Origin of the sequence: Corynebacterium mucifaciens (assembly GCF_012396315.1) — a bacterium.
In the GTDB taxonomy this organism is placed as follows: Bacteria; Actinomycetota; Actinomycetes; order Mycobacteriales; family Mycobacteriaceae; genus Corynebacterium; species Corynebacterium mucifaciens.
Map to the genome: position 1 here is coordinate 167,530 of NZ_JAAXPF010000003.1, position 81,441 is coordinate 248,970.

The window sequence follows — 81,441 nt, forward strand, 5'->3', positions numbered from 1 at the left end:
GGGGCACACCAAAAACAAAAAATCTCGAGACACCGTAGGAACGATGTCTCGAGACTTCACAACCCACGTCCGCCAGCCGACGAACCTGCATGTCGGTCGTACGGATGATGCACACCACGTTGTCATGTGAGTCAAGAACGGCCTCGAGAGAGCCCACTTCCTCGTCGAACTGGTAGTCCTTGGGATATTCAATCAGCAACGATGCCGTCGCGGTTTTAGTGCCGTCCAAGATTGCTTGGACAAGAACGTCCCGAAGCGGGCCCGGGAAAGCAAACTCGCCACGAGGCAGCTCCGAAACGGGTTCCAACGCGTCCTGAGTCATACGGCCATAATACGTAGCCAAAGGCAGCGCCCCCCCTGCGCGTGTCCAGGCCCTGGTTCCTGACCGTCTGGTTGGGTGTAAGCCGGTTAGAGCATCAGGCCGGCGAAGCCCTTCCGCGCCCAGATTGTTCAGCAACGCGTCAGCCTCCGCTGCCACCGAATCGCTTTGCGGGGCCGGGACAAGACAGCACAAAGCCCGCCTCCGTAAATGGAGGCGGGCGACACACGGCTTACTTGCCGAGCTTACGGCGCTGCACACGGGTGCGGCGCAGCATCTTGCGGTGCTTCTTCTTGGACATGCGCTTGCGGCGCTTCTTAATCACTGAACCCATGGGGTTACCTCTTTTCTGCGTGTGAGTACGTACGTACGCGGCCGGCGCAACCGCTTCCGCAGCTCGTGGAAGGTGCACACTCCCACTGAAAGTGGCCGACCTGAACATGCAAAGCATACCGGCAGGGCAGTTCAGGGCCAAAAAACGAAAAGCCCGCCCCGCCTGAAACTGGCGGCGGCGGGCGGGCGATAGATCCTGCGAACGGGCCCGGAGGGACTATCCCACGTCGTAGACGGAGGACTCCAGGTACTCGCTCACTGCCGTTTCGTTCACGCGGAATGAGCGGCCCACGCGCACGGCGGGCAGCTCTCCGGAGTGAACGAGGCGGTAGACGGTCATCTTGGAAACGCGCATGATCTCGGCGACCTCGGCGACCGTCAGAAACTTTCCTTTATCTTCATTAACCACTGAATTCATACCTCTCGGCACGCAAACGCGCTGCAGGCTTCCCCTCCCGCAGGACGAACACGCACGTGCTTGCACCACACTAACGTGAATTCAGCGCCAAGTGCGACTTATGTGCTGGAAATTTTTCAATGTGCTCGCAGTACACATACAGAAACACTTGTGAAAGTTGGGGTCACGCCTTCCCCAGTTCCTCCGAGCGCCTCGCGCAGATTTCCGTCGCCCGGTAGAACGCGCCACGCAACCCCGACTCCTCTAGCTCCCGGATCGCGCGGACAGTCGTGCCCGCGGGCGAGGACACGTTCGCACGCAGCCGCACCGGGCTGTCACCGCCGTCCAGCATCGCGCCCGCTCCTGCAGCGGTTGCGCACGCCAGCTGCTCGGCCAAGTCGCGCGGGAGACCAAGGGACACACCTGCGTCGGTGAGCGCCTCGGCCACCAGGAAGAAGTACGCCGGCCCGGAGCCGGAGATAGCGGTCACCGCGTCCATCTGCGATTCGCTCACTTCGACAACCTGCCCCGCGGCGGACAGTAGCTTGACGACGTTGCTTCGCTGGTTCCCGTCCACAAACCGCCCACACGCGACGGCTAGGACACCTTTGCCCACCACCATGGGCGTATTCGGCATCACCCGCACGATCGGGGTGCCTGCGGCGGAGACAGCACCGTCCATAGCGGCGAGGGTGATACCGGCGGCCAGCGACACGAGCACGGTGGACGAGCCTGAGTTGATGAGCTCCTCGCCCACGTCCGCGATCACGTCGAGCACCTGCCCAGGCTTCACGCACAGCAGGGCAACGTCCGCGTCGCGGACGGCTTCCCGGTTATCGGCGGTCGTGCGCACGCCGTAGCGCTCGGCGAGCTCGGCGCTCCGCTCCTGCGACCGGTTGGTGGCCGTGATGGCGGCCGGGTCGACGCCGGAGGCCACCAGCCCAGAGATCAGCGCCTCGCCGATGTTGCCTGCCCCGATAACGGCAATGCGTTCCATACCGCGCCTACAGCAGCGCCGGGCCGAACGCCATGACAGCCGCTGCCAGGCCAGCGAACACCATGGTCAGCTTGTCGCGGCCCGTAGCCATCGCGCCGACGGCGGCGACCGCGGCTGCGACTGCCGCGATACCCAGCAGCGCCGCCACGATCGTGGCCGTGTTCGCCCACAGCCAGGAGAAGGCCAGGAAGCCCAGCACACCGAGCAGGACGCCGGCGAACACGAACAGCACCAGAAGGATCGGGTTCACCGAGGCATCTTCCACTTCGGTGGACTCGACCGGTTCGAGCTCGTCGGCCTCCTCCTCAGCGGGCTCGGTCCTGTCGCCCCGCTCGACCCGTTCAACCTCAGCCTCCTTGGCCTGCGGCTCGGGTGCCTGCACGGCGCGGATCTCGCTGGTGTCGTCCGGCTGTGCGGGCGCCGGCTTGGTGGCGGGCTCTGCCGTGACCTTCCGCAGCACCGTCGTCTCCTCGTTGGAGGGCTGGGGCTTCGGGGACGGCGCTGGTTCCTTGTCAGCCGGTGTGTGTGCGGCCGGTTCCTTGGCGGGCTTCTCCTCCGACGCCTCGGCTTCGGCCGGTGCGGGGGTGTCCGAAGGTGCGTCGATAGGCACGCTGGAGTGCTTCACCTCGGCCGGCTTGACGTCGACCTTCTTGAAGGAGTCCGTCAGTTCCGCGACGGAGACGCCGCCATCTTCCAGGCTGCGGCGGCGGCGCGGGCGACGGTTGGAGTCCGAGTTACCGTTTTCAGCGCGTGCGAGGAGTTCGGCGACAGTGAGCTGTTTGTCGGCCATCAGTTGTCGTCTCCTTTATCGGCTTTGGTGTGGGCTTCCAGGGCACCCTGGTCAATGCGTTTCAAGATGACGCCCTCGCGCAGCGCCCACGGACAGATCTCTAACTTATCAACATTCAGCGCCCGCATCGCGGCTTCAGCCACCAGCGCACCTGCGACAATCTGATGCGAGCGGTCAGCGTTGATGCCCTCGAGCTCCGCTCGGTCCGCGGCCGTCATGCGGGAGATGAACGCGATGAGCTGTCGCAGGCCCGGGGCGGTGAGCGTGCGCTGGACAAACGGACCGGCCGATGACGGCGCGGCCCCGGTCAGGCGAGCCAGCGAGCGGAACGTCTTCGAGGTGCCCACGGCTAGGCCGGCCTCCCCAAGCGCCTTGAACTGTTCGGCGGGGCCGGCCAGCTCAGCGTCGATGTAGTCGCGCAGCATATTGATCTTCTTGCGCTCCGGCGGGTCGGTGTCGAACCATTCGTGCGTGAGGCGGCCAGCGCCCAGGTCGAGCGAGACCGCCAAGTCCGGCATCTCCTCGGTGCCGGTGGAGATTTCCAGCGAGCCGCCGCCGATGTCGAAGTTGGTGATGCGCCCGGCGGACCAGCCATGCCAGCGGCGCGCGGCGAGGAAGGTCAACTGCGCCTCTTCTTCTCCGGAGAGGATGTTCAGCTTCACGCCGGTCTTCTTCTCCACGCGCTTGAGCACCTCGTCGGAGTTGGTCGCTGAACGCACCGCGGAGGTGGCGAAGGCGAGCAGCTCCTCGCACTTGAGGTTGGCCGCGAGGTCGGAGGCCTCCTGGACAGCGTCGACGAGCTTGTCCACGCCCTTGTCCTCGATGTTGCCCTTCTTGTCCAGCAGCTCAACCAGCCGCAGCGGCTGCTTCCAGTCGCTCATCGGGGTCGGGCGGCCGCCACTGTACGCATCGACCGCCACGAGATGGATCGTGTTGGAGCCGACGTCTAATACACCTAATCGCACCACCACAGGGTAACGGGTCTACCGTGTCCAGGTGTGAATCAACCAGCCCCGAAACCCGTTTTTCTCGGCTTCCCTGCGGACTCGCCCGCAGGCCGTTCCATCCTCGCCGGCCATGAGACCCGCCCCGACTTTCCCCGCGAATGGTTCGAGTTTGTCCACCCGGACGACCCGAACCACATCTTCTCCATCGACCTCACTTGGGCGGAGGCCACCTGGTCGTGCCGCTTTGGCACCCCGGAGTGCCACGGCATCGACGAGTCCAACCCGTCCGTCGGCTGCTGCATCCACGGCGCATACATTGCGGACGAGGAGGACCGCGACACTGTCTATAACGCAGTCAAGGACATGCCGGCGAAATACTGGCAGCTGCGCCCGGCGGAAACGGACGCCTACTTCGCGGCGAACGACCCAACGTGGCTTGAGCCGTGGCTGGAGTGGGACGAGGAGGAAGACGCGCTCGATCCGGACACCGAGGATGAAGACGCCGGCCCCCACATCAAGACCAAGGTCGTAGACGGCGCCTGCATCTTTGCCAACCGGCCCGGCCACCCCACCGGCGCAGGCTGCGCATTCCACCAGTTCGCCATGGCGGAGGGGCGCAACATCGTGGGCACAAAGCCGGAAGTGTGCTGGCAGGTTCCGTTCTCACGCGAGGACGCGTGGGAGGAGCGCACCGACGGCCAGGAGATCCTGCGCACCACCATCGGCGAGTACCACCGGCGCCAGTGGGGCGGCGGCGGTGAGGACTTCGACTGGTGGTGCACCTCAGCGCCTGCCTGTCACACCGGCGGCACGCCCATCTGGCAGTCCATGAAAGACGAGCTCATCGCCCTGATCGGGGAAAAGCCGTACGCGATCGTCGCCAAGCACTGCGAAAAGCGGGCGACGCTTGACGACGACCTTCGGGCCGTCCACCCGGCAACCAAGGCCGCGCACAAGTAGGCGCGGTTACGCCTCGAACTTGTAGCCCAGCCCGCGGACGGTGACCAGCTGGGTGGGGCGCGACGGCTGCGCCTCGATCTTCGTGCGCAGGCGCTTGACGTGCACGTCTAAGGTTTTGGTGTCGCCGACGTAGTCTGCGCCCCAGATCCTGTCGATGAGCTGGCCGCGGGTAAGCACCCGGCCAGCATTGCGCATGAGGTACTCCAGCAGGTCGAACTCTTTGAGCGGCATGGGCACCGGCTGGCCGTCCACAAGCACCGTGTGGCGCTCCACGTCCATGGTCACGCGGCCGCCCTGCAGCAGCTGGTCGTCTACCTCCTCGACCACCTCAGTTTCGGGTCCGCGGCGCAGTACCGCGCGGATACGGGCGACCAGCTCGCGGGTGGAATAGGGCTTGGTGACGTAGTCGTCCGCGCCCAGCTCTAGGCCCACGACCTTGTCAATCTCGCTGTCGCGGGCGGTGACCATGATGATGGGCACGGACGATACTGCGCGCAGCTTTTTACACACCTCGGTGCCGCTCATGCCGGGCAGCATGAGGTCCAGCAGCACGAGGTCGATGTCCTCGGACGCGAACAGGTCCAGACCCGCTTGGCCGTCGGCGGCCACAACCGCCTCGAAGCCCTCCTTGCGCAGCAGGTAAGCCAGGGGGTCGGACAGGGACTCCTCGTCTTCAACGATAAGAATGGCCGTCACTTCACTCTTCCCTTTCTGTTCTGCTGGAGGCCTCCGGGTCATACACGGGCAGCTCGATAGTGAACGTGGATCCCGTTCCCGGCCTGGACCACAACGTAATGCTACCGCCATGGTTTGCCACCACATGCTTCACGATGGCCAAACCCAGGCCCGTACCGCCCGTGGAGCGCGAACGGGCCTTATCAACGCGGTAAAAGCGCTCAAACACGCGCTTTTGGTCCTCCGGGGCGATACCGATGCCGCGGTCCGTGACCCGAATCAGCACGACGTTGTCGCGCACCAGCTTCTGCGTCACGCTGACCGGCTGCCCGCTTGGGGAGTAGTTGACGGCGTTGGCGATCAAGTTGGACACCGCGACGGTGAGCAGGGCCTTATCCCCCATCACGCGCAAGCCCGTGCGTTGCCCGCGGGTCAACTCGATGCCACGGTTTTCGGCGGTGACCAGGTTGCGGCCCACCGCGTCGTCAACGATGTCGTCCACCCGCACCGGCGCCATGTCCGGCAGTGCTTCCGCGCCTTGCAGCTTGGACAGGGAGATGAGGTCCGTGATCATCTCCCCCATCCGCTGGGCCTCTTTGTGCAGCTTGGTGCCGAAGTACTCCACCATCTCCGGGTCGGTGGGATCTTGCAGCATCGCCTCCGCCAGCAGGGAAATGCCGCCAACCGGTGTTTTCAGCTCGTGGGAAACGTTAGCCACGAAGTCACGTCTGGCGCTTTCCATGCGCACGTTCTCAGACTCGTCGGAGCCGTAGACGATGGCGTAGGAATTGTCCGTCAGCGTCAGCGGGGCCACCAGCGCGCGCACGTTGCGGATGCGGCTGCCGGTGGTGCGCTGCGGCAGATCCAAGTCGAGCACGTGCTCTTCCTGGTCCGCGAAGACCTGGGCCGCGACCTCGAGCACGCGGGGGTTGACACTGCCGTCGTGCACCAGCGACATGTCGTGGGCACGAGCGTTTGACAGCACCACGTTTCCCGCGCGGTTGATCACCGCGATGCCGGTCGGCGAGCCCTGCGTGACCAAGTGCAGCACCTGGCTCACCGTGTTGACCGTGGTGTCCTCTCCGCCGTTATCCGCCCGGTTGCGGGCGCGCCAGCGCAGCGCCCGCTGGCCGAGCAGCACAGCGGGCACCGTCAGCACGGCACCGATGAGAAAAGCGAGTATCGGTGTCACGTGTCCTTCGAGGCTTCCCGCAGATCCCTACTTCTGGCCCTGGTTCGCCACCGCGGCGGCGCCGGCCTCGGCGGCCTCCGGGTCCAGATAGGTGCCACCGGGGTTGAGCACCGAGCCGTCGGCATCGATCTCGTAGACCAGCGGCATGCCGGTGGGGATGTTCAGGCCGGCGATGTCCTCGTCGGAGATGTTGTCCAGGTACTTCACCAGCGCGCGCAGCGAGTTGCCGTGCGCGGCGATCATGACGTTCTTGCCCGCCATCGCCTGCGGGGCGATGACGTCGATGTAGTACGGCAAGAAGCGCTCGACGACGTCCTTCAGGCACTCGGTGCGCGGCACCTCCGGCAGGAATGCGTAGCGCGGGTCGTGGGTCTGCGCGTACTGGTTGTCCGTGTCGATCTCCGGCGGCGGGGTGTCGTAGGAGCGGCGCCACTCCATGAACTGCTCCTCGCCGAACTCCTCGCGGATCTCCGCCTTGTTCAGCCCCTGCAGCTTGCCGTAGTGGCGCTCGTTAAGGCGCCAGTTGCGCTCCACCGGGATCCAGTGGCGGTCCGCCGCGTCGAGCGCGATGTTCGCGGTGCGGATGGCGCGGCGCAGCAACGAGGTAAACAGCACGTCCGGCAGGACCTGCTTTTCGACGAGCAGCTTGCCGGCGTTGACCGCCTCGGCCTCGCCCTGCTCGGTGAGGTCCACGTCCACCCAGCCGGTGAACTGGTTCGACTTATTCCACTCGCTCTGCCCGTGGCGAACGAGGATCAACTTTCCGTTACCCATGGCCCCAAGCATGCCACGGATGCGGCGCTCGGACGGGAATACGGGGCTACATCCCGCCGGCGTTCCGGGTGGCCACACCAGGGACATACCCATCCAGCGTGTCGGCGTAGACCTCCAGCAATTTTTCCGCCGACGCGGACCAGCTAAACGCCCGCGCGTGGGCGACGGCCTGTTCGCCCATGCAGACGCGCGCGGGGTCGTCGATAAGCATCTGTTCCAACGCGGCCGCCCACGCCTCGGTGCTGTGGCCCTGAACGAGCACGCCGGTCTCGCCGTCCGCGACAGCGAGCGGCAGGCCGCCCGCCCGCGCGGCGATCACCGGCGTGCCCGCGGCCTGGGCTTCCACGGCGACGAGGCCGAAGCTCTCGTTGTAGCTGGGCACAGCGACGATGTCCGCCGCCTGGTAGATGCTGACCAGTTCCTCCGGGGGCCTAGGCCCGAGGAAACGCGTGCAGCCCCCGATCCCTTCCTCGGCGGCGAGCTCCCGGTACCGCTCGACGGAGGAGCCTGCGCCGCTGGCCCCGCCGCAGAGCATGACCCGCAGCGGGCCGCCGACGTTGCCCCGCCGCACCACCTCACCCATCGCGCGGATGAGCACCTGCGGCCCCTTGAAATCCTGCAGCCGCCCAACGAAGGCCACCACCTTCGCGTGCAGGGGAATGCCCAGGTGGCGGCGTGCCAGCTCCGTGTTGCGGTTCGTGCCCGGGGTGAACAACTCCGTGTCCGCGCCGGGGCTGACAACGGAAATTTTCGCCGGATCCACGTCGTAAAAGCGCGCGAGCTCGCTCGTTTCTTCCGGGGTGTTGACCACCAGTACCTCGGCGTTGTCCACCAACTGCTGCTCGCAGATCCGGCGCGCCTCAGACTCGGGGGAATCCGCGCCGGACGCGTTCTTCACCGCGGCCCAGGTGTGCCCCGTGTGCACCAGCGGAATGCTGGCAAGATCCGCCAGCAGCCACCCCACCTGGCCGGAGAGCCAGTAGTGGGAGTGGATCAGGTCGTAGGAGAGCCCGTTCGCGCGGACAAACTGCACCACTCCGCCGGAGAACGCGGCGAGCTGGGTGGGCAGATCGCCTTTTTCCAGCCCCTCGTACGGCCCGGCCACGATATTGATCACCCGGTAGCCGGGCGCGACCTCCACCACCTCGCCCTGGCTGGGGCGGGTAGCGCGCGTGAACACGTCCACCTGCACGCCCTTGCGCGCGAGCTGGGCCGCGGTGTTGTGGACGTAAACGTTCATGCCGCCCGCGTCGCCAATCCCCGGCTGTTCCAGCGGGGAGGTGTGCATGGAGATCATGGCGACGCGCATGCGGGCAAGAGTAGCGCGCCGCGATTATGCGCGTTCGTGCGCGTCAGTGCACGTCAGTGCGCGGCGTGCCGGTGCCAGGAGCCGAAGTCCGCCGCGACCGTCGCCGCAAGGTGCTGGTAGGCCTTCAACGTGGCGGGCGCGATGCGCTCCAGGTCCACCACCGCCCCCTCCGCCAGGTGGCGGTCGTACGGGATCGCGTGGACAGCGCGGGTGCGGGAGGCGAAGTGGTCGGTGACCTTCGCTATGTCAATCGTCGGTTTGCCCGGCGCGCCAGCAGAGACCACCACCACGGCGTTGGCGGCCAGCTGGTCGTAGCCGTGGAGGTTGAGCCAGTCCAGGGTGGCGGAGGCCGACTGGGCGCCGTCGAGGGCAGGCGAAGTGACGAGGACGAGCGTGTTAGCCAGGTCGAGCACCCCTGCCATGGCGGAGTGCATGAGCCCCGTGCCGCAGTCGGTGAGAATCACGTTGTAGTGGTGCTGCAAGATGTCGATGGCCCGGCGGTAGTCGCTTTCAGAAAACGCCTCGCTCACCGCCGGGTCGCGTTCAGAGCCGATGACCTCCAGCCGCGACAGCGCCTGGTTGGTGTAGGCGCGCACCTGCGGGTAGCGGTCCGTGCCCGGCGCGCACAGGAGGTCGCGAATGGTCGCCGGCGGGGCGGTGGCGGCGCGCTGGGCGAGGGTGCCCAAGTCCGGGTTGGCGTCGATGGCGATGACGCGGTCGCCGCGGGTCTGCGCGAACACGCCGCCGAGCGCGACCGTGGTGGTGGTTTTGCCCACGCCGCCTTTCAGGCTCATCACCGCGATGCGGTAGTCGCCGCGCAGGGGCGCCCGGATGGCGTCGAAAAGCTGCTGCTCTTCCAGCTCCCGCCTGGAGCCGCCAGGGTTAATGCGCCCGCGCGTGGCGGTGTGCACGAGTTTGCGCCAGCCCTGTTTCGGCGGCGACTTCACTGGGTCCACCAGATTGGATTGGTCCAGCACCGCGGGCGGCGTGAGCTCGAGCTCAGGCGCCCTCCCGGACTCTCGTGTTGCGCCGGACGGCTCGAAAAAGGTCGTCATCAAATCCCCCAGAAAATCCCCCGTTGATGTTCCGCCGCACAGCCTAGAGCACCCCTGCACGGCGCGCAGCGCGAATGCCTCGTCCACAACTTACGCAACCGTAGGTTAGACTTGCCGCCACATTCTTCGGCCCGCCGCACACCATCGGAGGAACCCAGTGGGAGCATATGAAAACCGAGCCTGGATCGGCCACTACGCACCGTGGACAGACCCCAACCCAGACACCGGCACCGAGACGCTGGTGAGCCTGTTCAACCAGGCCGTGGCCACGCAGCCCAACAGCACCGCCACCTGGTTCATGGGCAAGACGCTCACGTACGGCCAGCTCAACGAGCAAGTCGGGCGCGCGGCCGCAGCGCTGACCAAGCTGGGCGTGGGCCCGGGCGACCGTGTTGCCGTGGCGCTGCCGAACTGCCCGCAGCACGTCGTGGCGGTCACCGCCATTCTGCGCCTCGGGGCCACCGTGGTGGAGCACAACCCGCTCTACACCGCAGCCGAGCTCGAACCGCAGTTCAACGACCACGGGGCGCGGGTAGCGATTGTCCTGGACAGGGTGGGGGAGACGTTTACGTCCATAAGCACATGCACACCGCTGGAGACCGTGGTCGCCGTGAACATGCTCGAGGAGGTCCCGCTGCGCCTGCGCGCGGCGCTCGCGCTGCCGCTGCCCCAGGTGAAGAAAATGCGCGCCGAGCTGTCCCGGCCCGCGCCCAGCACGCTCCCGTGGCGCAAATTCATGCGGCAGCACCCGCGTACGGTGCACTTTCCGCGCGTCACACAGGACACCCCGGCGTTCATCCTGTACACCTCCGGCACCTCTGGAAGGCCCAAGGGCGCCCCGCTGACGCACGGCAACATCGTCGCGGTGCTCGCCGCGGGCATGGAGTGGTTGGAAAACTGGGGCGCGGTGCGCGAGAAGGTCCTCGGCCTGCTGCCCATGTTCCACATCTACGGCTTAGCGTTGAACTACGCGATGCCGCTGACCATCGGTGCTCAGATGGTCCTCGTCCCGGCCCCGAAGCCAAAGCTGTACCAGGCCGCGATCACGAAAACCCGGCCGACGGTGCTGCCGGGCGTGCCCACGCTGTACCACGCCATCATCGAGTGGGCGCTAAAGACCAAGGCGGACTTATCGTCGATCCACACCTCCATCTCTGGCGCCTCCACCCTGCCGGCGGAAACCATCGAGCGCTGGGAAACCGCAACCGGCGGGCGCCTCATCGAGGGCTACGGGCTCACCGAGACCTCGCCGATCCTGGCCGGCAACCCTCTCGACGGCACACGCCGCCCCGGTTACATCGGTCTACCCTTCCCCAACACGGAAATCCGCATCGCGGACCCCGACAACCCCGCGCGGACTATGCCCGACGGCGAGCCCGGCGAGCTGCTCGCCCGCGGCCCGCAGGTCTTCTCGGGTTACCTGGGTAACCCCGAGGCAAACGAGCGCGCGTTCCACGACGACTGGTTCCGCACCGGCGACATGGCCGTCATGGAGGCGGACGGCTGGATCCGACTGGTCGCGCGCATCAAGGAGATGATCATCACCGGCGGCTTCAACGTCTACCCCGATGAGGTGGAAGCGATACTGCGCAGCCACCCGGACATCGAGGACGTCGCGGTGGTCGGGCGCCCGCGCGCGGACGGCTCCGAGGATGTCGTTGCTTGCGTCACGCTTACCGACGGCTCCGCCCTGGACCCCGTAGGGCTCAAGGCGTACGCGCGGGAGCGTCTGACCCGCTACAAAGTGCCGCGCGATTTCTACCACTTTGAGCAGCTGCAGCGCGACCAGACCGGGAAGATCCGCCGGCGCGAGGTGCGCGACACTTTGCTCGCTCTGCTTACGTAACCGTAGGTTCACGGGCGATATGGGCGTAAGCTGTTGCGCATGGCTCTCACCCCATCCAACGTCAACGAAGAAAAGCCCTGGTTGCAGTACTACCCGGAGTGGACCACCCACTCACTGGAGTACGGGGATCACACCTTGCGCGATCTCTACCTGAACAACCTGTCCAAGAACATCTCACGCATTGCCACCCGCTTTTTCGGGCGCACCCAGACGTTCGGTGAGCTCGACCGAGAGGTGCGCCGGGCCGCCGCCGGCCTGAAAGCCTTCGGCGTGCGCCCCGGAGACCGCGTGGCCATCATGCTGCCCAACTGCCCCCAGCACGTGGCGGCCTTCTTCGCCGTGCAGCTCATCGGCGGCGTGGTGGTGGAGCACAACCCGCTCTACACCGCGCACGAGCTGCGCCCCCAGTTCTTGGACCACGGCGCGCGCGTGGCCATCGCGTGGGACAAGGCCGCCGACACGCTGGAGCAGCTGCGCGCCGACACCGCGCTGGAGACGGTGGTGAGCGTGAACATGACCAAGGCCATGCCGCGCACGCAACAGGCGGCCCTGCGCATCCCGCTGCCGAAGATCATGGAAGCCCGCTCGGCGCTCACCGCCACCAGCAAGAACACCTCGCTGCACACCGTGCCGTGGGAATCGTTGATCAGCTCCGCCATCGGCGGGCTGGGCGCAGACCTGCGCGCCCCGGAAGGCGTCACCACGGATTCCCCCGCCGTGATCCTCTACACCTCCGGCACCACCGGCACCCCCAAGGGCGCCGCCTTGTCCCACCGCAACCTCATTGCCAACACGCTGCAGGGCCGAGCATGGGTAAAGGAGCTGCAGGAGGGCAACCAGCGCATGCTGGCCACGCTGCCGTTTTTCCATGCCTACGGCCTGACCTTCTCCCTGACGCTGACCATGCTCATCGGTTCCGAGCTCGTGCTGCTGCCGGCCCCCAAGATGGACCTGATCATGAAAGCAATCCGCGTGACCCCGCCGACCTTCGTGCCCGGCGTGCCAACCGTCTTCGAGCGCATCGTGCAAACAGCCGAGAAAAAGCGCGTGGACCTCTCCGACGTGAGGATCGGCTTCTCCGGCGCCTCCTCGCTGCCTGCCAGCGTGATCGAGGCCTGGGAGCGCGCCACCGGCGGACACCTCGTGGAAGGCTACGGTCTCACCGAGACCTCGCCCATCATCGTGGGCAACCCCGAATCCGCCGACCGTCGCCCCGGCTACATCGGCATTCCGTTCCCGGACACTCAAATCCGCATCGTGAACCCCGACAACCCCGACGAGGACATGCCGTTCGGCGAAGCGGGCGAGATCCTGGCCAAGGGCCCGCAGGTCTTCTCCGGCTACTTCAACAACCCCAAAGCCACCGAGAAAGTCTTCCACGACGGCTGGTTCCGCACCGGTGACATGGGCATCATGGAGGAAGACGGCTTTATTAAGCTCGTCTCGCGCATCAAGGAGCTCATCATCACCGGCGGCTTCAACGTGTACCCAGCCGAGGTGGAGGACGTCATTCGCACCCACCCGGACGTCGCCGACGTCGCCGTCGTGGGCCGCCCGCGCGAGGACGGCTCGGAGGATGTCGTTGCGTGCATCGTGCTTAACGACGGCTCCGCCCTCGACCCCGACGGCCTGAAGGACTTCGCCCGCGAGCGGCTGACCCGCTACAAAGTGCCTCGCACCTTCTACCACTTCGACGAGCTGGCGAAGGACCCGATGGGCAAGATCCGCCGCCGCGAGGTCCGCGACGACCTGCTGGCAAAGCTCGCCGAGCGCTAAGGCCCCGCGGCGACCATCCGCCCCTCAAATGGTGAGAACGAAATGGTGAATCCGGCCAAATTTTCGCGTTCTCACCATGCGGTTTTCACCATTTGCGGGCCCGCCGCGGCCGCAGCGGGCTAGAACCCGACCCAGACCGGCTCGGGGCGCAGCTCCACCCCGAACGCCTCGCGCACCTGCGCCTGCACGCGGCGGGCAAGGTCGACGATGTCGGCGGCACGGGCCCCGCCGCGGTTCGTCAACGCGAGGGTGTGCTTGGTGGACAGGCGCGCCGGGGCGTCCTCACCGGGAAAGCCGCGGTGGCAACCCGCGCGCTCGATGAGCCACGCCGCTGAGAGTTTTTCCTTGCCGTCGCCGGCGGCAAAGCGCGGCATTGCTGCCTCCCCCACCTGCGACTCGATGGCGTCGGCCACCGCGGACGGCACCACGGGGTTGGTGAAGAAGGAGCCGGCGGACCACGTGTCGTGGTCTGCGCCGTCCAAGACCATGCCCTTCGCCCGGCGGGTCTCCAACACGGATTCCCGCGCCTGGGCGAGCGGGACGCGCTGGCCGCCCAGGTGACGCAGCGGGATGGATACGTCGGTGTCGTGCAGCTGCAGCTCAATTTCCAGCACGACCGCGCGGGCAGTGAACTTCAGGTTGGAGTAGCGGTACGCCAGGTCCAAGGCCTCGGCGGGAACCCACTCGTCCACCCCGGTCTGCCGGTTCCACAACCGCACCCGCGTGAGCACGTCGGCGATCTCGGACCCGTACGCGCCCACGTTTTGCACCGGTGTCGCGCCCGCGGAGCCGGGGATGCCGGACAGCGCCTCGATGCCGCCCAGCCCGCGGTCGACGGCGTAGGACACCACCGCGTCCCATTCGGTGCCGGCTTGGACGCGGAGCCGGAGGTCGTCGTCAAGCGTCACGCCATCGTTGCGCACGAGCACCGCGGCGAGGTCGAGCTCGCCGTCCGCGACGACGAGGTTGGAGCCGCCACCGACAACCAGCAGGGGCGTGCCGCTGCGGTCTAGTTCGGCCACGGTCTCGACGAGCTGCTCTGCGGTCGTGCACTCGTAAACCGCGGCCGGGGTACCGCCGACGCGCAGCGTGGTCAGGGAGGCGAATGATGGGGCAATCACCCCGTCAACGGTAGTCTGTGCCCCATGACTGCACGTAGTGAGATCACTGTGACCATCAACCAGCCGATCGAGAAGGTCGCGCAGGCCTACGGTACCCGCGAGTACTGGGAGTTTATCGCGGAAAAGCTCTCTCCGGAGCCCGGTGAGCTCCACGAGTTCGCGGACAGCACCGCGACCCTGTTTGAGATCCTGCCCAAGTCCATCCTCCCCGAGGCCGCCCAGGCGATGGTGTCCCAGGACCTCAAGCTCAAGCGCGTGGTGAACGTCGGCGCACTTCAGGGCGACACCGCCGAGCACACCATGACCGGCGACGTGAAGGGCACCCCCGTGGACCTGGGCGCGGAGTACACCGCCACCCGCGACGGCGACAACACCACGCTGAACTACGAGCTCGAGGCCAAGGTGAACATCCCGTTCATGGGCGCCGCGCTCGAGCCGAAGGTAGCTGACGCGCTCGAAGAGATCGTGGAAAACGAGGCGAAGCTCACCGATCAGTGGATTAGCGAGAACCTCTAATTCCCCACTACCACAACCTGCGCGCCTCGGCCTCCGCCGGCAAGCCGTACGGGGTGATCACCCGCGGCACCACCGGCGTGAACCGACTCCGCAGGTCAGACCGCTGGACCCGCTATCACCCGCGGGTCCAGTCCTTGTTGCGCGCCGCCGACTCGCCGCTGGCGGTCGACGTGGGCTACGGCGCGTCACACACCACCACCGTCGAGTGGGCCGGGTGGTTGCGCCAGATCCGCCCCGGCGTCGAGGTCGTGGGCCTAGAAATTGACCCAGCGCGCGTGCTCCCGCCCCGCGACGGCGTGCGCTTCGAGCTCGGTGGTTTCGAGCTCGCCGGTTACCGCCCGCACCTCGTGCGCGCGTTCAATGTGCTGCGCCAGTACGACGTCGACCAGGTCCCCGATGTCTGGGACACCGTCCGCTCGCGCCTAGCCAGCGGCGGCCTCTTCATCGAGGGCACCTGTGACGAGCTGGGCAGACGCTGCGCTTGGCTGCTTATCGACGCCTCCGGCCCCCAAACCCTCACCCTGAGCTGGGACCCGCACCACACGGCCAAACCCTCCGATGTGGCGGAACGCCTGCCCAAGGTCCTGATCCACCGCAACGTGCCCGGCGAGTCCATCCACCAGTTCCTCACCGATGCCGACGCCGCCTGGGACCGTGCAAGCGGCTGGGCCCCGCACGGGCCCCGCGTGCGGTGGCGCCACGCCTTGGAGGACCTCGCCGCTCACTGGCCAATCGCACCCCAGCGCCGCCGGCTGCAGGACAACACCGTCACTGTGGACTGGCGGGCAATCGCCCCCGCTTCGTAAACTGGCCTGCATGAAAACCGCGTGGAAAGTAACCCTCTCAATCGTTGCGGCGGTCCTGCTGCTGTTCGCCGTAGCGGAAGTGGGCATCCGCACCTTTGTGGCGAAGCAAGTCACCTCCGAGGCGCCGGAGGGCACTTCGGTCTCCTTCGGCGCGAGTCCGGTGACCCTTGGCCTCTTGGGCGGAAAATTTCCCCACATGACGGTGGACCAGCAATCCGACCTGGTAATCGACGGCGATCACTTTTCCGGCACCCCGGCCGCCGTGGTGGATATGGACAACGTCCAGCTCAACGACGGCGACCCGGTGGCGGAATCCCTGCACCTGACCACCGAGCTGCCCAACGATTTTGTCCGCGCCATGCTGAACCAGCAGCTCAAGGAGCAAATGGGAGACAGCTTCCTGGCCGACGTGATCACCGTCTCCGACGTGGTGTCGAACGCCGATGCCGGCACATTCACCATCGTGTTCACCTCCGGTGCGGCCGGTATCGAGCTGCAGCCGGTGATGCAGGACGGCCAGCTGACGTTCCAGGCGCGCAGCACCGAACTGTTCGGCTTCGCGCTTCCCGACGACGTCGCCCAGGCCATTAGCTCCGCCATGTCCGAGGGCGTCGCGCAAGAGGCCACCGGCGGGATGAACGTGGAGGACTTCACGGTCATCCCCGGTGGCCTCCGGGTCAGCGTCGCCGGCAGCGACATCAAGTTCTCGGAGCTGGAGCAACTGCAGCAAACCGAGCAGCTCCAGCAGGACGGGCAGCCGAGCTACCAGTCGTAGCTGCCGCCCACAATGCGCTTAATCTGCGGGCGCACGTCGAAGAAGTAAATACCAATCGCCACCGCACCGAACCAGGCGATGAACGGGAAGCGCAGCAGGCACGCGAGGGCCGCCAGAACGAGGATGCCCACCCAGGCACCCTTGGACTGGCGGTTCGCCGCGTCAAACGCGTCGGCGCGGGTGGCGCCTGCCATCACAGCCCCAACGATGCCCGCAATGCCCACCGCCAGCATGAGCACTATGCCCACGCGCGAGGGAATCGACATGATCTGGTGAATTTGGCTGACGGTGGCGGTATCCATAACTCCTACTTCAGGTCCTCGACATTCACGGTCTCACCGTTGTCTTTGCCGGCATCGGCGTCGTCGATGATCTCGCCGTCGATGATATCGTCGTCCGATTTCCCACCCGTAAACTGGTCCTGGATCCGCCCGACCAGGCCGTCGAAGCGAGAACGCAGGTCTTCGACCGTGCCCTCGATGCCGTCGGTCTGCGTGTTTTCCAGACGCTCGTTGAACGTCGCTCGTGCGTCGTTGATGGTGCCGCGCAGCTTCGCTTTCACGTCGTCGGTGAACTGGACGTCGCGCTCGCGGAAGCTGTTGAACAGCTTCTCCGCCTCGTCCGCGAAGTTCGTGGCCGCGCCGCGGACTTCACCCTCGGTCGAGGCGGAGCTGAGGTTCTGTCGCGCTTCCTCGGTGGCCATCTTGAACTTGTCCGACAGCTCGCCGGTGGCCTTGCTGAACGCGGCGCCGATGGAGGAACCCGCCGCGAGCAGCGCGTCCCCGGCCTCGCGGAGGCTGGAACGAATCTCGTTGTCCTTGCCGTTCGTGTTGTCAGAGGTCTGGTCAGTCATGGTGCACTCCTTGCGTTAGTAAAAAAGCAGTTGCGACACAGTGTAAATAGCTAACCCGGCGAGCGCACCGACGATCGTGCCGTTCAGTCGGATGAACTGCAGGTCCTTGCCCACCATGAGCTCGATCTTGTCTGCCGCCTCCTCCCCGTCCCAGCGCTCGATGGTCTCCGCGATGATGCCCACAATCTGGTCCGCGCCGTTCTCCGCAGCGAAGTGCGTGACCTTTTCCAGGGCACGCTCGGCGTCGGCGCGCACCGAAGGGTCGTCCACAAGCTTCTGGCCCCACTCGCGCGCAGACGCGGCCGTCTTCCGGCGCAGCGCGCTTTCCGCATCGGACGCCTGGGACACGATTGACTCAGAGAGCTGCTCCCAAATCCCGCCCGCGGCCGAGCTGACAGCGGCGGAACCCATAACGTCCGCTTTGAGCGCCTCCACACGCGAGATCATGTCACCGTCGAATTGGAGGTCGTGGGCGAACTGGTGCATTTGGCGGCGGATGGCGCGGCGGGCCTCGTGGTTCTTGTCCGTGTCCACGTCCTCCATGAACGCGACCATCTCGTCGTAAACGCGCTGGCCCACCAGCTCCTTCGCAAACCGGGGCGCCCACCGCGGCATCCGCTCATCGATCATGGTGACAACGGTTGCCTCCATGCCATCGACCTTCCGGCGGCCCCAGGCCACAATATCGTCCACCACCGGGTCCACCTTGCCGTCGGCGATGAGACCCTCCAGCACCCTGCCCAGCGGCGGCGCCCAGATCGGCTCCGCCAGCCTGTCCACAAGCTGGGTGCGAATGAACGCCTCCGCCCCGGCCGGGTCGATCCCCTGCACCATCCGGACCGTGAATGTGCCAGCTTCCTCGCTCACGCGCGCCGCGTTCTCCGGCTGCGCCAACCACCTGCCCACCCGCTCCGGGATGCCCGCGCCCATCACCTTGTCGGTGATGGTGCGCGCGTTGAGAAAGTTCTCGCTCACGAATTCGCTGAGCACCCCGGCGACCTGGTCCTTCTTGTTCGGAATGATGGCGGTGTGCGGGATGGGGATGCCCATGGGATACCGGAAGAGCGCGGTGACCGCGAACCAGTCCGCCAGCCCGCCCACCATGCCAGCCTCCGCGGCGGCGCGAACGTAGCCGATCCACGCTGCGTCATTGCCCCGGGACTGGGCCCAGGAGCACGCGATAAAAATCACCGCCATCAAGGCCAGCAGGCTCGTCACGGCGATCTTGTGGTTCCGCAAAACGCGGCGCCGCTCCGCCTCGTTGGTCGGAGTGGGCATCATCGCATGCTGCTGGCTCATGCCCATGATTAAAGCAGGCGCTCCGACACGGGCACGAAAAATGCCCCCTCCGCAGATGGAGGGGGCATGTTGCACGGGCGCGGTGCGCCAGCTGCCGGTCTAGTTTCGACGTCCGGTGCGCTTACGGTACTCCTTGTAGTCCTTGCGGCCCATTGCGATCAGGACGCCGCCGGCCACGCCGGTGATGACGGCTTCAGCGACACCCAAGATGAGCAGGCGCTGAGCCAAGTCGTGGGTCTGGGAGCCGAAACCGAAGGCCATTGCGCCTGCGCCCCACACGGCCAAACCAACGCCGAAGAGGGAGGACAGAAGCAGGCCCATGGCCACCCACGTCTTGGTGTGAGACAGCGAGGCGTGTGGCGCACCGAGGGAGACTGGGTCATAGCCCTCGATGTAGGTATCTTCAATGCGGCCGGTGTACTCCCGGTAGGACTCGTTGCGGATATCTGCAACTGCGGTGGAACCCATTGTTTCTGTTTCCTTCTTCAGCGTCTGGAGCTACTGCTACGAGTATACGGCAGCCCTAGTCGTCGCCGCCCTTGAAGGCAGCACGGGCGCGCTCGGCGTTGATGGCGCCGACGGCATCGAGCGGGATGCCAGCCGGGCACACGTCGGCGCACTCGCCGTAGAGCGAGCAGTGGCCGAAGTTGGTCTCCAGCTCGTCGACCATCTTGCGCGCGCGGCGGGAGCGCTCCTGCTTGCCCAGCGGAAGCAGCTTGAGGTGCTTCAGCTTCGCGCCGGTGAACAGGTGCGCGGCACCGTTCGGGCACGCCGCCACGCAGGCGCCGCAGCCGATGCAGGCGGCGTAGTCCAGCGCCGTCTCAGCGTCGTGGTGGTTCACGGCCAGCGTGTCCGCGTCAGGGGCGGTGCCAGCGTTGATGGAGACGTAGCCGCCCTGCTGCATCACGCGGTCCAACGCGGAACGGTCCACGGCCAGGTCCTTGATCACCGGGAACGCGCCGGAGCGGAACGGCTCGATCTTCAAGGTGTCGCCGTCGTTGTAGTTGTGCAGACGCTGCAGGCAGGCCGTGGTGTTCTGGCCTGCACCGTGCGGGCGGCCGTTCACGGTCAGGCCGCAGGTGCCGCAGATGCCTTCGCGGCAGTCGGAGGCGAAGACGAACGGCTCCTTGCCCTGCTCGACGTAGGTCTCGTTCACGTGGTCGAGCAGCTCCAGAATGGACATCTGCTCCACAGCGTCATCGACCTGGACGGTCTCGAAGCTGCCCTCGGTGTCAGGACCAGCCTGGCGCCAGATTTCAAGTGTCAGTTTCATTACTTGTAGTTCCTTGCCATCAGCGGGATCGAATCAAAGTGCAGGGGTTCTGCGTGGCGGATGAACTGGCCTTCACCGGCCGGCTCCCAGGCCGACACGAAGCACCATTTCTCGTCGTCACGCTCGGCCTCGCCGTCGTCGGTGAGGTGGTCCATGCGGTAGTGCGCACCGCACGACTCGTCGCGGTCCAGAGCGTCGATGCACATCAGCTCACCAAGGTTGATGTAGTCGACGAGGCGCAGTGCCGCCTCGAGCGTCTGGTTCATGTCGTTCGGGGAGCCTGGGACGGAGATGTTGGCCCAGAAGTCCTCGCGCAGTGCGCGGATCTTCCGGATGCCCTCTTCCAAGCCCTCCACGGTGCGGGACACACCGCAATGCTCGTAGAGGATCTCGCCGAGCTGCTCGTGGAAGTGCTCCGGGCCGTGCGGCTCCGGGCCGCGGATGGACATGATGCGCTCAATGCGCTCGGTGACCTCGGCCACCACATCCTGCGCCTCGCGGGAGTCCTCGGGCAGCGCCTCCTCGCCGAGGTGACCGGCGAGGTAGTTCGGCACCGTGAACGGCAGGGTGAACCAGCCGTCGACAGAGGCGGACAGCAGCGAGTTGGCACCCAGGCGGTTCGCACCGTGGTAGGTCCAGGAGCACTCGCCTGCGGCGAAGAGGCCGTCGATGGAGGTCATCTCGTTGAAGTCCGTCCACAGGCCGCCCATGGTGAAGTGGACGGTCGGGGCGATGCGCATCGGGGCCTTGTACGGGTCGTCGCCCGTGGAGTCCTCGTACATCTCGAAGAGGTTGGAGTAACGCTCACGGATGGTGTCCTCACCGAGGCGCTCAATGGCGTCGGAGAAGTCGAGGTACGCCGAGTTGCGCAGCGGTCCTACACCGTAGCCAGCGTTGAGCTGCTGGGAGATGGCTCGCGACGCGACGTCGCGGGGCACGAGGTTGCCGAAGGCCGGGTAGCGACGCTCCAGGAAGTAGTCGCGGTCCTCTTCCGGAATCTCGTTCGGGTCGCGGTCGTCGCCCTTTTCCTTCGGGGTCCAGATGCGGCCGTCGTTGCGCAGGGACTCCGACATCAGCGTCGTCTTCGCCTGCCACTTCGCGTTGACTGGCAGGCCGGTCGGGTGGAACTGCACGAAGCACGGGGAAGCGAGGTACGCGCCGCGCTCGTACGCCCGCATCATGGCGGAGGCGTTGGAGTTCTTCGCCAACGTGGTCTTGTGGTACACGTTGCCGTAACCGCCGGTGGCGAGGATGACGGCGTGGCCGGTGAACGGCGCGATCTCACCCGTGATCAGGTTGCGGGTGACAATGCCGTCGCAGTGCTTCGCGCCATCCTTTTCGGTGACGATCAAATCCATCAGGTCGTGGTGGGTGAAGATCTCCACGTTGCCCAGGTGGATCTGGCGCTGCAACGACGATGCGGTGGACAGCTGCAGCTGCTGGCCTGTCTGGCCGCGGGTGTAGTACGTGCGCGAGACCTGCACGCCGCCGAAGGAACGCGTGGCAAGGGTACCGCCGTACTCGCGGGCGAACGGGGCGCCGATGGCGTTCATGTGGTCGATCACGCGGACGGACTCAATAGCCAAGCGCCAGCAGTCGGACTCGCGGCAGCGGTAATCGCCGCCCTTGACGGTGTCCTTGGTGTGGCGGTACGCGCTGTCGTTGTCCACCTTCTTGCCACGGGCGGAGTTCACGCCGCCCTGCGCGGCGATCGAGTGGGCGCGGCGCGGCGCGTCGTGGTAGGTGAAGGCCTTCACGTTGTAGCCCAGCTCGCCCAGGGCTGCGGCGGCTGCGCCGCCGGACAGGCCGGTGCCGACGACCAGCACGGTGAACTTGCGGCGGTTCAGCGGCGACACCAGGTCCATGTGGTCTTTCTGGTACTGCCACATGTCCTTCATGCGAACCTCGTCGCGGTTCGGCTCGTTGGCCTCGAGGACGTTACCCGGGGTCACGCCGGCGGCGGCGGACTCGGGCTGGCGGAAACCGCCGGTGCGCTGCTGGCCCGCGGCCTCGGCGGAGTTCTGTTCCCCGCCGTTGGCCCCCTGGGCCCCGGAAAGACCGGAAATAGAGGTAGTCATAGTTGTTCTCCTAAAAAGCCGTTACCGGGAAAAATCCGGGACCCAGCCGAACGCGATAGCGAGCGGCATAACAACGTTGCCTGCGACAACGATGAACGGGAGGATGTACGCGAGGACGATCATCAGGCCCGCGCCGCGCTTGCCCAGCCAACCCAGGTCGGACACTGCGAGGTAAATGCCGTGGGTCAGGTGCAGCAGCAGCGCCAGGTTGGCAATGACGTACACGAGGGTGACCCACCAGCGGCCGGGGGCGAAGGTGGCGAGCATGTTGTTACGCACCGCGCCGTGGACGAACTCGTCAGAGGCGACTGCCTGACCGAAGGTGAGGTCCAACAGGTGGAAGATGATAAACAGCAGCAAAATGACGCCGGTGACCAGCATCGCCCGGGTGGCGGTGGACTGCCAGCCGCCCATCAGGTTGGTGCGCTGGAAACGTCCGCGGGACTTCGAAGAGCGCGCGCGCAGTGCGAATGCGCCCCACACGTGCAGCACCAGGCAGGCAAGCAGGATGATACGGACGATCCACAGGAAACCGGAGCGCGGAAGCAACGGCTCACCGATCGTGCGCAGGAACTCGCCGTAGTCATCGATCGGCGCGGAGCCATCGATGTTCAGCGGCATGAAGATCTTCAGGTTCCCCACCATGTGGCCCAGAACGTAGAGACCGAAGATGAGGCCGGTGATGGCCATGGTCAGCTTGATTGCCCAGGTGGGGTAGGACGGCCGCTCGCGCAGCGGCTTCTCAGTAATTTTTCCGTGACGAATGGCTTCACGGTCTGCGTTTTGTACAGTCATGGCACCTCCAGTGTCGGTAACACTCTAGGAGATCGGCCCCGCCCATTCACACCGGATTCGCAGGCGCGACCGAGCCTCAACCCCACCTTGAGCCCTACATGCAGCAATCTGGCGCATTTGTGACATTCGACACTTGTTTGCTCCGTGGCTTGCGAGTCCACAGCCCCCACCCCTTTCAGTGTCAATCTTTTGGTTGTTAGTACGTCCTAACCTGCTCGCCGACCCGAGCGGCCGAAAATCGGTACGCTGAACGGCATGGCTATTGACAAGAACACTGAAAGCTCCGCAACCCGCCAGATCGACGCCCCCGCGGTCGCGATCTTCGACATCCTTTCCAACCCGCAGCGCCACGCCGAGACCGACGATTCCGGCATGGTCGTCTCCGCTGACCAGGGCGAGCGCCTGGAGAAGGTCGGCGACATCTTCACCATGAACATGACGAACAAAGACGGTGACTACCAGACCAAGAACGAGGTCTTCGCCTTCCAGGAGGACCGCGTCATCGGCTGGAAGAACCTGCAGAACACCACCTCTGAGGTGACCGTCGGCGCGAAGTGGCTCTACGAGCTCGAGCCCATCGATGCCGACAACACCAACGTCACCCTCACCTACCAGCGCGACGAGCTGGAGGAGAACCTGCTGTCCATGTCCGAGACCTTCGACGACGAGTTCCTGGCCAAGTCCCTCGACTCCCTCGCCGCCGCAGTCGCAGGCACCGACAACCCGACGCAGAAGCACTAGCTCGCTTCTCGACGCCACTAAAGGCGGGCCCCGGTAAGTTCCGGGGCCCGCCTTTAGTGCGTCGGTAAGCGGAGGCTTAGAGGTTGATCATGTGGCCTTCGACGCCGTGGGAGATCTCCTTGAGCACCTCGGAGAGGGTCGGGTGGATGTGGATGGAGCGTGCGATCTCCTCAGCGGTGAGGTCGAAGCGCTGCGCCAGCACAACCTCCGGCATGAGCTCGGAGACGTTAGCGCCCACGAGGTGGCAGCCGAGGATCTCGCCGAACTCGGCGTCGGCGACGAGTTTGCCAAAGCCGGCGGTCTCGTTGAGGCCCACCGCCTTGCCGTTGGCGGAGAACGGGAAGGTGGCGACCTTGATGTCCTTGTCCGGCCACTTCTCGCGCGCCTGCTCCTCGGTGTAGCCCATGGACGCAACCTGCGGGTTACAGAAGGTGGCGCGCGGGGTCATCATGTAGTCCTCGATCTCGAGGGTCTCGGCGCCGGCGATGGTCTCGGCGGCGATGATGCCCTGGGCTTCCGCAACGTGGGCGAGCTGCAGCTTCGCCGTGACGTCGCCGATGGCGTAGATGTGGTCGACGTTGGTGCGCATGCGCTCGTCGATAGCAATGGCGCCGCGCTCGGTCAGCTCGACACCGGTGTTCTCCAGGCCGTAGCCCTCGGTGCGCGGAGCGAAGCCGACGGAGATCATCACGCGGTCGGCGGTGAGGGTCTGCACGTCGTCGGAGCCGTTCTTCTTCACATCCACCTCGACGGAGTCGCCGTTGTCGCGCACCTCGGTGGTGGCGTGGCCGGTGAGCAGCTTCACGCCGAGCTTCTTGTACCGCTTCGCGATCTCCTTGGACACGTCCTTGTCCTCGTTGGGAAGGACGCGGTCCATGTACTCGATGACGGTGACGTCGACGCCGTAGTTGGACAGGACGTAGGCGAACTCCATGCCGATGGCGCCGGCGCCGACGATGACCATCTTCTCCGGGGCCTCGGGGTTGAGGATCTGCTGCTCGTAGGAGACCACGTTGTCGGACAGCTCAATGCCCGGCAGCGTGCGCACCACGGCGCCGGTGGCGATGATGCAGTCGTCGAAGGTGACGGTCATGCCCTTGTCGTCGCCGTCGGTGATCTCGATGGTCTTGGCGTCCTTGAACGAGCCCAGGCCGTTGATCTCCTTGATCTTGTTCTTCTTCATCAAGTAGTGCACGCCACCGACGATCTTCTCGGAGACTTTACGGGAGCGCTTTTGGGCGTCCGTGTAATCGAACTCCACGTCACCCTTGATGCCGAAGGTCTTCGCCTCGTGGTTGAAGATCTCCGCAACCTCTGCGTTCTTAATCAGCGACTTCGACGGGATGCAGCCCACGTTCAGGCAGACACCGCCCCAGTACTTCTTCTCAATGACAGCCACTTTCTTACCAAGCTGAGCTGCACGGATGGCGGCAACGTAGCCACCGGGGCCCGCGCCGAGGACAACAACGTCGAAATGTTCTTTACTCACAATACATATAGTACGTGCCCGTCTGGCAAAATGTTCCCGAGCACCCAGTTGTTTTCTGCCCCGAAAGTGAGCGAATTCCGTGAAACTCCGACGACCTGCTATCGCCGTTGCGGCCGCGGCACTGGTAGCCGCAGGTTCCGTACCCTCTGTTACCCACGCTGCCCAGATCGACGAGACGGCCCCGAACGCCGGTCAGACCGTGGCTGCCACCGACTCCCCGAGCAGGGCGGACAACGTCGAGCCGCTCGACGAGGCACCCAAAACAACGAATGGCCAGGACCAAAAGTGGGTCGGCATCCTAGAGAATAACCAGCAACTGTGGCCGAACGAGGCCGTCCGCGTCCACTCGGAATCGATGGGCCGTGACATCCCGGTGGCGTTGTTCCGCGCGACCGACGAAAACGGCCAGCCCGTGCAGGGCGCCCCCACTGTCTACCTGCTCAACGGCGCCGGCGGCTCCGAGCAGAACACCGACTGGGTGGCCCAGGCGTTCGACAAGATGTACGAGACTTACGGCCGCGCGGGCGTGAACGTGGTCGTGCCGATGGAGGGCGCGTTTTCCTACTACGTGGACTGGGCCGAAGAGCCGCCGGTGGAGAACACGTACTACAAGGGCAAGCAGATGTGGTCGACCTTCCTCGCCGAGGAGCTGACCGGGGCGGTCGAGCCGCACCTGGGCGCGAACGGGCGCCGCGCGGTGGCAGGACTGTCCATGGCGGCGACATCCTCACTGTTGCTAGCGGAGCACTACCCGGAAAAATACGACGCGGTGGGGTCCTTCTCCGGCTGCGCAGCCACGTCGACGCCGGTGCCGTGGAAGTTCGTGGACCTGACCGTCAGCCGCGCCGCGCCGGGTGTGATGACGCCGGAGTACATCTTCGGCAAGCGCGGCTCAGAGGAGAACCGCTCGAAGGACGCGTTGGTCAACGCCGGGGCACTTAAGGGCACCGCCGTGTACATCTCCAACGGCACGGGCCTGGCAGGCGAAGGCGACATGGCGGGCACGTTGAAAGAGGGGCTGATCAAGGCCGGCAACGACCCTGCCGTGGCGTCCGTAGTCGCTGGGTCCAACGCGCTGACGCTACAGGTTGAGGGCGGCGCCATCGAGGCCGCCACGAACGCCTGCACCCACGACTTGCTGGTGAAGCTGGCTGCAGAGGGCGTGGAGGTCGGCCACGCCGAGCTCCGCAACGTCGGCACCCACAGCTGGGGCACGTGGCGCGACGACCTGCAGCTCTCCTACGACACCGTCTTCAAGAAGGCACTCAACCCCGAGCTGTAGCGCGGAAACCGACCGCGCCAGCACACGAATACGGCGCCGCCCTAAACAGGGCGGCGCCGTATGTGCGTTCTCGGGCGTTTAGAACAAGCCGAGCCCGTACGCGATGGTCGACGACATGGAGGAGCCAGCGTGGACGAGCCCGCCCAGCACCTGGTTGATCTGCAGCTGGATGGCTTCGATGGGGTTCATTGTGGAGTCCTTTCGGGGATGACGCGGTATGTAGCGGGCATGTAGCGGGCATGTGACGGACAGCGCCACGTAACAGTGGCCACTACACTATCGAATGTCCTTGAAGCAGGCGCAGCATTGCCTGTCAACGTCACCCCCGCACGACTGGAAGAACCACATGAAGAAGATCAAGGCAGCCGCGCTGGCCGCCCTCGCAGCAGTCTCCCTCGCATGCTCTGGCACCCACGTGGCGTCGGCCCAGACGGAGGGCACCGTCAAGATCTGGGATGCCCCGTCAAACCCGCCTATTGCCGTAACCACGGGCAAGCCGCAGGAATGGGTCAAGCAGGTGGACCACAAGACCCTGCTGTCGTTCAACGTGTACTCGCCGTCGATGCGCCGCGACGTCCCGGTGGCCGTTATCCCCGCCACCGATCCGTCCGGGAATCATGTGCGCAACGCACCGACGCTGTACCTGCTCAACGGTGCGGGCAGCGCAGAGCAGAACCAGGATTGGCTGAAGCTCTACCCTGCCAAGGAGTACTTCGCGGGCAAGCGCGTCAACGTGGTGATCCCGCAGGCCGGCGCGTTTTCGTACTACACGGACTGGGTGCGCGACGACGTCAGCTCCCCCTACATCAACGGCCCGCAGAAGTGGGAGACGTTCTTGACCGAGGAGTTGCCCGGCCCAATTGAGCGCGTGGTTGGCGCCAACGACCGCCGCGCCATTGCCGGTGTGTCCATGTCCGCCACGTCCGCGCTGGTGCTTCCGCAGCACAATCCGGGGATGTACAAGGCCGCTGCATCCTTCTCCGGCTGCGCCGCCACCTCCTCGCCGCACGGCTACAACTTCGCCCGCTTGACCGTGAACCGCGCCTCGGGCACCGGTGATTTCACAACCGTCACCCCGGAGAAGATGTGGGGCCCGATGAACGGCGAGTACAACCGGTACAACGACGCGCTGGTGAACGCGGAGAAGCTGCGCGGTACCGCGCTGTACGTCTCGTCCGGCACTGGCCTTGCGGGCCGTCCCGACCAGGTGAGCTACCTCATGGGGCTCGGCGCCCCGCAGGCGACCGCCCAAGCTGCCTCCGCCATTCTCCAGGTGGAGGGCGGCGTGATCGAGGCCGCGGTGAACAAGTGCACCCACGACCTCAAGGCCAAGCTGGACGGCCTGAACATTCCGGCCCACTTCGAGCTGCGCAACATGGGCACCCACTCCTGGCCATACTGGACCGATGATATGGATCGCGCGTGGTCTACCACCATTGCGCCTGCGCTAGGGGTGTAGGTTGCGCAGCATCGAGCCTGCGCTTCTCGACGACCTGACGGGGACGCCTGCCCTCGAGTGGGCCCAGGAGTGGTCGGATGCGACGGAGGCCGCCCTCGACACCGCCGCGCTGCGCCACCGCATCCAGGCCGCGCTGGACGCAGACGACCGCATCCCGTTCGTGTCCCGGCGCGGCGAGTACCTGTACAACTTCTGGCGCGACGGCGAACACCAGCGTGGCCTGTGGCGCCGAACGTCCCTCCCCTCGTACCTCGGGGAGGGAGAGGAAGATCGCACCGACACCTCCTGGGACATCCTCCTCGACATCGATGCCCTCGCGGCCGCGGAAGGCGAGGACTGGGTCTTCAAGGGCGCTTCTGTGCTGCCCCTGAGCTGGGACCGGGCGCTGATCCGGCTGTCTCGCGGCGGGGCCGACGCAGTGGTGGTGCGCGAATTCGACATCGAGTCGCGCACCTTCGTCGACCCGGCCGACGGCGGATTCACTGTCGGCGAGGCAAAAACATCGGTCACCTGGCTGGACCGCGACACCGTACTGGTGGGCACCGACGAGGGGCCGGGCACGGTGACCAATTCCGGCTACCCCATGCAGGTGGCGCGCTGGCACCGCGGCGGCGGCAAGACCGTGACGTTCACAGGCGAGCCGCAGGACGTCGGGGTGTGGGCGGACTACGACGTGGTGGACCGGAGGAGCGTCGTCACGCGATCGCTCGATTTCTACACGTCGCGCACGTGGGTGGACGGCGAGTTCCTCGACGTGCCCGACGACTGCGACGCCATCCCCCACCGCGAATGGCTGTTTGTCCAGCCGCGCACCGAGTTCGCCGGCGTCCCTGCGGGTGCGCTGGGGGTCATCGAGCTGGCGCGCTTCCTCGGCGGCGAGCGGGATTTTACGGTGTTGGAGGCGGACGCGACGGTTGAGTCCATTGCGTTTACTGCCACCGCCATGTTGGTCACGCGGCTAGTGAACGTAGCCACGAGCATCGTGCGCATCGAGCTGGGCACGTGGGAGCGGACCGAGCTCGCGCTGCCGGAGGCGGCCAGCGCGCACGTCGTCGCCGCGCACCCCCTGGCCGGCGACGAGTTCTGGGTCACCGCATCCTCCTTCACCGACCCCGCGACGCTGCTGCTCGGCGACGCTGACGGCCAGCTCGTGGAGGTCAGGCGCGCCCCGGTGCACTTCGATGCCACGGGGCTGGAAACCCGCCAGCACTGGGTGACCTCTGCCGACGGCACGCGCCTGCCCTACTTCATCACCGGCGACTTTTCCCGCGGCGCGCGCCCCACCCTTGTCGGCGGGTACGGCGGCTTCGAGGTCTCGCTCACGCCGTCGTTTTCAAACGTGCGCGGCATCGCGTGGCTGGAGCAGGGCAACTTCTACGTCCAGCCCAACCTGCGCGGCGGCGGCGAGTTCGGGCCCGAGTGGCACGCACAGGTGGTGAAGGTCAACCGTCACAAGGTGTGGGAGGACCACAAGGCGGTGCTCGAGGACGTCGTCGCGCGCGGCTACGCCACCCCTGAGCAGATTGCCATCCGCGGCGGCTCCAACGGCGGGTTGCTCACCTCTGGCGCCCTCGTGCAGTACCCGGAGTGTTTCGGCGCGGCGGTGATCCAGGTGCCGTTGACGGACATGCTGCGCTACCACACGCTTTCCGCGGGCGCGTCTTGGATGGCGGAATACGGCGACCCAGACAACGCCGAGGAGCGCGCCGCGATCGAACGGTGGTCGCCGCTGCACAACGTGCGCCCGCGCTCGGAGGTGGCCTATCCCCCGGCGTTGGTGACCACCTCAACGCGCGACGACCGCGTGCACCCCGCCCACGCGCGTACCTTCGCGCTCGCGCTGTGGCAGGCGGGGCAGCCGGTGGACTACTTCGAAAACACCGCAGGCGGACACGCCGGCGCGGCGGACAACGCTCAGGTGGCCCGGGTTGAGGCGCTGATCTACCAGTGGATAGACCACAAGATCGGACACCACCTGGCGTAGACTTCCCGGCGATGAGAAACCTCAGGCTGCGCTCCACCCCCATTCCCGGCACCCGCGACCGTTACACCGGCGTGGAGTTCAACCTCGGCTTCCACGTCACGCACTACGACCTGGATTTCGACTACAAGGTGGCGCCGAACCGCCTCGAGGCGACAGCGACGCTGACGCTGTCCACCTGGCGCGAGCTGAACCACCTCTCACTGGATCTCACCTCGGGCCTCGCGGTGCGCCGGGTGGAGGCCTCAAACGGCTTTGGTATCAAGCGCTACCGCCACCACGGCGGCAAGCTGCGCATCACCTTCGACGAGTTCATCCCCGTGGACACGGAGCTGCAGCTGACCATCCGCTACGGCGGCACCCCGCGCCCGCGCCGCACGGCGTGGGGCATGCTGGGCTGGGAGGAGCTGGAAAACGGGGCGCTGACCGCCAACCAGCCCAACGGCGCACCGTCCTGGTTCCCGTGCGACGACACCCCGGACGAGAAAGCGACGTACTCCTTCAACGTGCGCGCGGACCGCGGCTACGTGGCGGTGACGAACACCACCGCGCGGCCCATGGCGACGTACCTGGCCACGGTGCAGGTGGGACAGTTCCACCGGGTCGCGCTCGGCCGCAACACCGTCGCATGGCTGCCGCCGCGCACCCAGGTGGGCGATCTGGAGAAGCAGCAGGCCATACTGGACTACTTCGAAACCGTCTTCGGCCCCTACCCCTTCGAGGACTACCAGGTGGTCGTGCACGAGGACGAGCTGGAGATTCCCCTGGAGGCGCAGGGCCTGTCCATCTTCGGCGTGAACCACCTGCAGGGCAACGAGCGGCTCATCGCGCACGAGCTGGCGCACCAGTGGTTCGGCAACTCGCTCGGCATCGCGCAGTGGGAGGACATCTGGCTCAACGAGGGGTTCGCTTGCTACGCGGAGTGGCTGTGGGCGGATGTATCCGGGCAGATGCCTATCGACGCCTCCGTGCGCACCCACTACGCCAACCTCACGCCGATGGATTTCACCCTGAAGGACCCGGGCGCGCGCGACATGTTCGACGACCGCGTGTACAAGCGCGGCGCGATCACGCTGCACGCGCTGCGGCGGAAAGCAGGCGACCCGGCCTTCTTCGCGGCCGTGCGCGACTACACCGCCCGCGGCGCCCACGGCGTGGTGGAGCCGTTTGACCTGGTCAATGCGTTTGCGCGCCAGGGCGTGGCCGTCGACGACGTCATAGACGCGTGGGTCAACCACCCCGAGCTGCCGGAGTGCCCGTGAGATACCTCTCCCTGGCCACCGTATTCGCCGCCGCCAGCGGCTTTGTGGTCATGTGGATTGCCAGCTGGGCACTCGACGCGGAATCTGGCTACAACTACTTCCTCGCCTTCTGGGGCTTGTTCTTCGCCGCCACGGGGTTGATCGACGGCATCACGCAGGAAACCACCCGCGCCGTCGCCGCGTCGAGGCAGACCCAAGCGCACGGCACCGCGAAGCCGTGGAAACTCGGCGGGGCTGTTGGCGCCGTGCTAGCCGGGGCTGCGCTCGCCGTCGGTGTCGTGGGCATGGGCCGAATCGTGCCCAGCAACCCCGGCGCCGCCACCGGACTGCTCGCGTTCGGCCTGCTCAGCTACGCATTCCAGGCCGTGCTTTCGGGCATCTTGAGCGGCTCCGGCCTGTGGAGCCGTTACGCGGCGCTAGTTGCGATGGACTCCGGCGTCCGGCTCGTGCTGGCTGTGGTGGTGTGGGCGCTCGGCGGCGGGCTGGTGGAGTTTTTGGTCATCACCGTCATCGGCGCGCTGAGCTGGATCCTCATCCTCGCGCTGTCCCCCGTGCGCGTGACCCTGGACGTGGACCGCGCCACGTTCGTGCGCCGCGTCGCCTCCGCCATGGTTGCCTCAGGCGCGTCGGCGGCGTTGATCACCGGCTTCCCCACCGCCGCCTCCGCGGCCTTCCCGGCGGCGACTGCGGCCACAGGGGGCGCGGCGGTCGCGGCCATCAACAACGCGGTCATGCTTACCCGCGCGCCCGTCCTCGTGCCGCTGCAGCGCTTCCAATCGGCGTTGGTGGTGCGCTTTGTCCGGCAACGCGGCCGTGTGTACCAGGCGCTCGCCGCCCCCGTGGCGGCCATCCTCGGCGTGGGCCTGGCCGGCTTCGTCGCCGCCTGGGCGGTTGGCCCCTGGATCTTGCGGGTGGCGTACAAGCCGGAGCTGTTCGTCGACGGTCTTACGCTCGGCCTGCTCACGTTCGCCTCAGCGTTCATGGGCATGCTCATGATCACCGGCGTGGCCGTGCTCGCCCTGGAGCGCCACGGGTTCTACGTCGCCGGCTGGCTCGCCGCCACCGCCACCGCGTTTGCCGTGCTCTTTCTTGCCCCGTGGGGGGTCACGGCGACCGTCGTGGCGGCGCTCTTCGCCGGCCCGGTTGTGGGCACGCTCGTGCATCTGGCGGGGCTCACGCGTTAGCTGGGTAAGGTAGCGGGCCATGGAACACTTGCTGGTCACCGGGGGCGCGGGCTTCATTGGGGCGAACTTTGTCCGTCAGGCGTCGAGAAGCTACCGCGTGACCGTCGTGGACAAACTCACCTACGCCGGCAACCGTGCGAACCTGCCGGAGGGCAGCGAGTTTGTGCAGGGGGACATCTGCGAGCAGCCGCTTATCGACGAGCTCGTGTCCGCCGCCGACGCCGTCGTCCACTTCGCCGCCGAATCGCACAACGACAACTCGCTACGCGCCCCTTCCGCGTTCGTGCACAGCAACGTCGTGGGCACGTTTGCCCTGCTGGAGGCGGTGCGGAAGCACGGCAGACGCCTGCACCACATCTCTACCGACGAGGTCTTCGGCGACCTCGAGCTCGGCGGCACCGACGCGTTTACGGAGACCACGCCGTACAACCCGTCCTCGCCGTACTCGGCCACGAAGGCCGGCTCCGACCACCTGGTGCGCGCGTGGGTGCGCTCCTTCGGCGTGCGGGCGACGATCTCGAACTGCTCCAACAATTACGGGCCGTACCAGCACGTGGAGAAGTTCATCCCCCGCCAGATCACCAACATCCTCACCGGCCAGCCCGCCAAGCTCTACGGCACCGGCGCGCAGGTGCGCGACTGGATCCACGTGGACGACCACAACGCCGCCGTGCTCGCCATCCTGGAACGCGGGCGCGTCGGCGAGACCTACAACATCGGCGCCGGTGGGAAGCATGTCACGAACAAGCAGGTCATCGAGACCATCTGCGAGCTCATGGGCGGCACCTACGAGCACGTCGCCGACCGCCCGGGCCACGACCAGCGCTACACCATGGACGCCACCAAGATCCGCCGGGAGCTCGGCTGGACGCCGCAGCACACGGACTTGCGCAGCGGCCTCGAGCAGACCATCGCCTGGTACACCGACAACCGCTGGTGGTGGGAGGCGGACAAGGCGACAATCGAGCAGAAGTATGCGGAGAGGGGACAGTGACATGGCAACCACCATCGAGGGCCTCGAGGTCCACCGGCTTACCGTCCACGAGGACAACCGCGGCTGGTTCAAGGAGAACTGGTCGGGGCAAAAGCTCACCCCGAAGCAGCACAACGTCAGCTTCAACGCGAAGGCCGGCGCCACGCGCGGCATGCACGCCGAGCCGTGGGACAAGTGGGTCTCTGTGGCCACCGGCCGCGTCTTCGGCGCGTGGGTGGACATGCGCGAAGGCTCCGCCACCTTCGGCGAGAAGTTCACCTGCGAGATCGGGCCGGACACCGCCGTGTTCGTCCCCCGCGGCGTCGCCAACGGCTTCCAGGCGCTCGAGGACGACACCACGTACATCTACCTGGTCAACCAGCGCTACTCCCCCGGTGGCGCGTTCTGCTCCTACAAGGAGATCGACTGGCCGCTGGAGCCCACCGAGCTCTCGGCGAAAGACCTCGAGCACCCCATGCTTGCCGACGCCACTCCGCTGCCCCCACGCCGCATCCTCGTCACCGGCGCGAACGGCCAGCTGGGACGCGCGCTGCGCCAAGTCTGGTCGGACACGCAAGCGCACTTTGTGGGCCACGACGAGTTCGACATCGCCGAGCCGCCCCGCATCGACTGGGGAAACTACTGGGGCATCGTCAACTGCGCCGCCTACAACGACGTCAACGGCGCGGAAGACGACCGAGCTGGGGCATGGCGGGTGAACGCGGAGGCGCCGGCGAAGCTCGCGTCGATAAGCAATGAGCACGATCTCACGCTGGTGCATGTCTCCTCGGACTACATCTTCGACGGCACGGTCGAGGTGCACGACGAGGCCGAGGTTCCGTCGCCGCTGAGCGCGTACGGCGCGTCGAAGGCCGCGGGCGAGACGGCCGCGCAGGTGGCGCGCAAGCATTACGTGGTGCGCACGAGCTGGGTGTTCGGCGACGGGCGCAACTTCATGTCCGTCATGGCCGACCTGGCCGCGAAGGGGGCGACGCCGAAGGTGGTGAACGACCAACGGGGCCGACCCACGTGGGCCGAGGACCTGGCCAAGGGCATCGCGCACCTTCTGGCCACGGGCGCGGACTACGGCGTGTACAACATCACCTCCGACGGGGATGCGGCCACGCGCGACGAGATCGCCATGGCCGTGTTCGTTGCGGTCGGCGGCGACCCGGCGGACGTCCACCCGGTGACCACCGAGGAGTACAGCGCCGAGGTCGGTGCGGAGGCGCCGCGCCCGCGCGAATCCACGCTGGCGCTGGACAAGATCAAGGCGGCGGGGTTCGCGCCGACGAACTGGCGCGCGGCGTTGGCGCTGTACGTTGCCTCGCGGTAGGCCCCGCGGTAGCTAGGGGCAACATAACACCCAACTTCCCACCTACTAACACTGTGGGAAGTTGGGTGTTAAGTTGGGTGTTATGTTAGGGCACGAGCTCGCGGAGATGATCAACCAACTTCGTACTGTTGGTGCTGAAAGCTCCAGCATTGAGGCAAAAACCGGGGTCGGACGAGCTGTGCTGGAAACTTTGAGCGCATTCTCCAACCATGGCGGCGGCATCCTGATTGTCGGCGTGAGTGAAAACGATGGTTTCACAGTCGTGCAAGATTTCAACCCAAAAGCTGCCCGAGACGCGTTGACCAATTTCTGCGATCAGCTCTCTCCCCCAGCCCGACCAGAAATCTCAATCGTGCCGTTTGAATCTGGACAGGTGCTTGTTGCGGAAATTCCCGAAATGGAGCCGCAAGACAAGCCCTGTTATGTCACTGAACGCGGCCTATACAAGGGCAGCTACATTCGCACAGGCGACAGTGAACGCAGGCTCACTCCCTATGAGGTAGACCGAATCGTAGAGAACAAGGGCCAGCCATCCTGGGACCGCGAGCCGGTACCAGATGCGTCGCTAGAAGATCTCGACGTAGCCACCCTTTCGCACTACACCGAGAAGCAACAGGCCGCCCGAGAGAAAACGTTTGCGGACGGTATGCCGACTGCTTTGCGCCGCCTCCAAGTCTTACGCGACGACAACCCCACCCTTGCGTCTCTACTCACAATGGGCGACTATCCACAGCAGTTTTACCCCCGGCTTGCGGTTACATTCGCGCTTTATCCGGGGACCGGTAAGGGAGACATAACTGAAGGATTCCGGCTGCTCGACAGCGCACGAATTACCGGCCCCATCCCCGAAATGGTCGAGGAAGGCGTGCGCCTTGTGGAGAAAAACATGCGCACTGCCGGCCTCATCGAAGGGGTGTTCAGGAAGGACGTACCCGACTACCCGCCAGTGGCCATTCGAGAAGCGCTGGTCAACGCTCTCATGCACCGCGACTACTCCCCCACCGCGCTGGGAACCCCCGTCCAAATCGATATGTACGTGGACAGACTCCAGATCTCCAACCCCGGAGGGCTGTTTGGTGGAGTAACGGCGGAGAATCTCGGCCAGCCGGGTGTTTCCACATCCCGAAACCAGTTACTCTCCACGTTCCTGGAGGATCTGAGCTTTTCCAGCGGCGGCACCGTCGCCGAAAACCGTGGAACTGGAATCGCTGTCATGCGGTCCGCAACTGCAAGCGCTCTCATGCCGCCTCCCGAGTTCAGCAACACATTGACGCACTTTACAGTGACGTTTCACAAGCGAAAGGTTGCTTCTACGGAAACTCATGAAACCGCCTACGAGAAGGTCTCTCGGCTTCTCCAGGAGCGGACCTCCTGGTCGACGACAGAGCTGAAGGAAGCTACCGGACTCAGCCGCACCGCGGTTCAGAAGAGCCTGAATCAACTGCTAACTGAAGGAGTCGCAGAGGTGACAGAGCCCCTAAGGAGCCCGCGGCAGCGCTACCGGAGGACCCGATAGCAACATAACACCCAACTTCCCACTTACTTCACACTGTGGGAAGTTGGGTGATAAGTAGGTGGGAAGAAGGTGCGCCCCCTGGTTCGGGATGCGCCAACTACACTTCCCTGACATGAAGGGCATCATTCTCGCCGGCGGTTCGGGCACGCGTTTGTACCCGATCACCCAGGGCATTTCGAAGCAACTCATGCCCATCTACGACAAGCCGATGATCTACTACCCCCTGTCCACGCTGATCAGCGCGGGGATCCGGGAGATCCTGGTCATCACCACGCCCGAGGACCGCCCGAACTTCGAGCGGTTGCTTGGCGACGGCTCACACCTTGGCATCATGCTCCACTACGCAGAACAGCCGAAGCCGGAGGGCCTGGCGCAGGCGTTTTTGATCGGCGAGGAATTCATCGCCGGCGACTCAGTGGCGCTGGTGCTCGGCGACAACATCTTCGACGGCAGCGGCATCTCCGAAGTGCTCGGCCAGATCCGCGACATCGACGGCGGGGCCATCTTCGCCTACGAGGTGTCCGACCCGCAGCGCTACGGCGTGGTGGAGTTCGACGCCGACGGCACCGCGCTGTCCATCGAAGAAAAGCCGGACGCGCCGAAGTCCAACTTCGCCGTGGTTGGGTTGTACTTCTACGACAACGACGTGGTGGAGATCGCCAAATCCATCGAGCCGTCCACGCGCGGCGAGCTGGAAATCACCTCCGTCAACGAGGCCTACCTGCGCCGCGGCGACTTGAAGGTCCACCGCCTGCACCGCGGGGACGTGTGGTTGGATACGGGCACCGTCGACTCGATGAGCGAAGCCAGCTCCTACGTCGAGGTGTTGCAGAAGCGCACCGGCACCGTCATCGGCTCGCCGGAGGTGGCCGCCTACCGCGAGGGCTTCATCGACGCCACCCAGCTTGAGGCGCTCGGCGGGCAGGTGCTGAAATCCGGCTACGGTCGCTACCTCATCGACGCGGTAAGGGACTGACACGTGGCAAGCATTACGGCACTGGTGACCGTTTACCACGGCACGAACGCACACGATCTCGAGCGCGCCCTGAGTTCCCTGCGGGCGCAGACGCGGCCCGCGGACGAGCTGGTCATTGTGGCTGACGGGCCGGTGAGCGAGGGGGTCCGGAAGGTCGTCGAGAGGCAGGATGCCCGCGTGATCTGGTTGCCGGAGAATGTGGGGGCGGGCCCGGCATCGCAGGCTGGCTTAGCGACGATCGATTCCGAATACACCGCGCGCCTCGACTCCGACGATGCGGCAAAGCCCGAGCGTTTCGCCCGGCAGCTGGCGTACCTGGAAGCCCACCCGGAGGTGGGCGCGCTGGGAAGCGCCGTGGAGGAGTTTGCGGAAACACCGGGCGACACGGGCAAGGTGCGCGCCCTACCTGAGAACCCCCACGCCTACGCGAAGATCAACTCGCCGGTGAACAACCCCTCGGTGATGCTGCGCACGCGCGCCGTCAAGGACGTCGGCGGGTACAACGACGTGCACTTCATGGAGGACTACGACCTCTACGCGCGGCTGATCGCCGGCGGTTGGCAGGTACGTAACCTGCCTGAGGCGCTGACGGATTTTCAGGTCACCGACGCGCAGTTTTCACGCCGCACAGGCCGCGAGATGCTGGCCGCCGAGCTGCGGATGCAGCGCAACCTGGTCTCCTACGGCCTGATCTCGCGCCCGCGCGCGGCGTTCAACGCGGTGGCGCGCTCCGCCTACCGCACGCTTCCCACAGGGTTGCTCCGGCGCGTGTACGCCGTGTTGTTCCACCGCGGGGAGTAATCTAACGGGCGACATGAGCGGATTCGACGACACCTGGCTGATCGTGCCCTGTTACAACGAGGGCACGGTCATTTTCGACGTGCTTACGCATGCGCGCGAGACATTTCCCAACATCGTTGCGGTCAACGACGGCTCCCGCGACGACTCCGCGGCGCAGATCCGGGCCGCAGGCGCCCACTTGGTCAACCACCCGGTGAACCTGGGGCAGGGCGCCGCGATCCAGACCGGCGTGGAGTACGCCCGCTCCCAGCCAGGCGCGCGGTATTTTGTCACCTTCGACGCCGACGGCCAGCACCAGGTCAAAGACGTCGTGCGCATGGTTGAACGGCTGCGCGCCGAGCCGGTCGACATCATCGTCGGCACGCGCTTCGCGGGCCAGGACAACTCCCAGGTTCCCTGGATCAAGCGCGTCGTGCTGAAAACGGTGGTGCTGCTTTCCCCCCGCACGAAGAAGCTGGGGCTGTCCGACGCCCACAACGGCCTGCGCGCCTTCAACCGCAAGGTCGCCGACGAGATGAACATCCGCATGAACGGGATGTCGCACGCGTCCGAGATCGTGGCCATGATCGACAACAACGGCTGGCGCGTCGACGAGGAACCGGTGGACATCCTCTACACCGAGTACTCCATGTCCAAAGGCCAAAGCCTGATCAACGGCGTGAACATCCTCGCCGACGGGCTCGTTGCAAGGAGGCTGCCATGATTCAAGCGCTACTACTGCTCGCCGTCGTGGCGCTGGCCTGGTACTTCTTTGCTAATCGACGCAACGCTAACGCCAAAGCCTGGGTCAAGATCGGCTTCGCGCTCATGATGGTCGCCGCGATTTGGGCGATTGCCCGCCCCGACGACGTGACCGTCCTGGCCAACTGGCTCGGCGTGGACCGCGGCACCGATTTGATGCTGTACGTGCTGGTGGTCGCGTTCTTCTTCGTCACCATCTCCACGTGGACCCGCTTCCGCGAGCAGGAGCTGCGCTACGCCCGCCTCGCCCGCGCGGTGGCGCTGCAGAACGCGCAGCCACCGAGCGCGGCTGCGGAGGAGCAGCGCTAGTAGCCGCGCCGGATCCACTCCTCCAGGTGCGGCGCTTCCGAACCGATGGTGGTGTGGTCGCCGTGGCCGGTGCGCACCACCGTCTCCGCCGGCAGGTCCAGCACGGACTTCTGCAGGGAGTGGATGATGGTGTCGAAGGAGGAGAAGGACCGGCCAGTCGCGCCCGGGCCGCCCTGGAACAGGGTGTCTCCGGAGAAAAGCTCGCCGGCCTCCTGGGCGTAGATGACCACCGAGCCCGGGGAGTGCCCCGGGGTGGACAGGACGCGCAGCTCGGTGCCGGCGATGTCGAACGTGGCGCCGTCGACAAGCTGGCGGTAGTGCGCGCCCGGGTTCTGGCGCTGCCAGAGGAACCCGTCGGTGGGGTGCAGGTACACCGGAGCGTCCACCAGCCGCGAGAGCTCGGGGGCGGCGTCGATGTGGTCGGAGTGGCCGTGCGTGGCAAGGATGCCCTTCACGCGCCTATCCCCCACGGCCTCGGCGATGGCCTCGGCGTTGTGGGCGGCGTCGATGATGTAGACCTCCGAGTCGTCGCCAACGATCCAGACGTTGTTGTCTACCTCCCATTCGCCACCGTCCAGCTTGAACAGGCCGGAGGTGACGACGTTGTCGATGCGCACTAGAACTCCACCACGCTTCGCAGCACGTCGCCGCGCTTCATCTTCGCAAACGCATCCTCGATGTCGCCGACACCGATGCGCTCGGAAACGAACTCGCCCAGCGGGAACCGGCCCTGTTGGTACAGCTCGACGTATGCCGGGAAGTCGCGCTCCGGCAGGCAGTCGCCGTACCAGGCCGGCTTGATGGAGCCGCCGCGGGCGTAGAGGTCGATCGCGGGGATGTCCACGTGGTCGGTCTGGTTGGGCACGCCCACCATCACCATGCGACCGGCGAGGTCGCGCGAGTAGAACGCCTGGCGCCAGGTGGGCTGGATGCCCACGGCGTCGATGGCCACGTCGGTGCCGAAGCCGCCAGTCAGTTCGCGCACCCGCTCGATGACCTCGTCCTCGCTCATGTCCTTCGCGCAGATGGCGTGGGTGGCGCCGAAGGTCTCGGTTGCTGCATCGCACTTGCGCTCGTCGACGTCAACCGCGATCACCGTCGTCGCGCCAGCCAGCGCGGCACCTGCGACGGCGGCCAAGCCGACCCCGCCGAGACCGAACACGACCACGGACTCGCCGCGCTGCACGTCACCGGTGTTCACGGCGGCGCCCAGGCCGGCCATGATGCCGCAGCCGAGCAAACCGGCGGCGGCCGGATCCGCCTCCGGGTCGACTTTGGTGCACTGCTTTTCGTGCACGAGGGTCTTCTCGGCGAAGGAACCGATGCCCAGGGCGGCGGTCAGCTCCGTGCCGTCTTCAAGCGTCATGGGCTTGGAGGCGTTGTGGGTGTTGAAGCAGTTCTTGATGTCGCCCTTGCGGCAGGCGCGGCACTCGCCGCACACCGCGCGCCAGTTCAGCACCACGAAGTCGCCGGGCTTTACGTGGGTGACATCTTCGCCCACGGTGTCCACGATGCCGGCAGTTTCGTGGCCGAGCAAGAACGGGAACTCGTCGGCGATGTCGCCGTCGCGGTAAGCCAAGTCGGTGTGGCACACGCCGGTGGCCTGGACCTTGACCACAACGTCGTTTGGGCCCGGCTCGGGTATCACAATGTCCACGACCTCGACCGGGGCGCCCTTCTCGCGGGCGATTACTCCTTGCACAGTTTGTGTCATGTCTACAAGTCTACGAGCGCGCGAACACATCCGCCACGATACGGTGTTGCAATGGCATTTTCGCATCCCACCCACCGCCCGCTGTTTCTCATGCGTTCGTTCGCCCGCTTCGCGCGCGCCGTCACACGCTCCGGCATGGTCAGCGGCGAAGGCGGGCCACGCGCGGCGCTCGCGGTTGCGCCCAACTTAGCGCGCTACTGGTTCACCACCGCCCGCGAGGTCGAACAAGGCGCCGCCGCGGTGCCGGACCGCATCGCGCTTATCGACGACACCGGCGTCCTCACCTACCGCCAACTCCGCGACGCCTCGCGCGGGCTGGCTCAGTGGCTCCTCAGCCTCAAAGACGAGCGCGACCTCGACGGGTTGCGCATCGGCGTGATGGCCCGCAACGGCCGCGGCATCATCCTCCCCCTAGCCGCCAAGGGCTACGCGGGCGCGGACATTTTCCTGCTCAACATCGGGTCGTCGCCGGAACAGCTCGCCGGTATCTTCGCCGAGAACGACATCAACGTGCTGTTCATCGACGACGAGTTCGCGGACCGCCTCCCCGACACGGCCGGCATCACGGTGGTTCGGGCCCACGAAGACGGGGGCCGCGGCCTGGCGCTGGCGGAGGTGGTCCGAAGGGACGTCGATAGGCAACTGCCCCGCTGGCCCAAGCACGGCAACCTGGTGCTCATGAGCTCCGGCACCACCGGCATCCCCAAGGGCATCGTGCGCCCCGAGCCACGGCTGCCGTTCGTGGTGGCCGGCTACCTCGAGGCGATTCCCTGGCGCGCAGGCGACACGGTGCAGCTGACCGCCTCGATCTTCCACACCTGGGGGTGGTCCGCGCTGCAGGTGGCGTTGGCGACGCGCTCCACCATCGTCACCCGCCGCGTCTTCGACGCACAGGCGTGCCTGCAGCAGATCGAGACGTACCGCTGCGACGGCCTAATCTCCTCGCCCATCTTCTTCAAACAGATGCTGGATGTGGAGGACACCTACGACACGTCCTCCCTGCGCTACCTCGCCTCCGCGGGCAACGCGGTAACGCCGTCGCTGCTGCGGCGCACCACCGAGCGCTTCGGCCCGATCCTGGCCAACATCTACGGCTCCACCGAGCTCGCGCTGGCCGCGGCCGCCTCACCGGAGCAGATGCAGGCGGACCCGACGATGGTGGGCGCGGTGCCGCCGGGCACGGTGCTCAAGCTGTACGACGACGCCGGCCGCGAAGTCCCCGCCGGCAAGACCGGGCGCATCTTCCTGTACAACGAAACGGCGCTGCGCGGCTACACCAACCCGGCGACGCAGACGGTGGAGATCGACGGGCTAATCGAGATGGGCGACCTCGGCTACTTCGACGCCGACGGGTACCTGCACGTGCAGTCGCGCTCCGACGACATGATCATCGTCGGCGGCGAAAACGTCCACCCGCAGTCCGTGGTGGAGGTGCTCGAAGACATGCCGGGTGTCAGCGAGGTGTACGCGCACGGCGTGGACGACGACGACACTTTCAAACGCATCGCCGTGTGGGTCGTGCGCGCTGCCGAGCAGCCCGCGCTAACCGCCGATGCGGTGCGCGACTGGGTGCGGGCGCGGCTGGCCGACCACTCCATCCCCCGCGACGTGCACTTCGTGGACGAGCTGCCGCGCAACGCGGTGGGCAAGGTCGTGCCGCGTTTCCTGCCCGGTTTGGGGCAAAAAAATTGAGCCACCAGCGAGAATCGAACTCGCGACCTTCTCATTACGAGTGAGATGCTCTACCGACTGAGCTATAGTGGCCGGGCAGCAATGCTGCTCCGTCGAAGGAGTGTATCGCAGCCCGCGCGGTGCGCGAAACCCGCAGGTTAAGACACCTTGCACGCGAGGCGCAGGTGGCCCAGCATGCCGTTGAACGCCACTGCCGGCTGCACCTGTTGCGTCAGGCGCAGGCGGCACTGCGCGACCGCCTCCTGGCAGGCGACGAGGCCCTCCGGGGCAACACGCTCGGCGATCTCGCGCGCCAGACCCTCGTAGTCGGGGTGGATCAGCGGCAGGTCCGCGCCGGATTGGAGCATCATCGCGTCGCGGTACACGCCCGCAAGATCCACCAGCACGAGGTCGAACATGTCGCGCTTGCGGCGGGTGCCGCGCTTTTTCTGCTCCTCTTCGAGCGCTTTTATCGACGACGCCGCCCCGCCCAACGCCTTCGCCGAGCCTTTGCCCTTCGCACCCATGCCTAGCGCGTTTTCCAGTTTCGCCCGCTCGGCCTCGTCCTCGGCCTTGTGGGCCTCCACCGCCTCGCTCTCGGCCGCTTTGACCAGTGCGCCGACGGCCTGGAACGCCTGCGCCCCGTGGAACACCAGCTCCGCCAGGTTGATCGCCATCGAGCGGCGTTGCTGCACCTTGTCCGAGCGGACCAGAAGGCGCGCGCGGCCCACATGCCGCATGGTTGCCGCGGCGGCGAGGCGCGCGTCGTGCTCTGTCGCGCCTTCTTCCTCCACCAGGATGCGCACGACCTCGTCCTCCGTCGGCGCGGGGACGTAGAGGTGCCGGCAGCGCGAGCGCAGCGTCTGCGGGAAGTCCCGCGGGTCTGTCGACGGCGCGCACATGATGATCACGGTGTGCTCCGGCGGCTCCTCCACGGTCTTTAACAGGGCGTCGGCGGCGTCGGTGTTGAGCCGGTCGGCGTTTTCGATGACGATGACGCGCCAATCCGCCACCGTCGGCAGCCGCGACGCCTGCGGCACGATCGTGTCACGCACGTACGCCACCGGGATGTTCACCCGCTGTGGCACCACGTGCAGCAGGTCCGTGTGCGTGCCCGCCAACGCCTGGCGGCAATTCTCGCAGCGGCCGCACCCGATCTCGTCCGGGTTGGTGCACATCAGCGCCGCCGCAAACGCCAACGCCGCCTGCGAACGGCCCGCCCCGGGAGGGCCGGTGAAGAGCCACGCGTGGGTCATGGCGTAGCCGTCGCCAAGCCTGGCGGCCTGCGCTGCAGACATGATGGTGTCGCGCACCGACGGGGTGCCGGCGAGGCGCTCGCTGACGCTGCGGGTAGTCACGGATGATCAGCGTACCCGCGCGCTAAGGTGATACACCATGGAACGATTCTGGCGCGAGCTGCGGTGGCTCTGGGGCACGTCATGGCCCCTGTACGCAGCGACTGTGCTGGGAACGAACGTCATTTCCGCAATCGGCTCCATGCTCTTCGTGCGCTACCTCATCCCCATGCCTGAGGTGCTCGAACTGGGCCTCGGCGGGCAGCTCGGCGCGATCGGCGTGATTTACGCGGTCGTGGCCGTGGTGCTCGGCGGAGTGGTCACGCTGTACCTGTTCCGCCCGGTGCTGGAGTGGCAGCGCCACCCCGACGGGCACGACCCGAACATGGTGCGCCACTTGGTCATGCGCCTGCCAGTGGCGCAAACCATCATCGTGGTGGCGGTGTGGGGCATCGGCATCGCGATCGTGACAGTTGCGGCGTGGCGCGTCGACATCCAGCTTGCCTCGGTCGTCCTTGCCACCGCGTTGCTTACCGCGTTTGTCACCGCCGTGCTGACGTACCTGCAAGCGGAGCGCCTCGTGCGCCCCATCGCCGCGTCCGTGCTGGCCCGCCGGTTCGAGGATTCCACGCTGCAGCCGCCGATCAAGTGGCAGCTGTACCTAACGTGGTTCACCACCTCCGCCGTGCCGATGGTGGGCGTGCTGCTGCTGACCATCGCCCAGCGCTACGACTACTTCACCGGCACCGTCGGCGAGCTCACCTCCGCCATCGTCGCGCTGACCACGGCAGGCATCGTCACGGGGTTCGTGGGCACGGCGCTGGTGATCATGAGCGTGGTCGACCCGATCAAGGAACTGCAGGCCGCAATCAACCGCGTGCGCCGCGGCGAGCAGAACACGCTGGTAGACATCTACGACGGCTCCGAGATCGGCGTGTTGCAGGCCGGATTCAACGAGATGATGCGCGGCCTTCGGGACCGCCAGCGGGTGCGCGACATCTTCGGCCACTACGTGGGCGCGGAGGTGGCGCAGAAGGCGCTTGAGGAGGTGCCGGAGCTCGGCGGCGAGGAGCGCAAAGTCGCCGTACTGTTCATCGACGTGGTCGGCTCCACTTCCTACGCCGTCGATCACACGCCGGAGGAAGTGGTTGCGGCGCTCAACGACTTCTTCGACGTTGTCGTAGACGTCGTGCACCGCAACAAGGGCGTGATCAACAAGTTCCAGGGCGACGCGGCGTTGGCCGTGTTCGGGGCACCCGTCTCGCTTCACGACGCAGCTTCGCACGCCCTCCAAGCCGCCCGCGAGCTACAACGCGACCTGGCTGGGCTCGAGCTTAAAGCCGGCATCGGCGTGGCCGCCGGCCACGTGGTGGCGGGCCACGTTGGCGGCGCGGACCGCTTCGAGTACACCGTCATCGGCGACGCCGTCAACGGCGCCGCTCGCCTGACCGACCTGGCGAAGGACACCCCGGGCATGGTGCTCACCAACGCCGCCACCCTGCGCACAGCCAACGAGGTGGAGCAGCAGCGCTGGACGTTGATGAAATCGGTGGAGCTGCGCGGCCGCGGCAAGATGACCCAGCTGGCCCGCCCGGTGCGCTCCACGCTGGCAGACCGTTACTAGCGCTTGCGGGCCTTGACCACGCGCTTGGTGGTCTTCTTCGGCTTGGTGGCCTTCTTAGTCGCTTTCTTCTTTGCGGCCTTCTTGGTGGCTTTCTTGCCGCCGTCCTCGGCCTCGCGGGCGCGGCGGGCGGAGAGCAGCTCGTTCGCCCGCTGGTCGGTCATCGTTTCCGGGGTGTCGCCGCGCTGTAGGGACGCGTTGGTTTCGCCGTCGGTGACGTAGGGGCCGAAGCGGCCGTCCTTGATGCTCATGGGCTTGCCGGAGACGTCGTTGTCACCGAGCATTTTCAGCGGCGGCTTGGCGGCGGCGCGGCCGCGGCGCTTCGGCTCGGCGTAGATGCGGCGCGCCTCATCCAGGGTGATGGAGAAGATCTGGTCTTCGGAGGCCAGCGAGCGGGAGTCGTTGCCCTTCTTCAGGTACGGGCCGTAGCGGCCGTTCTGCGCCGTAATCAGCTCGTCATCGGCCGGGTCCACGCCCACCTCACGCGGCAGCGAAAGCAGCTGCATCGCCTCCTCGAAGGTGACGGTCGCGGGCTCCATGGAGGAAAACAGCGACGCGGTGGCAGGCTTGAGCTGCTCGTCCACGAGCTGCGCCATGCGCTTTTCTTTCTGCGCGGCCGCGGTCTTGGTCTCCCAGTTCTTCGCGCGCTTGCCTTCCTCGGCCCGCTGTTTGTCTTCCTCCGCGCGCTCGGCGGCGATGATCTCTTCGGCTCGGGCCTCGGCGCGCTCGCGCTCGTCGTCGCGCACGAGCTCCGTGACGTACGGGCCAAAGCGGCCCTCCTTGGCCACGATGGTGCGGCCGTTGTCGGGGTTGACACCCAACTCGCGGCCCGACTGCGGGGTGGCGAAGAGCTTCTCCGCCATCTCCAGCGTGATCTCGTCGGGCGTGGCAGATTCGGGCAGGTTGGCGCGCTGGTACTCGGGCTCGCCGTCGGCGGTGGTGCCGACGACGCGCTCGATGTACGGCCCGTAGCGGCCGACGCGGACCACGACGGGGCGGCCCTCAGCGTCGTCGAAGAGCGTCAGCGAGTTCGCCTGGCGCGCGTCAATGGATTCGAGGTTGTCCTCGATCATGTGCTTGAGCCCGCCGCGGCGCGCCAGCGCCTGCGCCATGGATTCCTTCGCGTCCGCGTCGCCGAAGTAGAAGCCGGACAGCCACCGGGTGCGGTCCTGGTTGCCGTGCGCAATCTCGTCCAGCTCGTCTTCCATGGACGAGGTGAAGTCGTAGTCCACCAGGGCGTCGAAGTTGTTCTCCAACAGCCCCACCACGGAAAACGCCACCCACGACGGCACGAGCGCGTTGCCGCGGGCGACCACGTACCCGCGGTCCTGGATGGTCTTGATGATGGAGGCGTAGGTGGACGGGCGCCCGATGCCTAGGTCTTCCATCTTCTTCACCAGCGACGCCTCGGTGTAGCGCGCCGGCGGGTTGGTGGAGTGGCCGTCCGCCGTGACCTTTTCCGTGTTCAGCTCGTCGCCCTTCGCAAGCTGCGGCAGGCGGGTTTCATTGTCCTGGCGGTCGGAGTACGCGCGCAGCCAGCCGGGGAACGTCACGCTGCGGCCCGTCGCCGCGAACTCGCACGCCTCCCCCGCGGCGTCGCCGAGCACGGTGACCTTCATCGACGTTCCGCGCGCGTCCTGCATCTGAGAGGCCACCGTGCGCGCCCAGATCAGCTCGTAGAGTTTGAACTCCTCCGCGTCGAGCGCGCCGGCGAGCTGGCCGGGGGTGGCAAACCGCTCGCCGGCCGGGCGGATCGCCTCGTGTGCCTCCTGCGAGTTCTTCACCTTGCGGTCGTAGATGCGCGGGCTGTCGGTGACGTAATTTGCACCGTACAGCTCACGCGCGGCCGAACGCGCCGCGTCCAGGCCCTGCTGCGACAGCGAGGTCGAGTCCGTACGCATATACGTGATGTGGCCGTTTTCGTACAGGCGCTGCGCAATGCGCATCGTGCGCGCGGAGGTGAAGTGCAATTTGCGTCCGGCTTCCTGCTGCAGCGTCGAGGTCATAAACGGCGCGTACGGCTTGCGCGAGTACGGCTTCTCCTCCACCGCCGTGACCTGCATCGGCGCGGTGCCCAGGGCGTCGGCAAGCGCATGTGCCTTTTGCTTATCGACGACGAGCGCTTCGCCCTTCAGCCGCCCCCGGTCATCGAAGTCGCGACCCTGGGCGATGCGCTTGCCGTCCACGGCGACGAGCTTGGCGTCGAATTCGGTCGGGGTCTCCTTGGATGCGTCTTGAGGAACGAGAGACGCAACCAAGTCCCAGTACTCGGCGGAGATGAACGCCATGCGCTCACGTTCGCGCTCGACGATGACGCGGGTGGCCACAGACTGCACGCGTCCTGCGGACAGGCGCGGCATGACCTTCTTCCACAGCACGGGGGAGACCTCGTAGCCGTAGAGACGGTCCAAGATGCGGCGGGTCTCCTGCGCGTCCACGAGGTCCATGTCCAGCTCGCGGGTGTTCGCCGCGGCGTCGCGGATGGCGGACTCCGTGATCTCGTTGAACACCATGCGCTCCACCGGCACCTTGGGGTTCAGCGTCTCCAGCAGATGCCAGGCAATGGCCTCACCCTCGCGGTCCGGGTCTGTCGCCAGCAGGAGCTTGTCCGCCTGCTTGAGCTTGGCTTTGAGGTCGGAGACCTTCTTCTTCTTGTCGCCGTCCACCACGTAGATAGGGGTGAAGCCGTCCTCTGGGTTCACCCCGAGTTTGGCCCACGGCTCCTTCTTGTACTTCGCGGGAATGTCGGCGGCGCGGCCGGGCAGGTCGCGGATGTGGCCGACGGAGGCCTCGACGATGAAGTCGTCGCCCAGATACTTCTGTATCTTCTTCGCCTTCGTTGCTGACTCCACGATGACCAGAGTCTTGCCGCCTGCAGCCACGTTGACTGACACCTCGTTTCGCACAGAAGTTATTCCCTTAGAGACAACTAGCACACGATTGTGCACCCAGGTAATACAGCTACACTGCTCGGGTGCCCCGCTTCCGCCCGAATCGGGGACGGAAAGGATGCGTCTTCGTGGTCGATTCCCTCATCGATTTCTTGCACACCCTCATGGCGATGCCCGTGTTCTATCCGATCGTCGTTGTGCTCATCATCGCGGACGCCCTCGCGCCGGTCGTGCCGTCGGAGACCGTACTGAACCTCGCCGGCGCGTTTTCCGCCTCGCGCGAGGTGCCCAACGCCTGGGGTGTCATCCTCGCAGCCATTATCGGCGGGATCATCGGCGACAACATCTGCTTTGCCCTCGGCGGCAAGCTCATCCACCGCGTGGACAGCCTGGACCCGGAGTCGAAGGCCGGCCAGGCCATCCAGTGGGTGCGCCGGAACATGAACCGCGGGGCGGGCGCGACCATCATCGTCGCCCGCTTCATTCCATGGGCGCGCTGGGTGGCCACGATCGTGCTCGGATCGGTGCGCTACAACTGGTTCAAGTTCGTCTTCTTCGACACCCTCGGCGTGATCTTCTGGGCCTTCTTGAGCGTCGGCGTGGGATACCTAGGGGGGCGCATCCTGCAGGACTACCCGCTGCTCGCCATGCTGCTCGGCGTGGTGCTGGGCTCCACCGTCGGCTACCTCATTCAAAAGGCGCAAAACCGCCTCGCGGAGTGGCGCGACGTACGCCAAGGCGTCAGCGCAGTATGAAAAACGGGGCTTCGAGCGAAGCCCCGTCGATACGCAGAACGCGCTAGATTGCGCGCACCTGCTGGGCCTGCGGGCCCTTTGCGCCCTCGCCGACCTCGAACTCGACCTGCTGGTTTTCTTCCAGGGTGCGGAAGCCGGAGCCCTGGATCTCGGAGTAGTGGACGAAGACGTCGGAGGAGCCGTCGTCCGGAGCGATGAAGCCGAAGCCCTTTTCTGCGTTGAACCACTTAACAGTTCCGGTTGCCATGGTGAAACCTTTCAAAAAATTGAGTGATGATGTCGTCCACCAGGGCCTAATCGGGTCCTGGTGCCCGCGTGCACAATCCTCGCGAGCACCTCTTCGGGCGCACACAAAATCTGTGACCGCCACCCAGTCTGCCATGAATTGCGGGCTTTAGCACTGGCGAGTGGCATACTTCCCAGTCATCATGGTCTCCCCCTTCGGCGCCGAGCTCGTCGGCGCACTCGAGCGCAGCCACCCGTCGGCCACCATCACCCACGTCGAGCATGTGCCTGCACGTCTGGCGCGTTACGCCGCGTGGCCCGAGTGGGTGGAGCCGAGGCTGCGGCGCGTGCTTACCGACGCTGGCGTCGCCTCGCCCTACCTCCACCAGGCTCAGTGCGCGGAGCTTGCCTGGCAGGGGCGCGACGTGGTGGTGTCCACGGGGACCTCGTCCGGCAAGTCCCTGGGCTACCAGTTACCGGTGCTCACGGCACTGGCCCAGGACCCCACGGCGTGCGCGGTGTACCTCACGCCCACCAAAGCGCTGGGCTCCGACCAGCTGCAGGCCACGCTGCGGATGACGCAAGGCGCGGGGCTGGAGGGCATCCACCCGGCCCCGTACGACGGGGACACGCCGGTGGAATCCCGCGCCGGCATCCGCGAGCATTCTCGCTACGTGTTTACCAACCCCGACATGCTCCACGCGGGCATGCTGGGTTCGCACGCGCGGTGGGCGCGGCTGCTGCGGCACCTGAAATACATCGTTGTGGACGAGTGCCACACGTACCGCGGCGTGTTCGGCGCAAACGTGGCGCTGGTGCTGCGCCGGCTGCTGCGCATCGCGTCAGCCTACGGGTCGTCGCCGACGTTGATCTACGCCTCCGCCACCGCGGCGGACCCGGCCGGGCAGGCGCTGCGACTCAGCGGACGTGAGGCTGTGGCCGTGACCGACGACGCCGCGCCCGCCGGCGAGCGCACCATCGTGCTGTGGGAGCCCGGCTTTATTGAAGGCGCCGAGGGCGAGGGAGGCGCACCAGTGCGCTATCCAGCCACGACCGAGGCGGCCTCCGTATCCGCCCAGCTTCTGCTCCAAGGCGCGCGCACGCTCACGTTCGTGCGCTCCCGGCGCGCCGCGGAGACGGTGGCCATGCGCACGCAGGAGCACCTCGTGGTGGCGGGCCGAGCGGACATGGCTGACCGCGTGGCACCGTACCGCGCGGGCTACCTGGCCGAGGACCGCCGCGAGTTGGAGCGCCGCCTGGACGAAGGCGAGCTACTCGGCGTGGCCTCCACCAACGCGCTGGAGCTGGGCATTGACGTGGGCGGGCTGGACGCGGTGGTGATGGCCGGCTTCCCGGGGACGGTGGCGTCCTTCCGCCAGCAGGCCGGGCGCGCGGGCAGGCGCGGCCAGGGCTCGGTGGCGGTGCTGGTGGCGCGCGACGAACCGATGGACACCTATTTGGTGCACCACCCCGCCGCTTTGTTGGGCAAACCGGTGGAAAACAGCGTGTTCGATCCCTCCAATCCGTATATCTTGCGCGGGCATATGTTCTGCGCCGCGGTCGAGCGGCCGCTGACCGAGGCGGACGTCGACGCGTTCGGCGCCCGCGGCGTCGTGGACGACCTCACGGCAGCGGGTCTGCTGCGCGGCCGTCCCAAGGGCTGGTTCGCGGTGCCGCAGCTGGACGGCGAGCTCACCCCGGAAACCGCGCACGCTTCGGTGTCCCTCCGTGGCGGCGTGGGCGAGCAGGTGATGATCGTGGACGTCACCGACGGGCGCCTGCTCGGCACGGTAGATGCCGCCCGGGCGATGAGCCAGGTCCACGACGGCGCGGTGTACATCCACCAGGGCGAGTACTTCGTGGTGCAGTCCCTGGACTTGGATGATTACGTCGCGCTGGTGGCGCCGGAGCGGCCGGACTACTCCACGCAGGCGCGATCAACCACGGACATCACCATCTTGGGCACACCCCACGAGCTGGTGAACCCGTCGCCGGGCCTGTGGGTGGCAAGTGTCGACGTCGAGGTGCTCGACCGGGTCACCGGCTACGTGGTACGGCTTGCCGACGGCACCGTCAGCGAGCACATCCCGCTCGACCTCCCGGAGCAGCGCTTGGTCACCCGCGCGGTGGCCTACACCATTGACCCGATGGTGCTGGACGAGCTGGGGATCACCGCCGGCGAGACCCCGGGCGCGCTGCACGCCGCCGAGCACGCCGCCATCGGCCTGCTGCCGCTGTTGGCCACCTGCGACCGCTGGGACATCGGCGGTGTCTCCACCGCCCTGCACCCGGACACGATGTTGCCCACCGTGTTCGTCTACGACGGCCACCCGGGCGGCGCGGGCTTCGCCGACGAAGGCTTCGCCCGCTTCCACGAATGGATCGAGGCCACCTGGGAGACCGTGCGCTCCTGCGGCTGCGAGGACGGCTGCCCGTCGTGCGTGCAGTCGCCGAAGTGCGGCAACGGCAACCAGCCGCTGGACAAGCGCGCCGCGCTGAAGCTGCTCGGCGCGCTTGTGACCATGACGGCGGGCCAGGCGCGACGCTAGGGCTTAGGGCCCGGCGCGCGCGGCGGCCTCCGCTCGACGGCGGGTGGCAGCGACCACAATGTCGCCTGCGGTGAACTCGCAGGACGCCAGACGGGCACCGTTGAGTTCCGTCGTTCGCCGTGCCGCCGCGCAGGCATCAGCGCCCCGGTACAAGGCGCTCGCGCCTGCCACCGCCGCGAGGTCGGCTGCGACACGCACCCGGTGGGTGTCCGCCACCTGTACCCCGAGCGCCACCACCGCCAGCGCCAGCGAGACGACGGCGGTGATGATGCCGCTCGCGGTGACGGTGGCGGAGCCTTCGTCGTCACGCAGCTGCATCAGAACTCCACGGGAAACACTGCGGTGGCGCGCATGGTGCCGACCGGGGCGGGGACGGTAGCTTCGGCCGTGGCAAGCCCGGCGCGCTCGGTGACCTCGACCGCGCCCCGCGGCGCCGAGTAATCGACGCCGAGGGCGTACGCGCGGGCTGCCGCGCCAGCGACATCGACGGCCGTGATGTAGGCGGCGACGGTAGCGATGCCACCCACAATGGCCACGGTGACGACCACGAGGGCGGACAGCGACAGCGCGGTTTCAACGGTGCTCATTAGCCGGGCGTGTTGCTCAGAGCGTCGGTGATGACGCCCTCGATGGCGTTGGTGACGGCGTCGCCGTTGACGACGAGGTAGAGCACGCCAGCAAGCGCGGCGGCCGCGAGGCTCCCGAAGGCGTATTCGATGGTGCTCATGCCCTGCTCAGAGCGCATTTTTCGTACTCGAGACGCAGCGTACAGGGAGGCGGATGTAAGTGCAGAGTTGAGGCGGTGCATGGGAATTCTCCTTCTAGTGGATGAGTGTTTGGCCGAGGCTGATCACCGCGGGTGCGAGCCCGAGGACGAAAAACGCCGGCAGGAAGCATGCGGTCAGCGGGATGGCGATGAGCACGCCCGCACGTTCCGCTTTGGCTTTGGCTCGGTCCCCCGCGGTCGCCCGGAGCTGGGCGGCGATGCGCCTGCAGCCGTCGGCGAGCGAGGTCCCGGAGGCGGCGGATAAGGTCACAAGCCCTGCCAAGTCCTCGCCACCGGGAAGGTGGCGGAGCTCGGTCCAGGCGCGCTGAGGTTCAACCCCCAGCGCCGTCAGCGAGGCCACGGTGTGCCACGGGCCGCGGCCACCGACGTAGGTGTCGGCGACTGCGGCGGCCGCCGCACCGGCAGGCAGGCCCGCTGAGACACAGGCCGCGAAGAGCTCGATGTCGCTCGCGCAGCGCTCCGCATCGGCGGCGAAGGGACCGTCGCGCGGAGCCTTCGGGGTGGTGGTGGTGACCCGCCCCGCCGGGACTGCCGGGGCAACCGCGAGGGCGCCCGCGATGAGGAGGGCGGGCAGCACGCCGATCATGCGCCCGCCCCCTGGATAATCCGGCCGGAGACCAGCACCCCGGCGCACACGAGTGCGGTTCCCACCACCAGCAGCACCCCGCCCAGCCCACCGCCGGTGAGAAACGCTACGGGCGATGCCCCCATCGCTGTGCCCATCAGGACCCCAGCCGCAGGCAGCGCGGCAAGCACCGCCGCTGTGGTTTGCGGGCCGGCGAGCGCGGCGCGGGTGGCGTCCCGGTGGCGGTTGGCGTGATCGATGTCGTCGCGCAGCGCGGCGATCAGTTTCGCCAGCGGCACCCCGCGCGAGACGGAGAGCGTCCACAACACCCCCAGGCGCTCGAGCTCAGGCACGCGGGGCTCCAGCCGGGCGCCTGTGCGGGCTTGGTGGGCGATGCGCATCGCGTCTGCGCGCACCTGTGCTTCCCCCACCTGCTCGCCCGCCCGCGCCAACGCGTCCGGCAGCGTCGCACCTGCCTGCAGGTTGGTGGACACGGCGCCCAGATACGCCGCCGCAGCCGCTCTGCGCCGCCGCTCGGCGCTGGCCGCCCGCCGGGCACGCAGCACGTGAATCGCGGTCGCCCCCGCCATCGCCCCGGCGACGGCCAAGGTGACTCGGCCCAACACCACAGCCCCCGCAGCTGCGCACGCCGCGGTGACGGGGATGCGGTGAGATGCACGTGCGCGGCCACAGTCGCCGACGCGGCGGGCCGGGGCTGGCTCGGCGAGCGCGGCAGCACCGGCAACGAGAAGTGCCGCGATCATGGGGCCAGCTCCTCATACCCGGCCAGTGCGCCCCGTTCGGCGCCCCAGACCACCCTTGCGCGAACCGGCTCGCCCTCGAGCACGCCGATCTGTTGCAGGTAGCGGGCGCCGTCGCGGCGGCGCTTCACCACCAGCACAACATCGATTGCCGCCGCAAGCTGGGCGTGCAGGCCGGCGCGGTCCAACCCGCCCAGCGCGGCCAGCGCCTCGAAGCGGGCGGGCACCTCCTCAATGGAGTTGGCGTGCAGGGTACCGGCGCCGCCGTCGTGGCCGGTATTGAGCGCCGCGAGCAGGTCCACGACCTCCCCGCCGCGGATCTCACCCACCACAATCCGGTCCGGACGCATGCGCAACGACTGGCGCACCAGGTCCGCGATGGTGATCTCGCCGGCACCCTCCGCATTTGCGCCGCGGCTGGTCAGGTTGACCACGTGCGGGTGGTCCGGCGTGAGCTCCAACGTGTCCTCAATGGCGATGATGCGCTCGTGCCGGTCGACCTCCGCCAGCAACGCGGAGAGCAGCGTGGTCTTGCCGGAACCAGTGCCGCCGACCACCATGAACGCCTTGCGCGCCGCGACGACCGCGCGCAGCACCTCGGCGCGCTCGTGGTCCAGCGACCCACGCGCAACCAGATCGTCCAGCGTGGCGGAGGCAGTGCGCAGCACGCGCAGGGAAATACAGGTGCCGGCTTGGGAGGTCGGCGCCAGCACGGCGTGAAAGCGAAGCAAGGTGCCGTTGTCGCGGGTGACGTGGCCGTCGCAGAACGGCTGCGCGTCGTCCAGGCGGCGCCCGCAGCTGACCGCCAGGCGGGTGGCCAGCCGCCGCACCGCGCTTTCGGAATCAAAGGTCAGCCCAGACCGCTGCAACCCCTGCCCGCGGTCCACGTACACCTCGTCGGGGCTATTGACGCAGATATCGGTCACGTCCGGGTCCGCTAGCAGCGTCTCCAGCGGGCCAGCGCCGGTGGTGTCGTCGCGGAGCTTGCGCATGATGTCCAGTACCCCGATATCGCTGATCACCACCGCCTCCTCGCGGATGATCGCGGCGATACGCGCAGGGTCCGGCTGCCCCGGCTCGTCGGCCAAACGGCGCTTAACGCGGGCGAGCACGTCGTCCATCTACGCCGCCTCCCTCAGCACGGTTTCCGCCGCGCGGGCGAGGGGGCGCGGCAACCGCTCAGGCAGCCCGGACTGGTCCAGCTGCTTAGTCAGCCCCCGCACCTCGGCCACCTGAGCGATGACGGAAGCTTTCGCGGTGTGCTCCACTTCCTCCTGCCCGAGCGACGCCCACGCGCCCTGGCGCAGCACCAGCGCGTTGGCCACCCCGGCCGCGTTACACTCGGCCACCACCCGCGCGGCCGCCGCGGCGGCGCGCAGCTCGGGCCGCAGCACAATGACTGCGAGGTCGCAGCGGTCCGGCAGCAGCGCAAGCGGCGCGTCCACCACCGTCACCCCCTCAGACGAGGCAGCCGCGACAACCGCGTTGACCTCTTCTACCTCCAGCCGGAACGGATCCGCCACCTGGGTGCGCGGAAACGTCAGCAGCGCCACCCCGTCATCCGTGGCGGGCAGCGCGGCGCGCAGCTGCGTACGCGAGACCGCCCCTTCAGCGCCGAAGTCGATTTCACCCCAGCGCGCGCCGGGCGTGTGCTCCAAGCCCAGCAGCAAGTCGAGCCCGCCGGAACACCGGTGGGCGTCGACGAGCGTGGCGTCCCCGGCGGCGCGGCACACCGATGCGGCCAGCACCGACGCCCCAGCCCCGCCGCACGCGCCCAGCACCGCAATCACGCTCGCGTCCGCCGCCGTCGCCGGAGGGGCGAGCGAGAGCGCGCCGATCCCCCGCAGCACGTCCACGGCCTGCGCCGGAAGCGCGTAGTAGTCGTCGCGCAGTGCCGCTGACGCGGTGTCCGCCACCACGGTAAACACGTTTGGTGCGCGCGAGCTGGGGCCGAGTGCGGCGGCCCGGAGGTCGTCGACAAGCACGGCGAGCGCCTTGCTGGCGTGGCGGGTGAGTTGGGCGTCGTCGACCGCGTCGATGACCTGGTGGCCTGTGGCGGCGGCGATGTGGACGGCTTCGGCGTGCAGTGCGGGATCGGCCACCGCGACGACGACGGGACCTGTGTTCGCGTGATTCATGCTCGTAGCGTGCAACCGCAACGCAAGCGAAACAATAGGTGCCACAGATCCTGTGGATAACCCGCCCAGGTCGCGTACGCCGCAACAATTCGTGTGTGGATAAGTTGCCCCACCCGTCACACCAGTTTCACAGAGAAGGGCTACGTAACCGTAGGATCTGCGGTCTACACTGCACACTATGTCTGCGCACGCGCCGGTAGCGGCTTTCTTCGACCTGGACAAGACCATCATTGCCACGTCGTCCGCATTCGCTTTTGGCAAAGAGTTCTTCAAGGGCGGCATGATCACCCGCCAGGAGGCCTGGGAAATCTCCCTCAGCAAGGCGCAGTACATGCTGGTCGGACAGTCCAGCGAGAAGATGGACACCACCCGCGACACACTCGCGCAGATGGTCGCCGGCTGGGAGGTGGAAGACATTCAGCGCATCACCCGCGAGACGCTGCGCGAAGTCGTCGCACCCGCCATTTACGCGGAAGCGCGCGAGCTCATTGCCGCCCACAAAAACGCAGGCCACCACGTCATCATCATCTCCGCCTCGGCAAAAATCCTGGTGGAGCCCATAGCCCAAGAGCTCGGGGTGGACACCGTGGTCGCCACCGAAATGGCTGTCAAGGACGGCAGGCTCACCGGCGACGTCACCCGCTACCTCAAAGGCGGCGCGAAGGCTGAGGCGGTGCGCCAGTTCGCCGCCGAGCACCACTTCGACCTCGACGCCAGCTACGCATACTCCGACTCCGCCACCGACATCCCCATGCTGGAGCTGGTGGGCCACCCTGTGGCGGTCAACCCAGACAGGGCGCTGAAGAAGCACGCGCTCGCCAACGGCTGGCAGGCTCGCACGTTCAAGAACCCTGAGCCGCTGATACAGATGCCTCACGCGCGCGAAGTGGGCGTCGGCGCCGGCGTGATCGCGGGCGTGACGGCGCTGGCGGTGGCGGGTGTATTCATCGCCCGGGCCGTCGGCGGCAAGGGCTCGGATGAGAAGCGCCATTCCGCGTAGGCGATTTTTACCCCGATTCGGGCAAACACCCCCGCGTATCGCTAACATCGTGTGAAGAATTTCCAGGCACCTTTACGGGTGCCGCGCGATTGCCACCCAGGAAGGTGAAACAACAGTGAGCAACGAAGGCCTCTACACCAGCGGCTCGACCGCCGTGTCCGCCAAGGTGGATTCGATTCCACTGCGCGACACCTACGCAACCCAGCCCGGCAACGACTCCATCGGCACCCTGATCTCCAACGCCTCCGAGCAGGTCTCCACCCTGGTCCGCGGCGAGATCGAGCTTGCCAAGGCCGAGGTTATCGGCGAGGTGAAGAAGGGTGCCGTCGGCGGCGGCCTGTTCGCAGCCGCCGGCGTGATCGCCCTGTACTCCTCCTTCTTCCTGTTCTTCGCCCTGGCAGAAATGCTGGCCTCCTGGATGCACCGCGGCTGGGCATTCCTGATCGTCTTCCTGATCATGCTGGCGCTGGCTGGCCTGCTCGCCTTCATCGGCTTCAGGAAGATCAAGAAGATCAAGGCGCCGGAGAAGACCATCGAGTCCGTCAACGAGCTGAAGAACCTCAAGCCGGGCGAGGCGAAGAAGAACCTGGCCAAGGACGAGTCCGGCCTGTACACCTCCGCAGGCGCCGGCTCCACCGCCGTTACCCGCTAACGCAGGCTTGCGTATCCGCGGGGCTTGTCAGGCTCCGCACGTCCCCTACGCGCTGCTGCACCTGGTGTGCAGTCAGCGCGTAGCCCGTTTCTGAGGTGTCTAACGACGCCCCGAAGATCATTCCGGCGACCTCCCCCGACGGGGTGAGCAGCGGGCCACCGGAGTTGCCCTGACGGATGTTGCCGCGGATCGTGTAGGTCTCGCGCTCCACGCGCCCGGTGGTGTAGATGTCGGGTCCCGCGATCTCCAGTTTGCCGCGCACGCGCGCCGCCGACGCCTCGAACGGCCCCGACTTCGGGTAGCCCATCACCACAGCGTCATCGCCTGTGGCGAGCTCGCCTTGCGCCCAGCGCAGCGCGGGCAGCCCCAGCTGCGCGGCGCGCAGCACCGCGATGTCGGCGTCCGGGTCGTAGAGCACAACCTCCGCCGGTTTAACACCCACCACCGTGTCCAGCGACACCCGCTCCGTGCCAGCCACCACATGCGCGTTGGTGAGCACGTAGCCGTCTTGGATGACAAACCCCGAGCCCATTAGGCGCCGCCGGCAACTTTCCGCGTCGCCCATCACGTGGACAATGCTGGGCCGCAGCTTCTCGACAACCTCCGGCCGCAGCGCCTCCTCGTTTGGCGCCGCCACCTCGGCCCCGCGCGGCGACTCGAACGGAGAGACCAGGGGCGGCAGCCCGGATTCGTCGAGTAGCGCCGCGAACCGCGCCGGCAGCTTCGCCGCAGCGTCTGGAGCGGCGGCGTTGATCCCTCCGAGCACGCGGGAGGAGCGGATACCGTCCCCCAGCTCGCCGGGCACCGAGGCGGCCAGCGGGATGGACACGAACCACAGCACCGCTGCCACGGCGACCGACTGGAAACCCGCGCCGAGCACCGAATCCAGTGCCCGGCCCACCTTCGAGCGCATGCGGCCGCGCACGTTTCCGCCCACCGTGGCGCCGACGAGGTTGCCCAGACCCACGAAGACGACGATCAGCGCGATGAGCAGCAAAACGCGCGCTGTATGGGACTCGGCAAGCTCGAGTGCGTACGGCGCGACCGCCAGGCCGATAACCAGGCCCGCGGCAATGCCCACGGTGGAGACCACCGCCGAGACAGCCCCCTGGCGCCAGCCGCTGACAAAGGCGCCGGCGACGGCGAGCACGAGCAGGACGTCGATAACCAGGTGCATTCCGGTGATGTTACCGCTCGCGGTTGGCGGACCGTGCCAGCGCAGCACGCAAGTCGCCCGGCCGCTCGTCCCACGGCACGGCCCATCCCCCTAATTGCAGCACCACGGACATCAGCACCCCGGTAAACCCCCACACCAGGTACTCGCCGGCCCAGAAGGCAGGCCCGGACCATCCCTGCATCCCCAGCATGGCCCGGTTTACCGGGTCCACCAGCTCGCGCACCGGGATGAAGAAGACGGCATCCGTTTCCTCCTCGCTCGCCGGGTGCACGTTGCCCGGCTCCGGGGCATACGCCACCACGGGACGCACACGCCGGTTGCTGCCGCCGGTGGTGGCGGAGTCGAGCACGGCCAGCGGAATCACCCCGGCCGGGTCCAACCCCGTCTCCTCCCACGCCTCGCGCAGGGCGGCGCCCACCGGCCCGCCGTCGGCTGCGTCGATGTGTCCGCCCGGGAACGCCATCTGCCCGGAGTGGCTGCGCATGTGCGGTGTGCGGTGTGTAATCAGCACCCGCGCGTCCTCTGGCAAGGCAGTGGCGCGCGGGTCGCCCGCGAAGAGGATCAGCACCGCCGCCTGGTCCGCCCCGCCCTTCTGGCGCACCCGCGGGGACAGCAGCCTGCGCGGGATCGCGCCGCCGCCGCCGTCGATCGCATCGACCAGCGGTTTGAGCCACGCGGGCGCGCGGTCGGGCCGCAACTGCGCGTCCACCTAGATCGTCCCTTGCACGGCCTCGGCAAGCTCGCTCGCGGAGGTGAACTCGCGGGCGAACACCGCCACCTGCTCACCGCCGCGCAGCACCACCGTCACCGGCACCACGGGCGGCAGGCCCTGCGCGGCCGCGAACACGCCCGAATCGTCCTGGTAGCTCGGCAGCCCCACCCCAAGCTCGTTGAGCAGCGACGCCCCGTTCGCGGCGTTGCCGTCCGCGTGCACGCCCACCACGGTGTACTCCGGGTGGGCGCGGGCGAACTCCTCCACGACGGGCAGCTCAGCGCGGCACGGCTGGCACCACCAGGCCCACACGTTGACCACGCTGATCTCTTTCGCCTCGCCCGCGACCTCGCCGCCCAAACAGGGCAGATCCAGGCCAGCGGGGCAATCAGGCCGCTGGGCCACCTGCTTCTCGACGGCCACAGGTTCCCCCGAAGGTTGATCGTCCATAAGCAAACTGCGCGCGCCCGCCACCACAAGCAGGGTCACTGCGATGATTGCGCCGACGCTGATCCAGACAGCGCGCTTCATGCCATCCCCAAGATGTGGTCGCGCTCCGGACCGGTGACAAGGTCCGCCGCCGCCTCGGGGTCGGTGGGCCCGGCGCCGAAGCTGGGGCAGTCGAAGGCGATTGGGCACACGCCGCACGCGGGCTTGCGGGCGTGGCAGATGCGGCGGCCATGGAAGATGATGCGGTGGGAAAACATGGTCCACTCGCTGCGCTCGATGAGGCCTGCGATGGCGTGCTCGATTTTCACCGGATCCGTCGCATCGGCGAGCATGAGGCGCCCCACCAGCCGCTGGAAGTGGGTGTCCACCGTCAGCCCCGGCATGCCGAACGCGTTGCCGCGCACCACGTGCGCAGTCTTGCGGCCCACACCCGGCAGCGTCACCAAATCCTCCAGCTTCGTGGGCACCTCCCCACCGAAATCCGCCACGAGGCGCTGGCCCAGACCGATGAGGTTCTTCGCCTTGGAACGGAAGAAGCCCGTGGAGCGGATGATCTCCTCCACCTCCGCCTGGTCCGCCTCGGCGTAGGCGTGGGCAGTGGGGTACGCGGCGAACAGGGCGGGGGTGACCATGTTCACCCGCGCGTCTGTGGTCTGCGCCGAGAGCACGGTGGCCACCAGCAGCTCGAGCGGGCTGGTGAAGTCGAGTTCCGCGTGCGCGTCCGGGAACGTCTCCGCGAGGGTGCGGTTGATGCGGCGGGCGCGGCGGGTGCGCCCGATCTCCGTCTCCCTGCCTTTCGCCGCGGGGTGGGTCCCTGGGCGACGGTGCTTGTTCGGGGTGGTCGACGGCATGAGGGACATGCTAATGATCCGTCTCGTAAAATGACACCTATGAATCTCATTCTCGTGCTGCTGATCCCGCTGGTGCTCGGAGCGTTCACGTTGGCGATGGAGCGGCTGGAAGCACGAGCCGTGGATTAGACCGAGTTGAGAAACCGTCCGCCCAGCACTCCTAGACAGTGGTAGAGTGCGTGAAGCATTGTGACGGTCGCACATAACCGTGTGGAGAGTGACTACTTCCACTCACTGCGGCTGCCCGAACGGAGGAGGACACATGGAAGGCGTACAGGACACCCTCGCCCGCGCCGGCATATTCCAAGGCGTGGACCCTGATGCGGTTGCCGCGCTGATCAGCGAGATGGACACGGTGACCTTTCCCAGGGGCACCACCATCTTCGACGAGGGTGAGCCGGGCGACCGCCTCTACATCATCATCGAGGGCAAGATTAAGCTCGCCCGCCACGCCCCGGACGGCCGCGAGAACCTCCTGTCCGTGATGGGCCCGTCCGACATGTTCGGCGAACTGTCCATCTTCGACCCGGGCCCGCGCACGTCCTCCGCCGTGTGCGTCACCGAAGTCACCTGCGCCTCCATGGACTCCCAAATGCTGCGCACCTGGATCGACTCCCACCCGGAGATCTCCCAGCAGCTGCTTCGCGTGCTGGCCCGCCGCCTGCGGCGCACCAACGCGTCGCTAGCGGACCTCATCTTCACCGACGTTCCCGGCCGCGTGGCCAAGACGCTGCTGCAGCTGGCCAACCGCTTCGGCACCCACGAAGGCGGCGCGCTGCGCGTCAACCACGACCTCACTCAGGAAGAGATCGCGCAGCTCGTCGGCGCTTCCCGCGAGACGGTGAACAAGGCGCTCGCCACCTTTGCCCACCGCGGGTGGATCCGCCTGGAGGGTAAGAGCGTGCTCATCGTGGACACCGAGCACCTCGCCCGCCGCGCGCGGTAAGTTACGGCGCCGCCTGCAGGTAGCGCAGCGCGACGCGGGTGGACTGCTCGGCGGCCCCACGCAACACGGGATCGACGTCGTCGTAAATCGCGTCCACCAGGGTGTTGATGTCGACGTTGTCTCCGTAGGTCTTCAGCGCCTCACGGATCTGGTCGAGGCGATGGTTGCGCCGGTCAATGTACTTGCGGGCGTAAGCCGACAGGTCAGCTCCTTCAGGGCCGTGGCCCGGCAACAGGGTGATGTCTTTGCCCTGCTCCTCCAGCAGCTCCAGGCTGTCCAGGTAGTCACCGAGGTCCCCGTCGGTCTCAGAGATCATGGTGGTGTGGCGGCCCGCGATCGTGTCGCCGGTGACCACGGCCTCAAGCTGGGAGGAATCCGGCGCGCCCGGATAGACAAAGAAACAGACGGAATCGCTGGTGTGGCCCGGGGTAGCCACCACCTTCAACTGCGGGGTGACGCCGTCGACAGCAATCACCTCGCCATCCGTGAGCTGCTCAGCACCGGCACAGTACTGCGGGGCGAGCGCACGCACGGGCGCATTCGTGAGCTGGCGGAAGCGCTCCGCGCCGTCAGCGTGATCGGGGTGGCGGTGGGTGAGCAGAATGAGCCCCACATCTCCAGCCTTGGAGTGCAGCACGTTGAGGTGACCTTCATCCTCGGGGCCCGGATCAACGACGATGCTTCGCTGGTCCCCCTCCCCTTTGATCACCCAAGAATTGGTCCCCTCCAGCGCCGCGTAGCTTGGGTTCGGCGCCAAGACCACCGCGGCGTTGGCGGTCACAGGACGCAGTTGGCTGTAAGCGGGATGTTCCATGCCCGCCAGCGTACCCGCTTAGCAGCCAGAACTCGCCGTACTAGTGCTTCAGCTCCACGACGAGCTCGACCTCGACAGGCGCGTCCATCGGCAGCACCGCCACGCCAACGGCGGAACGGGCGTGCGCACCGGCCTCACCGAAGATCTCCTGGATCAGCTCGGACGCGCCGTTGATCACCGCCGGCTGGTCGGTGAAGCCCGGGTCGGAGGCGACGAAGCCGACGATTTTGAGCACGCGGGCGACGTTGTCAATGCCCACACGGGCATCGACGGCTGCGATCGCATTGAGCGCGGCTTGGCGGGCGTAGCCGTAGGCGTCCTCCCCGGACACCTCGGCGCCGACCTTGCCCGTGGCGGGCAGGGCACCGCCAACGAACGGCAGCTGGCCGGATGTCCACACCTGGTCACCGACCTGCACCGCCGGCACATATGCAGCCACGGGCGCGGCGACAGGCGGAAGCTCGATGCCAAGCTCCTGCAGACGTTCAGTCCACATTTATTCGACCTCGCGCTTCATGTAGGCGACAACGTTGTCTTGCGTCGGACCAGGCGTGACGGCGACGAGCTCCCAGCCGTCCTCGCCCCAGGTATCCAGAATCTGCTTCGTAGCGTGCGTGAGCAACGGAACCGTTGCGTACTCCCATTTGGTCATGGCGCTCAAGAGTACCTAGAGCCCGACAACTTCGCCGCCGGCGGAGAGGTGCTCTGCCCAATCCGTCACGTGCGGGTTCTTACGCAGCACGGCGCGCCGCTGCCGCTCCGTCAGCCCGCCCCAGACACCGAACTCCACCTTGTTGTCCAGCGCGTCCGCGCGGCACTCGGTCAGTACCGGGCACGAACGGCAAATGGCAGCAGCCTTGCGCTGCTCCGCACCGCGGACGAAGAGCGCGTCCGGGTCAGTGCCGCGGCACTGCGCGTGCGTGACCCAGTCCCCACGGTCGAAAACGAGATGTCCGGATGCGTCACATTTGCGAGTGGTTGTCCGCTGTGCGTTGCGTTGCGCGGTGTTACCCAAAGCCGTGCTCATAGCCGTGCTCCTTTGTCCGTGTGCGTACGCCGCCATTCCGACGGTTCCGTGTAAATGTAATCACAGCAAAATTTGCTCTGTCGAATGGGTCACATTTTTGGGGGGTCTCACCTATTCACCCGCCGGTGCGGAGTCATTTAAGGTAACGGGGGTGTCCGCACTGAAATCCCTTGGAAGCCTGCTCGTCGCCCTTCTCGCGGCAGCGTTGGCCATTGCGCTCTGCCTCGCCCCCATCGTGGGCCTGGGGGGCGCCGCCCTCGCACGCACCGACGAGACGATGCAGTCCAACCTCTCCGACCTCACTCACGGCAGGGTGCCCGGCGTCACCACGGTCACCGACGCCTCCGGCGAGCCAATGGCCTGGATTTTCAAACAGCGCCGCTACGAGGTGCCGAGCGAGGCGATTTCCCAGTACGCCAAAGACGCCCTCGTCTCCACCGAGGACCGCCGGTTTTTCCAGCACGAGGGCGTCGACATGCAGGGTTTCGCCCGCGCCATGGTGACCAACGTTCTAGCCGGGGGTGTGGAGCAGGGTGCATCCACCATCAACCAGCAGTACGTGAAGAACTATCTCTGGCTCGTCGACGCGGAGACTGAGGAGGAAGCCAACGCGGCCACAGAGCAGTCCATCCCTCGCAAGCTGCGGGAAATGCGCATGGCCTCCGATTTGGATAAGACGCTGGAGAAAGACGAGATTCTTACCAGGTATCTCAACCTGGTTTCCTTCGGCAACCACGCCTTCGGCATCGAGGCGGCTGCCCTCACCTACTTCGACATCCCAGCCCGTGAGCTCGACCCGGCGCAGGCGGCGTTGCTGGTGGGCATCCTGCAGTCCGTCGAAGGCCTGAACCCGTACACAAACCCGGAGGGCGCAATGCAGCGCCGCAATACGGTGCTCGCCAACATGGCGGCCGAAGGGTACTTGGAGCAGGCCGAGGCCGACCGCATGGCGGACACCCCGCTCGGCATCCTGGATGCCCCGAACACGCTGCCCGAAGGGTGCATCACTGCAGGCGACAAGGGCTTCATGTGCGACTACGCCCTGCGCTATCTGGCAGACAAGGGGCTCGACTTGGAGACGATCCAGTCTGGCTCGTACACCATCACCACCACCCTGGATCCGGCCGTGCAGGAGGTGGCCAACAACGCGGTGCGCAACAACGTCAGCCCGTACACCCCGGGGGTTGCGGAAGTGATGAACATTATCCGCCCAGGTGCCGACTCCCGGGACATCCTGGCCATGGCCTCGTCCCGCTTTTACGGCCTGGACTTGGACCAGAGCCAAACCATCCTCCCCCAGCCCGCATCCCTCGTGGGCGCGGGCGCGGGCTCGGTGTTCAAGATCTTCACCGCAGCCGCCGCGCTCGAACAGGGCTACGGTTTGGACAGCATGCTAGACACGCCGGAGCGCTCGGTGGTCTACGGCATGGGCGACGGCGGCGCGGCGAACTGCCCGTCGGGCGCGTACTGCGTGGAAAACGCCGGCTCCTACGCCCCGCGCATGACGTTGCAAGACGCGCTGGCGCAGTCGCCGAACACCACGTTTGTCGAGTTGATTCAAAAGACCGGCGTGGCGCCGGTGGTGGATACCGCCGTGCGCTTGGGCCTGCGCTCCTACACGGACGAGAACTCCTTCGGTGACGGCCGCTCCATCGCACAGGCCGCGAAGGACGAGAACATGGGTGCGTTCACGCTCGGGCCGCTGCCGGTCAACGCGCTCGAGCTGTCCAACGTCGGCGCGACGCTCGCTTCCGGCGGGCAGTGGTGCGAGCCGAACCCGATTAAGGAAGTGTTGGACGAGCACGGCCAACAGGTTTTCATCGACCGCCCGGCCTGCGAGCAGGCTGTTAGCTCGGATGTCGCCGCCACGCTGTCCCGAGGCATGTCCGAGGACATCGCCGACGGCACCGCGGCCGCGTCAGCCCGCAACAACGGCTGGTCCGCCCCCGCGGCCGCGAAAACCGGCACGACCGAGTCGCACCAATCCACGGCGTTTTTGGGATTCACCCGGGGCATGGCGGCCGCACCATACATCTACAACGACGGCACGCAGTCCACCCCGCTGTGCACCGCTCCTGTGCGGCAGTGCCGGTCCGGCAACCTTTTCGGCGGCAACGAGGCGGCAGACACGTGGTTCCAGGCTGCCGCGGGCGTGCCGGGCGCGGCCGACGGCGGCCTGCCTGTCGCCGAGCCCGACTCGGAACGCGACGCCGCACCCGCGGCCATTGACTCGGTCGTGGGCCAATACTCCTCCGCCGCCAAATCCCAGCTGGAGGCGCAGGGCTACACCGTTTCCCTCCAGACCGTCGACGGCGGCGGCGCGCTCGCAGGCACCGTGGTCTCGGTAGCGCGAGATGGCGCCGCGGTCACGCTCAACGTCTCCGGCGGGGCAGCCTCGTCCACCCCGTCGTGGCCAGTCTCGCCCCCCTCGACGAGCACCGCTCCCCCGGCGGGCTTCGACGACCTCGAGCGTTCGCTCAACGAGGCCCGCGATGCCATCGCCGACGTCTTCGGGGACTTCTAGCTGCCCAGACGCGCCTTGACCGCCTCGGAAATGCGCTTGCCGTCGGCACGGCCGTCGGCCTTCGCCGTGGCGGCCTTCATGACCTGCCCCATCTGCGCCATGGATTCTGCGCCGGTGTCGGCGATAGCTTCGTCGATAAGCGTGGCGAGCTCCTCGTCGCTCAGTTGCTTCGGCTGGTACACCTCGAGGATGGACGCCTCAGCGAGCTCAGTTTCCGCGAGGTCTGCGCGGCCATTGGTGGTGTAGATGTCTGCGGACTCGCGGCGCTTCTTGATCTCGCGCGCGATGATCTTCTGAATCTCCGCGTCGTCCACCTCATGCTTGGAGCCCTCGGTCTCGGCGGTCTGGATCGCCGCCAGCAGCATGCGGATGGTGCCGGTGCGCTCCTTCTCCTTCGCCTTCATAGCTTCCTTGAGGTCAGTGCGGATCTGCTCTTTCAATGCACTCATGGCAGCGAGATTACAGTGGTGCGGGTGAAGAAGTTGACGGGAATAGGAGCACTCGGCCTATCGACGAGCGCTGCTGCGCTGGCGTGGGGGTATGCGGAGCGCAACAATTTTGGGCTGCGCGAGTACGAACTGCCCCTGCTCGAACCTGGCGTGCTGCGAGGCCGGAGCGAGTTCCGGGTGCTGCACGTCTCCGACCTGCACATGATCCCGGGACAGCGCAAGAAGGTTGAGTTCATCTCTGGTCTCGACGCGCTGGAGCCTGACTTGGTGGTCAACACCGGCGATAACCTCTCCGACGCGGCCGGCGTGCCCTGGGTGCTGGACGCGCTGGGACCGCTGCTAAACCGCCCGGGCGCATTCGTCTTCGGCACCAACGACTACTGGGCGCCCCGGCCCGTCAACCCGCTGAAGTATCTGACCGGGGCGAAGCGGGAACCGTCCTACGACGACCTGCCGTGGGAGGGCATGCGCGCCGCGTTCATCGAGCGCGGCTGGCGCGACGCGACCCACCAGCGGCTGGAATTTAAGTCGTCCGACGTCCGCCTCGCCCTCGCCGGCGTGGACGACCCGCACCACGACCTGGACCAGTACGACAAGGTGGCGGGTGAGCCGAACCGCGACGCCGACCTTTCGATCGGGTTGTTGCACGCACCGTACCGCCGCGTCCTGGATGCGTTCGAGGCCGACGGTTACCAGCTCGCCCTTGCCGGCCACACCCACGGCGGCCAGATTTGTTTGCCCGGGCAGCGCGCCATCGTGACCAACGCGGACATTGACCGGCGTCGCGCTTCCGGCCTGCACCGCTACGGGCGGATGTGGATGGAAGTCTCCAACGGGCTTGGGCAATCCAAGTACGCCCCGGTGCGGCTGTTCTGCCCGCCGTCCGCGACGCTGATCCGAGTTGTGGAGAAGAACTAGCAACCGCGGCAGCACCTCTGGCCTGCCGTTTTGGCTACGCTGCCGGCCAGGGGTATTGTGTTTCGAGTACCGCGGGCAACCGCGAACAACATCACCGGGATATGGCGCAGCTTGGTAGCGCGCTTCGTTCGGGACGAAGAGGTCGCAGGTTCAAATCCTGTTATCCCGACCAATCAAAACCCGCCTTTGCAGGCGGGTTTTTTCGTTTCTGTGCCCCTAGTGCGCTGCAACTGGCCGACCGGGCCGTCGCAGCCCCAAACCCTGAGAAAGCAACCCCGAGAATGCGCGGATTTCTCGCATTCTCGGGGTACCTTTCTTGGGGTTTGTAAATAGACGGCGGCGGAGCCCGACAGCCCCGGGCAAGAAATCCCGAGACGCGAAACCGTTAGAGCTTGGCCAGTGGCCCGAGGATGGAGTCCACTGCGAACGGGAACGTCAAGGCGATCACGGAGATCAAGCCGAGCACACCTGCTAGCGTCAGCAGCACGGCCAGCCCGAGGTCACCAATCAGGGAGCCCTTCGAAGAGCCCTCAGCCGAAGAGTCATCCTGCTGCATCCTGTTCTCGAAGGTGAGGCCGTGGTTGATGGGGTCAATGCCGAGCGCGTTGTTGACGGCGAAGAAAAGGTCGGTCTGATCGATCTGGCCGGTGATGTTCGCGGCGCCCGGACCGGAGGCGGCGACGCGCAGCTGAGCACCGGTGTGCTCCTGGCCTCTTAGCGCGTCCTTGTCGTCGTTGGTCTTTGAAGTGGCGAAGTTCACCGTCATCTCCGAACCGTCCGCGGTGGTCAGCTTTGTGGTGCGGCCCGCGGTCGCCGCGTCGTTGTAGGTGATCTGCGCGGTGTGGGCGTGATCTGCGGTGGCAACGATGAGGGTTTCTTCCTTGGTTTCGTCCACCCACTTCTGCACGGCCTGGACGGCCTCGTCGAGCTGGCCGACCTCTCCGATCAGGCCGCAAGCGTCCGCTTGGTGGTCGGCCTTGTCCGGGGAGGCGGACTCGACCTGGAGCAGGAAGCCCTTGTCGTTTTGCAGCAGCTCGAGCGCCTTAGTGGTCATGGCCGCCAGGCGCGGGGTCTCCTCGGTGAACTCGGGGTTGGCCTCGCAGGTGGCTGTGGCTTTCTCACCGTCGGTGGTCGGAACAGTCTGGTTTAGCACGCGCGGCATGTTGCCTTCGGAGAATAGACCCAGCACGGGCTTGTCGGCGCTCGCCTCGGTGATGCCGTCCAGCTCGGCAGCGGTGGTGACAACCTGGTAGTTGTTGTCCTTCGCGTTTTCCAGCACGGACTTGCCCGCGGTCCAGTTGGTCTGATCCCACTTGCCGCCCTTGACCACCTCGGCATCGAAGTACTTGCGGCCGCCGCCCAGGGTGACGTCCGCGCGCAGGTCTACCAACTGCTCGGAGATGGAGCCGAGGCCGCCGTTTTCGCGGAGCTGGTCCCCCTTCGCCGGCTTAGCGTCGCCGGACGGTGCGTAGTAGGAACGGTTCAGGGCGTGCGCGGCGAAGGCGGCCGGGGTGGCGTCCTGGATCTCGGCGGTGGAGACGTTACCGATCTTCATGCCCTTGGCCTTGGCCAGCTCGCCGATCGTGGCCACCGGCTGGCCCGCGTTATCCACGCCGATGGCGCCGTTGTACGTCTTCACGCCGGAGTTCCAGCCGGTGCCGGACGCAGCGGAGTCGGTGACGTAGTTGGGCAGGCCGGTCTCCTTATCCAGCGCCCAGGTGGTCTGGTAGCCGGTGTAGTTGAGGTTGTCCAGGCCCTCGAATCGGCCGGCGGAGCCCTTGAGGTAGTTGCGGGCGGCGGTGATCTCGGAATCTCCGGTGCCGTCGCCGATCAGCAGTACGACGTTCTTGGCCTTCGCCTCGTCCAATTCTTGGCCCTTGGCTCCGAACTGGGAGCACTCGCCCACCTTGGGTGCGGTCCCTTCGGAGACGAGGTAGCACAACTCGCCGCCGGATTTTGCTTGACGACGGCTCGCCAGCGACTGCACCTTGCTGCCCATCGTGATCTCCCACGGATCTTGGCCGCCCTCAGTGCCGCCGTTGAGGCGCAGCGCGTTGGCCATGACGTAGAACGCATCGGTTTGGTCCAGTTGGCCGTTGACGTTTTCGGAGCCGGGGCCGTAACCCGCGATGCGCACCTGGGCGCCGGTGTGCTGCATGGAACCAGTCTTGAACTTGCCGTCCTCCACGGTCCACGGCTGGGTGCCGAAGCCGACGGACATGATCGCGCCGCCGTCCTTGGGCGACTCCAGACGGGTAATGGCGGAGACAGACTCTTCACCATCCGGCACGATCTCAGCGGTGTGAGCGTGGTCGGCGGTGACCACAACGAGGGTGTTGCCGTCCTCCTTGGCAAAGTCAAGGGCTTCCTTGATCACCTCGTCGATCTGCGCGGTCTCGCCGATCATGCCGCAGGCGTCAGAGGCGTGGTCAGCCTTATCGATGGAGGCGGACTCAACCTGCAGGAAGAAGCCCTTCTCTGCGTTCTTGTCGTCCAGCAGCTTGATGGCCTTCTTGGTCATCTCTGCTGCGGTCGGCTCGTTGCCGGTGTCCTGCAGCTTGCACTCCTGCGGCTGCTGGTCCTCAGCCTTGCCCGGCACGGTTCGCTCGTAGCGGCGCGTCATGTTGCCGTCGTTGAACAGGCCCAGCACCGGGTGCTCCTGGTCGGCCTTGGTGATGCCTTCCAGGCCGGCCTTATCGTCCACAATCTGGTAGCCCTTGACCTCGGCGTTCTCGCGGACGGACTTGCCGGCCTCCCAGTCGGCGCCCCCGTCGTTCTTGTCGGTCAGGAACGGGTTGCGGTTTTCGCCGCCTTCCTTCACCTCGGCGTTGAAGTACTTGCGGCCGCCGCCGAGCGTGACGTCTGCGCGGGTGTCGATGATCTGCTCGGAGATGGACCCCAAGCCGCCGTTTTCGCGCGCCTCGGCCCCCTGCACAACTTTCTTGTCGCCTGACGGCGCGTAGTAGCCGCGCTGGGAGATGTGGGAGTGCATGGCACCCGGGGTTGCGTCCTGGATCTCCGCGGTGGAGACGTTGCCGGTGCGCATACCGGCGTTCTTGGCCATCTCGATGAGGTTTTCGTGCGGCTTGCCTTCGATATCTACGGATAGCGCACCGTTGTAGGTCTTGGTACCCGTGGACCAGCCGGTGGCGGACGCGGCCGAGTCAGTCACGTACTGGCGCTTGCCATCCTCGCCCACCGCGAACGTGGTGTAGGCGCCCGACGCGGTCAGCTCATCCAGGCCCTCGAAGCGGCCGTTCGCACCCTTGAGGTAGTTGCGGGCCGCGGTGATTTCCTGGTGGCCCATGCCGTCGCCGAGGATGAAGATGACGTTGCGGGCCTGGGCGTCGGTGTTGCCCTGACCACCCTTGCCAAACTGGGTGCAGTCGCCGGGCTGCGGCGCGCGCACGCCTTGGGAGTCGATCGTGATGCACGATTCTTTGCCGTTGAAGTTCTGCTCCGCGGAAGTTGCGGCGGCGGTAGGCAGATTCGCCAAAGCCAGCGCCCAGACGCTGACTACCGCGGCGACTGGCTGAAATTGGAAACGCATGTGAGGTTCCTTGAAAACGAACGGGTGTTTACCGTTTTGGAAGCTACGCCCGCCACGTTTCCAGCAGGAGACACTCAGGTGAATTTTAGGTTGCGCTTCTACTCGCCCCAGCGAGACCGGCCACCGCCAGCAGCGCGCTGAGCAACATGGCGGACACGATGCCCGGGTAGTCGCCGCCGTTACCGGCCGCAGAAACCGCGGTGGACGCCCAGTGCATGGGCGCTACCTGCGACACTGCTTCCCACACGGGGTCCACGCTCGCCGTCGTCGCGGTGCGCCACACCCAGCCGACCACACCGGCCTGCGCCACCGCGAGGGCCCCGGCCACGCCGAACCCGAACCCGGCGCCGAGCCAACGACTGAGCATGGTGGCCAAGCCTGCCGACGCGGCAGCACCCGACAACAGACCAAGGAACGCGACCGCGTACTCCCGCGCCCCGAAGCCCGAGCCAAGGACGCCGGCGAGGATCGTGCCTGCTGCGGCGAGGGCGACGGAGCCGAAACCGAGGATCCACCAGCGCCCGCGGGCGACGTACCAGGCGGCTGCAGCGAGCGCTGTCCCGCCCAGCACCGACATCGCGGCGAGCAACATCGCGGCCACGGGTGCAAGTGTCGGACCGGCAGGCGCAGACTCGCCGGCGCCCGCGTCCGGGGCGACCGCAGGCACCGGCAGGGCCGCGCGCACTGCGGCGACCTTGTCGGCGTTCATACCCGCCATCTGGTTGATCTTCTCCACACCGTCGACAAGCTCGTCGATACCGCCGGTGGCCTCCCCGGTCTGCGCCTGTAGCTCGGCGAGACCGCGGGCCAGCTCGGCAGAGCCGTTGGTGGCTGTATATATACCGTCGTGGAAACCGTAGCCCGGCACCGCGAGCTGGTTGGCCAGGTCCCGGGACCCGTCGCGCAGTTGGTTCATCTTCGACACCACATCCGGCGGCAACTGGGCGGTCTGCACCTGCTCGCGCAGCCCCTGCAGCGATTCGCGGGCCTGCACCACCTCGGGTTCTTTCGCGTCTTTGAGCTCCTCCAAAGTGCGGTCGATGGCGGCGACGACCTGGCCGCGCACTGCTTCGAAGCCGGTGACTTGGTCCACCACCTCGCCGATGGAATCGGCCAACTGCGTGGCGCCTGCGCCGAGTTGGCCCGTGCCAGCCTGCAGCTCGACCATGCCGTCCGAAAGCTGCTGGGAACCGGTCTGGGCGGCCGCGATGGCGTCGATAAGCTGCTGCGTTTGCCCCTGCGCGCCTTCGATGCCGGCGGCAAGCTGGCCCGCGCCCTCCTCGAGCACCTTGGCCTGCTGCCCCGCCTCACCGGCGGCGCGTCGCGCGTCCCCAAGGTTGTCCGGTCCAACCTGCGGGGCGCCAGAGACTTCCGAGTCGCGAGCGACGTTTGCCCATGTGTCCGCAGGTTTCATGGGCAACAGCGCACCCGCCACCAGCGCCAAAAGCGCACACATCAACCGCAAAGCGTTGCCCGATTTCATGGGACTGTTCATAGCACCCGCCGCCACCCGGCTGCGGGAGGCGCACCGCCTGTGAAAGCTCGCCGTTAGAGCCGTGTCGGTTGAATTGATACTGTCGTAAGGGTTCTTGCCAAAACCATGCATTGAAATGGGTTCACCATGACTCTTCCCCTTGTCATTGGGCTCGTAGCGGCAACGGTGGTGCTCTCCCCACCGCTGGTGCGAGTCATGGACAAGAAGGCCGGTTACCCGCTCGCGGCCCTGTTGTTCGCCGCCGCGGCCGTGCTGGGCTCCAAGTTCACCGACGTCTCCCGCGGCACCGACCTGACGTGGTCGAGGCAGTGGGCGCGCGACGTGATGGGGTCGGGCACGTCAATCGAGTTCGCGCTCCGCGCCGACGGGCTGGGCATCTTCTTTGCGCTGCTTGCACTGGTCATCGGCGCGGTGGTGTTCCTCTACTCTGCCGCCTACCTGCCAGACCGGGACGGCAACACGAGCTTCTACACCATCATGACGGCGTTCACGCTGTCCGTGCTGCTGCTGGTGCTTGCAGACGACGCCGTGCTGCTGTTCATCGCCTGGGAGCTCGTCTCTATCGCGTCGTTCCTGCTCATCGCACGCTCGGGCTCCTCGGGTGAGGCCGGGTCCTACCGCACCCTGATCCTCACCTTCTTCGGCGGCCTGACCCTGCTGGCTGGCCTGGCTGTTGCCGCGGTACAGACGGGCACGACGCGCCTGGAGGCAATCCTCGCCTCCGACGTGTGGGGCGACAACCGCGTCACCGTGGTGGTGGCCATGCTGATCGCATTCTCGGCGTTTACCAAGGCCGCGCAGTTCCCCTTCCACTTCTGGCTGCCCGAGGCCATGGCCGCGGCCACGCCGGTGTCCGCCTTCCTGCACGCGGCTGCCGTGGTCAAGGCCGGCATATACCTGCTGCTGCGTTTTTCCACCATCTTCAGCGACGTCGCAGCGTGGAACTACCTGCTGGTGATCACGGGGCTGTTCACGGCGCTCATGTCCGGCCTGTTCGCCATCACGAAGACGGACTTGAAGCACCTCACCGCCTACTCCACCGTCTCCCACCTGGGATGGATCGTGGCGGCCATCGGCGTCGGCTCCCCCATCGCCATGGCTGCGGCGCTCACGCACACGCTGGCGCACGCGCTGTTCAAATCCTCGCTGTTCATGCTCATCGGCGTTGTGGACCATGAGGCCGGCACGCGCGACATGCGCCGCCTCGGCCCCATCTACAACCAAATGCCGTTCACGTTCGCCTCCACCGTCATCGCCGCGGCGTCGATGGCCGCGATCCCGCCGTTGTTCGGCTTCGTGTCCAAGGAGTCCATCCTGGATGCGCTCCACGAGGCACCGCACGGCATGCTCCTGCTGGTCACCGCCGGCATCGCCGCCTTCCTCACCTTCGTGTACTCCGCGAAAATCGTGTTCGGGGCGTTTATCGACGGGCCGAGGGACCTCCCCGACGTTCACGAAGCTCCCGTAGCCCTCTGGCTGCCAGCGGCGCTGCCCGGCCTCGCGTCTGCGGTCTTGCCGTTTGTCCTGTTCTGGGTGGACAGCCCGGTTTCCGCAGGGGTGCGGGCCATTACTGGCGACGACAGCTTCGCCACCCACCTCGCCCTGTGGCACGGCGTCACGCCCCCGTTCATTGTCTCCATGCTCGTGGTGGTGGCCGGCGTCGTGTTTGTCCTGTTCTTCCGCAAGCCGGTCTTCGCCGCGCTGCGCAACAAGGAATTGTTGCCTGCGGACGGCACCGAGGTGCTGTCGTGGACAACCCGCGGCCTGTCCGACTTTGGCAAACAGCTCGGCTCACTCGCCGACGGCTTCAACCCGTCGCGCCACCTGTTCCCGCTGCTCGCATCCGTGGTGGGTATGGGCCTGACGGTGATCCTGCTGACCGACGGCATCGACGGCGTCAGCCCGGCCCCGCGTGCCGAGGGCCTCGACGTGTGGTGGGACCTCATCCCGTTCGCCATCATCGCCATGTCCGTGCTGGGCATGGTATTCACCCGCTCCCGCCTCGCGTCCGCCGTGCTGCTGGGCACGGTGGGCGTGGGCATGACGCTGCAGATGTTGATGCTGGGCGCCCCGGACGTCGCACTGACGCAGTTCCTGGTTGAGGCGCTGACAGTAGTGGTCATCCTGGTGGTCCTGCGGTTCCAGCCGCGGATGTTCCCGGAGACGAAGCGCCGCCGCAAGGTGCTGGCCTCCGTGTTCGCGCTGGCCGCCGGCGTGGTCACCTTCTTCGGTGTCTACGGCCTGACCGGTCGGCGCGATCGCTCCGAGCTCGCGCAGTGGTTCCTCACCGAGGGCGGCGATGTCACAGGCGCGGACAACATCGTCGCCGTCATCATCGTGGAGTTCCGTGGCTTAGATACCTTGGGCGAGCTGTCGGTGCTCGGCATGGCGGCCGTGGTCATCCCCGCGGTAGTTAGCTCCGTACCGCGGCACCTCTTCGAGGCCGGCACCCGCCCGCGCCCGTTTGGCCAGTCGCAGCTCAATTCCATTCCGCTGCGCAAGGCGGCCGCGCTGGTGGCGCCGATCCTCGTGGTGCTGTCCGTGCTGATCTTCTTCCGCGGCCACACCGCCCCGGGCGGCGGCTTCGTCGCGGCCTTGGTGTTGGCCACGGCGTTTGCCATCAACTACCTTTCCCGCGGTGCGGATGCGGAGGTGGTGAAGAGCCTTACCCCGATTCGTCTCACCGGCTGGGGCATCATCATCGCCATCTCCTCCGGCTTCCTCGGCTTTATCCAGGGCGGGTTCATGTACGCCATCCACGGCGAAATCGCAGGCGAGCACCTGACCACCTCGCTCATTTTCGACTTCGGCATCTACCTCGCCGTGTTGGGCATGGTCACCGCCGCGATCAACGCGCTCGGCGGCTACCTGCGCCCGGGCATGGACGTGTCCGACTTGGACTACACACGCGATGAGGCGGAGAACCCTCTGCCCAGCGTCCCGGAGCCGGAGCTGCCGGAGAATCCTGTGGACGCGCACCCCGAGCCGATCAACCCGGCGCACGACCCGCAACCGGTTATCACGAAGGAGCTTTAACCCATGGTCATGGCACTTACCATTGCGGTCCTCGTCGCGGGATCCGTGTACCTGGTGTTGCAGCGCGGCATGGTGCGCATCGTCTTTGGCATGTCACTGTTCGGCCACGCCACGAACCTCACCCTGCTGGCCGGCGGCGTGGGTGCGTGGCGCGGAGAGGCGTTCCCCTCCCGCGTGGCATTCGAGGACATGGGAGATCCACTGCCCCAAGCATTCGTGCTCACCGCGATCGTGATCGCGATGGCGACCACGACGATCCTGCTCATGCTGTCCTCGCTCGGGCGCAACGACGACACCGCGGAGCAGCCCACGGGCACCGACGCCGGTTACTCCAAGATGTGGCTGAGCCCCTCAGCTCTGTCCACTGCGGGCCGCAACGCGCGCCTGAACCAGAAGAAGCTGGAGGAGATCCGCGCTCGCGAGATCAGCCACGTTGACAACGAAAGCCTGAAGGTGACCGACTAATGGCTGTAGACGCAATCCTGCCCGTCTTTGTGGCGCTGCCGCTGATCGTCTCGGCGGTCACCGCGCTGAGCCCGTGGAAGTGGCTCAACGACGCCCTGGCGGTCATCATCCCCGCCATCAACCTGCTCATGGGCGTTTGGCTCTACGGGTACACCCGCGACAATGGCACCATCAGCCACGTCATCGGCCTGTACCAGGGCGGCGTAGGCATTTCCTTCGTGGCGGACGCGTTCTCCGCGGTGATGATTGTGACCACCATGATCGTCGCGCTGATGTCCAACTGGTTCGCTATCGCGGTGGGCGAGACGCAGTCGCGCTACTACGCGCCGCTGTCGCTCGTGCTCGTCACCGGCGTCTCCGGCGCGCTGCTCACGGCGGATCTGTTCAACTTCTTCGTCATGATCGAGGTCATGCTCCTGCCGTCCTACGGCCTGATCGCCATGACGGGTACCCGCCACCGCCTCCTGTCAGCGCGCATGTTCGTGCTGGTCAACCTCGCCGCATCCACCATGCTCCTGCTGGGCGTGGGCTACCTCTACGCCGTCACCGGTGCGGTGAACCTCGCCGCATTGCAGGGCGTCGCCGCCGGCGGGGGCCCTGCAACCGTGGCCGCCGGCATCGTTGTTATCGCCATCGCCGCCAAGGCGGGTGTCTTCCCCGTCTACACCTGGCTGCCGCGCACGTACCCGTCCACGTCCGCCGCGGTGATGGGCCTGTTCTCTGGCCTACATACCAAGGTCGCGGTCTACATGCTGTTCCGCATCTGGGTGATCCTGTTCGACATGGATCCGCGCTGGAACACCCTGCTGATAGTGGTCATGGTCATCTCCATGATCATCGGCGGATACGCGGGCCTGGCAGAATCCACCATGCGCCGGGTGCTTGCTTACCAGATGGTCAACGGCATGCCGTTCATCCTGATCATGCTCGCGTTCACACAGGACGACGCCCGCTACGCCCTCGCCGCGGGCCTGCTCTACACCCTGCACCACATGATCACCATCGCCGCGTTGGTGCTGAACTCCGGCGCGATCGAGGAGACGTACGGCACCGGCACCATGGCCAAGCTGTCCGGCATCGCCCGACGCGACCCGTGGACATCGGCCGTCTTTGTCGCCGGCGCGTTCTCCATCGTGGGCTTCCCGCCATTTTCTGGCCTCTTCGGCAAGGTTACCGTGGTGATGGCCGCGGCAACGGCGGGCGACTGGCGGTCGTGGGTGGCGATCACCGCCATCATTGTGGCGTCGTTCGGCGCGCTGCTGTCCATGATGCGCATGTGGCAGCGCGTGTTCTGGGGCCGCCCGATGCAGAACTACCCCGAGGCGCTCAACGTGCGCGTGGGCTTCATGCTGCCGTCAGCGGTGCTGATGGTCCTGTCGCTGTGCATGTTCATCTTCGGGGGCGAAATGTGGGAGATCACCACCACTGCGGCCGATGACCTGCTTAACGTGGACGCGTACACGTCGGCTGCCCTGGGCGATGACCCCGTCGGCGTCCCCGCGCCCGGCGACACCTTCGGAGGGGAGAACTAATGCAAGGCTTCTTCCGCGGCGTGCGCTACGCCGCCTGGATCATCAAGGAAATTTTCGTGGCCGGCTTCGACGCGGTCGCCGCCGCATTCAACCCACGCGCGCAGCTTGAGCCCATCGTCATCTACTACCCGCTGCGCGTGCATACGGACTGGGAGGTGTTCTGGTTTACCACCTCGATCACCGCCACCCCGGGCACCTTGTCCATGGGCCTGCGCCACCCGGTCACCCCCGGCGGCCCGATCACCTTGTTGGTGCAGGCGGCGTTCGGTTCGGACCCGGAGGACGTGATCGCGGGCTTGGTGGATATGGAGGAACACCTTCGGCCGTCGTTACGCGAACACCCAATTGACACAGCCGCAGTGGCGTGGGAACCCTACGTCGACTACGGCCCGGACAACAAGGGCGCGCACGTGCCGCCAGCGGAAAGGATGGATTAAGGCATGTTCACCACTGTCATGCAGGTCTGCATCATCGTGATGTCAGTGAGCCTGCTCGTCTCGCTCGCTGCAGTGATCCTGACCAAGGACGAGCTTTCGCGCGCCGTGATGGGGGACGTGATTTTCTACGGCATGGTCGCGGTCTTCCTGGTGTGGACGCTGTGGAACTCGTCCGCCATCGGCTACGAAATTCCGATCCTCGCCGGCCTTGTCTGCGGTGTGATTCCGACAATTTCCATGGCCCGCATTATCTCGAGAGGACGCCGCTGACATGACCATCGCCGAAATCATCGTTACCGTTCTCGTGGTGCTCGCCACCATCTGCGTGGTCGCCACCACCATCCTGCAGTTGCGCGCGCCGGACGCGCTCACGCGGGTGAACCTGCTTGGCACGCTGGTGGTCATCGCGTTTCCCATCCTGATTGTGGCGAAGCTGATCCGGTCCTGGACCACCACCGGCTTCGACCTCAACGACTTCATCCGCGCCATCATCGCCGTGCTCGCGGTATGGATCGTCGGCTCCGTGGCATCCTTCATCATGGGCCGCTCCATCTACGGCGTGACCGTCTCCGACAAAACGCCGCTTGCCCAGCCGCGTAACCGCTAACGCAGTGGGCTTGTGAGCAGGAGCGACGACGCGTACGTCACCGACCTGGCGCTGCGCGCGGGCCGCGGCGATAGGGGCGCGCTCACCGAATTTATCCGTCTCACCCAGGACGACGTGTGGCGCCTGCTCGCCCATCTAGCCGGGCCGCAACACGCCGATGACCTCGCGCAGGAGACATACCTGCGCGTCCTCGGGTCGCTGCCCCGTTTCCAGGGCCGCTCCACTGCCCGCACCTGGTTGCTGTCGCTCGCCCGCCGCGCCTGGGTCGACTCCGTGCGCCACGACATGGCGCGACCCAGAAAGTCCGCCGCCGAGTACGAAGACGTCGCCGCCGCGAACCCGAGCCCGGACAACCCCAACACGTGGAGCGACGTCATCGACGCACGCTCACTTCTCGACGAGCTGGCGCCCGAGCGCCGCGAAGCCCTCGTCCTCACCCAAGTGCTGGGCTACACCTACGAGGAAGCGGCGAAGATCGCCGGGGTGCGCGTGGGCACCATCCGTTCGCGCGTGGCCCGGGCCCGGCGGGATCTTGTTGCCGGGAGTAAATAGGCCGGTAAAGCTAAGGTTGTCCCCATGCGTATTTCACAACCATTGGCACTGACCACCCTTGCGGCAGCAGCGCTGGCGGTGGCTGGGTGCGGGTCGGAAAACGACGACGCCCCCGCCGGCCACGCTGACCACGCTGTGCACAGCGAGCACGAGCACCCGGCCGACGGCGGCCCCGCGCCCGCCGGCATCGCCGAGGCGACGGACCCGACCTATCCCGTGGGTACTGAGGTCACGCTCACCGCCGACCACATGCCTGGCATGGACGGCGCCACTGCGACCATCTCCGGCGCCTTCGACACCACCGCGTACGCCGTGTCCTACACGCCGACAGACGGCGGCGACCCAGTGACGAACCACAAGTGGGTCGTGCAAGAAGAGCTCGAAGGCGTCGGCGACGAAGAGCTGGCCCCCGGCGACACCGCTGTGATGACTGCGGGCCACATGCCCGGCATGCAGGGCGCGGAGGCAACAGTCGATGCTTCCACCGACGAGACGGTCTACATGGTGGACATCGACTCGCCGGAAATGACCATGACGCGGCACAAATGGGTCGTCGAAAGCGAAATCCAGCCGAAATAGACTGTCGGATTAGACTGATCTCGTTATGTTGAAAAATGCACTCTTAATTTCGTTTGCCTTTATCGGCACCGTTGTGGGCGCAGGCTTCGCCTCCGGCCAGGAAGCGATGCTGTACTTCTCCGCCTTCGGCACGCAGGGCATGTGGGGCGCGGTCCTCGGCTCGGTCCTCATGCTCATCGCCGGCGTGACCATCCTGCAGCTTGGATCGTTCTTCCAGGCGAAAGAGCACATGGAGGTGCTCGGCTCCATCTCGACGAAGGTGATTGGCTGGGTTCTGGACATCGCCACCATTGTCACCCTGTTTTCCATCGGCTTTGTCATGTTCGCCGGCGCGGGTGCCAACCTGAATCAGCAGTTTGGTTTGCCCGTCTGGATCGGCGCGGTGCTCATGCTGGCCCTGACCATCGGCTTCGGCATGCTGGACGTGGACAAGGTCACCGGGGCAATTGGCGCGCTGACGCCGTTCCTGCTCGTCTTTGTCATTGTCGGTTGCAGCTGGACGCTGATCAACGCGCACCCGGACTGGGACGCGCTGAACGCGGCGGCTGCGAACGTGGAGACCTCCCTGCCCAACTGGTGGATCTCGGCGCTGAACTACACCGGCCTGAACGTCATGTGTGTCGTCTCCATGGCGCTCGTGATCGGCGGCAACCATCTGGATACCCGCGCCGCTGGCCTCGGCGGCCTCTTCGGCGGCCTGGGCTACCTGGTCATGTTGATGCTGCTGGCGATGGCGTTGCTGGTGAAGATCGACACCGTGTCCGGCCAGGACATGCCCCTTCTGTCGTTGATCACGGACATCAACCCGACCATGGGCCTGATCATGTCGCTGGTCATCTTCGGCATGATCTTCGCCACCTCCCTGGGCATGTTCTACGCCTTGGGCAAGCGCCTGGCGCGCGGCCGCGAGGACAAGTTCCGCGTGATCTTTATCGCCGCGTGTTTGATCGGCTTTGTGCTGTCCTTCGTCGGTTTCCAGCAATTGGTGTCCACCGTGTACCCGATCCTGGGCTACCTGGGCATCCTGCTCATCGTCGTGATGACGCTGGCGTGGGTCCGCGGCATTCCGAAGCTGCGCAAGGAGGGCGACCGCCGGCGCCGCGCGCTGGAGCTGACCCGCAAGAAAATGGACCCGGCCGAGCGCTTCACCAAAAACGACGAGCGCGAGCTGGAGTACATCACCGAAAAGTCCAACGTGGACAACGAGGAACTGTCGGAGGCGCTGGAAGAAGAGGTCGCCCAGGAACTCGCGGAGGACGAGGAGAGCGATTTCGAGCTCGAGGATCTGGAGAACCCCTCCGAGGTGGTCTACGTCTCCTACACCGAGCCGGTGACCGCTGATGAGTACGCGGCGCACCCGGATGAGCCGTGGAACGACCACACCGTCGACGACCTCATCGCTGCAGAGGAGGCCGAGGAGGCCGCTGCGGGCCCGGACACCAGCCTGGGCGGCTCCACCGCGGTCACCGGCTCCGACGCCGACACCACCGACAAAACCGCCACCGACGGCACCGGCTCCACCAAGCTGTAGCCCCCGCAACTAAAACCCCTGTGCAATTTTGTTCACTGGAGAATGAACAAATCCGCACGGGGGTTTTCGCCACCTGAGGAAAGTGAACAAATCGACGCTCAGCGCTTTGTGTCAAGTGGTTGTGAACGGGTTTGGGTGTTAGATCGTGATGGGTTGTGGGGGTGGGGCGGTTTGGGTGGTGGTGCGGATGATGCTGACTTCTGCTGGAAGGCTTGTGCCGGCTTTGGTG

At 66.5% G+C, this 81,441-nt stretch carries 81 protein-coding genes and 2 tRNA genes (2 of these 83 cut by a window edge); 39 read left to right on the top strand and 44 right to left on the bottom strand.

Features of this window, described 5'->3' with window-relative positions; all coding sequences use genetic code 11:
- A protein-coding gene (locus HF989_RS04195; RefSeq protein WP_168684175.1) for an IS481 family transposase crosses the window boundary here: on the top strand, nucleotides 1-38 show its 3' end. 1,192 nt of this gene lie to the left of the window's left edge; the window shows 38 of its 1,230 coding nt (coding positions 1,193-1,230); its start codon lies beyond the left edge, outside the window; it ends in the stop codon at nucleotides 36-38.
- Here HF989_RS04195 and HF989_RS10890 read toward each other — a convergent pair.
- The 6 genes from HF989_RS10890 to HF989_RS04220 all read right to left on the bottom strand — a co-directional run.
- Nucleotides 1-322 carry the 5' portion of an ASCH domain-containing protein gene (locus HF989_RS10890; RefSeq protein ID WP_343033539.1) on the bottom strand. The gene continues 35 nt to the left of window position 1, outside the view, so the window shows 322 of its 357 coding nt (coding positions 1-322); it begins with the start codon at nucleotides 320-322; its stop codon lies off the left edge, out of view. The genes HF989_RS04195 and HF989_RS10890 overlap by 73 nt on opposite strands.
- 229 nt (nucleotides 323-551) lie before the next feature.
- Nucleotides 552-653, bottom strand: a complete 102-nt coding sequence (locus HF989_RS04200) for a 30S ribosomal protein bS22 (protein WP_003855542.1) — start codon at nucleotides 651-653, stop codon at nucleotides 552-554.
- Between the two features lie 216 nt (nucleotides 654-869).
- The gene (locus HF989_RS04205) at nucleotides 870-1,061 is read right to left on the bottom strand and encodes a helix-turn-helix domain-containing protein (RefSeq protein WP_034997092.1); all 192 of its coding nucleotides are present in this window, start codon (nucleotides 1,059-1,061) and stop codon (nucleotides 870-872) included.
- A 172-nt stretch (nucleotides 1,062-1,233) separates the two neighbouring features.
- A complete protein-coding gene (gene proC, locus HF989_RS04210) occupies nucleotides 1,234-2,046 on the bottom strand; it encodes a pyrroline-5-carboxylate reductase (protein ID WP_168684177.1) in 813 nt (270 codons plus the stop codon).
- Nucleotides 2,047-2,053: 7 nt separating this feature from the next.
- A complete protein-coding gene (locus tag HF989_RS04215) occupies nucleotides 2,054-2,836 on the bottom strand; it encodes a hypothetical protein (RefSeq protein ID WP_246233789.1) in 783 nt (260 codons plus the stop codon).
- Nucleotides 2,836-3,801, bottom strand: coding sequence for a Ppx/GppA family phosphatase (locus tag HF989_RS04220; RefSeq protein ID WP_038613617.1), 966 nt, complete (start codon nucleotides 3,799-3,801; stop codon nucleotides 2,836-2,838). Before HF989_RS04220 ends, HF989_RS04215 begins: the two co-directional genes overlap by 1 nt.
- Before the next feature lie 33 nt (nucleotides 3,802-3,834).
- On the opposite strand from HF989_RS04220, the gene HF989_RS04225 reads away from it, so the two are divergent.
- Complete coding sequence (locus HF989_RS04225) at nucleotides 3,835-4,743, top strand: DUF3109 family protein (RefSeq protein ID WP_168684179.1); 909 nt, start codon at nucleotides 3,835-3,837, stop codon at nucleotides 4,741-4,743.
- Nucleotides 4,744-4,749: 6 nt separating this feature from the next.
- Here the strand turns inward: HF989_RS04225 and HF989_RS04230 are convergent, their stop codons facing one another.
- The 5 genes from HF989_RS04230 to HF989_RS04250 are packed head-to-tail and all read right to left on the bottom strand — an operon-like array spanning nucleotide 4,750 to nucleotide 9,748.
- Nucleotides 4,750-5,439 (bottom strand): response regulator, encoded by a 690-nt coding sequence (locus HF989_RS04230; protein ID WP_168684181.1) that lies wholly within the window; start codon nucleotides 5,437-5,439, stop codon nucleotides 4,750-4,752.
- Nucleotide 5,440: 1 nt separating this feature from the next.
- A complete protein-coding gene (locus HF989_RS04235; RefSeq protein WP_168684182.1) occupies nucleotides 5,441-6,610 on the bottom strand; it encodes an ATP-binding protein in 1,170 nt (389 codons plus the stop codon).
- 27 nt (nucleotides 6,611-6,637) lie between these two features.
- The gene (locus HF989_RS04240) at nucleotides 6,638-7,384 is read right to left on the bottom strand and encodes a phosphoglyceromutase (protein ID WP_168684183.1); all 747 of its coding nucleotides are present in this window, start codon (nucleotides 7,382-7,384) and stop codon (nucleotides 6,638-6,640) included.
- 46 nt (nucleotides 7,385-7,430) lie between these two features.
- A complete protein-coding gene (gene mshA, locus HF989_RS04245) occupies nucleotides 7,431-8,693 on the bottom strand; it encodes a D-inositol-3-phosphate glycosyltransferase (RefSeq protein ID WP_168684184.1) in 1,263 nt (420 codons plus the stop codon).
- A gap of 53 nt (nucleotides 8,694-8,746) precedes the next feature.
- Nucleotides 8,747-9,748 (bottom strand): MinD/ParA family ATP-binding protein, encoded by a 1,002-nt coding sequence (locus HF989_RS04250; RefSeq protein ID WP_168684185.1) that lies wholly within the window; start codon nucleotides 9,746-9,748, stop codon nucleotides 8,747-8,749.
- A 157-nt stretch (nucleotides 9,749-9,905) separates the two neighbouring features.
- Here HF989_RS04250 and HF989_RS04255 point away from each other — a divergent pair, with 157 nt between their 5' ends.
- Together HF989_RS04255 and HF989_RS04260 are read left to right on the top strand one after the other, a co-directional pair.
- The gene (locus HF989_RS04255; protein WP_168684186.1) at nucleotides 9,906-11,594 is read left to right on the top strand and encodes a long-chain-fatty-acid--CoA ligase; all 1,689 of its coding nucleotides are present in this window, start codon (nucleotides 9,906-9,908) and stop codon (nucleotides 11,592-11,594) included.
- A 39-nt stretch (nucleotides 11,595-11,633) separates the two neighbouring features.
- Complete coding sequence (locus tag HF989_RS04260) at nucleotides 11,634-13,370, top strand: long-chain-fatty-acid--CoA ligase (RefSeq protein ID WP_168684187.1); 1,737 nt, start codon at nucleotides 11,634-11,636, stop codon at nucleotides 13,368-13,370.
- Between the two features lie 119 nt (nucleotides 13,371-13,489).
- On the opposite strand, the gene HF989_RS04265 is transcribed toward HF989_RS04260, so the two are convergent.
- The gene (locus HF989_RS04265) at nucleotides 13,490-14,491 is read right to left on the bottom strand and encodes a UDP-N-acetylmuramate dehydrogenase (protein WP_168684188.1); all 1,002 of its coding nucleotides are present in this window, start codon (nucleotides 14,489-14,491) and stop codon (nucleotides 13,490-13,492) included.
- Nucleotides 14,492-14,515: 24 nt separating this feature from the next.
- Here HF989_RS04265 and HF989_RS04270 point away from each other — a divergent pair, with 24 nt between their 5' ends.
- From HF989_RS04270 to HF989_RS04280, 3 genes are read left to right on the top strand one after another with little or no spacing between them, the layout of a single operon-like run.
- Nucleotides 14,516-15,007 (top strand): DUF2505 domain-containing protein, encoded by a 492-nt coding sequence (locus HF989_RS04270; RefSeq protein ID WP_168684190.1) that lies wholly within the window; start codon nucleotides 14,516-14,518, stop codon nucleotides 15,005-15,007.
- A gap of 53 nt (nucleotides 15,008-15,060) precedes the next feature.
- Complete coding sequence (locus HF989_RS04275) at nucleotides 15,061-15,813, top strand: class I SAM-dependent methyltransferase (RefSeq protein WP_343033541.1); 753 nt, start codon at nucleotides 15,061-15,063, stop codon at nucleotides 15,811-15,813.
- A gap of 10 nt (nucleotides 15,814-15,823) precedes the next feature.
- A complete protein-coding gene (locus tag HF989_RS04280) occupies nucleotides 15,824-16,588 on the top strand; it encodes an LmeA family phospholipid-binding protein (protein WP_168684192.1) in 765 nt (254 codons plus the stop codon).
- Here the strand turns inward: HF989_RS04280 and HF989_RS04285 are convergent.
- From HF989_RS04285 to HF989_RS04315, 7 genes are all read right to left on the bottom strand, one after another.
- Nucleotides 16,576-16,854 carry a DUF2516 family protein gene (locus HF989_RS04285; RefSeq protein WP_210729008.1) on the bottom strand — a complete coding sequence of 93 codons (279 nt, stop codon included), beginning with the start codon at nucleotides 16,852-16,854 and terminating at the stop codon, nucleotides 16,576-16,578. The genes HF989_RS04280 and HF989_RS04285 overlap by 13 nt on opposite strands.
- Nucleotides 16,855-16,895: 41 nt before the next feature.
- On the bottom strand, nucleotides 16,896-17,441 hold the full coding sequence (locus tag HF989_RS04290; protein WP_168684194.1) for a CGLAU_01105 family protein: 546 nt from the start codon (nucleotides 17,439-17,441) through the stop codon (nucleotides 16,896-16,898).
- 15 nt (nucleotides 17,442-17,456) lie between these two features.
- Complete coding sequence (locus HF989_RS04295) at nucleotides 17,457-18,740, bottom strand: DUF445 domain-containing protein (RefSeq protein ID WP_425482980.1); 1,284 nt, start codon at nucleotides 18,738-18,740, stop codon at nucleotides 17,457-17,459.
- Between the two features lie 99 nt (nucleotides 18,741-18,839).
- Entirely contained in the window at nucleotides 18,840-19,208 is a 369-nt protein-coding gene (locus tag HF989_RS04300; protein WP_168684198.1) for a hypothetical protein, read from the bottom strand.
- Between the two features lie 55 nt (nucleotides 19,209-19,263).
- A complete protein-coding gene (locus HF989_RS04305) occupies nucleotides 19,264-20,013 on the bottom strand; it encodes a succinate dehydrogenase/fumarate reductase iron-sulfur subunit (protein WP_038609363.1) in 750 nt (249 codons plus the stop codon).
- On the bottom strand, nucleotides 20,013-22,091 hold the full coding sequence (locus tag HF989_RS04310; protein WP_168684200.1) for a fumarate reductase/succinate dehydrogenase flavoprotein subunit: 2,079 nt from the start codon (nucleotides 22,089-22,091) through the stop codon (nucleotides 20,013-20,015). The genes HF989_RS04305 and HF989_RS04310 overlap by 1 nt, the downstream gene beginning before the upstream one ends.
- Before the next feature lie 21 nt (nucleotides 22,092-22,112).
- Entirely contained in the window at nucleotides 22,113-22,886 is a 774-nt protein-coding gene (locus HF989_RS04315) for a succinate dehydrogenase cytochrome b subunit (protein WP_168684201.1), read from the bottom strand.
- Between the two features lie 255 nt (nucleotides 22,887-23,141).
- On the opposite strand from HF989_RS04315, the gene HF989_RS04320 reads away from it, so the two are divergent.
- Nucleotides 23,142-23,627, top strand: coding sequence for an SRPBCC family protein (locus HF989_RS04320; RefSeq protein WP_168684203.1), 486 nt, complete (start codon nucleotides 23,142-23,144; stop codon nucleotides 23,625-23,627).
- 76 nt (nucleotides 23,628-23,703) lie between these two features.
- On the opposite strand, the gene lpdA is transcribed toward HF989_RS04320, so the two are convergent.
- The gene (gene lpdA / locus HF989_RS04325) at nucleotides 23,704-25,116 is read right to left on the bottom strand and encodes a dihydrolipoyl dehydrogenase (protein WP_343033542.1); all 1,413 of its coding nucleotides are present in this window, start codon (nucleotides 25,114-25,116) and stop codon (nucleotides 23,704-23,706) included.
- Nucleotides 25,117-25,195: 79 nt separating this feature from the next.
- Between lpdA and HF989_RS04330 the strand changes: the two genes are divergently transcribed.
- From HF989_RS04330 to HF989_RS04385, 12 genes are all read left to right on the top strand, one after another.
- Nucleotides 25,196-26,398, top strand: a complete 1,203-nt coding sequence (locus HF989_RS04330) for an alpha/beta hydrolase-fold protein (protein WP_168684205.1) — start codon at nucleotides 25,196-25,198, stop codon at nucleotides 26,396-26,398.
- A 346-nt stretch (nucleotides 26,399-26,744) separates the two neighbouring features.
- Nucleotides 26,745-27,857 carry an alpha/beta hydrolase gene (locus HF989_RS04335; RefSeq protein WP_168684305.1) on the top strand — a complete coding sequence of 371 codons (1,113 nt, stop codon included), beginning with the start codon at nucleotides 26,745-26,747 and terminating at the stop codon, nucleotides 27,855-27,857.
- A 1-nt stretch (nucleotide 27,858) separates the two neighbouring features.
- A complete protein-coding gene (locus tag HF989_RS04340; RefSeq protein ID WP_168684207.1) occupies nucleotides 27,859-29,841 on the top strand; it encodes a prolyl oligopeptidase family serine peptidase in 1,983 nt (660 codons plus the stop codon).
- 11 nt (nucleotides 29,842-29,852) lie between these two features.
- Entirely contained in the window at nucleotides 29,853-31,100 is a 1,248-nt protein-coding gene (locus HF989_RS04345; protein WP_168684209.1) for a M1 family metallopeptidase, read from the top strand.
- Entirely contained in the window at nucleotides 31,097-32,284 is a 1,188-nt protein-coding gene (locus HF989_RS04350; protein ID WP_168684210.1) for a hypothetical protein, read from the top strand. The genes HF989_RS04345 and HF989_RS04350 overlap by 4 nt, the downstream gene beginning before the upstream one ends.
- A gap of 19 nt (nucleotides 32,285-32,303) precedes the next feature.
- Complete coding sequence (gene rfbB, locus HF989_RS04355) at nucleotides 32,304-33,278, top strand: dTDP-glucose 4,6-dehydratase (RefSeq protein ID WP_168684212.1); 975 nt, start codon at nucleotides 32,304-32,306, stop codon at nucleotides 33,276-33,278.
- A gap of 1 nt (nucleotide 33,279) precedes the next feature.
- Nucleotides 33,280-34,593, top strand: coding sequence for a sugar nucleotide-binding protein (locus HF989_RS04360; RefSeq protein ID WP_168684214.1), 1,314 nt, complete (start codon nucleotides 33,280-33,282; stop codon nucleotides 34,591-34,593).
- A gap of 73 nt (nucleotides 34,594-34,666) precedes the next feature.
- Nucleotides 34,667-36,109 carry an ATP-binding protein gene (locus HF989_RS04365; RefSeq protein ID WP_210729012.1) on the top strand — a complete coding sequence of 481 codons (1,443 nt, stop codon included), beginning with the start codon at nucleotides 34,667-34,669 and terminating at the stop codon, nucleotides 36,107-36,109.
- Between the two features lie 112 nt (nucleotides 36,110-36,221).
- Nucleotides 36,222-37,085, top strand: a complete 864-nt coding sequence (gene rfbA / locus HF989_RS04370) for a glucose-1-phosphate thymidylyltransferase RfbA (RefSeq protein ID WP_168684216.1) — start codon at nucleotides 36,222-36,224, stop codon at nucleotides 37,083-37,085.
- Between the two features lie 3 nt (nucleotides 37,086-37,088).
- Nucleotides 37,089-37,886, top strand: a complete 798-nt coding sequence (locus HF989_RS04375; protein ID WP_168684217.1) for a glycosyltransferase — start codon at nucleotides 37,089-37,091, stop codon at nucleotides 37,884-37,886.
- Nucleotides 37,887-37,899: 13 nt separating this feature from the next.
- Entirely contained in the window at nucleotides 37,900-38,589 is a 690-nt protein-coding gene (locus HF989_RS04380; protein ID WP_168684219.1) for a glycosyltransferase family 2 protein, read from the top strand.
- Nucleotides 38,586-38,936 carry a DUF2304 domain-containing protein gene (locus HF989_RS04385; RefSeq protein WP_168684221.1) on the top strand — a complete coding sequence of 117 codons (351 nt, stop codon included), beginning with the start codon at nucleotides 38,586-38,588 and terminating at the stop codon, nucleotides 38,934-38,936. The genes HF989_RS04380 and HF989_RS04385 overlap by 4 nt, the downstream gene beginning before the upstream one ends.
- Here the strand turns inward: HF989_RS04385 and HF989_RS04390 are convergent.
- The gene (locus HF989_RS04390; RefSeq protein ID WP_168684223.1) at nucleotides 38,933-39,553 is read right to left on the bottom strand and encodes an MBL fold metallo-hydrolase; all 621 of its coding nucleotides are present in this window, start codon (nucleotides 39,551-39,553) and stop codon (nucleotides 38,933-38,935) included. The two genes, HF989_RS04385 and HF989_RS04390, sit on opposite strands and share 4 nt — an antisense overlap.
- The gene (locus tag HF989_RS04395; RefSeq protein ID WP_168684225.1) at nucleotides 39,553-40,650 is read right to left on the bottom strand and encodes an S-(hydroxymethyl)mycothiol dehydrogenase; all 1,098 of its coding nucleotides are present in this window, start codon (nucleotides 40,648-40,650) and stop codon (nucleotides 39,553-39,555) included. The genes HF989_RS04390 and HF989_RS04395 overlap by 1 nt, the downstream gene beginning before the upstream one ends.
- Nucleotides 40,651-40,701: 51 nt before the next feature.
- Here HF989_RS04395 and HF989_RS04400 point away from each other — a divergent pair, with 51 nt between their 5' ends.
- The gene (locus HF989_RS04400) at nucleotides 40,702-42,342 is read left to right on the top strand and encodes an AMP-binding protein (RefSeq protein WP_210728981.1); all 1,641 of its coding nucleotides are present in this window, start codon (nucleotides 40,702-40,704) and stop codon (nucleotides 42,340-42,342) included.
- Here the strand turns inward: HF989_RS04400 and HF989_RS04405 are convergent.
- Together HF989_RS04405 and HF989_RS04410 are read right to left on the bottom strand one after the other, a co-directional pair.
- Nucleotides 42,342-42,414, bottom strand: a tRNA-Thr gene (locus tag HF989_RS04405). The genes HF989_RS04400 and HF989_RS04405 overlap by 1 nt on opposite strands.
- 65 nt (nucleotides 42,415-42,479) lie before the next feature.
- Entirely contained in the window at nucleotides 42,480-43,679 is a 1,200-nt protein-coding gene (locus tag HF989_RS04410) for a DNA polymerase III subunit delta' (RefSeq protein ID WP_168684226.1), read from the bottom strand.
- 37 nt (nucleotides 43,680-43,716) lie between these two features.
- Between HF989_RS04410 and HF989_RS04415 the strand changes: the two genes are divergently transcribed.
- A complete protein-coding gene (locus HF989_RS04415; protein WP_168684228.1) occupies nucleotides 43,717-45,240 on the top strand; it encodes an adenylate/guanylate cyclase domain-containing protein in 1,524 nt (507 codons plus the stop codon).
- On the opposite strand, the gene topA is transcribed toward HF989_RS04415, so the two are convergent.
- Nucleotides 45,237-48,143: a type I DNA topoisomerase gene (topA, locus tag HF989_RS04420; protein WP_343033543.1), complete on the bottom strand. Its 2,907-nt coding sequence runs from the start codon at nucleotides 48,141-48,143 to the stop codon at nucleotides 45,237-45,239. The genes HF989_RS04415 and topA overlap by 4 nt on opposite strands.
- A gap of 113 nt (nucleotides 48,144-48,256) precedes the next feature.
- On the opposite strand from topA, the gene HF989_RS04425 reads away from it, so the two are divergent.
- Nucleotides 48,257-48,883, top strand: coding sequence for a VTT domain-containing protein (locus HF989_RS04425; protein ID WP_168684230.1), 627 nt, complete (start codon nucleotides 48,257-48,259; stop codon nucleotides 48,881-48,883).
- Nucleotides 48,884-48,926: 43 nt separating this feature from the next.
- Here the strand turns inward: HF989_RS04425 and HF989_RS04430 are convergent, their stop codons facing one another.
- The gene (locus tag HF989_RS04430) at nucleotides 48,927-49,130 is read right to left on the bottom strand and encodes a cold-shock protein (protein ID WP_038609309.1); all 204 of its coding nucleotides are present in this window, start codon (nucleotides 49,128-49,130) and stop codon (nucleotides 48,927-48,929) included.
- Nucleotides 49,131-49,311: 181 nt separating this feature from the next.
- Between HF989_RS04430 and HF989_RS04435 the strand changes: the two genes are divergently transcribed.
- Nucleotides 49,312-51,657 carry a DEAD/DEAH box helicase gene (locus tag HF989_RS04435; RefSeq protein WP_168684316.1) on the top strand — a complete coding sequence of 782 codons (2,346 nt, stop codon included), beginning with the start codon at nucleotides 49,312-49,314 and terminating at the stop codon, nucleotides 51,655-51,657.
- A gap of 3 nt (nucleotides 51,658-51,660) precedes the next feature.
- On the opposite strand, the gene HF989_RS04440 is transcribed toward HF989_RS04435, so the two are convergent.
- The 7 genes from HF989_RS04440 to ssd all read right to left on the bottom strand — a co-directional run bounded on the left by HF989_RS04440 (nucleotide 51,661) and on the right by ssd (nucleotide 55,908).
- The gene (locus HF989_RS04440) at nucleotides 51,661-51,975 is read right to left on the bottom strand and encodes an Rv3654c family TadE-like protein (protein WP_168684232.1); all 315 of its coding nucleotides are present in this window, start codon (nucleotides 51,973-51,975) and stop codon (nucleotides 51,661-51,663) included.
- The gene (locus tag HF989_RS04445; protein WP_168684234.1) at nucleotides 51,975-52,244 is read right to left on the bottom strand and encodes a hypothetical protein; all 270 of its coding nucleotides are present in this window, start codon (nucleotides 52,242-52,244) and stop codon (nucleotides 51,975-51,977) included. Before HF989_RS04445 ends, HF989_RS04440 begins: the two co-directional genes overlap by 1 nt.
- Nucleotides 52,244-52,402, bottom strand: coding sequence for a DUF4244 domain-containing protein (locus HF989_RS04450; protein ID WP_246233790.1), 159 nt, complete (start codon nucleotides 52,400-52,402; stop codon nucleotides 52,244-52,246). The genes HF989_RS04445 and HF989_RS04450 overlap by 1 nt, the downstream gene beginning before the upstream one ends.
- 76 nt (nucleotides 52,403-52,478) lie before the next feature.
- The gene (locus HF989_RS04455) at nucleotides 52,479-53,030 is read right to left on the bottom strand and encodes a type II secretion system F family protein (protein ID WP_168684238.1); all 552 of its coding nucleotides are present in this window, start codon (nucleotides 53,028-53,030) and stop codon (nucleotides 52,479-52,481) included.
- Entirely contained in the window at nucleotides 53,027-53,773 is a 747-nt protein-coding gene (locus HF989_RS04460) for a type II secretion system F family protein (protein WP_168684240.1), read from the bottom strand. Before HF989_RS04460 ends, HF989_RS04455 begins: the two co-directional genes overlap by 4 nt.
- A complete protein-coding gene (locus HF989_RS04465; protein WP_168684242.1) occupies nucleotides 53,770-54,891 on the bottom strand; it encodes a TadA family conjugal transfer-associated ATPase in 1,122 nt (373 codons plus the stop codon). Before HF989_RS04465 ends, HF989_RS04460 begins: the two co-directional genes overlap by 4 nt.
- The gene (gene ssd, locus HF989_RS04470; protein WP_168684244.1) at nucleotides 54,892-55,908 is read right to left on the bottom strand and encodes a septum site-determining protein Ssd; all 1,017 of its coding nucleotides are present in this window, start codon (nucleotides 55,906-55,908) and stop codon (nucleotides 54,892-54,894) included.
- Nucleotides 55,909-56,086: 178 nt separating this feature from the next.
- On the opposite strand from ssd, the gene HF989_RS04475 reads away from it, so the two are divergent.
- A complete protein-coding gene (locus HF989_RS04475; RefSeq protein WP_168684246.1) occupies nucleotides 56,087-56,908 on the top strand; it encodes an HAD family hydrolase in 822 nt (273 codons plus the stop codon).
- 115 nt (nucleotides 56,909-57,023) lie between these two features.
- Complete coding sequence (locus HF989_RS04480; RefSeq protein ID WP_168684248.1) at nucleotides 57,024-57,560, top strand: phage holin family protein; 537 nt, start codon at nucleotides 57,024-57,026, stop codon at nucleotides 57,558-57,560.
- Here HF989_RS04480 and HF989_RS04485 read toward each other — a convergent pair.
- The 4 genes from HF989_RS04485 to nth are packed head-to-tail and all read right to left on the bottom strand — an operon-like array spanning nucleotide 57,550 to nucleotide 60,750.
- A complete protein-coding gene (locus HF989_RS04485; protein ID WP_168684250.1) occupies nucleotides 57,550-58,737 on the bottom strand; it encodes a MarP family serine protease in 1,188 nt (395 codons plus the stop codon). The genes HF989_RS04480 and HF989_RS04485 overlap by 11 nt on opposite strands.
- A 10-nt stretch (nucleotides 58,738-58,747) precedes the next feature.
- Nucleotides 58,748-59,446 (bottom strand): NUDIX hydrolase, encoded by a 699-nt coding sequence (locus HF989_RS04490; protein ID WP_038609275.1) that lies wholly within the window; start codon nucleotides 59,444-59,446, stop codon nucleotides 58,748-58,750.
- Entirely contained in the window at nucleotides 59,447-59,980 is a 534-nt protein-coding gene (locus tag HF989_RS04495) for a TlpA family protein disulfide reductase (protein ID WP_168684252.1), read from the bottom strand.
- Nucleotides 59,977-60,750 (bottom strand): endonuclease III, encoded by a 774-nt coding sequence (gene nth / locus HF989_RS04500; RefSeq protein ID WP_168684254.1) that lies wholly within the window; start codon nucleotides 60,748-60,750, stop codon nucleotides 59,977-59,979. Before nth ends, HF989_RS04495 begins: the two co-directional genes overlap by 4 nt.
- Before the next feature lie 262 nt (nucleotides 60,751-61,012).
- Here nth and glxR point away from each other — a divergent pair, with 262 nt between their 5' ends.
- Nucleotides 61,013-61,696: a CRP-like cAMP-activated global transcriptional regulator GlxR gene (gene glxR, locus HF989_RS04505; RefSeq protein WP_038609260.1), complete on the top strand. Its 684-nt coding sequence runs from the start codon at nucleotides 61,013-61,015 to the stop codon at nucleotides 61,694-61,696.
- Nucleotide 61,697: 1 nt separating this feature from the next.
- Here the strand turns inward: glxR and HF989_RS04510 are convergent, their stop codons facing one another.
- From HF989_RS04510 to HF989_RS04525, 4 genes are read right to left on the bottom strand one after another with little or no spacing between them, the layout of a single operon-like run.
- Nucleotides 61,698-62,510, bottom strand: a complete 813-nt coding sequence (locus tag HF989_RS04510; RefSeq protein ID WP_168684256.1) for an MBL fold metallo-hydrolase — start codon at nucleotides 62,508-62,510, stop codon at nucleotides 61,698-61,700.
- 40 nt (nucleotides 62,511-62,550) lie between these two features.
- Nucleotides 62,551-63,006, bottom strand: a complete 456-nt coding sequence (locus HF989_RS04515; protein ID WP_168684258.1) for a RidA family protein — start codon at nucleotides 63,004-63,006, stop codon at nucleotides 62,551-62,553.
- On the bottom strand, nucleotides 63,007-63,162 hold the full coding sequence (gene sp36 / locus HF989_RS04520; protein ID WP_162472647.1) for a Sp36 family protein: 156 nt from the start codon (nucleotides 63,160-63,162) through the stop codon (nucleotides 63,007-63,009).
- 15 nt (nucleotides 63,163-63,177) lie between these two features.
- Complete coding sequence (locus HF989_RS04525; RefSeq protein ID WP_168684260.1) at nucleotides 63,178-63,537, bottom strand: WhiB family transcriptional regulator; 360 nt, start codon at nucleotides 63,535-63,537, stop codon at nucleotides 63,178-63,180.
- 151 nt (nucleotides 63,538-63,688) lie between these two features.
- On the opposite strand from HF989_RS04525, the gene HF989_RS04530 reads away from it, so the two are divergent.
- Entirely contained in the window at nucleotides 63,689-66,061 is a 2,373-nt protein-coding gene (locus tag HF989_RS04530; RefSeq protein WP_168684262.1) for a transglycosylase domain-containing protein, read from the top strand.
- Here the strand turns inward: HF989_RS04530 and HF989_RS04535 are convergent.
- Entirely contained in the window at nucleotides 66,058-66,510 is a 453-nt protein-coding gene (locus HF989_RS04535; protein ID WP_168684264.1) for a GatB/YqeY domain-containing protein, read from the bottom strand. The two genes, HF989_RS04530 and HF989_RS04535, sit on opposite strands and share 4 nt — an antisense overlap.
- A gap of 18 nt (nucleotides 66,511-66,528) precedes the next feature.
- Between HF989_RS04535 and HF989_RS04540 the strand changes: the two genes are divergently transcribed.
- Together HF989_RS04540 and HF989_RS04545 are read left to right on the top strand one after the other, a co-directional pair.
- Nucleotides 66,529-67,428 (top strand): metallophosphoesterase, encoded by a 900-nt coding sequence (locus HF989_RS04540; RefSeq protein WP_168684266.1) that lies wholly within the window; start codon nucleotides 66,529-66,531, stop codon nucleotides 67,426-67,428.
- A gap of 95 nt (nucleotides 67,429-67,523) precedes the next feature.
- Nucleotides 67,524-67,600: transfer RNA gene (locus tag HF989_RS04545), tRNA-Pro, on the top strand.
- 213 nt (nucleotides 67,601-67,813) lie between these two features.
- On the opposite strand, the gene HF989_RS04550 is transcribed toward HF989_RS04545, so the two are convergent.
- Together HF989_RS04550 and HF989_RS04555 are read right to left on the bottom strand one after the other, a co-directional pair.
- Nucleotides 67,814-70,978, bottom strand: a complete 3,165-nt coding sequence (locus HF989_RS04550; RefSeq protein ID WP_168684267.1) for an alkaline phosphatase — start codon at nucleotides 70,976-70,978, stop codon at nucleotides 67,814-67,816.
- 85 nt (nucleotides 70,979-71,063) lie between these two features.
- Nucleotides 71,064-72,461 (bottom strand): hypothetical protein, encoded by a 1,398-nt coding sequence (locus tag HF989_RS04555; RefSeq protein ID WP_168684269.1) that lies wholly within the window; start codon nucleotides 72,459-72,461, stop codon nucleotides 71,064-71,066.
- Nucleotides 72,462-72,599: 138 nt separating this feature from the next.
- Between HF989_RS04555 and HF989_RS04560 the strand changes: the two genes are divergently transcribed.
- The 9 genes from HF989_RS04560 to HF989_RS04600 are packed head-to-tail and all read left to right on the top strand — an operon-like array spanning nucleotide 72,600 to nucleotide 81,212.
- On the top strand, nucleotides 72,600-75,509 hold the full coding sequence (locus tag HF989_RS04560) for a DUF4040 family protein (protein ID WP_168684271.1): 2,910 nt from the start codon (nucleotides 72,600-72,602) through the stop codon (nucleotides 75,507-75,509).
- A 3-nt stretch (nucleotides 75,510-75,512) separates the two neighbouring features.
- Nucleotides 75,513-75,974: a sodium:proton antiporter gene (locus HF989_RS04565; RefSeq protein WP_168684273.1), complete on the top strand. Its 462-nt coding sequence runs from the start codon at nucleotides 75,513-75,515 to the stop codon at nucleotides 75,972-75,974.
- The gene (locus HF989_RS04570) at nucleotides 75,974-77,506 is read left to right on the top strand and encodes a monovalent cation/H+ antiporter subunit D family protein (RefSeq protein ID WP_168684275.1); all 1,533 of its coding nucleotides are present in this window, start codon (nucleotides 75,974-75,976) and stop codon (nucleotides 77,504-77,506) included. The genes HF989_RS04565 and HF989_RS04570 overlap by 1 nt, the downstream gene beginning before the upstream one ends.
- Nucleotides 77,506-77,943, top strand: coding sequence for a monovalent cation/H+ antiporter subunit E (locus tag HF989_RS04575; protein WP_168684276.1), 438 nt, complete (start codon nucleotides 77,506-77,508; stop codon nucleotides 77,941-77,943). The genes HF989_RS04570 and HF989_RS04575 overlap by 1 nt, the downstream gene beginning before the upstream one ends.
- A 3-nt stretch (nucleotides 77,944-77,946) precedes the next feature.
- Nucleotides 77,947-78,213 carry a cation:proton antiporter gene (locus tag HF989_RS04580; protein WP_168684278.1) on the top strand — a complete coding sequence of 89 codons (267 nt, stop codon included), beginning with the start codon at nucleotides 77,947-77,949 and terminating at the stop codon, nucleotides 78,211-78,213.
- 1 nt (nucleotide 78,214) lies between these two features.
- A complete protein-coding gene (locus tag HF989_RS04585; protein ID WP_168684280.1) occupies nucleotides 78,215-78,550 on the top strand; it encodes a Na+/H+ antiporter subunit G in 336 nt (111 codons plus the stop codon).
- Between the two features lie 12 nt (nucleotides 78,551-78,562).
- Nucleotides 78,563-79,102 (top strand): RNA polymerase sigma factor, encoded by a 540-nt coding sequence (locus HF989_RS04590; RefSeq protein ID WP_168684282.1) that lies wholly within the window; start codon nucleotides 78,563-78,565, stop codon nucleotides 79,100-79,102.
- A 24-nt stretch (nucleotides 79,103-79,126) separates the two neighbouring features.
- On the top strand, nucleotides 79,127-79,681 hold the full coding sequence (locus HF989_RS04595; protein ID WP_168684284.1) for a YdhK family protein: 555 nt from the start codon (nucleotides 79,127-79,129) through the stop codon (nucleotides 79,679-79,681).
- 25 nt (nucleotides 79,682-79,706) lie between these two features.
- Nucleotides 79,707-81,212: a YkvI family membrane protein gene (locus HF989_RS04600; protein ID WP_210728982.1), complete on the top strand. Its 1,506-nt coding sequence runs from the start codon at nucleotides 79,707-79,709 to the stop codon at nucleotides 81,210-81,212.
- Nucleotides 81,213-81,441: the final 229 nt, after the last annotated feature.

What these genes read in the sequence shown, in the direction of transcription:
- HF989_RS04495 (WP_168684252.1), bottom strand. Translation starts at nt 59,980, where the DNA reads ATGAAGCGCGCTGTCTGGATCAGCGTCGGCGCAATCATCGCAGTGACC.
- HF989_RS04360 (WP_168684214.1), top strand. Translation starts at nt 33,280, where the DNA reads ATGGCAACCACCATCGAGGGCCTCGAGGTCCACCGGCTTACCGTCCAC.
- HF989_RS04305 (WP_038609363.1), bottom strand. Translation starts at nt 20,013, where the DNA reads ATGAAACTGACACTTGAAATCTGGCGCCAGGCTGGTCCTGACACCGAG.
- HF989_RS04280 (WP_168684192.1), top strand. Translation starts at nt 15,824, where the DNA reads ATGAAAACCGCGTGGAAAGTAACCCTCTCAATCGTTGCGGCGGTCCTG.
- rfbB (WP_168684212.1), top strand. Translation starts at nt 32,304, where the DNA reads ATGGAACACTTGCTGGTCACCGGGGGCGCGGGCTTCATTGGGGCGAAC.
- HF989_RS04555 (WP_168684269.1), bottom strand. Translation starts at nt 72,461, where the DNA reads ATGAAATCGGGCAACGCTTTGCGGTTGATGTGTGCGCTTTTGGCGCTG.
- HF989_RS04250 (WP_168684185.1), bottom strand. Translation starts at nt 9,748, where the DNA reads ATGACGACCTTTTTCGAGCCGTCCGGCGCAACACGAGAGTCCGGGAGG.
- HF989_RS04315 (WP_168684201.1), bottom strand. Translation starts at nt 22,886, where the DNA reads ATGACTGTACAAAACGCAGACCGTGAAGCCATTCGTCACGGAAAAATT.
- HF989_RS04290 (WP_168684194.1), bottom strand. Translation starts at nt 17,441, where the DNA reads ATGACTGACCAGACCTCTGACAACACGAACGGCAAGGACAACGAGATT.
- glxR (WP_038609260.1), top strand. Translation starts at nt 61,013, where the DNA reads ATGGAAGGCGTACAGGACACCCTCGCCCGCGCCGGCATATTCCAAGGC.
- HF989_RS04575 (WP_168684276.1), top strand. Translation starts at nt 77,506, where the DNA reads ATGCAAGGCTTCTTCCGCGGCGTGCGCTACGCCGCCTGGATCATCAAG.
- HF989_RS04560 (WP_168684271.1), top strand. Translation starts at nt 72,600, where the DNA reads ATGACTCTTCCCCTTGTCATTGGGCTCGTAGCGGCAACGGTGGTGCTC.
- mshA (WP_168684184.1), bottom strand. Translation starts at nt 8,693, where the DNA reads ATGCGCGTCGCCATGATCTCCATGCACACCTCCCCGCTGGAACAGCCG.
- HF989_RS04295 (WP_425482980.1), bottom strand. Translation starts at nt 18,740, where the DNA reads ATGAGCCAGCAGCATGCGATGATGCCCACTCCGACCAACGAGGCGGAG.
- HF989_RS04595 (WP_168684284.1), top strand. Translation starts at nt 79,127, where the DNA reads ATGCGTATTTCACAACCATTGGCACTGACCACCCTTGCGGCAGCAGCG.
- HF989_RS04510 (WP_168684256.1), bottom strand. Translation starts at nt 62,510, where the DNA reads ATGGAACATCCCGCTTACAGCCAACTGCGTCCTGTGACCGCCAACGCC.
- HF989_RS04380 (WP_168684219.1), top strand. Translation starts at nt 37,900, where the DNA reads ATGAGCGGATTCGACGACACCTGGCTGATCGTGCCCTGTTACAACGAG.
- HF989_RS04260 (WP_168684187.1), top strand. Translation starts at nt 11,634, where the DNA reads ATGGCTCTCACCCCATCCAACGTCAACGAAGAAAAGCCCTGGTTGCAG.
- HF989_RS04550 (WP_168684267.1), bottom strand. Translation starts at nt 70,978, where the DNA reads ATGCGTTTCCAATTTCAGCCAGTCGCCGCGGTAGTCAGCGTCTGGGCG.
- rfbA (WP_168684216.1), top strand. Translation starts at nt 36,222, where the DNA reads ATGAAGGGCATCATTCTCGCCGGCGGTTCGGGCACGCGTTTGTACCCG.
- HF989_RS04525 (WP_168684260.1), bottom strand. Translation starts at nt 63,537, where the DNA reads ATGAGCACGGCTTTGGGTAACACCGCGCAACGCAACGCACAGCGGACA.
- HF989_RS04440 (WP_168684232.1), bottom strand. Translation starts at nt 51,975, where the DNA reads ATGCAGCTGCGTGACGACGAAGGCTCCGCCACCGTCACCGCGAGCGGC.
- HF989_RS04285 (WP_210729008.1), bottom strand. Translation starts at nt 16,854, where the DNA reads ATGTCGATTCCCTCGCGCGTGGGCATAGTGCTCATGCTGGCGGTGGGC.
- HF989_RS04400 (WP_210728981.1), top strand. Translation starts at nt 40,702, where the DNA reads ATGGCATTTTCGCATCCCACCCACCGCCCGCTGTTTCTCATGCGTTCG.
- HF989_RS04585 (WP_168684280.1), top strand. Translation starts at nt 78,215, where the DNA reads ATGACCATCGCCGAAATCATCGTTACCGTTCTCGTGGTGCTCGCCACC.
- HF989_RS04270 (WP_168684190.1), top strand. Translation starts at nt 14,516, where the DNA reads ATGACTGCACGTAGTGAGATCACTGTGACCATCAACCAGCCGATCGAG.
- sp36 (WP_162472647.1), bottom strand. Translation starts at nt 63,162, where the DNA reads ATGACCAAATGGGAGTACGCAACGGTTCCGTTGCTCACGCACGCTACG.
- HF989_RS04535 (WP_168684264.1), bottom strand. Translation starts at nt 66,510, where the DNA reads ATGAGTGCATTGAAAGAGCAGATCCGCACTGACCTCAAGGAAGCTATG.
- HF989_RS04565 (WP_168684273.1), top strand. Translation starts at nt 75,513, where the DNA reads ATGGTCATGGCACTTACCATTGCGGTCCTCGTCGCGGGATCCGTGTAC.
- ssd (WP_168684244.1), bottom strand. Translation starts at nt 55,908, where the DNA reads ATGAATCACGCGAACACAGGTCCCGTCGTCGTCGCGGTGGCCGATCCC.
- HF989_RS04435 (WP_168684316.1), top strand. Translation starts at nt 49,312, where the DNA reads ATGGTCTCCCCCTTCGGCGCCGAGCTCGTCGGCGCACTCGAGCGCAGC.
- HF989_RS04580 (WP_168684278.1), top strand. Translation starts at nt 77,947, where the DNA reads ATGTTCACCACTGTCATGCAGGTCTGCATCATCGTGATGTCAGTGAGC.
- HF989_RS04240 (WP_168684183.1), bottom strand. Translation starts at nt 7,384, where the DNA reads ATGGGTAACGGAAAGTTGATCCTCGTTCGCCACGGGCAGAGCGAGTGG.
- HF989_RS04485 (WP_168684250.1), bottom strand. Translation starts at nt 58,737, where the DNA reads ATGCACCTGGTTATCGACGTCCTGCTCGTGCTCGCCGTCGCCGGCGCC.
- HF989_RS04215 (WP_246233789.1), bottom strand. Translation starts at nt 2,836, where the DNA reads ATGGCCGACAAACAGCTCACTGTCGCCGAACTCCTCGCACGCGCTGAA.
- HF989_RS04450 (WP_246233790.1), bottom strand. Translation starts at nt 52,402, where the DNA reads ATGCGCTCTGAGCAGGGCATGAGCACCATCGAATACGCCTTCGGGAGC.
- HF989_RS04445 (WP_168684234.1), bottom strand. Translation starts at nt 52,244, where the DNA reads ATGAGCACCGTTGAAACCGCGCTGTCGCTGTCCGCCCTCGTGGTCGTC.
- HF989_RS04310 (WP_168684200.1), bottom strand. Translation starts at nt 22,091, where the DNA reads ATGACTACCTCTATTTCCGGTCTTTCCGGGGCCCAGGGGGCCAACGGC.
- HF989_RS04415 (WP_168684228.1), top strand. Translation starts at nt 43,717, where the DNA reads ATGGAACGATTCTGGCGCGAGCTGCGGTGGCTCTGGGGCACGTCATGG.
- HF989_RS04515 (WP_168684258.1), bottom strand. Translation starts at nt 63,006, where the DNA reads ATGTGGACTGAACGTCTGCAGGAGCTTGGCATCGAGCTTCCGCCTGTC.
- HF989_RS04320 (WP_168684203.1), top strand. Translation starts at nt 23,142, where the DNA reads ATGGCTATTGACAAGAACACTGAAAGCTCCGCAACCCGCCAGATCGAC.
- HF989_RS04455 (WP_168684238.1), bottom strand. Translation starts at nt 53,030, where the DNA reads ATGATCGGCGTGCTGCCCGCCCTCCTCATCGCGGGCGCCCTCGCGGTT.
- HF989_RS04345 (WP_168684209.1), top strand. Translation starts at nt 29,853, where the DNA reads ATGAGAAACCTCAGGCTGCGCTCCACCCCCATTCCCGGCACCCGCGAC.
- HF989_RS04300 (WP_168684198.1), bottom strand. Translation starts at nt 19,208, where the DNA reads ATGGGTTCCACCGCAGTTGCAGATATCCGCAACGAGTCCTACCGGGAG.
- HF989_RS04395 (WP_168684225.1), bottom strand. Translation starts at nt 40,650, where the DNA reads ATGACACAAACTGTGCAAGGAGTAATCGCCCGCGAGAAGGGCGCCCCG.
- nth (WP_168684254.1), bottom strand. Translation starts at nt 60,750, where the DNA reads ATGCCGTCGACCACCCCGAACAAGCACCGTCGCCCAGGGACCCACCCC.
- HF989_RS04385 (WP_168684221.1), top strand. Translation starts at nt 38,586, where the DNA reads ATGATTCAAGCGCTACTACTGCTCGCCGTCGTGGCGCTGGCCTGGTAC.
- HF989_RS04335 (WP_168684305.1), top strand. Translation starts at nt 26,745, where the DNA reads ATGAAGAAGATCAAGGCAGCCGCGCTGGCCGCCCTCGCAGCAGTCTCC.
- HF989_RS04200 (WP_003855542.1), bottom strand. Translation starts at nt 653, where the DNA reads ATGGGTTCAGTGATTAAGAAGCGCCGCAAGCGCATGTCCAAGAAGAAG.
- HF989_RS04465 (WP_168684242.1), bottom strand. Translation starts at nt 54,891, where the DNA reads ATGGACGACGTGCTCGCCCGCGTTAAGCGCCGTTTGGCCGACGAGCCG.
- HF989_RS04475 (WP_168684246.1), top strand. Translation starts at nt 56,087, where the DNA reads ATGTCTGCGCACGCGCCGGTAGCGGCTTTCTTCGACCTGGACAAGACC.
- HF989_RS04430 (WP_038609309.1), bottom strand. Translation starts at nt 49,130, where the DNA reads ATGGCAACCGGAACTGTTAAGTGGTTCAACGCAGAAAAGGGCTTCGGC.
- HF989_RS04460 (WP_168684240.1), bottom strand. Translation starts at nt 53,773, where the DNA reads ATGATCGCGGCACTTCTCGTTGCCGGTGCTGCCGCGCTCGCCGAGCCA.
- proC (WP_168684177.1), bottom strand. Translation starts at nt 2,046, where the DNA reads ATGGAACGCATTGCCGTTATCGGGGCAGGCAACATCGGCGAGGCGCTG.
- HF989_RS04600 (WP_210728982.1), top strand. Translation starts at nt 79,707, where the DNA reads ATGTTGAAAAATGCACTCTTAATTTCGTTTGCCTTTATCGGCACCGTT.
- HF989_RS04570 (WP_168684275.1), top strand. Translation starts at nt 75,974, where the DNA reads ATGGCTGTAGACGCAATCCTGCCCGTCTTTGTGGCGCTGCCGCTGATC.